Source organism: Bradyrhizobium rifense (genome assembly GCF_008123425.1).
Classification (GTDB): domain Bacteria; phylum Pseudomonadota; class Alphaproteobacteria; order Rhizobiales; family Xanthobacteraceae; genus Bradyrhizobium; species Bradyrhizobium rifense.
In genome coordinates this window covers 111965-202860 of the sequence record NZ_VSSS01000050.1, presented here as the reverse complement: position 1 = coordinate 202860, position 90896 = coordinate 111965, and the positions used below count along the sequence as shown (strand labels likewise).

Sequence of the window (90896 nt, the reverse complement as noted above, 5' to 3'; positions counted from 1 at the left end):
CGTAGGGTGGGCAAAGGCGCATTAGCGCCGTGCCCACCACTCTTGCTGCGGTCGTGGAAAGATGGTGGGCACGCTTCGCTTTGACCACCCTACGAGACTGTGCCTCGACTACTGCACGCTCAGCGCCACGAACCGCAGTTCGCCGTCGCCGTTGGAGACCAGCAGCAGCACGGACTTCTTGCCGTCCTTCTTGAGCTGGTCCACCCGCTTCTGGATGTCGGCGCCGCTCGCGACCGCTTCCTGCGCGACTTCGACGATGACGTCGCCGGCGGAGAGCCGCTTCTCGGCAGCGTCCGAATTGGCGTCGACATTGGTGACGACCACGCCCTTGACGGTGTCCTTGATCTTGTAGCGCGTGCGCAGATCCTTGTTCAGCACGGCGAGATCGAGGCCGAGCGCCTTCTGCGTCACCGGCTTCTCCGGCGGCGGCTCATCGGTCTTCACCGCGGCCTGCACCTTGTCGGGATCCTGCAGGCGGCCGAGCGTGACTTTCTTGGTCTGCTCCTCGCCCTTGCGGATGATGATGACGTCGACCTCCTTGCCGACCGCGGTGTCGGCGACGACGCGGGACAGATCCTTCGGGTCCTTGACGTCCTTGCCGTCGAACTTGACGACGACGTCACCCGGCTCGATCCCGGCCGGCTTGGCCGGGCCCTTGTCGTCGACGCCGGCCACCAGCGCGCCGCGCGCAGGCTTGATGTTGAGGCTCTCGGCGATCTCGTCGGTGACGCTCTGGATGCGCACGCCCAGCCAGCCGCGACGCAATTCGCCGAACTGGCGGAGCTGATCGACGACGCCCGCGACCGTCTTCGACGGCACGGCGAAGCCGATGCCGATCGAACCGCCGGAGGGCGAGATGATCAGGGTGTTGACGCCGACGACGTCGCCATCGAGGTTGAACAGCGGGCCACCGGAATTGCCGCGATTGATGGCGGCATCGGTCTGGATGTAGCTGTCATAGGGGCCTGAGGAGATGTCGCGGTTCTTGGCCGAGACGATGCCCGCGGTCACTGTGCCGCCGAGGCTGAAGGGGTTGCCGATCGCAACCACCCAGTCACCCAGACGCAGCTTGTCGGAGTCACCGAACTTCACCGAAACAAGCGGCTTCGGCGGCTTGAACTTCAGGACGGCGAGATCGGTCTTCTTGTCGACACCGACCAGCTCAGCCTTGATCTTGCTGCCGTCGTTGAGAATAACGTTGATCTCGTCGGCGTCAGCGATGACGTGATTGTTGGTCACGACGACGCCGGAGGTGTCGATGATGAAGCCGGACCCGAGCGAGTTGGTCTTGCGCGGCGGGCCGTTGCCGTTATCGCCGCCCTTGCTGCCGCCGCCGGGGCCTTTGCGGTTCTTGAAGAAGTCGTCGAAGAATTCCTCGAACGGCGAGCCGGGCGGCAGTTGCGGCATGGTGTTGCTGCCGCCGCCGCCCTTGGCCTCGACTGTCTGCGAGGTCGAGATATTGACGACCGCGTCGATCACCTTCTCGGCGACGTCGGCGATGCCCTCCGGTCCGCGTGCCTGCGCCGGCGAGCCGAACACACTGAAAGCGCCGATGGCGAGCGCGGCCAGCCCAAATCGCGCATGTTGGCGCAAGCGGGTCGGAACAATGGTGGCAGCGGTCATTGTGGTCTCCAGAGAAAAAGGATTCGGCCTCAAGACTGCGCTCGAACGGGGGCACGGTGCAAGCGCGGAGCTTAACGGGCCTCAAGACCCGGATAATACGGCGAAAACCCGCCCCTCGCCTTCACTTTGGCGTTGGCCGTACGGCTAGATCGGACGTCGCATCACCCAGATCAGGATCAGGCCGGCCACGGCCGAGCCAATCCCGACCGCCCGCAGGATATTGTCCGGCGTAGCAATGGCGCTTTTCATGGCCTTGCGCATCCAGTTCGGACTGGCCGCGAACATCAAGCCTTCCAGCACGAACAGGATGCCTAAGCCGATGAGGAAGTCGGCGAACGCAATGGACCTCATCGGATTGGAACCTCCCGTGGTGCTGTTCTTGTCTGGACGAAGGGCGGCCAAACCTGCCGCCCTTGTCTAGCTTACGGTTTCGCCGGCGTCTCGGTCGCCGGCTTGCCGGACGGGTTACTAAAATACCGGAAGAAATCCGAGTCCGGCCGCAGCAGGTAGCGGGTGTCGTCCTTCTTCAGCCCGTTCTCGTAGGCCGTCATCGACCGATAGAACGCGAAGAAGTCGGCATCCTTGCCATAGGCTTCGGCGAACAGGCGGTTGCGCTCGGCGTCACCGACACCGCGCGTCTGCTCGGCGGTCGAGTTCGCTTCGGCAATGATCACCGTGACATCGCGGTCGGCCTTCGAACGAGTTTCCTGCGCCCTCTGGCCGCCCTGCGCGCGGAATTCGGCCGCCTCGCGCTGGCGTTCGGACTTCATCCGGTCGTACACCGCCTGGCTGTTCTGTTCCGGCAGGTCGGCGCGGCGAATGCGGACGTCGACAACCTCGATGCCGTAACCGCCGGCCTCGCGGTCGAGCTGCTCGCGGATGCGTCCCATCAGCTTTTCGCGCTCATCACGCACCACGGTGATGAAGCTGACCTCACCGAGCACGCGGCGCAGCGCTGCGTTCAAGAGCGAGGTGAGCTGGAGGTTCGCGGCCTGGATCGAGCCGACGCTCTGATAGAAGCGCAGCGCATCCTTGATGCGGTAGCGCGCAAAAGCATCGACCACGAGCCGCTTCTGGTCGGAGGCAATGACCTCCTGCGACGGGTTCTCGAGGTCGAGAATGCGCTTGTCGACGTTGATCACGGAGTTCCAGGGCGCCTTGAAGTGCAGCCCGGGGTCGGTGACGACGTCCACAGGTGCGCCGAATTGCAGCACGATGGTCTGCTCGGTCTGCTGCACCGTGAACAACGACATGTAGGCGACAATCACGACCAGAAGCGCCGCAAGCAGCGCGACAATGCCTGTAACGGGAGACCTCATCTTGTGCCTCCGCTCGGCAGTTGGCCGGTCGTCGTGGGCCGCCTCGCCGACAATTCATTGAGCGGCAGGTAGGGCACGACGCCCTGGCCAGAGGCGCTGCCGTCATAGATCAGTTTGTCAGAGCCGCCGAGCACGCGCTCCATCGTCTCCAGATAGATCCGTTCACGCGTCACGTCGGGCGCCTTCTTGTATTCCTCGTACACCTTCAGGAAGCGCGAGCTCTGGCCCTTGGCCTCGGCGACCGCCTGCTCCTTGTAGCCTTCGGCGGCTTGCAGAATCCGCGCCGCGTTGCCGCGCGCTTCCGGCACAACCTTGTTGGCATAAGTCTGCGCTTCGTTTTGCAGCTGCTCCAGATTGGCGCGCGCCGCCTGCACGTCGCGGAACGCATCGATCACCTGTGCCGGCGGATCGACCTTCTGCATCTGCACCTGCGTGATCTGGATGCCGGCGCCATAGCCGTCGAGCGTCCTCTGCATCAGATCCTGCACGGTGGTCTCGGTCTGCGTCCGGGCTCCGGTCAGGATCGGCTGGATGTCGGAACGGCCGATCACCTCGCGCATCGCGCTTTCGGCGACCGCCTTCACGGTGCCCTCGGGGTTCTGGATGTTGAACAGGAAGTTGCCGACGCCGTTGGGCTTGATGCGCCACAGCACGGTGAAGTCGACATCGACGATGTTCTCGTCGCCGGTCAGCATCAGGCTCTCTTCCGGCACGTCACGGATCGAGCGGCCGCGGCGGGCCGGATCGTCGATCAGCGTCATGCCGATGGAAATGGTGGAGACGCGCAGCGCCTTCGGCAGCAGCACGGTCTCGATCGGATAGGGCAGATGATAGTTCAGGCCCGGATCCACGGTGCGCACATGCTTGCCGAAGCGCAGCACGACGCCCTGCTCTTCGGACTGCACCCGGAAGAAGCCCGAGAGCAGCCAGAGTGCGATGACGATAAGCAGGATCAGCGTGATGCCGATGCCGGAGAAATAGCCACCGGGCATGATCTGCTGCAGCCGGTCCTGGCCACGCCGCAGAAGGTCCTCCAGATCCGGCGGCCTCGGCCCGACCGGTTGCGGGCCTGAGCCCCACGGTCCTTTCGGACCCGAGCCCCACGGGCCACCGCCCTGATTCTTCCACGGCATTCGACGCTCTCCTCGGCAGACCGGGACTAAAACTAAGCCGGCCCGCATTGTCCGGTCCGGCTTTATAGGGGACCGAAAGGACCCTTACAACGCAAGCCTAACCGACCCACGAGCTATGCTCGGGGGCGGAAAAGTCAATGTAAACATTGGCGAATGCAGTTAATGGGGCGCCCGCCGACGATATGTCACATAGGAGTAGTCGGCGCTGTCGTCGGGACCGGCCGGATGGCGGACGCGCGCCACCTCGTCCCATCGCGCCTTGTCGATGTCGAAATGCGTGTCGCCCTCGGGGCGCGCGTGGACTTCCGTGATCTCGAGGCGGTCGGCACGATCGAGCCATTGCCGGAAGATTTCGGCGCCGCCGATCACGGCGATTTCAGCGGCTGAACGCCGCAGGGCGTCACCAAGCGCAACCGCGCCCGCATCCGCTGCCGATGTCGTGACGACGGCGCCGGCGGCGCGATAGGCCGCATCGCGCGTGATCACGATATTGGTGCGGTTCGAAAGCGGCCGACGCCCGGGCAAGGATTCAAAGGTCTTGCGCCCCATGATCACGGGCTTGCCGATGGTGAGCGCCTTGAAGCGCGCCATGTCGGATTTCAACCGCCATGGCATCGCGTTGCCGGCACCGATGACACCGTTCTCCGCAATCGCAACGACGAAGACGATCTCCATCAGGATGTGCTCCCTGCAAGCCGCGTCAGCGCAGGACCGGAGACGCGGCACAGCGTCCAGTCGTCCAGCATGACGGCGCCGAGCGATTTGTAGAACGCGATCGACGGCGCATTCCAGTCGAGCACCGCCCATTGCAGGCGCGACCAGCCGTTGTCGACGCATTCCTTGGCCAGATAGACCAGCAGCGCCTTGCCGAGGCCTTTGCCCCGATGCGACGGCCGCACATACAAATCTTCGAGATAGATCCCGTGGCGGCCGCTGAAGGTCGAGAAATTCAGGAACCAGACCGCAAAACCGACCGGCTCGCCGTTCCACTCCGCAAGCGCACAAAACAGCCGCGGATCGCTGCCGAACAAGGCGTCCGCAATGTCAGCTTCGGTGGCCTCGACCTCATGAGAGAGCTTCTCGTACGCGGCAAGCTCGCGGACGAAATCGAGGACGAGCCCGGCCTCGCCCGGGCGCGCGCGGCGGATGCTGAGCGACATCGGCGCTAGACCGCGACCGCCGCCTTGATATGCGGATGCGGATCGTAGCCGACGAGTTCGAAATCCTCGTAGCGGAAGGAGAAGATGTCCTTCACGTCGGGATTGATCCGCATCACCGGCAGCGCACGCGGCGCGCGCGTGAGCTGCAGCCGGGCCTGCTCGAGATGGTTGGAATAGAGATGGGTGTCGCCGAACGAATGCACGAAGTCGCCGGGCTTCAGGCCGGTGACCTGCGCCACCATCATGGTGAGCAGCGCATAAGAGGCGATGTTGAAGGGCACACCGAGGAACACGTCGGCCGAGCGCTGATAAAGCTGGCAGGACAGCTTGCCGTTGGCGACGTAGAACTGGAACAGGCAGTGACAGGGCGGCAGCGCCATCTTGTCGACCTCGGCCGGATTCCAGGCCGAGACGATCAGGCGACGCGAGTCCGGATTGCGCTTGATCATGTCGACGACGTCAGTGATCTGGTCGATGCTGCGCCCGTCCGGCGCCGGCCAGGAGCGCCATTGATGGCCGTAGACCGGGCCGAGATCGCCATTGGCGTCCGCCCACTCGTCCCAGATGGTGACGCCGTTGTCGCGCAGATATTTGATGTTGGTGTCGCCCTTCAGGAACCACAGCAGCTCATGCACGATCGCCTTCGGCGGCAACCGCTTAGTGGTCAGCATCGGGAAGCCGGCGGACAGATTGAAGCGCATCTGATGGCCGAACACCGACAGCGTGCCGGTGCCGGTCCGGTCGGTCTTCTCGGCGCCGTCTGAAAGAATCCGCTCGAGCAGGTCCTGGTATTGGTGCATGGGCTATAGGCCTTTGGGAGGACGGCGAACTTAACGGCCGGCTCCGCGCTGCGACAGGGGCGATTCGCCGGCTCGCACAGATTATACCCGGAAAACTGGTCATCCCCGGCGCAAACGACAAGAGGCGGAACTCGCGTCCCGCCCCTCGCCTATCAGCTTGATTGTACTGATTAACTTGCCGGCTTGAGCACCGGGGTCCACTTCGCGATTTCGCTCTTCACGAGGGCGGCAAGCGCCTCCGGCGTCCGCTCCGCAGGGGTGGGGATGACGCTGCCGAGCTCGAGCAGGCGCTTGCGTACGGTCTCGTCGTCGAGCGCCCTGACGGCGGCGGCGTTCAGGCTCGCCACGATCGCGGGCGAGGTTCCCTTGGGCGCGAACATCGCGTTCCAGGCCTGGGCCTGGAACGCGGGCAGCCCGGCTTCCGCCGTCGTCGGCACGTTCGGCAGCGACGGATTGCGCTCCGCCGTTGCGATCGCATAGGCCTTGATGGTGCCGGCGTTGATCTGCGGCACGGCGTTGACGATCTGATCGCAGATGTAATCGACCTGGCCCCCCACCAGCGCGTTCATCGCGGGTCCGGTGCCGTTGAAGGGCACGCCGACCGGCTTGATGTCGAGGATGGAGTGCAGCAGTTCGCAGGACACGTGCGACACAGAGCCGATGCCGGCATGCGCCGCATTCACTTTCTCAGCGTTGGCCTTCACGTAAGTGACGAACTCCTTCAAATCCTTCGGCGGGAAGTCCTTGCGCGCCAGGATCAGGATCGGCGTGCCCGCGAGCAGCGCGATAGGCTCGAAGTCTTTTTCGGGATGGTAGGCGAGCTTCGGATAGAGCGGCACGGAGGCGGCGTGCGTGCCCATATGCCCGGTGATCAGCATATAGCCGTCATTGGCCGCGCGCGCTGCGCGCGTGGTCGCGGTGGTGCCGCCGGCGCCGACTACGTTCTCGATGATGATGCTCTGCCCCAGCGTCTGCGCCATGTGCGACGTGACGATGCGCGCGACGACGTCGGTCGGACCGCCCGCCGCGAACGGTACGATCATGGTGATGCTGCGCGTCGGATAGGTCTGCGCTTCGCCCGATGCGACAAAGCCGCACAGCGACGCGAGCACGACTGCACATGCGCCCGTGAGCGCGCGAATGGAGGTCATCCCGATCTTCTCCGACATAACAAAAATGCCGGCCACAAGGCCGGCATTTTCATTTCACGAAGAAGTCACACAAGTCGATTGGACTTCCGAATGCGGCGCGCCGACGCAGGACATGCCGACGCAGGCGCGACGCAATCAATTCTCGGATTCGGTGAACACCTCGTCGCGCTTGCTCCGCAAGAAGGGCAACACCGTGAGCACCAGAAGGAAGGCCGCGATCGCGAGCAGCACGGCCGACAACGGACGCGTCAGGAACACGGTCCAGTCGCCACGCGAGATCAGCAGCGCGCGGCGCAGGTTCTCTTCCATCAGCGGTCCGAGCACCATGCCGAGCAGCAACGGTGCCGGCTCGAAATCGTGCTTGATCAGCCAATAGCCGACCAGACCGAACACGCCCGCGAGGATGACGTCGACCGGCGCATTGTTCACCGAGTAGATGCCGATCGCGCAGAAGATCACGATCGAGGGGAACATCAGCCGGTACGGCACGCGCAACAGCCGCACCCAGATGCCGACCAGCGGCAGGTTGATGATGATCAGCATCAGATTGCCGATCCACATCGAGGCGATCATGCCCCAGACCAGGTCCGGCTGTTTCTGCATCACCTGCGGGCCCGGCACGATGCCATGAATGGTCATCGCACCGACCATCAGCGCCATCACCGCGTTCGGCGGGATGCCGAGCGTCAGCAACGGGATGAAGGAGGTCTGCGCGGCTGCGTTGTTGGCGCTTTCCGGCGCCGCCACGCCTTCGATCGCACCGCGGCCGAACCGTGACGGGTCCTTGGCGAGCTTCTTCTCGAGCGTATAGGCCGCAAACGACGCGATCACCGCGCCGCCGCCCGGCAAAATGCCGAGGATCGAGCCGAGCGCGGTGCCGCGCAGGATCGCAGGCGCCGAGTCGATCAGGTCTTTCCTGGTCGGCATCAGGCCGGTGATCTTTTGCTGCACGAGATCGCGGTTCATCTCGGCGCCGGCATCGAGATTGCGGATGATCTCGGCAAAGCCGAACACGCCCATCGCCACCGTCGCAAAGCCGAGGCCGTCGGCAAGCTCCGGAATGTTGAAGGCCATGCGCGACGCGCCGGTCTCGATGTCCGAGCCGACCATCGACAGCAACAGGCCGAACACGATCATCGCGATCGCCTTCAGCACCGAGCCCTTGGCCAACACGACCGCAAAGATCAGGCCGAGCACCATCAGCGAGAAGTATTCCGCCGGGCCGAACGCCAGCGCGAGCTTGGTCAAGGGCGCGCCGAGCACGGCGATGAGCACGGTCGCGACGCAGCCGGCAAAGAATGATCCGATCGCGGCGATCGCCAGCGCCGGGCCGGCGCGGCCCTGCTTTGCCATCGCGTGACCGTCGATGGCAGTGACGACCGATGTCGCCTCACCTGGAATATTGACCAGGATCGACGTGGTCGAACCGCCATATTGTGCGCCGTAATAGATGCCGGCGAGCATGATCAGCGCGCCGACCGGCGGCAGTCCGAAGGTGATCGGCAGCAGCATCGCAACAGTTGCGATGGTGCCGATGCCCGGCAGCACGCCGACCAGCGTGCCGACGAGCGCGCCGATCAGGCACATCAGAAGATTGATCGGAGAGAACGCGACGGCAAAACCGTGAGCGAGGTTGGCAAAGAGATCCATTACGCCCTCACTGGACCAGGAAACGCGGGAACATCGGCATCGGCAGCCCGAGCACGTACGGGAACAGCAGCGCGCAGCCGGCCGTCAGGCAGGCGCCGACGATGATCGTTTCAACCCAGCGCGTCTCATGCGTCCCCATCGCTGCGATCAGGAAGCTCACGAACGCCGAAACCACAACTCCAAGCGGACGGATCGCGAGGGCGAAGAAGACGATCGAGGCCATCACGAACAGCGGCCCGCGCCAGGAATAATGTGCCATCGTCGGTCCATCGGACAACAGCCCGGTCAAGGCGATGCCGGCGCCAAGCGCGACGAGCAGCCCGCCGAACATCCGAGGCGCCGTGCCAGCGCCAAAGGAGAAGCCGCGCATCCCCTGCAAATCGCTCGAGGCCCATAGGGCGAACAGAGCGAGCGCCATCAGGACGATGCCACCGACATAGTCCTGTGCCGACCGGATCGTCATGAAGATCGTGAGGACGGCGACCGCAAACAGCGGATAGGAATAGATCAGCGCCAGCAGCACATCCGATGACGCCTTCTTGGTGTCACCGCCGGCAGCGGCGAGCAAACCGGCGGGGGCGCCCGCGACCAGCGCCGTCGCATGTGCGGCCACGACCTGGATTGGGCCGCGCCCAGCGCCCCAACCGAAGATCGTCCCGATCGACCAGATCAATTCGAAAATTTGCGGCGCGAGCGCCAGCAGGCAGAAGCCGATCACCACCGATTTGTTTCGTGTGGCTGTCGTCGCCGAGTGGCCCATTGTGTCGGCCATGCATGTCTCCTCCGCGACCTGTAAGTCACGAACACTGTTGTTCTAATCGGCTGGAAGGGATCCCCGGCCCGGATCATTGCCTAGCGATTTTCATCACACAATGCCAGCAAAACCCAACACGCCCCCTGCGAGCAGAAGCCACAGCGGATTGATGCGCGAGACGGAGGCGATCACTGCAACCGTTGCCGTCAGAAGCAGCGCAGCAATATTGCGATCGGTCGACTGTGCCAGGATCAGAGCACTCGCCGCCATCAATCCGATCGACAGCGGAACCAGTGCAGCCTGGATCAGGCCGGGCCACCGCGATTGGCTCGGCCGGTTCAGCAATCGGCTGACATAATAGGCAAGCAGCGCCGTCGGCAGGCACATCGCCAGCGTTGCGGCCAGCGCACCGGGAATGCCGGCCACGGCATAGCCGATTAACGTGACGATAAGCACGTTGGGACCCGGCGAGAGCTGTGCGATCGCATAGGCGTCGGCGAACTGCTTGTCGGTCATCCAGTGATGCACATCGACCGCGATGCGGTGCATCTCGGGCACCGCGGCTGCGGCTCCGCCGACAGCGAATAAGGACATTAGACCAAAGGTGGAGATCAGCGCCCAGATCGGGTTCTCGCTGCTCATGCTGCTACCTTCCGTCGCATCACATATGTGACGCCAATACTGAGCGGGATCGCGACCAGCAGCACCGCCTGCAACGGCCAGCGAAACACGCCGATGGCTGTGAACACGCCGAGCATCAGGATGAACACGACGACGTCCATCCGCTTGAGCAGCGGCGTCATCATGCGAAACACCACTGCGATCAGCAGGCCGACCGCGGCGCAGGAGATGCCTGCGAGAATACGACGCAGCACCTCCACGTCGCCGAACCGGGCGTAGATGATCGCCAGCACGGTCATGATCAGCGTTGGCGGCAGCAACAGCCCGGTGAAGGCCGCGACACCGCCGGCGATGCCGCGCAGTCGCGATCCGAACACCATCGACAGATTGACGATGTTGGGCCCGGGCAGGAAATGGCAGAGCGCAAAGGTCTCGTTGAACTCGTCAGCGGTCATCCAGCGATGCTGGTCGACGATGGCGTGCCGGGCAAACACCAGGACCCCGCCGAAACCGGCCAGCGACATCCGGGCAAAGGCCAGGAACAGCGCGATCAAGCCGGGCGGAGGAGCGTGAGTTGGTAGAGGATCCGGCTCTTGGGCGGCCGGTGCTGAATCCGGGGACATGCCAACAGCTTAGAACGCGGTCCGCGGCGGGGCCAAGATCAGATAGAAGACCGGTCGGAACCTATCCAAAGGGAACTCGGCCGGCCCGCGCCAAACCCCTGTCTTTCTAAACCTTTGCCCCCTATATTGGGGGTGCCGGTTCGCCGGCTATGGAAATAAACGGTCGTCGCAATAAACCATTCGGACCCGGGGGCGGTACCCGGCGCCTCCACCAAAGCTCATCGTTCGGCGGGCTTGGCCCACTGACAAGTGAGCTTCGGCGGGGGCGAAATAGGATCGACGAGGGCGTAAAGGGCGAACTTTTTCCCGGTATTGTTCCGCCGTTATCGGGCTATGCAATAGTTGCCAACGACAACTTTGCTCCGGTTGCTCAGGCTGCGTAACGCAGTTTGAAAGACCATTCTGAAGTCCTAACGGGTTAAGCTCCGTTAGGCGGGGTTCGGAGGCACCTGGCAACAGAAGCCTCCACTTACCTCTGATTTCCTTCCCGGCGGGGACTCCTGCTGACCCGTCAGGCGCGGTACTATTGCGGCTTGGCGAGTCGGGCCGGCAGGGCCCGCCTCCTGGAATGCAACAGGACCACCATGGCGACCGATCATATCCGATACGATGTGCTGGCCCGCGACGCGCTGCGCGGCGTGCTGCGCAAGGTGCTGACCGACGCCGCGGCCCACGGCCTGCCGGGCGAGCATCATTTCTTCATCACCTTCGTCTCGAAGGCCGAGGGCGTGAAGATCTCGTCGCGGCTGCTGGCGCAGTATCCGGAAGAGATGACGATCATCCTCCAGCACCAGTTCTGGGACCTGACCGTGCTTGAGGACCGCTTCGAGGTCGGCCTGTCCTTTGGCGGCATCCCGGAACGGCTGATCGTGCCGTTCAGCGCCATCAAGAGCTTCCTCGACCCGTCGGTGAAGTTCGGCCTCCAGTTCGACACATCTGATGTCGCCGAGGTGGCGGGCGAGAATTTGCCGGCGACCCCGGCCCCTTCAGCCGTCGCGGCACCCGCGCCGGCCACCGAGACGGCAGAGACCGCGGAAGAGCCGACCCCGCCGAACCAGGGCGGCGCCGAGGTCGTGCGGCTCGATCGTTTCCGCAAGAAATGATCTAGGTTGGCCGCGAGACCGTCGCGCCCGGCCAAACTCCCTATATAGAAGAGCACATGAAGAGGCCGCGCGGCGTTTCGCGCGGCAGAATGGATGTGCTCATGGCCAAAGCTGCGAAGACCGCCCGCCCCGCGACCCGCATCGAGACCGACAGTTTCGGTCCCATCGAGGTCCCCGCCGATCGCTATTGGGGGGCGCAGACCGAACGCTCGCGCCAGAATTTCCGCATCGGCATCGACCGCATGCCGATCTCGCTCGTGCATGCGCTCGGCATCGTCAAGCTTGCAGCCGCACAGTCCAACGTCGAGCTCGGCCTGCTCGACAAGCGCCGCGCCAACGCCATCATCCGCGCCGCGCACGAGGTGATCGAGGGCAAGCTCGACGATCATTTCCCGCTTGTCGTGTGGCAGACCGGCTCGGGCACCCAGAGCAACATGAACCTCAACGAGGTCATCGCCAACCGCGCCAACGAGCTGCTCGGCGGCGAGCTCGGCAGCAAGAAGCCGGTGCATCCCAACGACCACGTCAATATGAGCCAGTCGTCGAACGACTCTTTCCCGACCGCGATGCACATTGCGGCCGCAAGCCGCGTCACCGCCGATCTCGTCCCCGCCCTCGGCGAATTGCACAGCGCGCTGCGCAAGAAGGAGAAAGAGTTCGCCAAGATCGTGAAGATCGGCCGCACCCACACCCAGGATGCGACGCCGCTGACGCTCGGCCAGGAATTTTCCGGCTATGCCGCGCAGGTCGAGAGCGGCATCGCGCGGCTCAAGGTCGCGGTGAAGGATCTCTATCCGCTGGCGCAGGGCGGCACCGCCGTCGGCACCGGCCTCAACTCCAAGCCGCGCTTCGCAAAGCTGTTTGCAAAGCACGTCGCCGGGATCACGAAACTTCCCTTCACCAGCGCCGCCAACAAATTCGAGGCGCTGGCCTCGAACGACGCCTATGTGCTGGCACACGGCGCCATCAATTCCGTCGCGACAGGCCTGTTCAAGATCGCCAACGACATCCGCCTGCTCGGATCGGGCCCGCGCTCGGGCCTCGGCGAATTGATCCTGCCGGAGAACGAGCCGGGCTCATCGATCATGCCGGGCAAGGTCAATCCGACGCAGTGCGAGGCGATGACCATGGTGTGCTGCCAGGTGTTCGGCAATCACACCGCGATCACGGTCGCCGGCAGCCAGGGCCATTTCGAGCTCAACGTCTACAAGCCCGTGCTCGCCTACAACATGCTGCACTCGATCCGCCTGATGGCGGACGCCGCGCGCTCCTTCACCGAGCATTGCGTCAGCGGCATTCGCGCCGACGAGAAGCACATCAAGGAATTGATGGAGCGTTCGCTGATGCTGGTGACCGCGCTCGCGCCGAAGATCGGCTACGACAACGCAGCCAAGGTGGCCAAGACCGCGCATGCCAACGGAACCACGCTGAAGGAAGAGGCGCTGCGGCTCGGCTTCGTCTCGGCCGACGAGTTCGACCGCCTGGTGCAGCCGGAGAAGATGACGAGGCCCGGATGACGAATTCCGAATTCCGATAGTCATCCGTAGTGATACGGAGCCCCAAGGCTCATAATTATAAGGCTTAAAGGACAGGATTTGATTACCGTCAATGTGGCGACGGGGGCGCGTGCTACGCAAAGCCCCTCTGCCCTTGACGGGGCGAAATTCATCGTTTGATGGCCGACAGGCCGATTGACGAGGACGAGCGAATGACGATCAAGTCTTGCGAGGCGCGACGCGGCGCCCTGTTTCTGGAAGTTTCATCCTGTCTGAGGAGGATCGGGTGATGGAGACGCGCCATGGGGAACGTCATCAACCTGAATCGTTTCAGGAAGCGCGCCGAGCGGGAAACCTCGGCGAAGCAGGCGGACGCCAACCGAACGAAGTTCGGCCGCACGAAGGCCGAGCGATCGTCGGAGGAGAAGCAGGCGGACCAGGCGAAGGCGCATCTGGACCAGCACCGGATCGATCGCGAGGAGCAGCCATGAAGTCGCCCGTCGTGAAGCGTTCGATCGTGGTCGCCGGCCACAAGACCAGCGTCAGCCTGGAAGAGGCGTTCTGGAACGGCATGAAGGAGATCTCGGGCCTGCGCAACATGACGCTGTCCGAGCTCGTCGGCGAGATCGACGGCGGCCGCCAGCAGGGCAATCTGTCCTCGGCGATCCGCCTTTTCGTGCTCGACTACTTCAAGAGCCGCGCCATGGCCGCCGTCCAGCCGGAGAAGGTCCCGGCGCAATAGCGCCGAGGCGCTCCGCCCACGGCTTCGTGATCTGCACTTTAAAATCACTCTAAGGTGCAGTTTAGGCGAGCGTGCGCGCTTGACCTCCATGCCCTGCGTTGAAAATACAGGGCATGACCGACACCCATGATACGCGCCGCGAGATGCCGCTGGGCCTGGCCCAGCGCGGCTATACCGGCGTCATTCAGCACCTCTCCGCCAAGGACGCGAGCTCGGCACTCTCGGACATCGAGCTCGAGAGCCGGCTGATCGAGCTCGGCTTCGTCGAGGGCGCCCGGGTCGAGGTCCTGCACGAGGGGCTGGTCGGGCGCGACCCGATCGCCGTTCGTGTCGACAACATCACCATCGCGGTGCGTCGCCGCGAGGCCATGGCCATCATCGTCGCCTGAGATCGCGGCCGGACATCTGATTCCATGGAATTACCCCTTCTGCATCTCGCCCTGGTCGGCACGCCCAACAGCGGCAAGACCTCGCTGTTCAATGCCCTGACCGGCAGCCGGCAGAAGGTGGCGAACTATCCGGGCGTCACGGTCGAGCGCAAGGAAGGTTTTTTCGTCACGCCCTTGGGACGTCAGGTCTCCGTCGTCGACCTGCCCGGCACCTATTCGCTGCGCGGCCGCAGTCCGGACGAGGAGATCACCCGCGACTTCGTGCTCGGCAAGGCCTCCGGCGAGACCGTGCCCGATCTCGTGCTGTGCGTGGCGGACGCGACCAATCTGCGCCTGACCATCCGCCTGCTGCTCGAGCTGAAGCGCACCGGCCGGCCGATGATCCTCGTGCTCAACATGTTCGACATCGCGAACCGCCGCGGCATCTCGGTCGACGTCGAGCGGCTCGCCAAGGAGCTCGGCGTCCCCGTGGTCACCTCGATCGCAGTGCGCAAGGGCGGCACGGCCGACCTGTTGGCGCTGACCGACGAGATCTCGGCCAAGCTCGCCACCGAGCCTGCCGAGAACAACTGGCGCGCGCTCAGCGTCGCCGAATTGCGCGCGACCCAGCGCGAGGCCGACCGCATTATCTCGGACTGCGTCAGCCTGCCGAGCCGGCCCGACACCTGGACCGCGCGGATCGATGCGATCGTGCTGCATCCGGTCGGCGGACTCATCGTGCTCGCGCTCATCCTGTTCGTGATGTTCCAGGCGGTGTTCGCCTGGGCGCAGCCGCTGATGGAGCTGCTGCAATCCGGCTTCGACGCGCTCGGCGACGTCGTCCACGCCACCCTGCCCGAAGGCCTGGTGCAGAGCTTCCTGCAGAACGGCGTGATCTCGGGCGTCGGCAGCGTCATCGTGTTCCTGCCGCAGATCATCATCATCTTCCTGTTCATCCTGCTGCTGGAAGATTTCGGCTACATGGCGCGCGCCGCGTTCCTGATGGACCGCATCATGGGCGGCGCGGGGCTACACGGCCGCGCCTTCATTCCGCTGCTGTCGAGCTTTGCCTGCGCCATCCCCGGCATCATGGCGACGCGCGTGATCGACAACAAGCGCGACCGGCTGACCACGATCCTGATCGCGCCGCTGATGACCTGCTCGGCGCGCATTCCGGTCTACACGCTGATCATCTCGGCCTTCATTCCGGCCAAGGACGTCTGGGGCTTCATCAACCTGCAGGGCCTCGTGATGTTCGGCCTCTATGCGGCCGGCATTACCAGCGCGCTTGTCGTCTCGTTCCTGATCAAATTCTTCATGCTGCGCGACTATGCGCCGGCGCCGTTCATGCTGGAGCTGCCGGACTACAAGATGCCGCGGCTGAAATCGATCGCGATCGGCGTCTACACGCGGGCAAAGATGTTTTTGCATCGCGCCGGCACCACGATCTTCTCGATGATGGTGCTGATCTGGTTTCTGGCCTCGTTCCCGCAACCGCCCGCGGGCGCGACCGAGCCGGCCATCGACTTCAGCCTCGCCGCCATCATCGGCAAGGCGCTGGAGCCCCTGCTCGCCCCCGTCGGCTTCAACTGGCAGATCGCGGTCGCTCTGATCCCCGGCATGGCGGCGCGCGAGGTCGCGGTCGCGGCGCTCGGCACCGTCTATGCGATCGAGGGTGGCAAGGAAGCGGCCGAGCAGATCGGCCAGGTGCTGGCGACGAAATGGTCGCTCGCGACCGCGCTGTCGATGCTCGCCTGGTACATCTTCGCCCCGCAATGCGCCTCGACGCTCGCCGTGATCCGGCGCGAGACCGGAAGCTGGGGCTGGATGGCGGCGACCTTCGCCTACATGCTGGTGCTGGCCTATGCCGCGAGCCTCGTGACGTACAACGTCGCGGTCGCGCTTGGCGCGGGGTAGACTCTCGCACAACCAAAACTGCGAAAACAACCCCATGCACAGTAGGCGGGGATTGCGAAATCAATGGCTTACGCGGTTGAAAAAATCATTCGGCCGTAGCCCGGATGGAGCGGAGCGAAATCCGGGAAAGCGCGTCCAATGCAGGGATTCCCGGATTGCGCCGCGCTCCATCCAGGCTACGAATTCCGCGCGCCGCTTGACCCGTCGGGCAAAACACTGGCACGATGTCATCATCGGAGAGTGGTTGTAGAAGCGCACGCGTCTGCGTCCTTGCTCACGCCTCCGATGCTGTTCCAGCTTCAAACCATGACAGCGCAACTGTCGCTTTTGACATGAACGTTAAAGGCAAATGCCGTTTGCGCTCATCGTGTCGGAGCGTCATAGTTTCGCAACGCTGCCCGGAAGTTTGAACCGGCTTCAAGAACAAGTGGAGGCCGCGCCATGCAAGACGTCGAGACTCGTGCCATCGGCAAGGTGATGTGGCGGCTCATTCCGTTCCTGATCGTGTGCTACTTCGTGGCCTATCTCGACCGCGTCAATGTCGGCTTTGCCAAGCTGCATATGAACCAGGCGCTCGGTTTGAGTGAAGCAGCGTTTGGGCTGGGCGCCGGCTTGTTCTTCGTCGGATATTTCCTGTTTGAAGTGCCCTCGAACATCTTTCTGGAAAAGGTCGGCGCACGCGTCTGGATCGCCCGCATCATGATTACCTGGGGGATCGTCTCGGCGGCTTTCGCATTCATCCCGTCGATATCGGCAGCAACCGGAATTCCGACGACGGGCGTTTTCTACTCGCTTCGTTTGCTGCTCGGCGCCTGCGAAGCGGGTTTCTTTCCCGGCATCATCTTCTACCTGACGCTCTGGTTCCCCGCGGTTTACCGCGCGCGGGTCATCAGCCTGTTCATGCTGGCGATCCCGATTTCGTCCATCGTCGGATCACCCATCTCCGGGATGCTGCTCGGCGTGACCGGTTGGGGATTGGAAGGCTGGCAGTGGCTGTTCATTCTCGAAGCGTTGCCGTCGGTTCTGGTGGGCATTTGCGTCCTGCTCTATCTGACCGATTTCCCGCGCCAGGCCCGCTGGCTGCAACAAGACGAGATTGCCTGGTTGGAGAACGTGCAAGCGACCGAGAAGCGCAACAAGGAGCGCGTGGAACATCTGTCTTTGGGACAAGCGCTGACCGATCCCCGCATTTTGGCGTGCGCACTCGTGTACTTCTGCCTGAACGCTGCAAGTTACGGTGTGGCATTCTTCCTGCCGACCATCATCAAGGGCTTTGGCGTCAGTGACACCCAGACCGGCCTGCTCGCGGCGCTCCCCTTTGTTTTCGGGGCCGCGGGCATGGTGCTGCTTGGTCGTCATTCCGATCGGACCATGGAGCGAAAGGGTCATGTCGCCGCCGCGCTCTTGATGGCAGCGGTCGGGATCGGATTGGCAGGTCTCGTTTCCAATTCCGTGCTCGTCATGGCGTTGCTCTGCTTTGCACAGATCGGCGTCTCGGCCGTTCCCCCGATGTTCTGGCCACTGCCGGCAAGTTTCCTGACGGGCGCATCGGCCGCCGCCGGCATCGCCGCGATCAACTCGCTCGGAAATCTTTCCGGCTTCGCCGGTCCTTACGCGATGGGATACCTGAAGGATCTGACCGGCAATTTCACTGCGGGCCTGCTCTTGCTGGCGGGATGCGCGCTGGTCGGCGCAGTCGTCGTCATGATGCTGCGGATCGATGTACGGCGCGAGCAATTATCCGGTGACGTCGCGATGGCGCATTAGACAGGCGTGATCGGCTCACAGATCGTCAGAGCTGTCCGCATCGAGCGCCGACCGAACCGCCGACGCGAGCTCGGCGGGCCGGAACGGCTTGCGCAGAAACGGCGCGCTCCCCATCGCCGCCTCCAGCGCTGCGGAATCGGCATATCCGCTGACAAACAGGACCGGGAGCGAGGGTTGCACGGCCCGGGCCGCCTTGACGACCTCGGCGCCGTTGGTGCCGGGCATCGAAAAATCGATGATCATCAATTGCGGGTTCACGGTTGTCTGCATGGCAAGCGCCGCATTGCCGTGGTCCGCCTCATGAACCACATATCCTATCTCGGACAGAAAGCTGGTCATCAGGCCGCGGACGTCGTGATCGTCGTCGACCACCAGAATGCGCTCGGCATGTCCGTTTTCGGCGGCGGCCTGCGCTTCGGCGGTCGTCTCGGTGCTGGCGATCGACCGGCGAAGTGACAGCCGCACCGAGGTGCCCTTGCCGACCTCGCTCTTGATGTCGACGTCGCCTCCCATCTGCCGCACCAGGCCATAGACCTGTGAGAGGCCAAGGCCCGTCCCCCTGCCGGCAGGCTTGGTGGTGAAGAAGGGATCGAAGGCGCGGGCGATGACATCGGGCGGCATGCCCGTCCCGGTGTCCGTCACCGACAGCATGACCCGGCGATTGTCCGGATCGTCGCAACCGGTGGTGATCGTCAGCGTTCCGCCGTCCGGCATCGCGTCTCGGGCGTTGATCGCCAGGTTGAGCAGGCTGACTTCCAGCTGGTTGTGATCAGCGACCACGAAAGGTGTGCGCGCATCGAGCTCGGTCTTGATCGTAATGCTGGCGCCGAGCGACTGGTTGAGCAGCTCAAATGCGTCCAGGATCAGGCGATTGAGGTCGACGGATTCAGTCGCGAGCTTCTGGGTTCTTGAAAACGCCAGCAATTGCGCCGTCAGTTTCGAGCCCCGCTCCGCCGCCTTGAAGGCATTTTCCGCAAGCCTTGTGATGCGCGGCTCGGTCGCACGGGCACGGATCAGGTCGAGATTGCCAACGACCGCTGTCAGGAGATTGTTGAAATCGTGCGCGAGGCCGCCGGTCAACTGCCCGACCGCCTCCATCTTCTGGGCCTGCAACAGTTCGGACTCGACCTTTTGGCGCTGCGTGACCTCCTGGCGCAGCTTGCGGTTGGCCTGCTCGAGTTCTTCAGTGCGTTCCCGAACCTGCTTGTCCAGCGTGGCATTCAGCGAGCGCAAAGCGTCTTCGGAACGGCGGACTCGCAGCAGCGCGTTGATCGCGGCGGCAAGCTCGACCGGTTCGGCGGGCTGTACGAGATAGGAATCAGCGCCAGCGTTCAGTCCGCTGACGCGATCCTCGGTCTCCGTGAAGGTGGCCGATGTCTGCAACACCATCACTTCCGGCCACTTGGTCTTGATGAAGGCGCAGACCTCGAAGCCGCTGATGTCGGGCAGTTGAACATCGAGCAGCACGACAGGCGGCTTGTGCTGCTCGATCATCCGGAGCGCTTCCGCACCGGTCTGTGCCTCGATCACGGCAAAACCGGCAGCGTTGAGGTCGCGTGTCTTCACATAGCGCTGCGCTTCGAGGTCGTCGACGTTCAGGACGACGATCTTTTCGCCAGCGTTCATGTCGCCCCCTGAACTGCGTCGCGCAGGAAAGACGAGACGCTCTCCCGGGAGATCGCGTTTTTGGAGACTAACCGCACATACTCGGGCAGGCGGGACCTGAGCGAGGCGTCGATCGTCATCGATGTCGAGACGACGATGGGAATGTCGTTGGTGCGATCGTCGGCAGCCAATTGTTGCAGCACGGTGAAGCCGTCGACCGCGGGCATTTGCAGGTCGATCACGATGACGTCGGGCTTTGTCTCCCGCGCGAGGCGCAAGCCTTCCTCGCCGCCGTCGGCTTCCATGAATTCATAGCGCGTCTCGTTACCGACGATCTGCCGCATGACGTAGCGGAACGTCTCGTCGTCGTCGATCAGCAGCACGCGCTTGCTGCCGTCGCCCGCCGTCAGCATTTCGCGATCGTGCTCGCCGAGCGAGGCTGGAATCTTCAGCGAGAACACCGAGCCCTGCCCCGATCCGCTCTCGACCGTGAGGTCGCCGCCCAGCAGACGCGCCAGCGACCGCGACAGGGGCAGGCCAAGGCCGGTGCCCTTTACCTTCCTCTGCAACTTGGTGTCTACCTGCGAGAATTCCTCGAAAATGCGCTCATGGTGCTCTGGCGCAATCCCGATGCCGGTGTCGCGGACGGAGAAGACGATGCTCGCGCCGTTCTCGCTCGTGCGTGCGGTGACCCGCACCTCGCCTTCTTCGGTGAATTTCAGCGCGTTCGAGATCAAATTGCGCAGGATCTGCGCGACCTTCGCCTCATCGGTGTAAAGCGGCGGTAACTCCTTTGGAGATTCGAACAGCAGCTCGACAGCCGTACTGGTCAACAGCGGCTTCAGCGCGCCGCGCAACGCGCCGAACAGGCTCGTGACCGCGAAGCGCACCGGCTTGATCTCGGCCTTGCCGGCCTCGACCTTGGCGAGATCCAGCATGTCGTTGACGAGATCGAGCAGGCTTTCGGCGGATCGCCTGATGTAGCCGACCTGCCGCTCCTGCTCCGGTGACAAATCGCCGTCGATACGGTCGAGCAGCAGGCGTGACAGCGCCAGCACCGAATTCAGCGGCGTCCTGAACTCGTGGCTCATGTTCGAGAGGAAGCGCGTCTTGAGCTCGCTGGCCTGCCGCAACTGCTCGGCGCGGCCGTCGAGCTCGGCGTAGAGCGCCACCACGCCGCGGTTGGTATCGCCGAGCTCCTGGTTGAGCTGCTGGCTCTCCTCTTCGCGGCGCCGCAGCTCTTCCAAATTCTGCATCAGCTCGCGGTTCTGCTCCCGCAGGGCCGCAAGCGGATCGGACGACGTCTCCTTCTTCAGGCTGGCGACGATGTCGGTGAGCCCGGCGCGCGGCCATGGCGGGACGCGGTGCGGCAATTTGTGTCCGACCTCGACGATTGTCCCGCTGCCGGGCCTGGAATCGATGCTGAATGTGTCCATCAGCCGGCGTGCGCCGATCAGGCCAAGGCCCATCCCGCTCGGCGAACGGTACTGCCCATCGAGGATAAGCTGGAGATTGTCGATGCCCGGTCCGCTGTCGCAGATGCGAACGACGAAGCGTTGAGGAATCGAAGCTCCATCGAGCGCGAATTCGGCGCGGCCGCCGCCGGCATAGCCATAGGCATTGCGCGCCAGCTCGGAGACCGCAGTCGCGATCCGGGTCTGATCCTGCCGTTCGAATCCCAGGAGATCGGCCACGCGATGAGCGCGCTGACGGACGGCGACGACATCGCTCTCGTTCTCGATCGGGACGGTGACGATGGGCCAATGTTTGGAGGATGCCGCCATCAGCTTCACCATTTGGCCACCAGCACGGTCGCGTCGTCGCGCCCCCGCGTGAAATCGCGATAGAGGATCGCGGCGATCAGCGACGGATGAAGCGCGGCCAGATTGGAGTAACGGTCGACCGTCCAGCTCGAGGCAAGGCCGTCGGAATGCAAAATGATCAGGCCCTGCGCAAACGGGTAATCGAAGGCCCGGATCTTTCGCGTGTTGAAGCCCGCCGTTCCGGCCATCGACACCATCCGCTTGGTTTCGCCTGCGGTGATGACGACGCCGGCAACGTTGCCGATCCCGGAGAAATTCACGTTCTTTGTGGCGGGGTCGAAGCGCGCGACGGACACGGCCGCGCCGCGGGTCGCGCGCAGGCCGCCATGGATGTAGTCGAGCAGGTTGGTGACGGTATGGCCGTTGTAGCGATGAAACAGCCGCACGGCCTCGACCGCAGCCTCCGCGGCATCCGGCCCGTGTCCCAGGCCGTCAACCACAAGCAGCGTGCGGACATCACCCGTATTGGACACGCTCCAGGCGTCGCCACAGACGTCTTCGCCCGCCTTGGCCACGGATACGCCGCCCCAGGTCGGGGCGCTTGACGTCGGGACACCTGACGGCTTGATCGACGGAGCATTGCCAGGCACGACCCGCGCCAGCACGGCCGTTCCCACACCGGGCCATGAGCCGATGTCGACGAAGTGAGATTGCCGTACGACGGCGCCCAGACCGCGCCCGGCCGTGCCCGCGCTGGAATACCCGTCCTCCAGGCATGCCGCGACATTGCTCATGCCGGCACCCTTGTCGAGCGCGAGAATTTCAATGCCCTGGCTTTCACTGTCGTCATAGGCGCCAACGAGGATCTCCCCGCCCGATCCGTGCTTGACGAGGTTGGTCGAAAGTTCGGTCGCGACCAGGGCGAGCTTGCCCTTGTCGGTCTCGTTGAAGCCCATGCGCTGCGCGAGATCGGTGACCGCCCGCCTTGCCTCCGCTACGCCGCTTTGATCGTTGACGCCGACGGATTTCATCATCACTTCCAACGTGCAATCGTTACTTTGGTGCCTGTGCCTGGCGCCGATACAATGGAAAATTCGTTGCAGAGCCGTTTGGCGCCGCCCAAGCCGAGGCCCATGCCCCTGCCGGAGGTGAAACCGTCCTTGAGGGCCTGCTCGATATCTGCAATGCCCGGTCCCTTGTCCTCGAAGGTCAACCGGACGCCGCGGCGGCCGCCTTGCTCCACGATCTCCGCGATCACTTCGCCGCCCCCGCCATAGTCGAGCGTATTGCGCGCGAGTTCGCTGGCCGCCGTGACGACCTTGGTCTGGTCGACCAGGCCGAGGCCGACCTCGACCGAGAGCATCCGGGTCAGTTGCCTCACCCGAACCACGTCGTCCGAGATCTTGATCCCGAGACGTTCAGTCTTCGTCGTCGGCATCGTCAGCCTCCGACCCGGCGAGGCGGTCGTGGATCATGGCCATGCCACGCTCGACATTCAGCGCGGTTTTCACGCCGGTCAGGGACAGGCCAAGCTCGACCAGCGTGATCGCGACGGCCGGTCGCATGCCGACGACGACCGTGTCGGCGTCGAGAATGCGCGAGACTGCGGCGATGTTGTCGAGCATCCGGCCGATGAAACTGTCGACGACCTCGAGCGCCGAAATGTCGATCAGGACGCCGCGTGCGTTATTCGAGACGATCCTGCTGGTCAGATCTTCTTCCAGCGCGGTCGCTAGCCGATCGTGCATGTCGACCTGGATGGTGACGAGCAGCGCATTGCCGAACTTGAGGATAGGGATGCGGTCCATCGTCAGGCGCCTTGCCCGCCGCTCTTCTTCTCCGGAAGCGCGAAGCCCTCGATCCTCTTCGTCTTGACGACGGCACGCCCGGTTTGCCGCAATGCGACTGCAAAGGCGTCGGCCAGGGAGGCTTTCGAAATCACGTTCAACTCGACGCCGAGATGCACCATGGTCTGCGCGATCTGCGGCCTGATGCCGCTGATCAGGCAATCGGCGCCCATCAGGCGCGCCGCCGCAACCGTCTTCAGCAGATGCTGGGCCGTGAGCGTGTCGACCGTCGGCACGCCGGTGATATCGATGATGGCGATCTCGGCCTCGGAGTCCACGATGGTCTGCAGGAGGTTTTCCATCACCACCTGGGTGCGCTGGCTGTCGAGCGTGCCGATCAGGGGCAAGGCAAGAATGCCCTCCCACAGCTTGACCACGGGGGTCGACAACTCGGCGATTTCGCGCTGCTGGCGGACGATGACCTCCTCGCGGCTCTTCTGGAAGATCTCCAGCGTGAACAGGCCGAGCTCGTCGAGCAGCGCGGTTGATGTCCAGACTGTCGATGCGATCTGCTCCGCGGATAGCGTGTTGTCGCGATTGAGCGCGTTGAACAATGGCCGCTTGAGCGAAAAGATGAAGGTTGCCGTTTCGCTCGGAGAAAAGCCCTGCTGTGCGCGGCTTCGCGAAAGATCGGCGAGCATGCCCCTTGCCGGCTCGAACGCCGCACCGGTCGTGTCGGTCCCGCCCTGTGTCAGAGCCTCGTGCAACAAGTGGAGGAAGTTCTTGGACTGCGCTTGCAGCTCACCTTCCGAAATGCGGCCGGTATGAAGGATGCCGGCCTTCTTCTGCAATTCGACCCACTCCGGAAGAATGGTTTTCTCGTTATTTGACACGAGCGATGCGACGTCACTTCCCGCCTGCGCTGCCATTTTTGTTCTCCTTTATCACGCACAACCGCGGCCACTCGTCGAGAGCGGGCGGCACTCCGGTGGCAAATGCGCCCGCCTGCATCCTGCTGAATTTGTCGGTAAGTTCGTTGCCCTCGGCAACGCGATCGCCCAGCGTGATGTGCTGAGACCCCCAGTATGCCGTGCTCAATGCGCGGCGGAACAACTGGTTCCAACGTCCCTGGAACTTTAAATTCGAGGGGAATCCGCAGCCCAGCAGCGACTGGCTCAGATCGCCTGGATTACGAGCGCCGGAATGAGGCCGCGTTCGTCGCGCTTCGGAAGCCGCAGCCCCCGACGACGAAGCTTATTGACGCCGGTCCTTTTCCACCTGATTAGCGGCGGAGAGCTTGCCCCGGATGAAGTCCGTGAGGTCGCCAACTTCGTTCGTCATGGCCTCTTCGGAAATGCCCTGGCCCTTGGCCCCCGCGACGAGGCGGCGAACCAAATCGTCCACACTCTGCGAGGCACCGGGAGTGCGGTACTGCTCGGCCGCGTGAACGCTGGTCTCGATCCAAAAATCGATGTATTCGCGCGCTTTGCTCGTCATCGTCCCACCTGCTATGCATCCAAATAGACTGCGGGGCGCGTTGCAGCAATCGGCATTCCTGCCGGCATTTTGGACGCCTGCGATGCCGATCTCATGAGGCATGGCGGCAAAAGCGGTTATCTGTCTCCATGGATCAGTTCAGCACTGCGAGATTGACCGCCGAGAGGCTGCGCGAAGATCACCTCGCCGACCTCGTCGCACTCCATCTTGATCCCGACGTCTCCCGCTATCTCGGCGGCGTGCGCTCGGCCGAGGTGACGAAGACCTATCTCGCGACCAACATGGCGCATTGGGACCAGCACGGCTTTGGGCTCTGGGTTCTGCGAACGAAAGACGGCGCCTTCGCCGGACGGGCGGGCATCCGGCACATCCTCGTAGACGGCATCGACGAGATCGAGATCGCCTACACGTTCAGGCGTGAATTCTGGGGCCAGGGGCTTGCGAGCGAGGTGGCGGTCGCGCTGACGGAGATCGGGCTATCACAACTGGAGTTGCCATCACTCATCGGCCTGGTCTTTGTCGGGCATGGCGCATCGCGCCGCGTGCTGGAGAAGGCGAACTATCTACTCGAGAAAAGCACGACGCATCACGGCGAAGACGTGGTGATCTACCGAATTTCGCGGAGAGTATAGCCCGAATCGTCCACGTCAGGTGCTGGGCCGACCAAGCCTAACCTGGCACGTAAAGGTTTGCGAATGACGCAAAGCAGACAAGGCGCCTTACGTGGCTGACGAGTCTTCCAATTCTCGTCGACCAGCGAGAAAACTCTGTCACCAGGTCCGCACGTTCACGGACAAATCAGTACCGGGGTTTTCGCGAGCGTCAGCACCTTGTTTGTTACACTGCCGATGAGAAGCATGGAGAGTCCGCTGCGCCCATGGGATGACATGACGATGAGATCGCAACCTTTGTTCTCGGCTGTTGCGACGATAGCTTGATGGGGTTGCCCGTTCTCCGTTTGAATCGGTTCGCAGGAAACGCCGGCCTCCTTGGCCGCTTTTGCCGCACGATCCAACGCGCTCGTGGCCTGTTCCTTGCGCAGCTCAGCATATGTTGCGACTGCTTCACGGAACCGCCCTGATACTTCTGAAAACGGCTCCACGACGAAGATGACAGAGACCTTGGCTCCAAGGGATTTCGCCAGCGCCAACCCATGCGCCACTCCGTGCTCCGCCAGCTCCGACCCATCTGTCGGAATGAGAATATGCCGGTACATGCTTCGCCTCCCGCTTGTCTGAACGTATCGCAGCCTTCCGAAGGCAAGCTGGGTCCGCGTTTCGGATACAGTCTTGAGATAAATCAATATCTCGGCCCAACGCGCCATGCCCCAGATGTCGGCATTGGCGCAAAATCGGACGGCGATGGCCCGCTGTGCCGTCGCTCTATGGGCGAGGAGCCGTCGAGACTGGCTCAGGACGACCTCTCGCCTCGCCCGGCCACGCCGCCATCGCCGCCTTGGCAGCACCTCGCAGTTCCGCCTGCGTGGCGCCGTCCTTGGCCTGGACGGCCATGCCCTGGAAGACGCCGAGATAGAACCGGCTGAGCGCATCGACGTCGGTCGCATCGGGCAATTCGCCGCTGGCGACTGCCGCCTCTAACCGCGCGCGCAGATTGTCCAGCAGCTCGAGCCTGACCTTTCTGACCTCGCGCGCGATGGCGGCCGGCCATTCGTCGCTGATGGCGCCCAGCGCAACCATGCAGCCGGCGGGCGCCGTGCGGGATTTCGGCAATGTGTCGGCCGCCTTGATCAGCAGATTCTCGACGCCGGCGCGTGCGGTCGCCCCCTCCGCGAGCTTGTCCCAGACCGCCTGCCCCTCGGTCGCGGCGTAGTGCTGGAACGCCGCCAGATACAGCGCCTCCTTGCTGTCGAAGGCCGCATAGAGGCTCGGCGAGCGGACGCCCATGACCTCGCACAGATCGTTCATCGAGGCGCCGGCAAAGCCCTTGCGCCAGAACAGCAGCATCGCGGCCTCCAGCGCCACCTCTCGATCAAATTCCCGTGGCCGTCCCGCCATGACGCTCCTTTCTGTAATGATCAACACATAATTCACTTGACGGGGCCGATCAAGATCCCAGATATTCTGTGTCGATCGTTACAGAATAGGAGATTGCGATGACACTGGCAGGAAAACGGGCCCTGGTGACGGGCGCAAGCAGGGGTATCGGCGCGGCCATCGCAAAGGCGCTCGCCGCGGAAGGCGCCGATGTCGCCATCACTTACGAAAAGTCCGCAGACACCGCCGCGAAGGTCGTGGACACCATCAAGTCGGCGGGACGGAAGGCCGTCGCGATCCAGGCCGACAGCGCCGATGTCGCCGCCGTCCAGGCCTCAGTCGACAAGACCGTCGCCGCCCTGGGCGGGCTCGATATCCTGGTCAACAATGCCGGCATTCTGCGCCTTGGCGGCCTCAATGATATCTCGCTCGCCGACATCGACGCGCTGCTGAACGTCAACGTGCGTTCGCCGATCGTGGCGAGCAAGGCGGCATTGGCCCACCTTGGCAAGGGCGGTCGCATCATCACCATCGGCAGCTATTTCGCCGACCGCGTGCCGTCGCCGGCGCTCGGCATCTACGCGGCGTCGAAGTCGGCGCTGATCGCGTTCAACAAGGCGTTGGCGCGCGAGCTCGGCCCCAAGGACATTACGGTCAATCTGGTGCAGCCGGGCTCGATCAACACCGACATGAACCCGGCTCACGGCCCGACCGCGGAGACGCTGAAGCAGTTCATGGCGCTCGGCCGCTACGGCGCGCCGGATGATATCGCGAATGCGGTGGCGTTCCTGGCGAGCGAGAAGGCGAAATACATCACCGGCTCGGCCTTGACCGTCGATGGCGGTGCGAACGCGTAGACGACAAGGACGTGACGGCCGGGCCGCGATTCGGCCCGGCCGGATTTTCTGTCCGTGCGCGCCTGCAAAAAATCCCACTCGAATTTGAATGGCGTTCCCGCGACCGACTGTTTATGGTCGACCCATGTCGCGCCTCTTATGTCTGTTTGTTGCTGTCATCCTGTCGCTGCTGCCGGCCACAGCGCCTGCCGAGCCCGTCGCAAAAAAGCCCAAGCAAAGCTGGCATGGCTACGGCTTCCTGCCGGGCTATCGCCAGCCGCTGAGCAACAGCCAGCCGATCTTCATGCAGAAAAACGGCTTTCGTCGCTACGCCCGCGAAAACCAGCGCCCCTGGTACATCGATCCGGTGCCGAGCTATTACCGCTACATTGACGGCGAACGATACTATTTCGGCCGGCCCGGTTTTGGCGGCTCCCGCTACAATGGCGGCAGCTTCGGTCCGTGCTGGACGCGGACGCCGATCGGCGCGATCTGGAATTGCGGCTGAAGCACTATTCGGAACAATACGTTCCGAACACGCGATCCCACATGCTGGTGACCACGCCGAAATTGCACGGCCGCTTGCCGTAGTGATGGCGGGTATGGCGGCGCTTCAGGCGCCAGAGATAGCCGCCGCGCTTCACCGGGTGATGGTGGATGATGTGGTGAAGCGCACCGAAATAGATGTAGCCCAGCATCAGTCCCGCCGTGACGGTGCAGGCGCTGCCAAACCCGACCAGGAGCCACACCGGCAGCAGCGATCCCAAACAGATCGAGCCCAGGCTCAGCCACAGCGGCGAGCCGACCAGCGCGCGCGGATCGGAATGGTGCATGTCGTGCAAGGCGGCGAGAAAGGCCGGACCATGCAGGGCGAAGCGGTGAATGACGTATTCGGCGAGGCTCCAGAGCAACAGCCCGCTTGCGAAACCGATCACCGCTTCGTCCCAGCGCAGCGGCTCTCTCAGGAGCAACGCGACCGCGACCAGCGCGGCGCTTGCGAGGGGATAGAACACGAAATCGGCAAAGTACAAGAAATTTTTCAGTCGCATGGGTTTGCGCATGGGCTGGTCTTGCTGGAACGCTCCATGGCCGCCCGTGCTTCGAAAATCTCCGGCAACTCCTGTGCGTTGGTGAACATCCCGACCACCGGACTGAGCACGCTGTGCGCCTGCGCATCCGTTCCGCTCGCCTGATACAGTCGGGCCAGCGAAAGGGCTGCGCGCAGCTCGTACGTCGCGGTGTGCTGCGCTCGTGCGGTCTCGATGGCCTGGATGAACGCGGCCTCCGCGGCGACGATATCGATGGGATCCTTGCGCAGCAGCAGCTCGCCGCGCCAGCGCAGGATCTCCGGCGTGAACCATTCCTGTCCGGTCCGCTCCACCTCGACGAGCTGTTCGTCGAGGATCGCGAGCGCCTCGTCGAACTGCCCCTCGCCGGCCTTGGCTTCCGCAAGCAGCGTCCAGGTCAAGGGCACGTAGAGCCCGGTCGCCATCTTTCCGACCAGCGGCAGCGCGATGGAGTCTTCCATCTCCTGGAGCCCGGCCGCGCGCTCGCCAAGACGGCAGCGGATCCAGCCGTTCCAGAATTTGCCGGCTCGCGCATAGAGCAGAAGGCCGTGCTCGCGGCTGAGCTCGATCACCGCATCGACATGCGGCCTGGCACCTTCAGGGTTGCCGCGCACCGCCTCGAGCACGATCTTGTGGAAATGCGTGTAGACCATCGTCGCGACATGGCCGCTGTCGGCCGCACGGCGGATCGCCTGCTGCGCCAGTTGCTCGGCGCGGTCGACCTCGCCGAGTGGCCACAGCACCAGCGCGAGGTAGATCGCCGCGGCGATCCCGCAATCGTGGCCGTACAGGAAGGCGAGATTGCGATCGTGCTCGTCGCGGTAGATCGTGATCGCCTGCTCGAGATGCTGCTTGGCATCGACGAAATTGCCCTCGAACCAACGCGTCATGCCGCAGACGCGATGCGCAATCCCCGCCTCCGGCGCGTCGGGCCGGTCGGCGGTATCCTGCAGGAACGCCCCCGCGAGCTCCTGCATCGATCCGAGCTCGCTGCGAACGAGGCTGCCGACCCACAGGCCGTAAGTGGCGGCGAAGCGCTCGGGCGCGCCCTTGAGGCTGGAGGCGAGCTCGCGCGCGCGTGCGAACGCGACCGACGTCTCCGGCGCGCCATAGCCGCGCGTTGCGATCAGCGCGTTGCCATAGGCGATCTGCAATTGCAGCCGCCGGCTTTGTCCGGCCGGGCTTTCGCTGAGGCCTTCCGCAAGGCCGATGGCCTTGGTCAGATGCGCGATCGCCTCGGGATAGGCCGAACTGCGCAGCGCGCGGTCGCCCGCCTTGCCCCACCACTCGACGGCGTCCTCGACGAGACCCGCCTGCGTGAGATGATGCGCGGCAATTTCCGGCGCTGCTGCGGCGGCGTCCGGGAATTTCTCCTGGAGCACGGCCGCGATCCGCTCGTGCAGTCGCCGCCGGCTGCTCCGGAGCAGGCTTTCATAGGCGGTGTCCTGCACCAGCGCGTGCTTGAACGTATAGACGCTCTCGGGCGCGGAGGCGCTGCGGAAAATCAATTCGGCGGCCTCGAGCTGGGCGAGCCGGGCATCGAGCTCCGCATCGTCCTTGTCCGAGATCGCACGCAGCAGCACGTCGGAGAATTCGCGGCCGATGACGGCGCACACTTGCGCGACCTCCTTGGCCGGCCCGAGCCGGTCAAGCCGCGCCATCAGCGAATCCTGGAGCGTCGTCGGGATCGACAGGCGCGGCAGGCTGCCGGCCATCCTGTAGCGGCCGCCCGCCCCCTTTTCGAGAACGCCCATCTCCAGCACCGTGCGCGTCAGCTCCTCGACGAACAGCGGGATGCCGTCGGTCCGCGTCGCGATCTGCGTGACCAGCTCGGACGGGACCGCGCGGCTGCCGATCACCTCGGCGATCATGCGCTGGACGTCGCTCTCCTTGAGCCGTCCGAGCTCCAGCGTCGTCAGATTCGCCGGACCCATCCATGGCAGCGTGAATTCGTCGCGGAATGTCAGCACGAGCAGCAGGCGAAGCTGGTCGGCCAGCCTGACCGCGAGCCCGAGCAGCTCGAGCGAGGTCGCATCGGCCCAATGCAGATCCTCGACGATGCAGACCACCGGCGCCTCGGCGCACAGGCGCTGCAGGCGCTGGATCAGCGCGGCAAGCGTGTTGCGCCGCAGCTGCTGCGGAGTCCAGTCGAGCGGCGGATAGCGTCCGTCGGTGGCGATCGACAGCAGATCCGCAAACAGCGGCACCAGCGTCGGCGTCTTCAGATCGCTGCGCCCGAACAGCGCTTCGAGCTTGCGCAGCCGCTGTGCGTTGCCGTCGCCGGCACCGAGCTTCGCCGCGCGCTGCAGCTGGGTGATGACAGGATAGAGCGCGCTGGCGCGATGATGCGGCGAGCACTGATAGCGCAATCGGATGTGCGGCTCCGCCGCGACCCGCTCATTGAGGAAATGCGCCGCCAGCCGCGACTTGCCGATGCCAGGCTCGCCGGAAATCAGCACGACCTGGCCCTGGCCGCGCCAGGCCCGCTGCTTGCACTCGGCCAGCCGGTCGAGCTCGTGCTCGCGGCCGACGAAACCGGCGAGGCCCGCCGAGCGGTAAGCTTCGAAGCGGCTCGCGGACGGCGATGGACGTTCCACCGCCCAGATTTCGATCGGCTCGGTGAATCCCTTGATCGCGCGCGTGCCGAGCGCGCGCAGCTCGAACAGATTGCCGAGCAGCCGCCGCGTCGAGGAGGCGATGATGACCGTGCCGGGCTCGGCGAAGGCCTGCATCCGCGCCGCGAGGTTCGGCGTCTCACCGATCACCTCGAGCCGGCTCGAGGCGTCCTTTGCGACGAGATCGCCGACGACGACGAGCCCGGTCGCAATCCCGATCCGCACCTCCAGCCGCAATCCCGGCTGCACGTCGATGGCCTGGACCGCGGCGGTGATCTCGACCCCGGCGCGGACCGCGCGCTCGGCATCGTCCTCGTGAGCCGATGGATAGCCGAAATAGGACAGGATGCCGTCGCCCACCAATCGCGAGACGATGCCGTCATAGCTCGCAATGACCGCGGTCGCGGCCTCGCGATAGGCTTGCAGGATCTCGCGCATCTCCTCGGGATCGAACTGCTGCGACAGCGCAGTCGAACCGACGAGGTCGCAGAACATGATCGTGAGTTGTCGGCGCTCGGCGCCCGCGTCGATCTCCGGTGCGAGCAGACGCGCCTTCGGAACGTCGAGCTCGGCAATCGAACGCAGCAGCCTGCGCCGGTGCCCCAGCACGACGCCCATGGTCGCGAGATCGCGATCCGTAATCTCGGAAAGAATGTCGAAATCAATGCCGTGGTCGGAAAAGGACTTTAGGTATTGAGGGAGGCCGACCTTCTCCAACCAGGCAGCAACCTGCCCAGTCATCACGCGGGGTCCAGCTATACCTGTACTAAACCTAAAGTATATCCCCCCAAGGATTGAAGTCAATCGTGGCAGGCAAGCGTCGCCATTGTTGACGCATCGAGAGCACTAGCCCATGCTTTATGATGGAAGCGTTCCCCATTTTCGCGTGAGAGTATTCATCCGTGAAGCAGGATCCGTATCCGACAGCGGCAAACCCGATCCACTCGGCCGTCGTAAAACTGTTTTATTCGCGCGCCGCGCGCCAGCTCTTCACCAACGCCTGGTACTCCCTGCTGAGCAACCTCGACAGGGACGCCGCGATCCGGTTCCTCAACTACGGCTATGCCTCGCTGAACGGCGAGCAGGTCGCGCTGCAAGCCGCCGACGAGCCCGATCGCTACGCGATCCAGCTCTATCATCATGTCGCATCGGGTTCCGCGATCGAGGGGAAGGATGTGCTGGAGGTCGGAAGCGGGCGTGGCGGCGGCGCGTCCTACATCGCGCGATATCTCCACCCCAAAAGCTACACCGGGCTCGACATCTGCAAGCCGGCGATCCGCTTCAGCAAGGCGCGCTATGCCGACCAGGGCAATCTCGCATTCCGCGTCGGGAATGCACTCAGCCTGCCGTTCGCGGACGAGAGTTTCGACATCCTGGTCAACGTCGAGAGCGCGCAGCATTACGGCGACATGGGGCGCTTTCTGGACGAGGTCCACCGCGTGCTCAGGCCGGGCGGCGCCTTCCTGATGGCGTGCTTCGAAGACCGGTCGAAGGACGTGTATCCGCGCGAGGCCCTCGCCCAGTCGCGCTTGCGCCTCGTGAGGGAGGACGACATCACCCCCAATGTGGCGCGCGCGCTGGAGCTCGACGGCGCGCGACGCACGGCGCTGGCGGACGAGATCGTGCCGCGGATGCTGCTCGGCGTCTCGCATGAGTTCGCCGGCATTCCGGGCACGCAGCTGCATGCGTCCTTCGCCGACGGCACTTGCCCCTATTATTGCTTCACCTGCCGCAAGGACTGAGGCGCCCGCTCAGAGCGTCTTGAGATATTCGATCAGCGCCTTGCGGTCGTCCTCGGTCATATCCGTTCCGTAGACGTGCCCGGCATTCGAGTTGCCGCGCACGGTCGTATCGAACAGGAACGCGCCCGGCGCCTGCGCCTTCATGTCGTATCCCACGATGTCCGGATTGAACTCCCAATTGCCGACATAGAAGGTCTTCGGCCGCTGCCCTGGCGGCAGCAGGAGGTCATTCAACGACGGCACCGAGCCGTTATGCAGATAGGGCGCCATCGCCCAGATGCCGTTGAGCGGCCTTGCCCGGTAGGCGAGCGGCGCCCTGTACTGGTTTGGACGGCCGCAATTGATCTCGGCGGCGCTGGCCGCGTTGTCCTTGGACCGGCCGATCCACTGCGCGGCGATGTTTCCGGTGAGAACCTCGGCGGCCTTGTAGTTGGACATCACGTCCGGACCGCCGATCTTCGACAGCGCGATCTTGCGGCGGTTGAACGTCGTCGCCTGCTCGGGATCGGTGCCGATCCTGCGGAGATCGACCAGCGGGACCTGGATCTCGCTGCAAGCCCCGGAAGCTGCTTCAACGGGCGCGGCCTCGTGGCAATTCGCGCACGCGCTGACATAAACAAGCTGGCCGCGCAGCGCCCGCTTCTGGTCAAGTGTACCGAGAATGGCTTCGGGCCAGCGCGGAGAGCGCAGATCCATCAGCTTCCGCTGACCCCAGACGACATTCTCCATCTGGACCCCGTGCATCACGTCGGGCGTGATCATCGTCGCATCATGCTTGATCGGCGCGAGCACACCGAGCGCCTCGACGAGATTGCGCGTCAACGGCTGACGAATCGAGGCGTTGTACAGAACCCAGCTGAAGCGCGGCGTGTCCCACAGCGCCGGGTATCGCACCGGCGCGGTCAGATGCGCATAATTCCTGGTCTCGCCGATGTCCGACGGGGCGGTCATCAGCCTGAACGGTCCGGCCAGCAGCTGGTTCAAGCCGGCGCCGTGCGCGTCCAGCCTGCCCGCCCCGCCCGCCGTATCGCCGGAGTTTCCACCGACGATCTGGTTGAACTTGGCGGCCGCCTGCAGGACGCCGCCAAAACATTGCAATCCGCTCTGCACGTCGGCAGGCGGCGCCTTCACCCGCGCCATGAAGCGCTGTCCGGCCCCGTCCTGATTCTGCAGGACCGCGGTGATGGACCCGACCAGCTGTCCGACGAATGAATCGATGTCGATATGGGACGGACCGCCTTCGATGCGGATCTGCTGGCCGCGATAGCTGACCTGCCCGGTGTGACAGCCGGCACAGCCGAGGCCGAGCCAATTGCCTTTCCAGCAGGCGTGCCTGCCGTCGGGAATATCCACCGGGGTGCTGTAGAGACCGATCGCAAGACCGTCCGGATTGTTGGTCGGGTTGACGGGTTCGGGGAGGAAACCCAGCCGCTGCAAATTGTCGGGCGCCTTGATCAGTGCGGTTTGCCCGGAAGGCTGTCCCGGCTGCTCCAGCGCGACGAACCATTCATAGGGGATCAGCGCCGTTCCCTGCGAGATGAAATGCCAGCGATCGGCGGTCTCGTCGCTCCAGCCCTGTTGCAGATGGACGGGACTGTTCGGCACTGGCTTATCTTGAGGCTTGTCTTGGGCTAACGCGACGATCAAGCCGGCGAAAATGGCGGCGACGGCAATCAATGGTACGCGCACATCAAATTTCATCATCGGCTCCAATCAGGGTGAAGCTCTCAATCATGACGGCGTGAATGCCGTCGCTACATCGCAATCAGCAATCGTGCGCCACCGATGGCGCTGCGCGCAGCACCGGAGGCCTTCCAGATATTTTCGTGCAAATGACAATGCGCGGCGAGCGCGTGCGCTCGCGCCGAACCACCAACAAGGAAGACACGCCGCCCCATAGCGACCGCTCCAAACCCCATTGCCTGCAGCCGCCTGTCGGCGCCCGCAAGTGGAGGCTACATCATGTCAGATATAAGCGCAAAGGTAGAGATGGGCCGATCAGACCTTACGTCCGTTACCGGAAATATCCCAGCACGAGATCGGTATCCGCGCTGGCGGCGACCGTGCCGTTCAGCTCGGCGTCGATGACGCGGCGGCAGGCTTCGATCGCGGCGTGGTCGCCGAGATCGTTGGCGGCTTCCAGCACGAGCCACGCGGCGTCGACCGTGGCCTTCTCCGGAGCCGCTCCGCCGGTCTCGGCGGCGAGGTTGTTGGTGAGGCTCTTGTTCTTGCGAACTGCGGTGCCGAATTGAGGCAACATTGCAAATACTCCCTCGATGTCCCGTTCAGTGAACCTGGAGCTCGGGCTGACGACCCGTCGCGGGATCGGTGCCGGCGCTGTTCTTGCGCGACTGGTAGAACTTCAGAATGCTGCGTGACGTTTCGATCTTGAGCCGGCCGAAATCGCGCTCGTTGTCGTGCAGCTCGCGCGCCGTGATCAGATGATCCTTGGCGCCGAGGAACAACAGCGACATCGTCGTGTCCCAGGAGAAGTCGAGCGCCTTGCACAGCACCAGGATCATCTCCCGGTTGCGGTCCATCAGCGCGCGCTCGATCACGTCGACCGGCAGCGACGACAGCAGCGAGAGGCCGATCTGCACCTCGTCGAAACGATGCTGGCGCGCATAGTTCGAGATCGAGACCTGGTTGAGGTTGCCCTGCCGGTACTGCGTCGTCACCACGCGCTTGGCGACGAAATAGCTGCGCGAGGACGGGCCGAACTTGGACTGCAGATCGCCGGTGACCTCGGTCACCGAGCTCTGGATCTGCGACATCATCTCGGGGCGCTCGGTCTCGAGCCGGCGGCGGACATCTTCCGACGCCTTCGAGATGAGCTGCTGGAAGATGTGGCGCGGCACGTCCTTGCGCAGGCCGAGCTGCTCGGCGAGGATCGAGTCACCCTCGGCGCGGCGAACCATGTGCAGCAGGCCCGAGCTGGAGAAGCGCGCGCCCTCGTTCTTGGCGACCGAGGTGACAACCTCCTGGTTACCACGCTTGACGAGCACGTCGGTCACGGCCTCGCCGATGGCATCACGCTGGGCGATCGCGAGCAGATGCGCCTGGCCCTTGGTCATAGCGCTCGCGACCAGCACCTTTTCGTCGATCCGGGTCGAGTCGCGCAGCACGGGGCCGGCGACCTCGATCGCGTCGTCCAGAGCGAGCTTCTCGATGACGTTGAGCGGCGCGTGATCGCAGCCCGCCATCAGTTCGGAGAGCTGCGCCCGCGCTTCGACCTCGATCTCGTCGGCAAGCCGGCCGATGACCTCGCCGAACATGCTGATCTCGTCGTCGACATAACGACCGGTGATCAAAAGGTCGGTCGCATGCCACAACGCCTTCGCCCGGCTTTCGTCGGTACCGCGCGCGATCGCGTCGTCCAGATCCTGTAGAAGCGATGGTGCCCCGTTCATCTCGATAACCCCAGTTCTTGGTAGTTCTTTAGCGAGCCGTCCCGCCTTCTCTTGGCAGGACTCCGAATTCCTCTGGGAACCCACACTAGGGATCAAACGCGAGAATCCGGTAAAATCGTCACATCAGTTTTGCCGGGCAAAATTCGTTCAAATGCGAGCGAATGTGGTTACCACCGCGCAAGGCGGAAGGTGCGCTCCCTCTCCCGCTTGCGGGAGAGGGTTGGGGAGAGGGTGCCTCCGCAGTGGGAGCCCCCAAGAGGATAGAACCCTCACCCGCGCCTTCGGCGCGACCTCTCCCGCAAGCGGGAGAGGTTGACCGAGCCCGCGGCGCGTTCCGTGCAAACCAAAACGGGCCCTACGGATTCGACGGCGTCAGGACCAGCGGCGGCTTCGGTCGGGCTTTTGCCGGCGGCGGGCCCGGCGCGGGCCGCACCTCGATCGGCGGCGGCAGGGGCGCGGCCTGCTGGCTCGCCAGCGGCGGGCTCGGCACGGCGGGGGCGGCAAGCGGCGCCTTCGGCATCGGTGCGAACTTGGGCTCAACCTTCACCTTCGGCGGCGCGCGGCGCGGATCGCGGCCGGGCATCGGCACGTCGGTCAGCGACGGCGCGGGCTCAGGCTCGGGCGAGACCAGCGTCGGCAGCGCGGCCGTGGCCGGCGGCGGCTCGCCGCGCTCGATGGCATCGAGCCTTCGCGTCTCGCGATCGATCGTGCGCACCGCGAGCCACGACGACAACGGCGTGAGATCGACGGTGCGGCTGAGCCTGTCGGGCGGGCCTGCCGCAAACAGCTGGATCTCCGGCGGCGCGCCGGAGAGCCCGGTCATGATCGGCGTCAGGCTGGCGCGGATGTCGGCCTGGTCGGCGGGAATGTCGTAACCGCCGGAGACGATCGCTCGGGCGTTCTTCGCTTCAAGGGGAGTTGCGCCGACGCGCAGGCGGCCGTCGCGGATCGTGAACGCGATCTGCGCCGAGGCAACCGCAATGGGAGCGGCCGACAATGCGGGCTCGACGAGCTGACGCAACCGGTTGTCGTCGCTGACCTGCCCGCCGTCGCTGGCGCGGATGGCGATCTCGAAGGCGCGCGGATTGAGCCCGCTGATCTCCGCCGCGTCCAGCGTCACTGTTCCATTACCGGCGAGCGCGCCGGTCAGCGCCGAGACGCTGCGGCCCTGGCTCGTCAGCGTCATCTGCACCGAGACGCGCCCCTTGGGCAGAGCGAGATCGCGGTAGCGCAGCGACGCCGCATCGACATTGGTAAGATCAAGGTGCACGTTCAGCGCCAGACCGTTGGCGCCGTTCCGCGCATCGAGGCTTGCGGTCATCTCGCCACCACCGACGCCGCCCTTGAGTGCATCGAGCGCGAGCGACTGACCATCGCCCCTGATCGTGCCGCTGAACGGACGCATCTCGATTCCGCCAGGCCAGTTGCCGCGCAATGCCTGGAACGCGATCCGGCCGCGCCAGCCGCTGACGAGACCTGCGCTCAGCGGCTCGCCGCTGTCACGCCCGGCCGCGCCGACGGCCAGCGCGAGCGCGGGCATCAGATCGAGCGTGTCGAGCCCGAATTCGCCGTCAACGCGCTTCTCCTGATCGAGCGTCACGGCGAGACGGCCGCGCAGATGCGAGCCGAAAGCGGTGCTGTCGAGATCGTCGAAGGTCAGGCGATTGCCCGATAACCCGACGCGCGAGGACAGGCTCACATTCTGGGCTGATTTGTCGGCCGGGCTGGTGCCGAACAGCGGCGCCAGATTGGCGTTGCGGACGCGTAGATTGACGCTGGCCTTCGGCTCCGGCGCCGACAATTCGACGCTGCCTTGCGCATCTGCATCCAGCCCGCCGCCACTGAGCTTGGCGTTCAGTTGCAGGGGCCGGCGCCACGCGCCGCTCACTTTGCCCTCGATCTGCGAGGCGCCCGCACCTGCAGCGACCATGCGATCGAGGCCGAGCAGCGCCGTCAGCGAAGCGGCCTGCGGCGATGACAGTTTCGACTCCAGCGTGAAGTCGCTGTTGCGCAATTTTTCGATGTCGATGCCGTTGACGGCGGCGACCGGCGGCTGCGCGGTGAGCGTTGCGGTGGCCTTGAGCTGCGGCGCATCGAGGTCGAGCACGGCGCGGGCGTCGCTGCGATCGGCGTGCTCGGCGTTCCTGTCGAGGCTGAGGTCGAGCTTCAGGCGCGTCGCACCGGGCAATGGCGCGATCGCATCGAAGCGTGCGCGCAGCGCCGGCGCGATCGGCTCCAGCAGCGCCGTGAGATCGCCCAGCGAATTGGCTGACGATTTCAGCGCAAGCTTGCCGGTGGCCCTGGTGCGATCAAAACTGCCGCTCGCCTCCGTGGTCACGCCGCTGGCCTGGCCGAAGCGCAACTGCTCCAGCGACAGCGAGGTCGGACCGTAGCCGAGCTTGGCCGCGAACGGCCGCAGCTCCTGTCCGGCCGAGATCGCGCGCCCGATGTCGAGCGAGAGTTTTGCCTCCTCCGGCCATTCACCCTGCGGTCCGGCGAGCGCGCGGACAAAACTCGCGGCGGCATCGAGGTCGAGCCGGTCGGCCTTGAGGTCGGCATCGATCCGCGAGCCTTTGCTGGCACCGGTCTGCGCAAAGGCGATGCGGCCCTCGACCGTGCCGCCTTCGATGTCGGCTTTCAGTTTGTCGATGGCGAGATGGTTGGCGGCGACCGTCACGTCGCCGGCTAGGCGCAGCGGCCGCGTGCTGCGGCGGTTGACCTCGCTACGGCCCTGCAGCCAGGCCACAAGCGTATCGGGATCGGAGGACTCGACGCTCAGGCGTCCGCTAAAACTGTCGGCGCCGGGCGTGGCGCCGTTGAACGACAACTGCGTCATGCCGGGTGCGCGCAGCTCGAGCCGCTGGAAGGTCCAGGACCGGCCGTCGGTCTGAAGCTCGGTCGTGATGTTCTGAAGCGGACGGCCACCCAGCATGATCTGGTCGGAGTTGAACTCGATCTGCGCCGGGATCGGCGCCTGCGGGATCGCGGCAAGACCTGCGCGCAACGCCGGCAGGATGCGCAGCGGCTCGGCATCGTCCCGGCCGGCGAGCTTGTCGGCATCGACCTGCCGCGCCGACAGCACCGCGCGCAGCAGCGGCGAGGCACCAAACCTGATATCGCCGACGCCGCCGAGCTTCAGCGCAGCGTCTTCGGGACCAAAGCTGGCGTCGACCTGATCGAATTTGGCGCCAGCCGGATCGGCCTTGAGTTTTGCGGTGAGCTTCCAGGGCATCGGCCCCGCCTCGCCCGGCTTCTTCGTCGGCGGCACAGCCAGCGTCAGCGCGCCGTCGAATTTCGGCTGGCGGTTGTCGAAGGCGAGCACGCCTTCGAGATCGGCCAGGACGGCACGCTCGCCGGGATCGATGTTGAGGTGAAGACGGGTGGCGCTGCCGTCGGGGCTCGGGCCGGAGGAGACGCGGAAAGGATAGCGCGTGCCTGCGGCAGTGAAATTGCCGTCGCCGCGCACGGAGCCGGCAAGCGAGCGCACGTCGCCGGAGAAGACGATGTCGTTGAGCTCAAGCGTCGCGCGGCTGGCGGCGTCGTGAAGCGCGATGCGGCCGGTGAGGTTCAGCCGCTCGATGGCGAGCGAAGCGAGGTTGAAGGTGCCGCTCGCGGTGGACGGCAGATCGACCTTGCCCTTGGCGTCGAGGCCGAGATCCACCGCCATGCCACCAACCGAAAGCTCGGTGGCGCGCCATTCGCCCCGCATCAGCGAGCTCAGGCTAAACTCGACGTCGAGCTTGTCGGCGCGCAGACGGCCGAGATCGTTGTTGCCGCGGAAGGTGACTGAGCGCAGCCGCAGGGTCGGCGCCGGCAGGAGCCGCGCATCGAGCGCGCCCACCACGCGCACCGGCACGCCGATGATCTGGCTCGCCTCCGCCTCAAACTGGGGCCTGAACTGGTTCCAGTCGACGAAATAAGGCCCGATCAGCGCGGCCAGCAGCGCTAAGATAAAGGCAATTGCCAATCCGAGCAGCGTCGTCTGCACGGGTCTCCCCTCGGCCAAGCCGGCACCCGGGTCAAACCCAAGCCTACAACCAAGCTTCAGGCGCGCCGGAACTGCCCCTTATATAAAGGGAAGTGTGGCGAAGTCACAGCGACTGTTGCGCACGGAGGTTAACGTGCCCCGCTATCACCAGCTTGCCGGCAGGTGCCTCAGCCCGCGCAGCACGAAGGTCGGCCGCCATGCCGGGTTTTCGACGTCGTCGATGCGCAGATCGGGCAGCCGGCGCAACAGTGTCGCGATGGCGATCTCGGCCTCGATGCGCGCCAATTGGGCCCCCAGGCAGAAATGGATACCGCCGCCGAACGACAGCGGCCGGACGTTCGGCCGGGTGATGTCGAGCCTGTCGGGGTGATCGGGATAGACCGCCGGATCGTGATTGGCCGAGCCGAGCAGGCAGAGCACGGACTCGCCCTTGGGGATCCGCTTGCCGCCGAGATCGTCGATCTCCTCCAGCGTGACGCGGCCGGTCATCTGCACCGACGAATCGTAGCGCAGGAATTCCTCGATCGCGTTGGTGATCAGGTCCGGCTGCGCCTTCAGGAGCGCGAGCTGGTCGGGATTGCGGTGGAGCGCCAGCAGGCCGTTGCCGATCAGATTGACGGTGGTCTCGTGGCCGGCGCCGAACAGCAGGATGATGTTGGCCGTCAGCTCCTCATTGGTGAGCTTGTTGCCGTCTTCCTCGGCCTGCACCAGCTGGGTGGTGAGATCGTCGGCGGGACTGCGGCGGCGCAACTCGAACAGCTGCTGGAAGTACATCTGCGCCATCATGTTGGCAGCGTTGCCCTTCGCGATCTCCTCGGGCGTCATCGGCACCGGATCGAGCAGCCGGCCGCCCTCGCGCGAGCTCTTGTAGAAGACCTCGCGATGCTCCTCGGGGATGCCGAGCATGTCGCAGATGATGGTCACTGGCAGGCGGAAGGCGAAATCCTCGATCAGGTCCATGTGGCCGCGGTCCTTCACGGCATCGATGGTCTGGTCGACGATTTCTTGAATGCGCGGCCGCATGTCCTCGACGCGGCGGGCGGTGAAGGCCTTCACGACGAGGCCGCGCAGGCGGGTGTGGTCGGGCGGATCGGCCTGCAGCATCCAGTAGCTCATGCTGCGGAACACCGGCTCCTTCATGATCTCGGGGCCGTAGCGGCGCGTCGTGCGCTCGACGAAATCCTTGCCGAAGCGCTTGTCGCGCATGACGAGGCTGACATCGGCGTGACGGCTGGCGACGAACTGGCCGAACGGCGTCTCGTGGATCGGATCGACCGTGCGCAGCCGGTCGTAATGCGGATAGGGATTGCGGATGAAGTCCGGCGCCAGCGGATTGAACAGCGGATCGCCTGCGGGTTGCACTTGCTCGTTCATGGTGACCTCGACATCGGTTGCCGCATGACACGATACGCGAGGCTGCTCCGAAGCCCGGCGTAACCATCCCTGTAATTATCAACTCGATACATTATTGTATCGAGTTGCATTCTGCCCTAAACTGGCCCGATGTCAAGGGTGAGAACCAGGCCGACCAGGGACGACACGTGCGACAAGCTGTTCGAGGCAGCCGCGCGGATGTTCGAGCAAGACGGCATCGGCGGCGCCAGCATCGAGGCGATCGCGGCAGAGGCCGGCTTCACGCGCGGCGCGTTCTATTCGAACTTCGAAAGCAAAGACGAATTGATCTTCGCCATGCTCGAGAATCACGTCGAGCAATCGATCCGGCGCAATATGGAAATCCTCGCGCAGCACACAAATCTCGACGACTTCATTGCAGCGCTGAAGGCAATGGACCGCACCCGGCAGGATCCGCTCGGTCGCTCGCCGCTGCTGCACATGGAGATGATCCTGTTCGTCGCGCGTGCCGAGAAGCGTCGGCCCGAGCTCGCCAAGCGGCTGCGCGCGCGGCGCAAGCTGATCGCCGACATCGTCGAGGCGACATTGAAGGACAACGCGAAGGGCGAGACGCTGAACCCGCCCTGGATGGCCTCCGTCGTGTTGGCGATGGAGGACGGATTTCGCCTGCACCGGCTGATCGATCCGGAGACGACGCCGGCCGACAGTTTTTTGCGCGCGATCACGGATTTGCTGCGCAGGACGGGATTGGCGTCGGACATCAGCTCATAAACAAAAGGGGAGGTCGCCCTGCGAGCGACCTCTCCTGCGCACTTAGACGGCTCGCTTGTCGCGATCAGCCTTTTTGAAGGGCGGCCGCGGCCTTGCGGATCACGTCGATCACGATGTCGGGCTGCGAGAGCATCGGCACGTGGCTGCTCTTCACCTCGGTGACGGTCGCGCCCATGCGCTTGGAGACCCAGCGTTGCAGGTCGGGATGCACGGTGTGGTCCTGCGTGGCCAGGATGTACCAGCTCGGCTTCGACCTCCATGCGACCTTGTCGGCGGTGAGCTTCTGCTGCTGAAACAGATTGGCGACGGGCGCATAATGCGTCGCCCACACCAGCTTCTGGTCTGCCTCGGAAAGGTCGCCGCAGAAGAACTCGGTGCCGTTCGGAAGCAGCCAGGCACGCCCATCCGCGACCTCGACGCGCGAGAAAATATCCGATGGATACTTTTCGAGCTGGTCCTGTACGGTCTCGCCGGCGTCCGGCGCGACCGCGGCGATGTAGACGAGGCCGACCACGCGCTCATCGGTGCCTGCGCCCGTAATGGTAGCCCCGCCATAGGAATGACCGACGAGGAGAACCGGGCTGCCGACACGGTTGAGTGTGCGCTTCACCGTCGCCAGATCCTCTTCGTAGGAGTCCAGGCCATATTGAACGGCGATCACCTCGTGCCCGTCGGCCTGCAATGCAGGTATGACCTTGCTGAAGCACGAGCCGTCGGCCCAGATGCCGTGACAAAAAACGATCGTTGGTTTCGCGGGCATTTGCGCTCCTTTACAGTTGGAGAGCGCAGTATGGGCGGGGAGAATGTCACGTCTTTCGCGATGGCACGATTGAGCGCGATCAAAAAAGCGACATCCACTCCAGGTCCGTTGCAGACGACTTGACCGTCTGGACGATCACCCATAGCGTTACATGTTGTAGCATTAAACCAGCGGCATGCCTGCAAGTCGAGGGGCGCGAGAAACCATGAAGGCCTGGTTCTGGCTTGTTCTGGCGGTCGTGCTCGGCACGTCGCCGGCGTTCGCCATCACCGATAGCGATCTGAAGGCCGCGCTGTCGCAGCGCTTCACCGGCGATCGGACCGGCGCCTGTGTTGCGGCCGGCGTGATCGACAACGGGACCGCCGCGACAGCTTATTTCTGCGCCGATCCCAAATCCGCGCGCCCCTATGACGAACACACGACCTTCGAAATCGGCTCCGTCACCAAGACGATGACCGCGGCCCTGCTCGCCGAGCTGATCGCAACGCATGACATCGCGCTCGACGATCCCATCGCGAGACTTTTGCCACCGGGGACAAGCGTGCCCTCATTCAACGGCCACGAGATCACCATCGGCGAAATCGTGACGCATACGTCCGGCATGCCGGCGAACCTCCCCGACTACCACCCGCCGGACCCCAGCAATCCCTATGCGGGCGCAACCGAGCGCGACCTGCGCGATACCCTGGCCGCGATCAAGCTGACGCGCGAGCCGGGCTCGAAATGGGAATATTCGAATCCCGCGATGATCGTTCTGTCCTATGCGCTCGCCAAGCGCGCGGGCAAGGATTACGAGACGCTGCTTCGCGAACGCCTGCTCGGTCCGCTCGGCATGAACGAGACCTATGTGGCCACGCGCCCGCCGCAGGTGCATCTGGCGCAAGGCCATTATCCCAACGGCGTGGCTGCGAACCCCTGGGATTTTCATCCCGACATGGCCGGCGTCGGAGGGGTGCGCGCGACGCTCGCGGACATGTTGCGCTACATGGAAGGCGAGCTCGGCACCCGCGACAGCGCGATCACGCCGGCGCTGACGCTCACGCAGCAAGAGGTTGCGTATGTCGACGGACACCGCATGGGCATGAACTGGAATCTGCTCGTCACGAGCGGACACACCGTTGCGTCCCACGAAGGCGCGACCGGCGGTTACTCGTCCTTCGTCGGATTCGATCGTAACGCGAAGCGCGCCGTGGCCTTGCTGAGCGATACATCCCTGGTCACGCTCGGCGGCCTCGGACAATTCGGATTTCACCTGCTGGACACCTCACGGTCCGCCGGCGCGCCGCACGTCGCGATGGATGCCGATGCCAAGCTGATCGACGCCCTGGTGGGCAGATATCGCCTGCAGGGCGGCCTCGGTATCGAATTGCGGCACAAGGACAGCGGCCTGACCATCCAGGCCGACGGCCAGAGCGAATTCGAGATGGGTTACGACAGCGCCGGCGACTTCTATCCGCACAAATTTGACGCGGTGTTGCGGCCCAAGCGCAAGGCGGACGGAAGCTATGGCTTCACCTGGTTTCAGGGCGGAGGCGCAGTCGAGGCCAAACGCATTGATCCGCTTCCGGCGACGGCGAGCAAGTGGATGCCGACCGACGCGCAACTCCCGGACTACATCGGCCTTTATCCGCTGACGCAAAAGTTCGGGCTGCGCATTTTCGTCGCGGACGGACGGCTCAATGTGCAGGGGACCAACCAGCGGCCGCTCAAGCTCGCGCCGGTCGAACAGGATATCTTCGTCGCGGAGCAGGTCGGCGCGGAGATCGATTTTACCCGCGATGCCGGCGGCAAGATCTTTGCGTTGACGCTCAGGCAGAACGGACAGGTCCTGATGGGCGAGCGCCAGCAGGATACGACGACCGAACCGGCCAATCGCTGAACCCTTCGGCGTCACCGAGACCGTAATTCCGGGAAGCGGCAGCGAGACCAGCGATCAGGCCGCCACGCTGATCGCGTAGCGTCCAGGAGCGCTCGCTATCCATGGCAAGCAGAGGCCTTAGAGCCGACTACGCCGACCGCTTCACCGCAGGTACTCCCGCCGGCTTGACATCGAGCCGGCCGAGCATCGCCCTCGCCTGCTCGGCCCAGTGCTCGATCAGCCAGCGCTCGAAGGCGACCGGCGCGAGCGCGGGGGCATAGAGGAAGCCCTGCACGACGTCGCAGCCGAGCTCGGCCAGCATCTTGCGCTGGCCTTCGGTCTCGACGCCTTCGGCGACGACGGTCAGGCCTAGGCCCTGGCCGACGCGCACCACGGCGGTGGCGATCGCGAGTGCGCCGGCGTCCTTCTCGATGTCGCGCATAAAACTGCGGTCGATCTTGAGCTCGCGGATCGGCAGATGCGCGAGGCGGCTGAGGCTCGAATAGCCGGTGCCGAAATCGTCCACGGACAGGCCGATGCCGAGCGCGCGGATCGCGTGCATCGTCTCCAGCGCGGCGGCGCCGTCCTGCATGAAGGTGCCTTCGGTGATCTCCAGCATCAGCGCATCCGGCGGCAATTGGTACTCGGCGAGAACGTCCTCGAGCCGCGCGGCCAGCGTGACGTTGCGGAAGTTGATCGGCGACAAATTCACCGAGACGGAGGGTATGTTGAGCCCGGCGCGGCGCCAGCTTGCCATCTGCCGGCAGGCCTCGCGCACCGACCACAGACCGATCTGCTCGATCAGGCCGCATTCTTCGGCGAGCGGAATGAATTTTGCCGGCGAGACGTCACCGAGCGCGGCGTCATGCCAGCGCGCCAGCGCCTCGACGCCGTGGATGGCGCCGTCGCAGCTGCGGATCTGTGGCTGGTAGCTGAGGCTCAGCGCATTGTCGGCGATGGCGCCGCGGAGTGCCGCGATCATCGCCAGCCGCTGCTCGGTCAGTCCGTTCATTTCAGCACTGAACATGCGATGGGTCGAGCGGCCCGCCTGCTTGGCCATGTACATGGCGGCATCGGCCTGCTGCATCAGCGTGTCGATGTCGGTGGCATGGTCGGGATAGAGGCTGATGCCGATGCTGGCCGACATCGGCATCAGCTTCGATCCGAGCCGCAGCGGCGCGGCGAGCGCCTGGGTGACGTCGACCGCGACGCGCTGGGCGCCCTCGGCGTTGCGATTCGGCAGCAGGATGACGAACTCGTCGCCGCCGAGCCGGCCCAGCATGTCCTCAGGCCCGATCTGCTCGCGCAAACGCTGCGCAAGCTGGATCAGAAGCTCATCGCCCGCGGCGTGGCCGAGCGTGTCGTTGACGTCCTTGAAATGGTCGACATCGAGGAAGGCGAGCGCAACGTGGCTGCCGTTTGGACAGGCGGCCATCGCGGTGGTGATCAGGTGCCGCAATTGCGCGCGATTGGGCAGGCCGGTGAGGATGTCGTGATAGGCGAGCCGCGCGATCTCGGCGCGCGCCTCCTTGCGCTCGATGGCGAAGGCGCCGAGGTTGACGCAGGCGTCGACGATACGCCGGTGCCAATTGCTCGGCGCACGCTGCTCACGGAAGTAGAACGCGAAGGTGGCGATCACGCGGCCGTCCTTGGCCTTGATCGGCGTCGACCAGCAGGCGCGCAAACCGACTTCGAGCGGCATGGCCTTGTAGGGCTGCCAGCGCGGATCGGTATCGATATCTTCGGCCAGAACCGGCTCGCCGTAATAGGCCGCAGTTCCGCAGGAGCCGACGTCGGGCCCGATGGCGATGCCGTCCAGCGCGCGGGAATAGTCCTCGGGCAGGCTCGGACCGCCGAGCGGATGGACGAGCCCCGAAGCATCGACATGGAGCAGCGAGCAGACGACATCGGGCGCGATCTCTTCGACGCGGCGGCACAGCCGGTCGGCGATCTCGGTGATCGGCACCTCGTCGGCGAGCGCGCTCATGATGAGCTGCTGGAGCGAGCGGAGCTGCCTGGTTTCGGTGATGTCCTCGAGTAACGCGAAGAAGTGCTTGACGCGGCCCTTCTTGTCGCGGAAGGCGTCGATCCGGGCACACACCCAGATCTCTTCGCCGTTCTTGCCGTAAGCGAGCACCTCGACCTCGCCGCGCCGGCCCCCTTGCATCAGTCGCTTGACGAGCTTCGCGACGGCGTTGCGATCGGTATGGCGACCGGCAAGGAGCTCGGCCGCGCGGCGGCCCTCGGCTTCGTCGCTGGTATAGCCGAACAGCGCCGTGAAGGCGGCATTGACGTAACGGATATTCTGCTCGACATCGGTGACGATCACGACGCGATTGGTCTGGTCGGAGACCGCGTTGAGCAGCCCGATCCTGACACGGCGCTCAGCATCGGCCGTGACGTCGCGCGCGAACACGATATGATGGGTTGCGCCGTCGATCGTCGCCGATGACAGCGCGATCGTCGCCTTGATCCGGCTGCCATCGCGCCGCACCAGGCTGATCTCATCGCGAAAATCCGCGACCGGATCGGCCTGAAGGCATCTCAGCGAGAGGATTTCCGCATCGCGGCCGAGCACGTCAGCGCGCGCAAGCTTCCAGATCCGCTCCGCGCCGGCGTTGAAATGCGTGATACGATGCGCGCTATCGACAATGACGATGCCGTCGTCGGCGCATTCGAGCGCCGCCCGCAGCACGTCCGGCATTTCGGTCACTGGGCAGTCGGAGGCAGACATCGTTGGGCTCGGCAGCATCAGGACAATGCGGCAATCGGCCCCAGGCTAATGCTCCGATGGTGTCCAAGACGTTTTTGCAACCGGCTCGCGCTCCGCCAAGCCGCGACATGCTTAACATTCCGCGAAAGATGCGGAGGTAATCCGGTGCAGAAGGAACCTATTTTGTAGCCCGAAGCTTGTGCAGCCGGCCAGCCACGGCCCGCACCTTGCCCGGCGAGGCTTGCCAGATCGACAGTGCCGACAGGAGGCTTACGACGATGGCGATACCGAAGGCGAGCGTGTAGTCGCCGACGCGATCGTAGAGCAGGCCGGTCACCCACGGACCGGCCGCGCCACCCGCCAATGCGGCAAGCATGATCATGCCGAAAATGCCGCCCTGGTGGCGGCCCCCGAAAATCTCGAACACCACCGCGCCCATGATCGAGGTGAGGCCGTAACCGAGCGCGCCTTGCGTGAACACCATCAGCCAGACCAGCCAGAACGAGGGTTGGAACTTCAGCGCCATCAGCGCCGCGAAGCAGATCGCAAAGCCGGCGCAGCTGATGGCCCACACCCATTCCCGCCCGATCCGGTCGGAGATATGGCCGAGGAAAATCTGACCGGGAATGCCGAGCAGGCTGACGGCGCCGAGCGCCCAGACCGCAACGCTTGGGCTGAAGCCGATGTCGAGCAGGAATTTGGTTTGGTGCACCTGCACCGCGTACCAGATGTACAAGCCGCAGAAATAGCCGAGCGCGATCCACCAGAAGCGCGCCGTCGCAACCGCGCGCTTCAGCGTCCAGTCGGTGGCGGCCCAGACGGGATCGACGATGTTGGAGGTCGGCTTTGCGCCGCCCGCGGCCGGCGCAGCGTCGCCGTCGGGCTGGAGGCCGATATCTTCGGGGCGCTTGTGCAGCAGCAGATTGATCGGCGCCAACACGATCAGGATCATCAGGCCCATCGCGGTGCAGGCGGTGCGCCAGCCGGTCTGCTCGATCAAGTGCTGCACCCATGGCAACAGCGTCACCGAACCGATGCCGACCCCGGCAAAGGCAATGCCGATGGCAAAGCCGCGCTTGCGGATGAACCAGTTCGGCAGGAACAACGATTGGCCGGAATAGCCGAGACACACCGAGCCGGCGCCGACCATGACGCCGATCGTCAGATAGAGATGCCAGGGCTGGCTGGTGAGCGGCGCGAGCAGCAGGCCGCCGGCCATCAGCAACACGCCAAGCTCCATCACCGCGCGCGGCCCGGCGCGATCCATCAGCCGTCCGATCAGTGGGCTGGCAACAGCGGACGCAACGAACCCGAAGGAGAAGGCGCCTGCGGTGACGCCGCGCTCCCAGCCGAATTCAGAGAGAATGGGCGGATAGAACAATGAAAAGGCGGTACGCGCGTTGACCCCGATGGCCATGGTGACAAAGGTCACCGCGACCACGACCCAGCCGTAGAAGAACGGAAGCCGCATTTTTGTTTTGTTTCATCCCTGGACGATCCTTCGGACCATCTGGGCTCGCCTGGGTCAAGCGATTTTCGCGAATGCCTCCTGGGCGGCAGGCTCAGGCGGCGTCGCGCTGCGAACGCTCGGTGGACTCGTCGAGCTCGATCTGGTCGATCGGCAGCGGGCGGCCGAACAGATAGCCTTGCACAAAGTTGACGTCGAGCGCCTTCAGCCGCTCGAACTCCTCGGCCGTCTCGACGCCCTCGGCGGTCACCGACATGTCGAGCCCGCGCGCCAGCGTCACGATCGAGGAGATGATCGCAGAGCTGCGCGGCTGGTGTGTAAGGTTGCGGATGAACGATTTGTCGATCTTGATCTTGTCGAACGGAAACGCGGTGAGATAGCTCAGCGAGGAATAGCCGGTGCCGAAATCGTCGAGCGCAAGCTCGATGCCGATGTGCTTGAGCCGCTCCATGAAGGCATGGTTCTCGGCACCGCGCTCCAGCAGCACGGATTCGGTGATCTCGATCTCGAGCCGTTGCGGCGACAGGCCGGAGTCCCGCAATGCCGCGCAGATGACATCGAACAGATCGGCTTCCTTGAACTGGATCGGCGACAGGTTCACCGCGACCATCAGATCGGACGGCCAGTTTGCCGCATCCGCGCAGGCGCGACGCAGCACGAATTCGCCGAGCGGCACGATCAGCCCGGTCTCCTCGGCAAGCGCGATGAACTGATCCGGCGGGATCAGGCCGCGGGCCGGATGGCGCCAGCGCACCAGCGCCTCGAACCCGCGCCGCGTGCCGGTGGTGGCATCCATGAACGGCTGGTAGTGCACCTCGAGCTGGCAGCGCGCGATGGCGTCACGCAGATCGCCCTCCAGCGTGTTGCGTGCTTCGAGCTCGGCCGACATCGCCTCGTCGTAGATGGTGAAGCAGTTGCGGCCCGCCGATTTCGAGCGGTAGAGCGCCAGGTCGGCCTTCTTCAGCAGCTGCTCCTGGTCGCGGCCGTGATCCGGCGCGATCGCGATGCCGATGCTGGTCCCGATCTCGACGCGATGGCCGGGCAACAGGAACGGCTCGGCCACGAGCTTGGCGATCCGCGCCGCCAGTTCGGTCGAGCAGGCGCGCTGGTCCTCGCAGCCTTCCTGGATGATGGCGAATTCGTCGCCGCCGAGCCGCGCCAGCACGTCGGTGGCGCGCACCGCGGATTTCAGCCGCTGCGCCACCAACCGCAGCAGCGCATCGCCGGCGCCATGACCGAGGGAATCGTTGACGTTCTTGAAGCGATCGAGATCGAGCATCAGGATCGAGAAGGTCGGACCGTGGTCCTTCAGCTGGCTGTTGAGCTCGTTGAGCCGGGCAAGGAAAAAGGCGCGGTTCGGCAGTCCGGTCAGGACGTCGGTCTGCGCAAGCTCGAGCACGCGGCGATTGGCCAGCGACAGCCGCCGCGAGTTGCGGCTGGCGAGCATCAAATAGGTCGCCAGCGACAGCGTCAGCAGCATGCCGACGATCAGCACGGCGCCCGCGCGATCGTAACTCGTCTCCAGCGCGCCGCCGGCCGTCGGCATGGCGCGCACCTGCCAATCGGTGTCGCCGATCCTGAGATGGCCGGCCCAGTGTCGCCCCCGCGCGACGTCGCGCATCGACTGCGGCGATGATGACGCAGAGGAATAGTCCGGCAACGTCTCCTCGAGACTGACGATGCGTCCCGTGAAGGGCGGATAGATGTTGATACTGACCGCAGGGTTTGCCCCGGTCGTCACGCGAATGGCCTGCATCAGCAGCGGCAGGTCGAACACGCCGACGACATAGCCCGCGAGGTTGCGGCGACGGTCCGCGACCGTCTCGCGCGAGGTGCCCTTGGCATAGACAGGCACGGAGACAATCACATCGGGCTGGCGGCCGGTCTCACGCTCGGCGTAAAGGCGCGCGCGGATCGCAACGATGCGGTCGTTGTCGCGCGCGCGTTCGAGCGCAACGCGACGTTCGGGAACACTGCTGTGATCCATGCCGTAGACCGATGATGTCTTCGGCTGGGTCGAGTAGAAGACGGGAAAATATTCGTCGCTCTGGGGCGCAATCGCGAAACCGTCGTCCTGGAGCGACCTGATATGATAGCTGGAAATACCGTCCGTGATCGCGGCGGCCTCGTACTCGGCGCGCTCCTTGCGGTTGACGCGCGGCAGCCAGGCGATGCGCAGCATTCCGGGATGGCGTTCGAACAGCCGAGCGCTGAAAGTCTCGAACTCGCTGCGGGTAATTTCCTCGTTGGTCGACTCGAACAGGGTCCGCAACGCGACGAGCCGGCTGATATATTCGCTCATGCCGTGCTGCATGACGATGGATTCGGTCTCGGCCGCGTTCTCGAACTCGATCTTGTTGACGCGGTCTTCCCAGCGCGCCACCGCAGCGGCGCCAGCGATCGAGAACAGCAGGCCGACGGCAGCCGCGACCAGCGCAGGGCGATAGAGGCCGAGCAGCGGCGCAACACGCCACCGTCCAGTCATACGCCTTCGATCCTGATCATTCTGATCGCGATCGCCCATCTTGATTCCGCACGTCCCCTCGGCGCGGCGGCCGAACTTAGGGTTGAGCCACCGTGACGACTATCGGACAAGGATCGGGGTTAAGAACTGCACAATATTGGAACCAAGCCGCCCCGCATTGCGAGGTGTAGTTAACGATTGACCTGCGCATTCCCGGCAATGTGGTAGCCAATTGCCGGATTGCCCCGGAGTCCTACGGACCGCTCTCCCCGCGCCGGTTAGCGCCCTGTTCAGCCTGCGGACCTATCATTGCCACACCATTTCCTGCATCCGGCGAGCTCTCTCATGAAACGATCGCGCGCAGCGACATGCATCGCGCTTGCCGCCGCGTTGCTGGCGGCCGCGACGCTGACGGCAACAGGCGACGAGGTCGGCGTCAGCGAGGACGCGATCCTGTTCGGCCAGGCCGCGGCGCTCGAAGGTCCCTCCTCCGTGCTCGGTCAACGGATGCGGCAAGGCATCGTCGCCGCGTTCACCGAGATCAATGCCAAGGGCGGCATCCACGGCCGCAAGCTCCAGCTCGTCAGCCGCGACGACGGCTACGACCCCGATCGCTCGGTGGCGCAGACGCTGCGGCTGATCGAGGATGACAAGGTGTTCGCGCTGATCGGCGCGGTCGGCACCCCGACCGCAATGGCAACAATCCCGATCACGAGCGCCCGCGACGTTCCCTTCATCGGACCAGTCAGCGGCGCCGAATTCCTGCGCGACCTCGAACTGGCCAATGTCGTGAACATCCGCGCGAGCTACGGCGCGGAGTCGGAGACGCTCATCAAGCATCTCACCGAGGATCGCCACTTCACCCGGATCGCCATTTTCTACCAGGACGATTCCTTTGGCCGTGACGGCCTCACCGGCGTGAAGATCGCGCTTGCCAAGCGCGGCCTCGAACTCGCTGCTGAAGGCACCTTCGAGCGCAACACCCGCGCGGTCGGCGCGGCCTGGCGCACCATCAAGCGCGCCGAGCCCGAGGCGATCGTTATGGTCGGCACTTACGGTCCGAGCGCCGAGTTCATCAAGCTTGCGCACCGCAGCGGCCTCTCACCGACGTTCGTCAACATCTCCTTCGTCGGCGCCACCGCGCTCGCCAAGGAGCTCGGCTCCGACGGCGAAGGCGTCGTGGTCGCGCAGGTCGTGCCGTTTCCCTGGGATCGCTCGATCAAGCTCGTCGCCGACTACCAGGCGGCGCAGAAGGCGATTGATCCGACGCTGACGCCGGATTTCGTCTCGCTCGAAGGCTATCTCTCCGGTCGCCTGGCGGCGGCCGCCCTCGAAAATCTCGGACCGAACCCGACACGCGCGGGGCTGCTGCGCACCATCAACGACGTCGGCCGCTTCGACATCAGCGGCAGCGTCGTCACCGTTGGCTTTCGCGCCATCGAGACGCCACCGAAGGTGTTCCTGACGGTGATCCAGAAGGACGGAACGTTCAGGGCGATCGACCGGCTGTAGGGCAACTCACGGCCGCCGCGTCCAGCGGTCGGCGTTCACGGCGCCCTTCGGGGCCTCGCCCTTGATGATGGCGTCGACCTGCCGCACCGTCTCGAGCGACTGGTATTCGATCGCCTGCGGCGTCAGCCCACCAACATGCGGGGTGGCGACCACGTTGGCAAGTTTTGCCAGCTCCGGCGTCGGCATCTGGTCGGGCGCGCGGCCGACATCCATCGCAGCACCGGCGATGCGGTTCTCCAGCAGCGCCTTCGCGAGCGCCGCCTCGTCGACGAGATTGCCGCGCGAGAGATTGATGAAGACGGCATGCTTCTGCATGCGCGCCAGCGCCGCCTCGTCGATCAGCTTCTCCGTCTGCTCGTTGGCAATTGCGAGGCAGACGACGTAGTCTGATGCAGCCAGCAGCTCGTCGAGACCGACCTGCTTGATCGCGCTGTCGCTGACATCAGCGAAGGGATCGGCGACCAGCACCTTCATGCGCATCACCTTGGCGATCTCGGCGAGGTAACGACCGATGCTGCCATAGCCGATGATGCCGATTGTGCTGCCGGCGAGCTGACGGCCCGTCCGCGCCTCCGGCTTGCGGCCGGCATGGAAGTCGGCTGTGGCCCGCGACACGCCGCGCGACAGGTCGACCATGAAGCCGATCGCGAGCTCGGCGACCGCCTGCACGAAGCCGGGACCGGCGCGCGTCACCAGCACGCCTGCCGTTGATGCGGCATCGACGTCGACGTTGCGGATGTCGACGGCACAGCGAACGAAGGCTCGGAGATTCGGCAGCTGCGCAAATATCTCGCCGCGCCCTTCCGTCATGCGATCGGCGACGATGATGTCGGCGTCCTTTGCCGCATTCACGAGGCCTGCGGAATCGAGCGCCTGATCGCCCTCGTGCAGGATCACGTCCGCAATCGCCCGCAGGCCGTTCAGGCTGCGATCACCGTAATAATTGCGGCGCATCTCCGGCGTGTGGGCCAGCAGGACTTTCACGGCAACACTCCCTTAGTAACCGAATGCGCGCGGCAAGGCGGTGCTCAGCCATGGCACGAAGGCGATGACGAGCAGGCAGAGGAACAACAGGCCGAGATAGCCCAGGATCGGCTTCACCGTCTGCTCGATCGGCACGTTGCCGATCAGGCAGGCGCCGTAGAGCCCAAGCCCGAGCGGCGGCGCGAACAGGCCGACGCCCATCGCGATCACCAGCACCACGCCGAAATGCAGCGGATCGATGCCGAGCTGCACCGCCACGGGAAGAAGCAGCGGCCCGAAGATGATCAGCGCGGCCGCGCCTTCCAGCACCGAGCCCATCACGATCAGCACGGCGATCGCCAGCAGGATGAACAGCCAGGTGCCGCTCGTTTTGGACAGTCCCAGCATGAAGTCGCCGACCGCATGCGGTACCTGCTGCAAGGTCAGCGTGAACGCCAGCGATTGCGCGGCGGCGACGATGAACAGCACCAGTCCTGCGCGCGTCGCCGCCTGAACGAAACTATGCGTCGCCGATTTCAAGCTGAGCTCGCGGAACACGACGCTGCCGACGATGAGCGCGTAGGCGACGGCAAAGGCGGAAATTTCGGTTGCCGTGGCAAAGCCGCTCTTGAAGCCGAAGAAGATCATGAAGATCAGGCCGAACGAAGCGATCGCGCCGCTCCACAGGCCCGAGACCGGCATCTGCGGTTCGACCTCCTCGGCGTCCGCCGGCGTCTTGCCGAAGATGATCGAGAAGGCGATCAGCACCGCCGCCATCAGCGCCGCCGGCAGCAGCCCTGCCATGAACAGGCCGCCGATCGACAGGTTCGCGACGAAGCCGAGGATGATCAGGTTGATGCAGGGCGGAATCGTTTCCGCCATCACCGCAGATGCCGCGAGCAGCGCCACCGCACTGCCTGGATTCTGCTTCGAGCGGCGCGCCGCCGGGATCAGCACGGAGCCGACGGCTGCGACATCGGCCATCTTCGAACCCGAGATGCCCGAGAACAGCACCATCGAGGCCACCATCACGACGTTCAGGCCGCCGCGCATGCGGCCGACCCCGCGCTGCAGCAGCTCGATCAGGCGCACCGACATGCCGTTGGCTTCCATGAGGTAGCCGACGAGGATGAAGAACGGAATCGCGAGCAGCACGAAATTGTCGATGCCGCGCGCCATCTGCTGGGCGAAGATGACGCCGGGCAGCGCGCCCTCGACCCAGATGAAGATCAGCGCGGCCAGCGCCAGCGCAAAACCGATCGGCAAGCCGCCGAACAGCGTGGCGAAGAAGCCGATCAGCATCAGCACGCCCGCCGACGGCACCGAGGACGGCGACAGGTAATCCCAGGCGAGATAGAGCACCGTCACGACGGCGACCGCAACAAGACCTCTGACGATCTCAGGCAGCGGTCGCGCGCAGAGATGGTCGATCGCGAACACGGTCATGAACAGCGCGCCGACGCCCATCGGATAGAAGGTCAGCTCCAAAGGCAGGCCGGAGCCGGTGGTCTGCCCCGCCGTCAGCGAGCCCAGCTTGATGGCGTTAAAGGCGACGTAGCCGGAGATCAGCACGACGAGCACGGCGCTGGCGGCGTCGACCAGGCTGCGCAGCCGCAGCGTCAGCAGATCGCGGAAGAAGGACACGCCGACATTCTCGCCGCGGGCAAGCGCACTTGCGGCACCGAAGAAGGCCGATCCGACCATCAATCCGCGCGCGACGTCATCCGACCATTCGACCGGCGCGTTGAAGCAGAAACGCAGCAGTACGGATCCGCAGACGACCGCAAGATCGGCGGCCAGAAGGATGGCCGCGATCGCGTCGCTCAGGCGAAGCAGAAGGGCGATGCTCCCGTGGCGACCGCCCGAGAGCGGCACGGTTCCTGTCATCGCCAACCCGGATTTAGCCATCTCAGGCTTGCGTCGAACGAATGATGTCGATGACGGCCTTGGACTCCGGCCGCGCCTTGATGAAGTTCTCGGTCTGCGGCGCCACGCGCTTCTTGAACGCCTCGCGGTCGCATTCGGCCACCGTCACGCCCTTCTCGGTCAGAGCCGTCAGCGCTTCCTTCTCGACTGCAAGCCCATGGGTCCGCGTGTCGACCGCGGCCTTCTTCGCGGCGTCGAGAAAGCCCTCGCGCAGCTTCGGATCCATGCGGTTGAAGGTCATGTCGCTGAAGTAGACCGCGAGCGGCGAGAAATTGTGCTGCGTCAGCGCGTAGAACTTCGCGGTTTCGAAGAACTTGCTGGCGAGGATGGTCGGCGGATCGTGCTCGAGGCCATCCAGCACGCCGGCCTGCAACGCCGTGTAGATTTCGCCGAACGCTAGCGGAGTGGCGGCAGCCCCCATCAGCCGCAGACATTCGGTGATGACGGGATTCGGCAGCGTCCTGATCTTGAGACCGGCGAGATCCTCCGGCGTCTTCACCGGCTTCTTCGCAAACACGCTGCGCGAGCCGAAATTATAGGCCCAGGCGATGATGCGGATGTTGCTGCCCTTGAGCAGCGCGTCCTCGATCGGCTTGGCGGCGCCGGCGTCGAACGCCTTGGTCTGCTGCGGGAAGCTCGAGAACAGGAAGCCGAGGTCGTAGGTGCCGACCAGTGGCACCAGATTGGCCGAGATCGACGAGCCCGACACCATGAGGTCGATGACGCCGAGCTTCACCGAATTAATGACGTCGATTTCCTGGCCGAGCTGGTTGTCCGGGAAGAAGGCGACCTCGACCTGCTCGCCGAGCCCGTTGCCCTTCAAATTCTTGACGAGATTGTCGTAGTAGACGCGGCCGTTGGCGAATTTGGGATCGTTCGGCAGCGAGGAGGAGCATTTCAGCTTCAGCGTTGCGGCTTCGGCGCGGCCGATGATGGCGGGAGAGAGCACGAGGCCGGCGGTCACGGCCGTCGACGACTTGATGAACGTGCGACGGCTGACAGGCACGATAGTCATGGTGTCTCTCCCCAATATTTTTTGTTCGCGGCCACGGTCGTAGCCACAGCCTGTTGCACGGACTGTATGGCCAAAGCGACGACGCAGGCAAGCGTTGCGGCCAGCGCAGCCGAGACGGGACGGGAGCAAGGCGCGCCGGCAGAGACCGCAGCGGAATGCCTATATTTGCCGATGTTCTCGATCATGCCGCATCGCGACCGAACGGCGGGCTATGCAGATTGCGCAGATCGATCCAATTCGGGTATGGATCAATGCCGAACGCAGATTGATGGGCTTATGGCTGGTCACTCGCGCGTTGGCACGCAGCAAAAAGCTGCGGGACCGTGATCCCGCAGCTCTCACGTTTCAATGATGCGACGATGTCAGCGCGACGACGCGACGCTCAACTGTCCGCTCGCTGCCTCGACATCGCGTGAAGGCCGCAGCGCGAAGGCGCCATCGCCGAGCAGCGCCTGCGCGACCAGCGCGATCACCCAGAACGCGGGATATTCCCAGCCACCCTTCGGGTTGGTGAAGAAGAACCCGGCGGCACCGTGCACGGTGAAGATCGCGCCGAGCAGGATCGGGATGCCGGCCAGCGCCGCATAGCGGGTCCAGACGCCGAGGATTAGGGCGATGCCGCTGAGGACTTCGACGGTCATCACGAGATAGGCGAGCTCGGGCGGGAAGCCGAGGCTGCCGAAGAACTTTGCCGTGCCGGCGGGGGTGAAGACGAACAGTTTCAGGCTGGCATGGGCCAGGAACAGCGCGCCCAGGGTCACGCGCAGCACCAGCGCGGCGTAGGGAGCGGTACGGGAATCGATCATGGCGGTCTCCATTGTTGGGGATAGCTATGATCTATTCTCAAACGGACGATAATTGGCTATTCTGGAAAAATACTTCACACCAATAGAGTGAGATAGATGCTCGACCGGCTGACCAGCCTGGAAGTCTTCGCCAAGGTGGCGGCGAACGGCAGCCTGTCCGGTGCGGCCCGGGCGATGGGCCTGTCACAGACCATGGTCACCAAGCACGTGGCCTCGCTGGAGGCGCGGCTCGGCATCAAGCTGTTCCACCGCACCACGCGGCGACTGTCGATCACCGAGGCCGGCCGGCTCTATCTGGAATCCTCCGAGCGGATCCTTGCCGACATGGAGACGGCCGATGCCGCAGTCGCGCGGGAGCGCGCCGAGCCGCGCGGATTGTTGCGGGTCAACGTGCCCGTCGTGTTCGGCACACGGCAGATTGCGCCCCTCATTGCAGATTTCTCGGAACGCTACCCCGAGGTGACCATCGAGCTCGGCCTCAACGATCGCCTCGTCGACCTCGCCGAGGAAGGCTGGGATCTCGCGGTCCGCATCGGACGCTTACGCGACTCCAGCATGGTGGCGCGAAAGCTCGCGCGGAACCGGTTGGTGGTCTGCGCCGCCCCGTCCTATCTGGCGAAGCACGGCACGCCGCGCACCGTCGCCGACCTCGCCGCGCATAATTGCCTCGGCTACACGCTTACGCAGCAGGGCAGCGCCGCGGAATGGCCGTTCGGCGTCGACGGCGAGATCCGCATCCAGATCAGTGGCACCTTGCGTGCCAACAATGGCGATGCGCTGCGCGCTGCGACGCTGGCCGGCCTCGGCCTCGCCCGGCAGCCGACCTTCATCATCGCTGACGATCTGCGCGCCGGCACGCTGGTCGCGCTTCCGCTCGATCAGCCGGAGATGCAGTCATCCGCGGTGCATGCGGTCTACCTGCCCGATCGCCGGCCGCCGGCGAAGGTGCGCGCCTTCATCGATTTCCTCGCCGCACGCTTTGCGCCTGACCCGCCCTGGGACCGTGGATTGTTCTGAAAGCACGGCACAGCGCGGCGGCTCCGGCGGACCCCCTGCCCCATTTGCCGCACGCGAGAGCGTGAGATAGCGCACAGACAGAGTCGTGGCGGACGACTAGAAAAGGTGACATCCTCGCACCCATTGCCGATGGAGGTGACACCATGCGCCGTCCAGTCCTTTGTAATTTAGTTCTTGCTTCCAGTCTCCTTGCACTCACGCAGTTCATGACGCCGACACAGGCCGCGGCCGAAGCGCGGCTTGCGCTGGTGATCGGCCAGTCCGCCTATCGCACCGTGCCGGAACTGCCCAACGCCGCCAACGACGCCAAGGGCATGGCCGAGCTGCTCGGCAATGCCGGCTTCAACGTCACCGCAGCGCCCAATCTGTCGCAGAACGAGATGCGCCAGACGATCTCGGATTTCGCCGGAAAGGTCAGCGCCAGCGGCGCCGACACCGTCGCGCTGGTGTTCTATGCCGGCCACGGCCTGCAGATCGACGGCGAGAACTATCTCGTGCCTGTCGATCTCGATCCCAAGCGCGAGGCCGACATTCCGTTGCAGGGCGTGCGTCTGAACGATCTGCTCAACACGCTCGGCGCGTTGCCGACGCGGGCGCGCATCTTCATGCTCGATGCCTGCCGCAACAATCCGTTCCCGGCGCTGAGCGGTGCCGGCCACGGGCTTGCGATCGTCGACACCAAGGCAGGCGCGCCGGGCTCGTTCATTTCATATTCGACCTCGCCCGGTGCCGAAGCCGAGGACGGATCCGGAGCCGACAGTCCCTACACCACGGCAGCGCTGACGGTTGCCAAGCAACCGAACGTCCCGATCGAGGAAGTGTTCAAGCGCATTCGTATCTCCGTGGCGCAATCGACCGACGGACGACAGATCCCCTGGGAAAGCTCGTCGCTGACGACCGACTTCAAATTCTTCGGCGGTGATAGCAGCAGCGGTCAGCCCCCTGCTCCGGCCGCGAACGCGATGGCCCTCGCCAGTGCTACGCGCAGCGTCGAGGATTGGCGCAAGGATTTGCAGGGCAAGGACGCCAAGGTCGCCTATCAGCTCGTGATCGCCGACGACACCGTGCCCGCCTATCAGGCCTATATCGAGCTCTACGCGCAGGACGCTCAAACGCCGCGCCTGCGCACGGTGCTGGAGCGGCGGCGCCAGATGCTGGCGTGGGACCGCGCGGTGGCGATCAACACCCGCGCTTCGTACGAGGCCTATCTCGCGAACTGGGACAATAGCGATCTCGCGGCGACCGCGCGCAGGCTGCTGCTCCGCGTGCAGAACCGCAATTATGTCTTGCCGGTTGCGGCCGCCGCGGTGCCGGTCGCCGTCGCCATGGCGCCGACCTGCCCGTGCTCGACACCGTCAACGCCGGCGACGCCGATCAACCCGACGGTTGCACCTATCATCAAGAAGCGCGTCGACGACACGCCGCCAAAGCGCAAGGTCGTCGACACGCCGCCCAAACCGCGCCGGCCGCCGCCTGACGAAGTCGTCGAGCGCGCACCGCCTCCCGGCCCGCCGCCCGAAGCCGTCGGGATTGGCATCGGGATCGGTCTCGGCATGGGCATGGGCATGGGCGGCCATGGCGGAGGTGGCATGGGACGCGGCGGCGGCGACTACAACCGCGGCACCAGGTACTGACACTGCCGCATTGCGATAGGCAGTGATGTCCGCAAGCTTCGCTTGCGGACATTTCTGTTGATAGCCCCGGGCCTTCGCAGTCTGCCGCCCTCCAATCCGGAAATGCTGTAGTCTGATCGGCCGACGCAGATTTTCCGGGGACTTCGCATCGATGCCGCAAGACGTTCACGCCAGGAAAGCATGGCCGCTGTTTGGCTCGCTCGCCTCCTATTCCCTGCCCGGCGATCTCATGGCGGGGCTGACGCTGGCGGCGATCGCGATCCCCGAGCAGATGGCGACTGCGCGGCTCGGCGGCTTCGCGCCGCAGATCGGCTTCTTCGCCTTCATGGCGGGCTCGCTCGGCTTTGCCCTGCTCGGCGGCAACCGCTTCCTGTCCTGCGGCGCCGATTCCACGATCACGCCGATCTTCGCCGGCGGCCTTGCCGCGTTGGCTGCTGCCGGCTCACCCGAATATCAGGGGCTCGCGATCGCGCTGGCGCTGATGGTCGGCGTGATGATGCTCGCCGGCGGAGCGTTTCGGCTCGGCGGCATCGCCAACCTCCTGTCGATGCCGGTGATGGTCGGCTTCCTCGCCGGCATCTCCGTCCACATCATCGTGTCGCAATTGCCGGGCGTCCTGGGACTGGAATCGCCGAGCGGGCCGACGCTCGATCGTATCGGCGTGCTCGCAACCGAGCTCGGCCGCACCAATCCCGTGACGCTCTGCATCGGCTTCGGCGTGCTGGCCGTGGTCGTCATCTCCGAAAAAATCAGCGCAAAGATTCCCGGCGCGCTGATCGGGCTCGTCGCCGCGACGCTCGCCACGATCGCCCTGGGTCTCGAGAGCAAGGGCGTCAACGTCGTCGGCAGCGTGCCAGGCACGCTGCCGCGGCCGACCCTGCCCGAGCTTGCACCGGAGCAATGGGTGCGGCTGGTGCCGCTCGCCTTCGTGATCACCGTGGTGGTGATGGTGCAGACCGCGGCCACCACGCGGTCCTTCCCGTCCGATCCCGACAAGCCCGCCGATGTCGATCGCGACTTCCTCGGTGCCGGCGCCGGCAGCGTGCTATCAGGCCTGTTCGGCGCGTTTCCCGTCAATGCCAGCCCGCCGCGAACAGGCATCGTCGCCGAGACCGGCGGACAGTCGCAGCTTGCGGGCCTTGCGGCTGCGGTGATCGTGCTGTTGTTGCTCGCGTTCGGAACGGGGCTGCTGCAGCACGTCCCAGATGCAGCCCTTGGCGGCATCCTGCTGTTCGTTGCGCTGCGCATCATCCGCACCAAGCAGATCCTCACGATCTATCGCCAGTCGTTCAGCGAGTTTCTGCTGATCGTCGCCACCGCCGCGCTGATCATCGTGCTGCCGATCCAGCAGGGCGCGTTCCTCGGCATCGTGCTGTCGCTGCTGCACGGCATCTGGAGCACGACGCGCGCAAGGCTCATCGAGTTCGAGCGCGTGCCGGGCACCACGATCTGGTGGCCAGCGCACCCCCACATCACCGGCGAGCGCATCGCGGGTGTCGCCGTGATCGGGCTGCAGGCGCCGCTGTCCTTCCTCAATGCGCCCGGCTTCCGCAGCGACGTGACGAAAGTCCTGAGCGCGGCGACGCCGCAATTGCTGGTGCTGGAGGCGAGCGGCATGGTCGAGATCGACTTCACCGCCGCGCAGATCCTGCTCGACGTCTTCAAGGCGTGCAGCGAACAAGGCGTCACGGTCGCGCTGGCGCGGCTGGAATCGGTGCGCGCGCAGGACGCATTCGAGCGCTTCAAATTGTTCGATGTGCTGCCGAAGGAGCACGTCTTCCACAGCGTGGATGAGGCCGTGAGAAAGCTGGCGAAGTAGCCGCGCTCACTGCAACAGCACAGGATAGTCACGCTGCACCGTCTCGCGGATCCAGCTTGCCTGGATCGCGCGCGACAAAATCTGCGCGGTTTTGACGTCATTGGCCTTCATGCAGAGATCGACGATGCGGCGGACCGCGTCGTCGCGCATCAGATCGTCGGAGATCTTCATCGCGATTTCCATCGCGGCGCGCGCCGCACCTTCATAGCGTTCGCTCTCGCGCATGTCGTTGCGCGCCGAACCTCCGACCGTCGCTGCGCTCGCGGTCGCAGCCTCACAGATGGTGCGGATGCAGGCAGCGGCTTCGATGTCGCCGAGCGGCCCCTGGATCACCTCGTCCCAGACGTCCCCCGGCGTCTTCCTTGCGAACCACTTCATCACCCCGCCACCCGTGGTCTTCCCGCCACCGTATTGCCGTGCTTCAGCTCCACCCAGCATAGAGAACCGTAGCGAGATCGGCGAGGCGGTTTTTTCCGCCACAATTCCGTGGCTCGCGACACGCTCAGGATGTCCGACGTGGTCCGATCGCCTCGAACTGCGCCTTCTGCTCGTCATTCAGCGTGGCGTAGAAATCCTCCAGCGCCGCGCGAACCGACTTGACGCCGTCGAGCATTACGTCGAGCCGCTTGCGGACCGCGGCCATTCGCGCCGGCGGCGTCATGACGTCGTTGGGCTGGCAGGCCGCCTTGAGCGATGCGCTGACCTTGGTGCTGGTATCCTGGAGCACCTGTAGCGCGGCGCGCTGGGTGTCGTTGGGATGAAGCCTCGCTTCGATCTCGGCGCCGGGCCAATCGAGCGCGGCAGACGCTCCGCAATTCTGGACCAGCGATCCATTGCTGTTGTTGGACGCCGTCGCACGACGCTGATCTTCGGCCAGCGCATTGAAGCGCGCCTTCTGCTCGTCGGTGAGCGAGCCATAGAACTTGTCCAGGGCAGGCTGAACGAGATCGACGGCCTTTTCCATCGCTTCGACACGCTGCTGCATCGCCATCAGCCGACCGGGCGCGGTCGCCGCGACCTGCGCCGGACAGGACGCACGGATCATGTCCGCCGCCTGGATCGAGGCATTGCCGAGTTCGTCGAGGCTTGCGCCTTGCGCGTCCGTCGGCTGCACTGCGGCTGCGATCTGGTCGATCGGCAGTCCGACGATTTCGCGTCGATCGCTGCCGCAAAGCTGATCGAGCGCAACGCCCCGCGGTTGCCGCCGTCCCTGCGGTCGTTGCGGCAGATAGGCCGAGAGACCGTCATAGCCATAGGGCCCGAAGATGCCGGCATAGATGTCCGGGTAGCCGTAGCCCCAGAAGCCGAGACCGTCGCCCCAGATCGTGTAGTCGTAGAGGTCGTTATAGGCGAACGGCCAGAACAACGGTCCGACCCAGCCATAGCCGCCCCCCGCATGTTGCCACCATCCGCTGCTTGCGCCATGCCAGCCGGCAAGTGCGGCCGCGGCTGCGATCTGGGCTCGCGCCGCCGGATTGCTGATCAGCCGGCCGTTGCGGAACGCGCTGGAGTGCGCGTTGAGGGCATTGCGGAAATTCGCAGGACGGACGCCAGCATTGCGGATCTGACCGAAGTTCGGACCACCATGTCGAGCTCCGGTTGCAAACCGCATTCCGCCATGGTGCCCGCCGCCATGTCCGTGCCCGAAGCCATGACCGCCAAAATGGCCGCCACCATGATGGCCACCACCATGCCCACCGCCATGGCCACCGCCATGACCGCCTCCGTGCCCACCGCCATGTCCGCCGCCGCCCTTCCCCAGAGCCGTGCCTGCCAGCATGCAGGCCAGCGCCATCACGGCAATTCCAATGACCGGTCGCAACATCGCATCCTCCCGCAGAGCCGCGCCATTGAGGCATCGGAAGCCTACGGGAATTGGAACCGGACTAGCTGCGGAAAGTTCCGCGACCGCGACGCAGCTGCGCGCGCTACGCCTCCGGCACGATCTTGCCGGGGTTGAAGATGTTTTGCGGATCGAGTGCCTTTTTCAGCGCACGCATCGCATCGATTGCTTCAGGGCCGAGTTCCGCCTTGAGATATTTCTGCTTGCCCTGGCCGATGCCGTGCTCGCCGGTGCAGGTTCCGTCCATCGCCTGCGCGCGCTCGACGAGGCGATGCATGAACTCCTCACCACGCGCCATCTCCGCAGCATCGTTGGTGTCACACACCAGCGAGCAGTGGAAATTGCCGTCGCCGACATGGCCGACGATCGGCGACAACAGGTTGAGTCGCTTGAGGTCTTCCTCGGTCTCGCTGACGCAATCTGCAAGCCGCGAGATCGGCACGCAGACGTCGGTTGCGACCACGCCGATGCTGTCGCCGGGCCGCAGCGCCTTGACGGACCAATAGGCGTCGTGCCGCGCCTGCCACAGTTTTGTGCGGTCCTCCGGCTTGGTGGTCCAGGAGAAATCGCCGCCGCCGCAATCCTTAGCGATCTCGCCGAACGCCTTCGACTGCGCATCGACTTCGATCTCGCTGCCGTGGAATTCCATCAGCAGCAGCGGCGTCTCCGGCAACGTCAGCTTCGAATAGGAATTGCAGGCCTTCACCTGCGCGGCGTTGAGCAACTCGATGCGCGCCACGGGAATGCCGGTCTGGATCGCCAGGATCACGGCCTGACACGCCCCATGCACGGTCTCGAACGACACCGCCGCCGCCGCGATCGTCTCGGGAATGCCGCGGAGCCGAATGGTCAGCTCCGAGATGATGCCGAGCGTACCTTCGGCGCCGACGAACAGATGCGTCAGGTCGTAGCCGGCGGATGATTTTTTCGCGCGCGTACCTGTGGTGATGATCTCACCGTCGCCGCGCACGACTTTCAGCGCCAGCACGCTGTCGCGCATGGTGCCGTAGCGCACCGCGTTGGTGCCGGAGGCGCGCGTCGAGGCCATGCCGCCGAGCGAGGCATCTGCGCCGGGATCGATCGGGAAGAACAAGCCCTGGTCGCGCAGATGTTCGTTGAGCGCCTTGCGGGTGACGCCGGGCTGGATCACGCAGTCGAGGTCCTCGGCATGCACCGCGAGCACCTTGTTCATGTCCCGCAAATCGATCGAGATGCCGCCGGCGGGCGCGTTGACCTGGCCCTCGAGCGAGGTGCCGGTGCCGAAGGGAATGACGGGCACGCCATTTTTGGCGCAGATCCGTACCACGTCCTGGATGTCGGCGGTCTCCTGCGCCATCACCACGCCATCCGGCGGCTGGTTGACGATCCATGTCGTGGTATGGCCGTGCTGCTCGCGGACGGCCTGCGAGGTGATGAGGCGGTTGCCGAAGCGTGCCGCAAGCTGCTCCAGCGCGCTGGCGAGGGCTTTCGGCGCCGGCCGCGGCGGATTATTGGTGATGGTCGTACCCACGGATAGTCCTCCCGACACAGGAAACCGTGGCAAAGGACATCTCACCGGTCAAGTCAAGCGACCGGACGCATAGCCAGGGACTGAGTCATGCCGGAGAGTGCCGCCACCGCCCCTACGCCTGAGCCGTTCCGCTCCTCGATCATGCAGATCGAGCCGCAATGGATCGACTACAACGGCCATCTCAACATGGCCTATTACAACGTGATGTTCGACCGGGCGATCGACGAGTTCTGGCTCGAACTCGGCATCGGTCCCACTTACAAGAAGGAACGCCACGGCTCGACCTTCACGGCCGAATGCCATGTGCGGTATTTGCGTGAGATCCACCTTTGCGATCCCGTGCAGATTTTGGTGTGGCTGCTGGAGGCCGACGACAAGCGGTTGCACACATTCGAAGAGCTGCGGCACGCGACCGAAGGCTGGCTGTCGGCCTCTTCGGAGAACATGTCGCTGCACATGGACATGAACGCGCGGCGCGTTGCACCGTTTCCGTCCGATATCCAGCAGCGCATCGCAGGGGTCGCCAAGACCCACAGCGCCTTGGGCCGGCCCGAGGGCATCGGTCGAAGCGTGGCGATGCCCTCGAAGCGGTAAGTGGCTAGATCCTGCGGCCGCGGGCCAGGCCGACCACGGCCGAGACTAGGAACAGGACGATCGCGACGAAGAAGATGATCTTGGCGATTTCGATCGACGCGCCGGCGAGGCCGCCGAAGCCCAAGATGGCAGCGATCAGTGCGATAACCAGAAATGTCACAACCCAGCTCAGCATGGCCTTAACCTCTGTTTTGATGTCTGTCTGCGATCGGCGCGGCTGGCGCGCCTCACTTGCAGAAACAATCTCCAGCTCGGAACATTGGTTCCGGCCCGCCGGAGCTAGAAATTCGCCCTTCACGCAGGAACAAAATCAGCCCGCCGCGCACGTGGAAAACCCGTCCCGGCCGCCCCATATAGGCAGCAATCCCTGTTATGAAGGCTCCCTTCCACCACCCCGCGGTGCCATCGTGGGGCCAATGATTCGCATGACCGAGCCGAGCAAGATCAACTCCTCCCAGAACGTCCCCGACCACCAGCCCGCGGCCGGCGGCATCGCCGCGCGCGCGCGCGCCTCCGTGGGTCCGAAATATCTGACCGGGCTCAATCCCGAGCAGCGCGACGCCGTGGAGACGCTGGACGGCCCGGTTCTGGTGCTGGCCGGCGCCGGCACCGGGAAGACCCGCGTGCTGACCACCCGCATCGCCCATATCCTGAGCCAGGGCCGCGCCCGCCCCGCCGAGATCCTGTCGGTGACCTTCACCAACAAGGCCGCACGCGAGATGAAGCACCGGCTCGGCCAGATGCTGGGCCAGGCCGTCGAGGGCATGCCGTGGCTCGGCACCTTCCACTCCATCGGCGGCCGCATTTTGCGGACCCATGCAGAGCTGGCGCAGCTCAAGTCGAATTTCACCGTGCTCGATACCGACGACCAGGTGCGGCTGCTGAAGCAGCTTCTGCAAGCCGACAACATCGACGACAAGCGCTGGCCGGCGCGCATGCTGGCCGGGCTGATCGACGGTTGGAAGAATCGCGGCCTGACGCCGTCGCAGGTGCCGCCGGGCGAAGCCGCCGTCTTCGCCAACGGCAAGGGCGGCAAGCTCTATGCGAGCTACCAGGAGCGGCTGAAGATCCTGAACGCCGCCGATTTCGGCGACCTGCTGCTCGAAGACATCCGCATCTTCCGCGAGCACCCGGATATTCTCCGGCAGTACCAGCAGCGCTTCAAGTTCATCTTGGTCGACGAATACCAGGACACCAACGTTGCGCAGTATCTCTGGCTGCGGCTGCTGTCGCAGGCGCCGTCGAAACCTGCCGCACAAGCCGCCATTCCAGAGCGCGTCGAAGACTCGAACCCCGATTCTCCAAGTGAATCCGACAATACACATCGTCCCGAAATGACGGAGCGCGCGGCGATTGCAGCTGCTTCGGCGGGCCCCACCAAAAACATCTGCTGCGTCGGCGACGACGATCAGTCGATCTATGGCTGGCGCGGCGCCGAGGTCGACAACATCCTGCGCTTCGACCACGATTTTCCCGGCGCAAAAGTCATCCGCCTCGAGCGCAACTACCGTTCGACCGGTCACATCCTCGCCGCCGCCTCGCACCTGATCGCGCATAACGAAGGCCGGCTCGGCAAGACGCTGCGCACCGAGGACCAGGACGGCGAGAAGGTCACGGTGACGGGCTCGTGGGATTCGGAAGAGGAAGCCCGCGGCATCGGCGAGGAGATCGAGCAGATCCAGCGCCAGGGCGAGAAGCTCAACGAGGTCGCCATTCTCGTGCGCGCCTCGTACCAGATGCGCGAGTTCGAAGACCGTTTCGTCACGCTCGGCCTGCCCTATCGCGTCATCGGCGGTCCGCGTTTCTACGAGCGCGCCGAAATCCGCGATGCGCTGGCTTATCTGCGCGTCATCAACTCGCCGGCCGACGACCTCGCCTTCGAGCGCATCGTCAACGTGCCCAAGCGCGGGCTTGGCGATGCCACCGTGCAGATGCTGCACGACCACGCCCGCAAGCGCCGCATCCCGCTGTTCGAGGCGGCGCGTGCCGTGGTCGAGACCGACGAGCTGAAGCCGAAGGCGCGCGGGTCCTTGCGCGACGTCGTCACCCAGTTCGACCGCTGGCGCGCCCAGCGCGAGGTCACTGCGCACACGGACCTCGCCCAGATCGTGCTCGACGAGAGCGGCTATACCGAGATGTGGCAGAAGGACCGTTCGGCGGATGCCGCGGGCCGGCTGGAGAATTTGAAAGAGCTGGTGCGCTCGATGGAGGAGTTCGAGAACCTGCAAGGGTTTTTGGAGCACATCTCCCTGGTGATGGACCGCGACAGCGGCGCCGACGAAGACGCGGTGTCGCTGATGACCCTGCACTCTGCCAAGGGTCTCGAATTCGACAACGTGTTCCTGCCCGGCTGGGAGGAAGGCCTGTTCCCGAGCCAACGCACGCTGGACGAGCAGGGCCGCGCCGGGCTCGAGGAAGAGCGCCGGCTCGGCCATGTCGGCCTCACGCGCGCGAGGCGGCGCGCGAAAATCTATTTCGCGACCAACCGCCGGATCCATGGCACCTGGTCGACCACAATCCCGTCGCGCTTCCTCGACGAATTGCCGGCGGCCAATGTCGAGATCACGGAATCCAAGGGCGGCTCGGCCTGGGGCGGCACCGGCGGCTACGGCGCCTCGCGCTTCGACGACATGGAGGCGTTCGGCTCGACCTATTCGACGCCCGGCTGGCAGCGCGCCCAGGCCAACCGCAACCGGGGCCAAGCGAATGGACAAGGCCGCAATGGCGGCGGTGGGCGTGGCGGCTTCGAGGAAGAGGCCTCGAATTTCTCGTCCACTTCGTCATCCGGACCCGATTTCGGCAGCTTCTCATCGCGCCGCCGCGGGCCGATGACGATCGAAGGCGAGTTGGTCGCCAAATCGACCGGCACGACATCCGAGTTTTCGCTCTCCGACCGCGTCTTCCACCAGAAATTCGGCTACGGCCGCGTCACCAAGATCGACGGTAACAAGCTCACCATCGCCTTCGACAAGGCCGGCGAGAAGAAGGTCGTGGACAGCTTTGTGCAGCGGGCGTGAGGCCGACATGCCTCACTACGTTGCCATCATCGAAGACGCAGGCGAGGACGACGTTAGCATGTGGTTTCCGGACCTGCCCGGCTGCATCTCCGGCGGCGACGACGTCGAGGAGGCCATGGAGAGTGCGTCCGAGGCGATCGCGTTCTATGCGCAGGAGCTGACCGAGGACGGACGCGAGCTTCCCCCGCCGCGGACCCTGGACGAGCTCAAGGCCGATCCCGAATTTGCCGACGACATCAGGAACCACACGACCGTCCTGATCGAGTTTCCTCCCCCCGCCGACGCCGCGGAGTGAGGACTGTTCGCCGCACTGGCCGGACTCTCGGCAGATCTCGCCCGAACAGCCCTTGACCACCGCGAACTTCCCCGTATCAGATGCAACCATGGTCCGGGGCTTCGTCACATTCGTCGTGCTTGCATTGGGGATGCCGTCGCTCGCGATGGCGGAGACCATGAGCTTTGGCGATTCGATCGGGCTGCTGGCGAAAAGTTGCGGTGCGGAAATCGTCGCCAATTGCCGCGGCGTCAATCCAGATTCCACCCGCCTGAAGGAGTGCCTGTCCCGCAACCGGGACGTGCTCTCCCAGCAGTGCCAGAGCGACTACCTCACCGTGTTCGACGCCATCCAGAAGCGCGTCGCCGCCCGCGTCACGGTCGCGAACGCCTGTCAGCGCGAGATCGTCAAGGTCTGCGGCGGCTCGACCAAGGAGACCAGCAAGTCGATCCCCTGCCTGGTCTCGACGCCCAAAGGCATCAGCAACAACTGCCTGAAGGCCGTCGACGACGCGGGGTATCGATGATGCGCGCAACCGGGCATGTCGCCGCCGAAATCGGTTTCGCATTGGGCCTCGCTCTGCTCGCGGGCGCGGCCGGCGCGCAGACGGCGCCGACCCGCGACGACATCGTCGGCAAGCTCAATCATTTCGAGGAGGCCCCCGAGGTCGACCTGCCCGCGCTGAAGCAGCAGGTGATGGAACGGGCCAAGGCCAGGATCAAGAACGATCCGGGTCCGGTGAACCGGCCGCTGATCGTGCCTGATCTGGCCAAGCTGCCCGCCTTCAACGCCCAGATCCAGTTCGACGCCGACACGCCGATCATCCAGCCGGACTCCTACCAGACCGTCGGCCGGATCGCCGACGCAATGGTTCACGCCTCGCTGCTGCCCTACACGTTCCTGATCGTCGGCCATGTCGAGTCCAATCAGAAAACGCGGGAAGCCAACGCGATCCTGAGCCAGCGCCGGGCGGACGCGATCCGTGACGTGCTGGTGAACACGTTCAAGATTTCGACCAAGCGGCTGCAGCCGATCGGCCTCGGCGAGGAGCAGTTCCTCGACCGCGCCAAGCCGACCTCGGCCGTCAACGGCCAGTTGCAAATCCTGACCTTTGCCAAAGTGCCCGATGAAGCGCCTGCGCATCCCGCAGCAGCCCCTGCGCCTGCGGCGAAAAAGCCCGCCAAGAAGCATTGAGCGCATGCGCCGCGCACCGCGCGGAACCCGTTGAACTTCTGACTGTTTTGTGACCTGTCTCACAGCGCGACAGCATGGTCCTGCGCGACAATAGCGCCGGTTTGTGCACTGCCCTGTCCGGTGCTATAGGCTGTTTTCGCCCTTCCCCGACCCCGTGCCGCACGAGACCGAGATGGCTGGCTATTTTCAACGCCAACTGGCCGATTATGTCGAATACCATCGCGATCCCTGGAATTGCGCGATGCATGTGGTCGGCATTCTCCTGCTCTTCACCGGCGCGACGCTGCCGCTGACGCTGGTCCATTTCTCCGTGTTCGGGGTCGAGGTCAGCCTGGCGGTGATTTTGGCCCTGCCCGTGCTGGCATACTGGCTGATGCTGGACGCCGGGGTCGGGCTCGGCATCCTCGTGTCGATGATCGTGCTGCTTTCGGTCGCAACCGCGATCGGCAATCAGGTCTCATTTGCCATGATGTGGTCGATTTTTGCGGTGCTGATCGTGCTCGGCGTCGCATCGCAGATCGTCGGCCACAGGGTGTTTGAGGAGCGGCAGCCATCGATGGTCGACCACCCCACGCATTTTCTGCTTGGACCGATGTTCGTCATGGCAAAATTTTATATTGCACTGGGTTTTCGTCGCGACCTCGCCGCGATTCTCGCGCCTCTTCCGACCAACTCCCTTTCAACCCGATAGCTTTCTCGAAGCGGAACAGCAAAATCTACTTCATGACTCTCGTACTGGTTACCGGTGGCAGTGGTTTCATCGGACAGCATCTTGTCGAAGCGCTCCGCGCCCGTGGGCAGCGGGTACGTGTTCTTGATGTGCGGCCGCCGGCCGCCGCGAACGCGGACGTTGAATATGTGCACGGCTCGGTGCTGGACGATGCCGCGGTCGATGCTGCGCTGTCCGGGGTCGATCAGGTCTATCACCTCGCCGGCCTGCCCGGCATGTGGGTCGCCAACAAGCGGGACTTCCACGACGTCAATTTCCGCGGCACCGAGGTGGTGCTTGCGGCTGCGATGAAGCGCGGTGTGTCGCGCTTCCTGCACTGCTCGACGGAATCGATCCTGTTTCCTTATGCAAACCTCAACGGCGTTGCCGCCGAGGAGGCGCTGCAGCCGGCCGACGCGATGCCCGGCGCCTACACGCGGTCGAAGTCGCTCGCCGAGCACCACGCCGCGAAGGCCGCAGCCAGTGGCTTCCCGCTCGTGATCGGCACGCCGACCATGCCGATCGGCCCCGCCGACCACAATCTGACGCCGCCCACCGCGATGCTGTGGTACTTCCTGCAGAAGAAGGTGCAGCCGCATCTCGACTTCCTGGTCAATCTCGTCGACGTCCGTGACGTCGCGATGGGCCTGGTGCTGACGATGGAACGCGGCCGCATCGGCCAGCGCTACATCCTCGGCGGCGATTGCGTGCGGCTCGGCCAGATCCTGCGGATGATGTCGGCGATGAGCGGACGGCGGCAATATCCGGTCGTCGTTCCCGGCAAGATCGCCGAGCTCTCCGCCATCATGCTGGAATCGATCTCTGATCGCATCACACACCGTCCGCCTAACGGCACCGCCGAGGGCGTGCGCATCGCGCTTGCCGCGAGCGACCTTTCAATCGGCAAGGCCCGTGACGAGCTCGGCTATGCGCCGCGCCCGATCGAGCCGGTGCTGCGCGAAACCATCACCCATCTGCTCGCCCGCGGCGGCCAGGCCGCGTCCAATGCCATCGAGCATCACGCGCTGTCGTCGCGCGCAAGCTGATCTGCTCCCCAAAGCAAAGAACCTTTCCGCATGTCCTTTGATTTCAGCAAGCTTCTCTCTGTCGCCTGGGGCGGCTGGACCACGACCTGGCCGACCGAACTCCTGGCCCTGATCTGGCTCGCCTTTCTCGCCAGCTGGGTGGGCGCCTCGTTCTGGCAGGGGCGGACCAAGAAGCAGGTCATGACGCTGGAGTCGCAGCGCTATCGTCTGCCGATCCTGGTCGGCGGCATCTTGTACACGCCATGGATTGCGGAAGTCATGGGCTGGAAGCCGCTCTGGGTGCTCGGCAACATCGGCATCTCCATTGCCGCGGTTCTCTCGGTCGCCGGCATCGCCTTCGCCTGGTGGGGGCGACTGCATCTTGGAAAGTTTTGGTCCAACACCATCACCCACAAGGAAGACCACCGCGTCATCGACACCGGCCCGTACGGCATCGTGCGTCACCCGATCTACACCGGGTTGATCTTCGGCATGCTCGTCACCGGCATTGCGATCGGCACAGTGACAACGATCCTCGGCGCGATCCTGATCTCGCTCGGCATGTGGCAGAAGGGCCGGATGGAAGAGGTGTTTTTGTCGAAGGAGCTCGGCGAAGATGCCTACGGCGCCTATTGCCGCCGGGTCCCGATGATCATCCCGTTCCTGTCGCCGCGGTAAGGGCGGAACCGCCCTTCCCCAAGCCAGTTACTCCTCGACGCATGCAACGACCGCAGAGCATCGAGCCATGTCGGACGCTTACGATTATTTTCGCGCGCACGCGATTGCGGCTGTCCGCAAGGCGCGGGCGCTGCCGCCCGGGCGGCCGAAACTGAAGCAGCGCACGGTCGCGCGCGTCTATCATCTCCTCTCCAAGGAGGCCGCGCTCGCGCCGAACGTCCATCACCTCGACGATTTTCGCAGCGCGCGACGGCTGGAGCGCTAGGTCGGCCGCTGATCCTCTCCCCCATGCAAATTCGATCGGCAGCCATTCCACGGGAATAGACCTCCGCGGGGTTCCGGCCCGGTTGACCTTTTGACCGCCACCCAGTTGGATGCGCGCGCAAAACGGCACGACGACGTTTGATCGTGGATCTGGAGAGGTCGACGATCCGGCAGGAACTAGGTCTTGGGCCCGCGCGGGGCTTTGGACGATCCGTCGTTGGACAGTGCCGCAGGATTCGACAGGGGATTTTCATGACATTTTCCAGCATCTTTGCGCAGTTCGTCGCGTTCGTGGGCGGCATCGCGCTGCAATGGCGAAAGCTGTCGGGCACCACACCCGCGCCGGCCTGGGGTCAGGCGCCGTCGATTCCCGAAGCGAAGCCGCAAGGCGCGCTGCCGACGCTGAAGATGCCGACGGCCCGCGGCTGGAGCGAGGGACAGAAGCCGACGGCCGCCCCCGGGCTGAAGGTCAACGCATTCGCGACCGGCCTCGACCATCCGCGCTGGATCGAGGTGCTGCCCAATGGTGACGTGCTGATCGCGGAATCAACGCAGATCGCGGGCGCCCCCAGGTCGGTGTTTCACTATGCCATGCAGGCGACGATGCGGCGCGCCGCGGCGCTCGGCGAGTCCGCCAACCGCATCACGCTGCTTCGCGACAAGGACGGCGACGGTGTCGCGGAAGTCCGCGGCGCCTTCATGGAGAACCTCAGCCAGCCGTTCGGCATGGCGTTGGTCGGCGAGACCTTCTATGTCGGCAACACCGACGGCGTGATGGCCTTTCCTTACGTCGCCAACGCCGATCGCATCACTGCGCCGGGCAAGCGGCTCACCACCTTCAAGCCGAGCGGCCACTGGACGCGCAGCCTGCTCGCCAGCCCCGACGGCAAGAAGCTCTATGCCGGCGTCGGCTCGCTCAGCAACATCGCCGAGATGGGCATGGAGGTCGAGGAAGGCCGCGCCGCGGTTTATGAGCTCGACCTCGCCGCCGGCACGCATCGCATTTTTGGTGCAGGCCTGCGCAATCCCGTGGGCCTGGCCTGGGAGCCAACTACGAGTGTGCTCTGGACTGTCGTCAACGAGCGCGACGGTCTCGGCGACGAGACGCCGCCGGACTATCTGACCTCGGTGCGCGACGGCGGCTTCTACGGCTGGCCCTATTGCTACTGGGGCAAGACGGTGGACGACCGCGTGCCGCAGGATGCCGCGATGGTCGCCAAGGCGCTTCAACCCGACTACGCGCTCGGTGGCCACACCGCTTCGCTCGGCCTGTGCTGGATGCCTGCCGGCACCCTGCCTGGTTTCCCTGATGGCATGGTGATCGGCCAGCACGGCTCGTGGAATCGCAGCACGCTGTCCGGTTATAAACTGGTGTTCATCCCGTTCGAGAACGGAAAGCCCTCCGGCCCCGGTCGCGACATCCTGTCGGGCTTCCTGTCCCCGGACGAGAAGGAATCCTACGGCCGCCCGGTTGGTGTCGTGATCGGCCCGGACAAGAAGTCGCTGCTGATGGCCGACGACGTCGGCAACGTGATCTGGCGCGTCACCGGCGCGTAAAAATCACGTTCCAACGCAAAGCGTGGCGCGCTGCTTGCGCAGCAGCGCGATCACGGACAGCGCGGTGATCATCCCGGTCTTGGGGTTTTCGGACGGGATGTTCTCGATACCCATCGAGAACCGCGCCGAATCCGCCTCGACCTCGATGCGATGAACATTGCGCGTCACGGTGGGGTCGGCCCAAACCTGCATCTGGGTGCGATCGGGCCCGATGCCCGCCAGCGACAGCGCAACGGCGACATTGACGTTCGCCGGAAAGCCTTTCGCCGCATCGCGCGCGCTGCCCTCGAACAACTTGAGCGGCTCGCGCAGATTGTCGATGTCGATGTTGTTCTGAACGATGAACGGCGCGCCCTTCAGCCCGTCGATCGGCTTGCGCGTGACCATCTTCACCGAATGAATGGTGCCGACCGCAGCCGCGTTGACCGCATCGAGCCCGATCAGCGCGCCGGTCGGCACAAGGATGCGACCACCATTGGCGCGCGCGAGATCGATCAGATCGTAATTGTCGAGCAGACCGCCGACGCTGACGACGACCGCGGATCTGCCGCGCTTCACCGCGGGTTCGACGATCGCGCGCAGCTGGCTGCTCGGGGCGCATTCGACCACGATATCGGCGGCGTCGCCGAGCTGGTCGATCGGCAAAACTTTCGGCGGGCGGCGCAGGCTGGTCAGGAAGCTCTGGTGTTTCGCGGGATCGCGTACGGCCACGGCGGACAACGCCAGACCCTCGATGCCCTGATCAAGCGCGGTCGCAATCTTGCTGCCGATGGAGCCCAACCCCGCAATGGCCACCCGCAATTCGTTCGAAGCTTTCTGTTCAGTCATCGCAATCTACCTTCTCGCCAAGCCCAAGTCATAGCCGCTCACGCTTCCCGCGCATAGCTGCGCAGGCGCGCCTCCAGCACCGCCAGCATCGCATCGCGGGCCGGATCGCGCGAGCCGCGCAACCAGGCCGCTGCCAGCGGCAGCCGGCCGACAGGGCCGTTCTGCTTCGGACGGAGCGGCACGAAGCGCACCCCCGTCACCGCCATCCGCGTGGTCCAGCGCGGCACGATCGCAACGCCAAGCTTCGTTGCCACCAGATGGATGATGGTCTGCTTCTCGTCGGCGACCTGCACGATGCGCGGCGTCAAGCCGGCCTGCTCGAACAGCTTTATCGTGAGGTCGTGGCTATGCGGCCGCGAGCGGCGGTCCGGCACCAGCATCGGCTCGTCGGCGATGTCAGCCAGCGTGATCGACTTGCGCCCGGCGAGCGCGTGGCGCTGCGGAAAGGCTACGATTGCGGTCTCCTGAAGCAGGGGACGGAATTCCAACCGCTTGTCCGCCCGGTCGGGCGGACGGACAAAGGCCAGATCGAGCGCGCCGGTCAGGATCTTCGGCAACAGCCGGACGGTCTTGTCCTCGAGGAGCTGCACCGCGACCTCGGGATGTCCGGCGCGGAAGTCGCGCAGCAGAGGCGGCAGCAACCCCGCCGCGGCGCTGTCGATGGCACCGACCCGCAACCGCCGCGCAGCGCCCGCGCGCGAGCGGTTGCGCAGATTGCTCTCCACGGCCTCGACCCGGGCGAGGATAGCGCGGGCGTCGCGCAGCAGCGTCGTGCCGTCCTCGGTGAGCGAGACGGCGCGGGTCGTGCGCGCGAACAGCCGCGTTCCCAGATCCTCTTCCAAGAGCCTGATCTGGCGCCCGAGCGCGGATGGCAGCATCTGGAGATGCTGCGCGGCGCGACCAAAATGCAACTGCTCGGCCGCCGCCACGAAGCATCGGAGCTGATGCAATTCCATCCCGGATCCTCTCGTCTCGCCCAAGAGGATTATATCATTTTTTTGTATAAACCAGCGCCAATTGAGTCCATCTGCCGCCCACGCCTAGGCTAGCTGCCACATAACCAAAGCCGGAACTTGCAAAACCGGAACTTGAGGGAGGCGAGAGTGGCGAGCGAGATTCAGACGCGTGTGCTGCGCAAGATCACCTGGCGCATCGTTCCCTTCATCATGCTGCTGTACTTCGTGGCCTTCATCGACCGCGTCAATATCGGCTTCGCTTCGCTGACGATGAACAAGGACATCGGCCTGTCGCCGACCGTCTACGGTTTTGGCGCCGGCATCTTCTTCTGGGGCTACTTTCTGTTCGAGGTGCCCTCCAACATCATTCTGCACAAGGTCGGCGCGCGGATCTGGATCGCGCGGGTGATGATCACCTGGGGCATGGTCTCGGCGGCGATGGCGTTCGTGCAAGGTGCGACCAGCTTCTACATCCTGCGCTTCCTGCTTGGTGTCGCCGAGGCCGGCTTCTTTCCCGGCATCATCCTCTATCTCTCCTACTGGTTCCCGGCACGCCAGCGCGCCGCGGTGACCGCATTGTTCATGGCGGCAGCACCACTCTCGACCGTGCTGGGCTCGCCGGTCTCCGGCGCGCTGCTGGAGATGGACGGACTATTCGGCTTCAAGGGCTGGCAATGGCTGTTCGTGCTGGAAGCGCTGCCGGCCCTGCTGCTCGGCTTCGTCGTGCTGGCCTTCCTGACCGATCGCCCGGAGAAGGCGAAATGGCTCGCCGATGACGAACGCCGCTGGCTGGTCGAGACCATGAATGAAGAGACCACCAGCAAGGCCGCGACCGCGAGCCACAGCATCTGGCGTGGGCTCGCCGATCCGCGCGTGCTGGCGCTGTCGCTGATCTATTTCGGCACCTCGGCCGGCCTCTATACACTCGGCGTCTGGGCGCCGCAGATCATCAAGCAGTTCGGCCTGTCTACGCTCCAGGTCGGCTTCCTCAATGCGCTGCCGGCCACGGCCGCCGTCGTCGCCATGGTGCTGTGGGCACGGCATTCGGATCGCACCGGCGAGCGCACCTGGCACGTCGTGCTCGCCTGCCTGATCGCAGCGGTCGGGCTTGCCTATGCCGGCCTGGCATCCGGCGTCGTCGCAGTCCTCGTAGCGCTGACGCTCGTCAATATCGGTATCTCTTCCGCAAAGCCGCCGCTCTGGAGCATGCCGACGCTATTCCTCTCCGGCCCTGCGGCCGCGGCCGGCATCGCCACCATCAATTCGATCGGCAATCTCGGCGGTTTCGTCGGTCCCGCCATGATCGGGTGGATCAAGGACCAGACCGGCAGCTTTGTCGGCGGTCTGTATTTCGTCAGCGGCCTGCTCGTTCTCTCCGCGGTCCTCACCCTGCTATTGTCGCGCGCGCAGACCGCACGCGTCGAACCCGTCACGCAAACTCATTGATATCTGAAACGGAGCACTCCCATGCGCACCCATTCGATTGCAGCGATCCCCGCCGACGGCATCGGCCCCGAGGTCATCTCGGCGGGCGTTCGCGTGCTGGAGGCACTTGCAAAACGCAGCGGCGACATCGCCTTCACCATCAAGACGTTCGACTGGGGTTCGGACTATTACAAGAAGCACGGCGTGATGATGCCGGCCGACGGCCTCGCTGAGCTGAAGAAGTTCGACGCCATCTATTTCGGCGCGGTCGGCGCGCCCGACGTGCCCGACCACATCACGCTGTGGGGCCTGCGCCTGCCGATCTGCCAGGGCTTTGACCAATACGCCAATGTGCGGCCGACCAAGATTTTGCCCGGCGTCGCCTCGCCGCTGCGCAATGTCGGCGTCGGCGATCTCGACTGGGTGATCGTGCGCGAGAATTCGGAAGGCGAATATGCCGGCATGGGCGGCCGCGCCCACAGGGGCTTGCCGGAAGAGGTCGGCACGGAAGTCGCGGTCTTCACCCGCGTCGGCGTCACCCGCATCATGCGCTATGCATTCCAACTGGCGCAGTCGCGTCCGCGCAAGTTCCTGACGGTCGTGACCAAGTCGAACGCGCAGCGCCACGGCATGGTGATGTGGGACGAGATCGCGGCTGAGGTCGCGACCGAATTCCCCGACGTGACCTGGGACAAGATGCTGGTCGACGCCATGACGGTGCGCATGACGCTGCATCCGAAGAGCCTCGACACCATCGTGGCGACCAACCTCCACGCCGACATCCTCTCCGATCTCGCCGGCGCGCTGGCCGGAAGCCTCGGCGTGGCGCCGACCGGCAACATCGATCCGCAGCGCCGCTTCCCCTCGATGTTCGAGCCGATCCACGGCTCGGCCTTCGACATCACCGGCAAAGGCATTGCCAACCCCGTCGCGACGTTCTGGACCGGCGTGCAGATGCTCGAGCATCTCGGCGAGAAGGATGCCGCCGCGCGGCTGATGGCGGCGGTGGAGAAAGTGTGTGCAGCCCGCGTGCTGACGCCTGATGTCGGCGGCAAGGCGACGACGAAGGAAGTAACGGACGCCGTGATCGACGCGATCCACAGCTCGAACGTGTAGTAGATTTGGCAACGGCAATGATGGTCTGCTCCCTCGCCCCGTTCTTACGGGGAGAGGGTTGGGGTGAGGGGCTGCCTCCTCAAATTCGGTAACAGTCGGACTCGCGGAGAGTCCCCCTCACCCGCCGCGCTTTCGCGCGTCGGCCTCTCCCCGCTGGCGGGGAGAGGCGAAGAGAGCCCCTACTTCCGCCCAGCCGGCGGAGACGGCGGCACCGCCATCGCGGCCGCGGCGTCCGGCGGCGTCAAATGCCGCGGGACGATGATGGACTGGCCCGGCGTGAGCGTCGCGTTCTCGGGCAGCGAGTTGCTCTGCGCGAGCGTCCAAAGCGGCACGCGATGGGCGGCTGCAATGCTCTCCATGGTGTCGCCGCGGCGCACCGGCAAACGCACGCCGCTATCCCACAATTCGACCAGCGTATCCCCGGGCACCAGATAGCGCAGCGGCACGGCGTCGCCCTGGCTCTGCGCCTGGATACGCGGCAACTGCGTCACCATGTCGACGATCTGGCGGTGAATGTCATCCGACTTCTCGATGTTGATGTGCGAGACGCGGCTGTTTTCCTTCAGATCGTAGCTCGCATAATGGCCACGGAAGCCCGGCACCGCGACCACATTGCCGCCGCCGAGCACGCTGTCGGAGAGAAAGATGTTGATGAAGCGCTCGACATTGAGCGGCACGTCATCGGTCGCATGCGCGGGATCGATCGTGATGACGAGGCTGATCGGGATGTTCTCCTTGGCCGCCATCTCGGAGATGATGACCGAGCACAGCCCACCCATGGAATGGCCGATCAGCACGATTGGCGCCGGCGATTCCTTGTAGCTTGAGATGGCGCGATCGCCGATCCACCGGCAGATGGTGAATTCGTTGACGTCGGCGGAGAAGCCGGCCTTGGTCAGCTTCTCGCTAAGCCGGTCCATGCCGGTCGAGAAGAATGGGCCCATGGCGCCGCGGAACAGGTAGATTTTCGGCGGCGGCAGCGGCTCGGCCGGCGGAGGTGGCGGCGCGACCGTCGGGATCGCAGCCGGCTTCGGCTTGGCGGGCGAAGCTGCAACCATACCGGGATTCAAGGCGAGCAGCGCAAGCGCCGCCAACACCACAAGTCGCCTTGGATCAATCATCAAGTCCTGCAGTCCCGCCACAGGAGGCAGAGGCCTCCACCGCGGCGCTTAGTGACCCCTGATTGGGTGGTTTTTGGGGCACGGAACCGCGGCTGTGGCGCCGATCAGCGGAGGCGCTCATTCTGACCAATTCGACATTCCGGCCTCACTTGAGCGGAACCAATGATTCGGCTTCGCACGCCTCGGACAATACCGAACTCTGGATTCCCTTGTACTCGTCATTGTCGAAGAAAACCGAATAAGCAGGCCGTCCGCCCGCCGATGGGCCTGTCTGCCTCAGGCAGACGAAATACGATCCCGGCCCGTGGTCGCTGTGACGGACGGTTGACATCTCGAGGCCTCCGGTCAGCTTGGCCTCGGTGGCCGCTTTCTTGACGCCCTCCTGCACCGCCTTGGCGCTCGGCGCACGCGAAGGATGATAGGCAGGCGGCAGATTCGCGCTCGACGCACATCCCGCCAGCAATAGCGCCAAGACAGCGGCCAACGCACGCGGGGATACGCGGCGCCGCGTTCGATACCTGCGTGTCATCCCTGGGTCAGGAAGAGATAGAGGCAGCCTGCGACCGTCGGCAGGAACGCAACCAGAGCCGTTATCCAGAAGCCGGGTTCGAGGATTGCGTTCGGGTCGTCCTTCTCGAGGGCCGCGCGCCGATCCGCGCTGGTTCGGCTCCACGCCTCATCGGCCGTGAACAGGGGAACGCTCCTCGCGTGCACATCGCCGCGCGTTGCACTTTGACGCAAAGCGCGTTGGGACGGGCGAGGTGTTCCAGATGTCGGCATGTCGTTGACTCGGGTCGGTTACAAACAGGTTGAGCTTGGAGGTCGCTGGATGCGCAGCCTCGTCATTGCGTGAGCGTCTGCTCCGGAGACGCTTCGTGCGCCGGTGGCGCGGCCGGACCGTTGGCCGGACTCTCCTTGGCACCGGAATCCGTCCAGCCTGGCGGCAGGCCGAGCTTCTCCCCCGCGAAGCCGGTCACGCCTGGAAACCGTCCGAACGCCTCGCACGCAACGTATTTGGGGGCGCCGCCGAACCGCACGGGAATGCTTTCGATCGGGGGCAGCGCAGGGATGCCACCAAACGGAGAGTCTCCGGTCGTAACCAGCTTGGCGAAGTCGGCGCCGAAATCGGCGGCAAGATCGTATGCATCGCCCTCGTTGGCGACCCGCGCAGAGTTCGTGATGGAGTTGGCGCTGCGCGCCCAGACCATCGCCGCCTTCTGAAATCCGGCGAAGTCGCGCGCTTCCGCCTCGACCGACAGGCTGCCGAGCCCGACCGGAAGCCTCGGCACCGGCACAGGCACGCCGGGAAGCGCAACAGTCTTCGCTATCGACAGGGCTTGCGATGCGCCGGAGGCGGTCGGACTGGTCGGTGCGGCATGCGTCACCGTCGCCTGCACCGTGAGGTCGGCATCGTCATCGGCCGCCACGATGCGGAAACGCTCGCTCAGGCGCAGACACAGCTCGCGGCTGATCGCGTTGGCGACCAGACGCCGTTCCTTTTCGGTCAAGGGGACATCGGCGCGCGCTGGAAAGACGGTCGATGCGATCCGGATCGTCTTCGCCGCCAGCACGTCCTTCTTGTTCACGCGGATCTTGGATCGCGTCACCAGCCCGTTCGCGTCCGACATCCGGTCGTAGCTCCTGAGCGAGCCTGCCTGCTCGAGCGGCGCGGTCGCGCAGCCACCCAGCGCCAGCGCCAGCGCCACACTCATCAGGACCGTCCGTGGCAAGCGCATCATTCCACTCCCGCACCGGCAGCTTATTAGAGAGATCGCTCTAATAATCACTCTCACGCCCCGCAACATCCGTCAACATAAATAGATGGAACTCTCTAATTTTGATTTTCTCGTGGCAAATCGTCGTGCTAAACGGGGCGAATGTGAATGGAGATGTCTGGTTTGAGGAAAGTCGACCCCGTCAAGCATGAGCAGAAGCGCAAGGAGATCCTCGGCGCGGCGATCCGCTGCTTCATCAGGGACGGCTTCCGCGGCGCCAGCACGACGGACATCTGCGCCGAGGCCGGCATCAGCCCCGGCCACCTCTATCACTACTTTCCGAGCAAGGAGGCGATCATCGAGGCGATGATCGATCTGGGTCTGGCCCGCTCGGCGGAGCGGTTTGAAAGGATTCTCGCTGCCGACGACGTGATCGAGGCGCTGCTCGCCGATATCGAGCAAACCAGTCTGCGGTTTCGCCCAGCCCAGATCCTCAATCTGGATGCTCTCGCGGAGGCTGCCCGCAATCCGGAATTCGCCAGGATCATCGAACGGCACACCGATGCGTTCCGTCGCCTGTGGGGCGACTTCCTGCGCCAGGCACAGGCCCAGGGTCGCGTGGATGCGGGACTGGACCCGGATGCGACGGCGAATATCCTCATCGCGCTCATCGACGGATCCCGCGCGTTGCCGATCCGCAATCCCAAGCTGGATATCAAGCAGAGCGTCGAGCATCTCCGGACGATGCTCGCCCGCTTCCTGAGGCCACCCGAGGCGCAGAGCACCACGAGCAGGCCGCGTAGTCCAAGGACCAGCGGTCCGCTCAAGCTGGTCAGGAAGCGATAAGAGGGCGCGCCTGCGACCTCTCGCCTTCGCATCAGGCCCGGGCGGCCATCTCTGCAAGCCGCATGGCGGCACCTGCGTAGCGACCACACGGCGATGTGAACGGCCCCACTCCGGAGGCTAACAGAAAGGCGTTGACTTAAGAGCATATGCGCCTATCTTCGCACATATAGGAGCACATGCTCCTATATAGACAAAGGAGCGGTGTCATGAGCGGAGCAACCATTCTGGTCAGCGGCGCGACTGGACGAACCGGAGGAGCCGCCGTCGACGAGCTGCTCAAGATGGACAAGAAGGTGCGCGCCTATGTGCGCTCAGACGGCGAGCGGGCGGCTGCACTGAGGCAGCGCGGCGTCGACATCGCCATCGGCGATTTCACCGATATCGATGCCATTCGCGCGGCCATGGAGGGCATCCAATCGGCCTATTTCCTTCATCCGATTGCGCCGGGCATCATCGGCGCAGCAGCCTATTTTGCCCAAGCCGCGAAGGAAGCCGGCGTCAGCGCGATCGTTAACATGTCGCAAATTTCGGCCCGCCGGGAATCGGCAAGCCATGCGGCGCAGGATCACTGGGTTTCGGAGCGGGTATTCGACTGGTCGGGTGTCGCGACCACGCATCTGCGTCCCACCTTCTTTGCCGATTGGCTGGTCTACCCGCATTTCGGCAAGGAGATCTCGGCCAGGAAGAAGATCGAATTTCCGTTTGAGAACGGACGTCACGCGCCGATCGCCAGCGACGATCAGGGCCGTGTCATCGCCCACCTCCTGGCCAAGCCGCAAGGTCACGAAGGCAAGATCTATCCGCTGCACGGCCCGGTGGAGATGAATCACGCCGAGATCGCAGCTGAGATGAGCGAAGTACTCGGCAGCAAGATCGAATACGCGCCGACTTCGATCGCGGTGTTCAAGGAGAAGATGGAGAAACTCTACAAGTTTCCTCCATTCCTGGTGCAGCACCTGGTCGAAGTCGCCCAGAATTATCGCGACGGCATTTTCGCAGGCACAAACGACGCCGTCGAAAAGATCACGGGAACACCGCCGCTCTCGGTCCGACAATTCATCGCGCAGAACCGCGCCGTGTTTGCCTGAGCACGATCGAAGCGAACCTGAGGTTTGAAAATGTCCCATCGACAAGCCGAACGTCACCCGTTTCTGGACGACCTGACTGCTGATGCCGAATTGGTCAGCTCCGTGCTGCGCGGTCCTGTCACTGGACGCGACGACATCCGCCGCGTCGTCGATGCCGTCGGAACCTTCTACGCGTCGCAAACGCCGAAATTTCTTCAGAGCGTCGGCTCGCGACTGTTTCTCGAATACGAGGCCGTTCTGACGGGCGGCGAGAAGCTGAGCGCGGCCGTCATCGTCGACCACAATCCCGACGGATCGGTGCCGCGGGTCAGCGTGCGGATGAGCCCGCTCGGCGCAGTGCTGTCTCTTGCCGCGGGCCTGCGCGAACGGCTTTCGAAACGACTGCCGGAACATCTTTTTCTCTGAATTGAAGATGGGCCAGCGGCACGAACAAGCCTCCTGGCACCAGAATCTGGAAAGGTAGACCACCATGGACATCAAGAACGCAACCGTCTTCATCACCGGTGCCAATCGCGGCCTGGGCCTGGCATTTGCGCGCGAGGCACGTCGCCGCGGCGCCGCGAAAGTCTACGCAGGTATGCGCAAGACGGACGGCTTCAATGAGCCCGGCATCATCCCGGTCAAGATCGACGTCACCGATCCGGCATCGATCACCGCAGCCGCCGCGTTGGCGGCCGACACGACGGTGCTGATCAACAATGCCGGCATTGCCGCCCTGATCGACGGCCCGCTGTCGGCCGACGTCGCGGCACAATCGGCCCGTATGTTCGATACCAACTATTACGGTGTCGTGCGCGTTACACAGGCCTTCGAGCCGATCTTGTCGACCAAGCCGGACGCCGCCATCATCAACGTGCTCTCCGACATCGTCTGGCTGCCTCGGCCGATTTTGACACCCTATGCCGCCTCGAAGGCCGCAGCATGGAGCTACACCAACCAGCTTCGCTTTCATTTGCGCGAGCGCGGCGTCCAGGTTCTCGGCCTGCATGTCGGGTTCGTGGACACCGACCTGACCAACGGCATTGACGTGCCGAAAGCGAGCCCTGCAGACGTGGTGAACGAGACCTATGACGCGCTCGCCTCCGGCAAGAGCGAGGTGATGGCCGACAAGGGAACGGCCGTGCTGAAGAATACGCTTGCGGCCGAGGAGCCCGGCTATATCACCCCGCCGTCCGGGTTCTGAGAATATCGCTGCGCCCGCGCCGCGCTTATATTCGCGGCGTGGGCCTTCGACGGACATGAAGGACAAGGAGAAGTTGCCGGTGAACAAGCCTCTGGGAATCGATCAATGCAACTGCTCCGCCATGAGGAAGGCCAACCGTCAGATCTCGCGCTTCTATGATGCCCATCTCGAGCCGGTAGGCCTGCGCATCACGCAATTCCTCACCTTGGCGGCGCTGAACGAGCTCGGCAGCGCGGCCGTCAATGCGCTCGCCGAGCAGCTCGACATCGAGCGTACCGCAATGGGCAAGATGGTCGGCTTTCTGGAGCGAGACGGCCTGGTCCGAATCCGGCCCTCGCCTACCGATGGAAGAAGCCGCCTCATCGAACTCACCGATGCCGGGCGGCGTCTTCACGACAAGGCCGCGCCGCTTTGGCAGCGCGCCCAGCGGGAATTCGAGCAACTGAACGGCGCGAAAAATGTCGCCGCGCTGCGGGGCGCCTTGCGAGACATGGTCGTCGGCGACATGAAGCCGGACTCATCCGAGGACTGAGCGCAGCGATCCGATGGCGGAGAGCGAGGCCAGAGACCCGGGCCCGGGTCTCGCCTTATTGAACGATCACTGTCTGCTCTTCAGCCGGCTGCGATGCGCGGCCTGCTTGGCGCGGTTGCCGCAGACCGCCATGATGCACCATCGCCGCGCGCGCCTGCGCGTGTGGTCGGCGAACAGCATCGTGCAGTGATGGCCCTCGCATGCCTTCACGTCGGAAAAGTCTTCCTCGCAGACGAACTTCGCCATCGCCTCGCCGATCGGCAGCAGCAGGGATCCGGATGATGGCCAGCGCCGCATCCTTTGCAGCGCGAGGCCCTCACCGCTCTCGCCGTGACGTGACACGATCTGCCGGAATGCTTCATCGCGTTCCAACAGGCTGTTCAACGGACCGAGCTCGTGCAGCGCGTTCGCCGTGAGCGGCCGGCCCGCATGTTTGCGAACGAAGCCTCTGAACCATTCGCGCAAGGCGCGCGCCTGATCGGCGACCTTGTCCAGCTCGCCCGGCAAGGCGCGCGCTCTCATGGCATCGAGCTCGTCAGGAGGAACGAGCTTGGCCTGGCCCAGCCAGTCGATCAGCCCATCGCCATCATCGATCCAGTCGACGGGCGTATCGACCGGCGTCGCGATCGAATTGAGGAAATCGAGCCCAAGCGAGTCGGCAATGAACATGGCAGGCGGTCTGTTTTGCACGTGCGGCTCCCCAGCCAGGCAGGAATACGCCTACATAACCTGTAAAATGGCTATTGACAAGTTATCAAACTTGGAAGTAACCCTGTTAAGCCTATTTAACAGGTTACTAAGGAGGCAGCGATGGCCAAGAGCGATGTCACGGTGGTCCTGGCCCACGGCGCGTGGGCCGACGGGTCGAGTTGGGCGCGCGTCATCACGGCGCTTGATGCCGACGGGATCAAGGCGCAGGCGGCACCGCTACCGCTGACCTCGCTTGCGGATGATGTCGCAGCCCTTAACCGCAGCCTGGATCGTACCGATGGCCCGATCGTGCTTGCAGGGCACGCCTATGCCGGCGCGGTCATTGCGCTGGCCAGGCCTGCGCGCGTGAAGGCGCTGGTCTATGTGGCGGCGCTTGCGCCTGACGAAGGCGAGAAGGTTGCGGACGTGTTCTACCGCCTGCCCCCGCATCCGCAGGCGCCGAAGCTTGCTCCCGATGACAATGGCCTGATCTGGCTGCCCGAGGATGCCTTCGCGGCAGCGTTCGCGCAGAACGCAACCGGGGAAGATCACGCCGTGCTTGCGGCCGTGCAGCGGCCGATCTCTCTGAACTGCATCACGGTCCCGGCCGGGCGCCCGCTCTGGAAGGATGTCCCGAGCTGGTTCCTGATTGCCGAGCAAGACCGCATGATCGTGCCGGAGACGCAGCGCTTCATGGCGGAGCGCATGAAAGCGACCATCCGCGCCCTTTCCGTCGATCACACGCCGAGTGTCACCGCGCCCAGGGTTGTCGCCGACATCATTCGCGACGCGGTGCATGCCGCCAGTGGCAAGTAGCGCGCCACCGCGTGAGCATCGGATCTCGTCTCGTTAAAGCAACCACAGCAATCACCAGTGACGGAGAATGTCATGACCTCAACCAGATATCGCACGACCGACGTCGACGGCTTCAAGGTGTTCTATCGCGAGGCCGGACCCGCCAGCGCACCGAAACTCCTGCTGCTGCACGGCTTCCCGAGCGCCGGCCACATGTTCCGCGATCTGATCCCGCTGCTCGCGGACAAGTTTCACATCGTAGCGCCTGATCTTCCCGGCTTCGGCCAGTCCGACATGCCTTCGCGGAAAGACTTCATCTACAATTTCGACAACATTGCGCATGTGATCGAGCGCTTCACCGAAGTGATCGGCTTCGATCGCTTCGCCGTCTACGTTTTCGACTATGGCGCGCCGACCGGCTTTCGGTTGGCACTCAGCCATCCCGAACGGATCACGGCGATCATCTCGCAGAACGGCAACGCCTATGAGGAAGGCCTGAGTGACGGCTGGACTCCGATCAAGGCTTATTGGCAGGATCCCTCACCCGCCAATCGTGAGGCGTTGCGCGCCTTCCTCATGCCAGATGCGACGCGCTGGCAGTACACGCATGGCGTCCCCGATCCGACTCTGGTGTCACCGGACGGCCAGAACCTCGACAATTTCTATCTGGCGCGGCCGGGCTCAGACGACGTGCAGCTCGACCTGTTCGGCGACTACAAGAGCAACGTCGCGCTCTATCCGGCATTCCAGAACTATTTCCGCACGTACAAGCCCCCGTTCCTTGCGGTCTGGGGCAAGAACGATCCGTTCTTCATCCCGCCCGGCGCCGAGGCGTTCAAGCGCGACAATCCCAATGCCGAGGTGCAGTTCTTCGACACCGGTCATTTCGCGCTGGAGACGCATGCGAGCGAGATTGCGGCCAGCATTCGCGATTTCCTGGGCCGGTTGCGGTAGAGCGAGGAGATCATCATGACGAAGGCCGTCGTTATCGTGACTGGCGCAAGCTCCGGGATCGGCCGGGCCACTGCGATCCGGCTTGCACCCGACTTCGGCGCGGTCGTCATCGCGGCGCGGAGCGCAGAGAAGCTCGACGAGGTCGGCCGCGAGATCAAGGCGGCCGGCGCCGAGCCGCTGGCGCGCGACCTTGACCTCATGGAAGCGGCCGCAGCGGAGACGCTTGTCAGCGAAACGCTGGCGCGCTTCGGCCGTATTGACGCTCTCGTCAATGTCGCCGGCGCGGTGGCCGGGCTCGACCTGTTCGAGATGACCGACGCGCAGTGGGATGCAGGCATGTCGCTCAAGTTTCATGGCGCGCGCCGGCTGACGATCCGCGCCTGGGATGCGCTGAAGCGGGCCAAGGGCAGCGTCGTCTTCATGTCCGGCAATGCCGCGGAGATTCCCAAGCCGGGAGCCGCCGCCGTCGGAGCCATCAATGCGGCGATCGAAGCCCTGGCCAAGGCATTCGCCGAGCGCGGCATCGCGGACGGGGTCCAGGTCAACAGCATCTCGCCCGGCGCGATCATGACGGGTCGCCGATTGTGGATGATCGAGAAGGCCGCTTCATCCCGCAACATCTCGCTCGACGACGCGAAACGACTGGTGCTCAATCAGGCCGGCATCGCCCGCTTCGGCCAGGCCGGCGAGATCGCCGAGCTCATTGCATTTGCCGTCTCGCCGCAGGCACGATGGATGACCGGCACGGTACTGCGCATGGACGGCGGCGAGGCGAAATCCGTGTGCCGTGAAACCGGATTCGTGCCCTCCGCCGCCCGGCCTCGCTGACGCGGGGTCCGATGCGTTACGCCGCCAACCTCTGCTGCTCGCGGAATGCGCTGATCGCCATGTGCACGAGATGGAGCTTGCCTTTCACCGCCGGCGATATGTCGAACGGATAGGCATCGCTCATCCCGAGCGAGCGGTTCAGCTCATTAATGCCGCGGGACAACGGCATCCACAACGCCAGCAGCGCCTCGAAGTCGCTCTCGAGATAGGGATCGGTCAGGGTCTGCCGGGCGCGCTCGTCCAGGGACAACGGCAGACCGGCAAGCGAGTCGAGCGTCGACACGATGTGGAGAAAATGCGCGAAGGTCTCTGCCCAATCCTCCCAGGGATGGGATGTTGCGTATTCGCTGATAAAGCCGCTCCGGTCGTATGAACGATCGCTTCGGTTATAGTAGCTGTTGATCGCGCCCTGATAATCCTGCGAATCGTCGCCGAAGATCAACTTGAACGGCGCCTGGAAACTCGTGCTGTTGACCAGCAGGTCCCAGTAGAAGTGGCCGATCTCATGCCGGAAATGTCCGAGCAGCGTGCGGTACGGCTCCCGGAATGCAACACGACGGGCCTCGCGCTCGACATCGTCGGCTTCTGCGAGATTGAGTGTGATCACACCCGAAAGATGCCCCGTCAGGATCGGACTGATCTGATCAGAGAGGATATCGAACCCCACCTGTTCACCGCTGCGGGATTTGAGTGGAAGTCCTAGCCGACTGAGATCGTAGAGCAGGCGGCGCTTGGCTTCCTCCACGCGCCGCCAGAGCATGATGTTCCTGGCGCTGCCGAGGTGCGGGATGGTGCGCGTGAGGCGGCAGGATCCGCAATACCAATCCGCACCCTCGACACACCAGTTGCAACCGATGATCTCGCGATTACGGCAGGCCTGATTGGACGCGAGCCTTCTCATGTCGATGCGCGGAGCATCGAACACCAACAGGATCCCACAATTCGCGCACGCGACGTGCTCGAACGAGACAGGCTGTCGGCACGACGGACACTGAAATTCTTTCACGTGCTATGGTCCCAACAAGGCGAAGCGTCACGCTGCAACAACACCAGATTAGACGCCGGGTTCCGGTGGGGACCGTGGAGGAACCTTTGCCAGAACCTCCCGTTGGCACCACATCAATGGTTGAGGAGGACCAAATGAAGAAGCTGGTTTTGACATGTGCTCTCGCGGTTGCCGCCGCGACCGCGGCTCATGCAGCGACGACAACGATGAAATCGGGGCCGACGGAAAGCTGGACGGTGACCAACTACTACAAGCAGGCCGTCTACGATCCCAAGGAAAGCAAGATCGGCGACGTCGACGACGTGCTCGTCGACAAGTCCGGCAAGATCACCGGGCTAGTGCTCGGCGTCGGCGGATTCCTGGGCGCCGGTGAAAAGGACGTCATCGTGCCCTTCACCGCCGTCAAGACCGCCAAGAAGAACGACAAATGGTGGCTTACCATCGACGAGACGAAGGATACCCTCAAGGAAGCGCCGGGCTTCAAATACGACAAGGCGAGCACTACCTGGGTGCCCGAGAAGAAGTAAATCTGACCCGA

85 protein-coding genes and 1 other RNA gene are annotated in these 90896 nt (G+C 64.5%); 39 read left to right on the top strand and 47 right to left on the bottom strand.

Going from position 1 to position 90896, the window contains the following annotated elements; translation table 11 throughout:
- Positions 1-108: 108 nt before the first annotated feature.
- From FXB40_RS30755 to FXB40_RS30700, 12 genes are all read right to left on the bottom strand, one after another.
- Positions 109-1623 carry a Do family serine endopeptidase gene (locus tag FXB40_RS30755; protein ID WP_148775858.1) on the bottom strand — a complete coding sequence of 505 codons (1515 nt, stop codon included), beginning with the start codon at positions 1621-1623 and terminating at the stop codon, positions 109-111.
- Positions 1624-1767: 144 nt separating this feature from the next.
- Entirely contained in the window at positions 1768-1974 is a 207-nt protein-coding gene (locus tag FXB40_RS30750; protein ID WP_057747247.1) for a DUF2065 domain-containing protein, read from the bottom strand.
- A gap of 71 nt (positions 1975-2045) precedes the next feature.
- Positions 2046-2942: a protease modulator HflC gene (hflC, locus tag FXB40_RS30745; RefSeq protein ID WP_148775857.1), complete on the bottom strand. Its 897-nt coding sequence runs from the start codon at positions 2940-2942 to the stop codon at positions 2046-2048.
- Complete coding sequence (hflK, locus tag FXB40_RS30740; protein WP_148775856.1) at positions 2939-4075, bottom strand: FtsH protease activity modulator HflK; 1137 nt, start codon at positions 4073-4075, stop codon at positions 2939-2941. The genes hflC and hflK overlap by 4 nt, the downstream gene beginning before the upstream one ends.
- A gap of 159 nt (positions 4076-4234) precedes the next feature.
- Positions 4235-4750, bottom strand: coding sequence for a dihydrofolate reductase (locus FXB40_RS30735; RefSeq protein ID WP_148775855.1), 516 nt, complete (start codon positions 4748-4750; stop codon positions 4235-4237).
- Positions 4750-5235: a GNAT family N-acetyltransferase gene (locus FXB40_RS30730; protein ID WP_148775854.1), complete on the bottom strand. Its 486-nt coding sequence runs from the start codon at positions 5233-5235 to the stop codon at positions 4750-4752. Before FXB40_RS30730 ends, FXB40_RS30735 begins: the two co-directional genes overlap by 1 nt.
- A gap of 5 nt (positions 5236-5240) precedes the next feature.
- On the bottom strand, positions 5241-6035 hold the full coding sequence (locus tag FXB40_RS30725) for a thymidylate synthase (RefSeq protein ID WP_148775853.1): 795 nt from the start codon (positions 6033-6035) through the stop codon (positions 5241-5243).
- A 170-nt stretch (positions 6036-6205) separates the two neighbouring features.
- Complete coding sequence (locus tag FXB40_RS30720; protein WP_148775852.1) at positions 6206-7186, bottom strand: tripartite tricarboxylate transporter substrate binding protein BugD; 981 nt, start codon at positions 7184-7186, stop codon at positions 6206-6208.
- 135 nt (positions 7187-7321) lie between these two features.
- Positions 7322-8836, bottom strand: coding sequence for a tripartite tricarboxylate transporter permease (locus FXB40_RS30715; protein ID WP_148775851.1), 1515 nt, complete (start codon positions 8834-8836; stop codon positions 7322-7324).
- Between the two features lie 7 nt (positions 8837-8843).
- Positions 8844-9608, bottom strand: a complete 765-nt coding sequence (locus FXB40_RS30710; protein ID WP_148775850.1) for a tripartite tricarboxylate transporter TctB family protein — start codon at positions 9606-9608, stop codon at positions 8844-8846.
- A 93-nt stretch (positions 9609-9701) separates the two neighbouring features.
- The gene (locus tag FXB40_RS30705) at positions 9702-10232 is read right to left on the bottom strand and encodes a chromate transporter (protein ID WP_148775849.1); all 531 of its coding nucleotides are present in this window, start codon (positions 10230-10232) and stop codon (positions 9702-9704) included.
- The gene (locus FXB40_RS30700) at positions 10229-10834 is read right to left on the bottom strand and encodes a chromate transporter (RefSeq protein ID WP_148775848.1); all 606 of its coding nucleotides are present in this window, start codon (positions 10832-10834) and stop codon (positions 10229-10231) included. Before FXB40_RS30700 ends, FXB40_RS30705 begins: the two co-directional genes overlap by 4 nt.
- Before the next feature lie 95 nt (positions 10835-10929).
- Between FXB40_RS30700 and ssrA the strand changes: the two genes are divergently transcribed.
- From ssrA to FXB40_RS30660, 8 genes are all read left to right on the top strand, one after another.
- Positions 10930-11304: a transfer-messenger RNA gene (gene ssrA / locus FXB40_RS30695) on the top strand.
- A 114-nt stretch (positions 11305-11418) separates the two neighbouring features.
- Complete coding sequence (locus FXB40_RS30690; RefSeq protein WP_148775847.1) at positions 11419-11937, top strand: SspB family protein; 519 nt, start codon at positions 11419-11421, stop codon at positions 11935-11937.
- A gap of 89 nt (positions 11938-12026) precedes the next feature.
- Positions 12027-13454 carry a class II fumarate hydratase gene (fumC, locus tag FXB40_RS30685; protein WP_148775869.1) on the top strand — a complete coding sequence of 476 codons (1428 nt, stop codon included), beginning with the start codon at positions 12027-12029 and terminating at the stop codon, positions 13452-13454.
- 281 nt (positions 13455-13735) lie between these two features.
- Complete coding sequence (locus tag FXB40_RS30680) at positions 13736-13924, top strand: DUF4169 family protein (protein WP_148775846.1); 189 nt, start codon at positions 13736-13738, stop codon at positions 13922-13924.
- Positions 13921-14175, top strand: coding sequence for a ribbon-helix-helix domain-containing protein (locus tag FXB40_RS30675; RefSeq protein WP_148775845.1), 255 nt, complete (start codon positions 13921-13923; stop codon positions 14173-14175). The genes FXB40_RS30680 and FXB40_RS30675 overlap by 4 nt, the downstream gene beginning before the upstream one ends.
- 113 nt (positions 14176-14288) lie before the next feature.
- Positions 14289-14564 (top strand): FeoA family protein, encoded by a 276-nt coding sequence (locus FXB40_RS30670; RefSeq protein ID WP_148775844.1) that lies wholly within the window; start codon positions 14289-14291, stop codon positions 14562-14564.
- 24 nt (positions 14565-14588) lie between these two features.
- The gene (feoB, locus tag FXB40_RS30665) at positions 14589-16460 is read left to right on the top strand and encodes a ferrous iron transporter B (protein ID WP_148775843.1); all 1872 of its coding nucleotides are present in this window, start codon (positions 14589-14591) and stop codon (positions 16458-16460) included.
- 441 nt (positions 16461-16901) lie between these two features.
- The gene (locus tag FXB40_RS30660) at positions 16902-18227 is read left to right on the top strand and encodes an MFS transporter (protein WP_148775842.1); all 1326 of its coding nucleotides are present in this window, start codon (positions 16902-16904) and stop codon (positions 18225-18227) included.
- Positions 18228-18242: 15 nt separating this feature from the next.
- On the opposite strand, the gene FXB40_RS30655 is transcribed toward FXB40_RS30660, so the two are convergent.
- From FXB40_RS30655 to FXB40_RS30625, 7 genes are all read right to left on the bottom strand, one after another.
- A complete protein-coding gene (locus FXB40_RS30655) occupies positions 18243-19853 on the bottom strand; it encodes a response regulator (protein ID WP_148775841.1) in 1611 nt (536 codons plus the stop codon).
- The gene (locus tag FXB40_RS30650) at positions 19850-21628 is read right to left on the bottom strand and encodes an ATP-binding protein (RefSeq protein WP_148775840.1); all 1779 of its coding nucleotides are present in this window, start codon (positions 21626-21628) and stop codon (positions 19850-19852) included. Before FXB40_RS30650 ends, FXB40_RS30655 begins: the two co-directional genes overlap by 4 nt.
- A complete protein-coding gene (locus FXB40_RS30645; RefSeq protein WP_148775839.1) occupies positions 21622-22626 on the bottom strand; it encodes an ATP-binding SpoIIE family protein phosphatase in 1005 nt (334 codons plus the stop codon). The genes FXB40_RS30650 and FXB40_RS30645 overlap by 7 nt, the downstream gene beginning before the upstream one ends.
- 2 nt (positions 22627-22628) lie before the next feature.
- Positions 22629-23033 (bottom strand): anti-sigma regulatory factor, encoded by a 405-nt coding sequence (locus tag FXB40_RS30640; RefSeq protein WP_148775838.1) that lies wholly within the window; start codon positions 23031-23033, stop codon positions 22629-22631.
- A complete protein-coding gene (locus FXB40_RS30635) occupies positions 23014-23403 on the bottom strand; it encodes an STAS domain-containing protein (RefSeq protein WP_148775837.1) in 390 nt (129 codons plus the stop codon). The genes FXB40_RS30640 and FXB40_RS30635 overlap by 20 nt, the downstream gene beginning before the upstream one ends.
- 2 nt (positions 23404-23405) lie before the next feature.
- Positions 23406-24311, bottom strand: coding sequence for an STAS domain-containing protein (locus tag FXB40_RS30630; protein WP_148775836.1), 906 nt, complete (start codon positions 24309-24311; stop codon positions 23406-23408).
- 325 nt (positions 24312-24636) lie between these two features.
- Positions 24637-24879 carry a hypothetical protein gene (locus FXB40_RS30625; protein ID WP_148775835.1) on the bottom strand — a complete coding sequence of 81 codons (243 nt, stop codon included), beginning with the start codon at positions 24877-24879 and terminating at the stop codon, positions 24637-24639.
- A gap of 128 nt (positions 24880-25007) precedes the next feature.
- On the opposite strand from FXB40_RS30625, the gene FXB40_RS30620 reads away from it, so the two are divergent.
- Entirely contained in the window at positions 25008-25511 is a 504-nt protein-coding gene (locus FXB40_RS30620; protein ID WP_148775834.1) for a GNAT family N-acetyltransferase, read from the top strand.
- A 155-nt stretch (positions 25512-25666) separates the two neighbouring features.
- On the opposite strand, the gene FXB40_RS30615 is transcribed toward FXB40_RS30620, so the two are convergent.
- Together FXB40_RS30615 and FXB40_RS30610 are read right to left on the bottom strand one after the other, a co-directional pair.
- Positions 25667-26095 (bottom strand): universal stress protein, encoded by a 429-nt coding sequence (locus tag FXB40_RS30615; protein ID WP_148775833.1) that lies wholly within the window; start codon positions 26093-26095, stop codon positions 25667-25669.
- Between the two features lie 166 nt (positions 26096-26261).
- A complete protein-coding gene (locus FXB40_RS30610; protein ID WP_148775832.1) occupies positions 26262-26894 on the bottom strand; it encodes a TetR/AcrR family transcriptional regulator in 633 nt (210 codons plus the stop codon).
- Between the two features lie 98 nt (positions 26895-26992).
- Between FXB40_RS30610 and FXB40_RS30605 the strand changes: the two genes are divergently transcribed.
- Both FXB40_RS30605 and FXB40_RS30600 read left to right on the top strand, forming a co-directional pair.
- Positions 26993-27730 (top strand): 3-oxoacyl-ACP reductase family protein, encoded by a 738-nt coding sequence (locus tag FXB40_RS30605; RefSeq protein WP_148775831.1) that lies wholly within the window; start codon positions 26993-26995, stop codon positions 27728-27730.
- Positions 27731-27854: 124 nt separating this feature from the next.
- A complete protein-coding gene (locus FXB40_RS30600) occupies positions 27855-28217 on the top strand; it encodes a hypothetical protein (protein ID WP_187437252.1) in 363 nt (120 codons plus the stop codon).
- 4 nt (positions 28218-28221) lie between these two features.
- Here FXB40_RS30600 and FXB40_RS48230 read toward each other — a convergent pair whose 3' ends face one another.
- Positions 28222-28770, bottom strand: coding sequence for a sterol desaturase family protein (locus FXB40_RS48230; RefSeq protein WP_210352193.1), 549 nt, complete (start codon positions 28768-28770; stop codon positions 28222-28224).
- Positions 28749-32132, bottom strand: coding sequence for an AAA family ATPase (locus FXB40_RS30590; protein ID WP_148775828.1), 3384 nt, complete (start codon positions 32130-32132; stop codon positions 28749-28751). Before FXB40_RS30590 ends, FXB40_RS48230 begins: the two co-directional genes overlap by 22 nt.
- Positions 32133-32293: 161 nt before the next feature.
- Between FXB40_RS30590 and FXB40_RS30585 the strand changes: the two genes are divergently transcribed.
- The gene (locus FXB40_RS30585) at positions 32294-33133 is read left to right on the top strand and encodes a class I SAM-dependent methyltransferase (protein WP_148775827.1); all 840 of its coding nucleotides are present in this window, start codon (positions 32294-32296) and stop codon (positions 33131-33133) included.
- 9 nt (positions 33134-33142) lie between these two features.
- On the opposite strand, the gene FXB40_RS30580 is transcribed toward FXB40_RS30585, so the two are convergent.
- From FXB40_RS30580 to FXB40_RS30560, 5 genes are all read right to left on the bottom strand, one after another.
- Positions 33143-34738 (bottom strand): di-heme-cytochrome C peroxidase, encoded by a 1596-nt coding sequence (locus tag FXB40_RS30580; RefSeq protein ID WP_148775826.1) that lies wholly within the window; start codon positions 34736-34738, stop codon positions 33143-33145.
- A 409-nt stretch (positions 34739-35147) separates the two neighbouring features.
- Positions 35148-35393 (bottom strand): hypothetical protein, encoded by a 246-nt coding sequence (locus FXB40_RS30575; RefSeq protein WP_148775825.1) that lies wholly within the window; start codon positions 35391-35393, stop codon positions 35148-35150.
- Positions 35394-35418: 25 nt separating this feature from the next.
- Positions 35419-36543: a DUF2336 domain-containing protein gene (locus FXB40_RS30570; protein ID WP_148775824.1), complete on the bottom strand. Its 1125-nt coding sequence runs from the start codon at positions 36541-36543 to the stop codon at positions 35419-35421.
- A gap of 355 nt (positions 36544-36898) precedes the next feature.
- On the bottom strand, positions 36899-40531 hold the full coding sequence (locus tag FXB40_RS30565; RefSeq protein WP_148775823.1) for an AsmA family protein: 3633 nt from the start codon (positions 40529-40531) through the stop codon (positions 36899-36901).
- 144 nt (positions 40532-40675) lie between these two features.
- Positions 40676-41905 carry a cytochrome P450 gene (locus FXB40_RS30560; RefSeq protein WP_148775822.1) on the bottom strand — a complete coding sequence of 410 codons (1230 nt, stop codon included), beginning with the start codon at positions 41903-41905 and terminating at the stop codon, positions 40676-40678.
- Between the two features lie 129 nt (positions 41906-42034).
- On the opposite strand from FXB40_RS30560, the gene FXB40_RS30555 reads away from it, so the two are divergent.
- Positions 42035-42655, top strand: a complete 621-nt coding sequence (locus tag FXB40_RS30555; protein WP_148775821.1) for a TetR/AcrR family transcriptional regulator — start codon at positions 42035-42037, stop codon at positions 42653-42655.
- Positions 42656-42719: 64 nt separating this feature from the next.
- Here FXB40_RS30555 and FXB40_RS30550 read toward each other — a convergent pair whose 3' ends face one another.
- Complete coding sequence (locus FXB40_RS30550) at positions 42720-43415, bottom strand: alpha/beta fold hydrolase (RefSeq protein ID WP_148775820.1); 696 nt, start codon at positions 43413-43415, stop codon at positions 42720-42722.
- 205 nt (positions 43416-43620) lie between these two features.
- Between FXB40_RS30550 and FXB40_RS30545 the strand changes: the two genes are divergently transcribed.
- Complete coding sequence (locus FXB40_RS30545) at positions 43621-45294, top strand: serine hydrolase (protein WP_187437250.1); 1674 nt, start codon at positions 43621-43623, stop codon at positions 45292-45294.
- 127 nt (positions 45295-45421) lie between these two features.
- Here FXB40_RS30545 and FXB40_RS30540 read toward each other — a convergent pair whose 3' ends face one another.
- The 3 genes from FXB40_RS30540 to FXB40_RS30530 form a co-directional block, all read right to left on the bottom strand.
- Positions 45422-48007 carry an EAL domain-containing protein gene (locus tag FXB40_RS30540; RefSeq protein ID WP_148775818.1) on the bottom strand — a complete coding sequence of 862 codons (2586 nt, stop codon included), beginning with the start codon at positions 48005-48007 and terminating at the stop codon, positions 45422-45424.
- A gap of 157 nt (positions 48008-48164) precedes the next feature.
- Positions 48165-49457, bottom strand: a complete 1293-nt coding sequence (locus FXB40_RS30535; RefSeq protein ID WP_148775817.1) for an MFS transporter — start codon at positions 49455-49457, stop codon at positions 48165-48167.
- A gap of 91 nt (positions 49458-49548) precedes the next feature.
- Positions 49549-51939, bottom strand: coding sequence for a putative bifunctional diguanylate cyclase/phosphodiesterase (locus FXB40_RS30530; RefSeq protein ID WP_148775816.1), 2391 nt, complete (start codon positions 51937-51939; stop codon positions 49549-49551).
- A 324-nt stretch (positions 51940-52263) separates the two neighbouring features.
- Between FXB40_RS30530 and FXB40_RS30525 the strand changes: the two genes are divergently transcribed.
- Complete coding sequence (locus FXB40_RS30525) at positions 52264-53430, top strand: ABC transporter substrate-binding protein (RefSeq protein ID WP_148775815.1); 1167 nt, start codon at positions 52264-52266, stop codon at positions 53428-53430.
- A gap of 6 nt (positions 53431-53436) precedes the next feature.
- Here FXB40_RS30525 and FXB40_RS30520 read toward each other — a convergent pair whose 3' ends face one another.
- The 4 genes from FXB40_RS30520 to FXB40_RS30505 form a co-directional block, all read right to left on the bottom strand.
- Positions 53437-54414 (bottom strand): hydroxyacid dehydrogenase, encoded by a 978-nt coding sequence (locus FXB40_RS30520; protein WP_148775814.1) that lies wholly within the window; start codon positions 54412-54414, stop codon positions 53437-53439.
- Between the two features lie 12 nt (positions 54415-54426).
- A complete protein-coding gene (locus tag FXB40_RS30515; RefSeq protein ID WP_187437248.1) occupies positions 54427-56280 on the bottom strand; it encodes a TRAP transporter large permease in 1854 nt (617 codons plus the stop codon).
- A 22-nt stretch (positions 56281-56302) separates the two neighbouring features.
- A complete protein-coding gene (locus tag FXB40_RS30510) occupies positions 56303-57334 on the bottom strand; it encodes a TRAP transporter substrate-binding protein (RefSeq protein ID WP_148775813.1) in 1032 nt (343 codons plus the stop codon).
- 362 nt (positions 57335-57696) lie between these two features.
- The gene (locus FXB40_RS30505) at positions 57697-58140 is read right to left on the bottom strand and encodes a DoxX family protein (RefSeq protein WP_148775812.1); all 444 of its coding nucleotides are present in this window, start codon (positions 58138-58140) and stop codon (positions 57697-57699) included.
- Between the two features lie 96 nt (positions 58141-58236).
- Here FXB40_RS30505 and FXB40_RS30500 point away from each other — a divergent pair, with 96 nt between their 5' ends.
- The 3 genes from FXB40_RS30500 (at position 58237) to FXB40_RS30490 (ending at position 62610) form a co-directional block, all read left to right on the top strand.
- A complete protein-coding gene (locus FXB40_RS30500) occupies positions 58237-59157 on the top strand; it encodes a LysR family transcriptional regulator (RefSeq protein ID WP_148775811.1) in 921 nt (306 codons plus the stop codon).
- Positions 59158-59300: 143 nt separating this feature from the next.
- Positions 59301-60791: a caspase family protein gene (locus tag FXB40_RS30495; RefSeq protein WP_148775810.1), complete on the top strand. Its 1491-nt coding sequence runs from the start codon at positions 59301-59303 to the stop codon at positions 60789-60791.
- A 151-nt stretch (positions 60792-60942) separates the two neighbouring features.
- The gene (locus tag FXB40_RS30490) at positions 60943-62610 is read left to right on the top strand and encodes a SulP family inorganic anion transporter (RefSeq protein ID WP_148775809.1); all 1668 of its coding nucleotides are present in this window, start codon (positions 60943-60945) and stop codon (positions 62608-62610) included.
- Positions 62611-62616: 6 nt separating this feature from the next.
- Here FXB40_RS30490 and FXB40_RS30485 read toward each other — a convergent pair whose 3' ends face one another.
- The 3 genes from FXB40_RS30485 to FXB40_RS30475 form a co-directional block, all read right to left on the bottom strand.
- Positions 62617-62988, bottom strand: a complete 372-nt coding sequence (locus tag FXB40_RS30485; RefSeq protein WP_187437247.1) for a hypothetical protein — start codon at positions 62986-62988, stop codon at positions 62617-62619.
- Between the two features lie 124 nt (positions 62989-63112).
- Complete coding sequence (locus FXB40_RS30480) at positions 63113-64435, bottom strand: Spy/CpxP family protein refolding chaperone (protein ID WP_148775808.1); 1323 nt, start codon at positions 64433-64435, stop codon at positions 63113-63115.
- A 103-nt stretch (positions 64436-64538) separates the two neighbouring features.
- On the bottom strand, positions 64539-65963 hold the full coding sequence (locus FXB40_RS30475; RefSeq protein WP_148775807.1) for an FAD-binding oxidoreductase: 1425 nt from the start codon (positions 65961-65963) through the stop codon (positions 64539-64541).
- Positions 65964-66050: 87 nt separating this feature from the next.
- Between FXB40_RS30475 and FXB40_RS30470 the strand changes: the two genes are divergently transcribed.
- Entirely contained in the window at positions 66051-66557 is a 507-nt protein-coding gene (locus FXB40_RS30470) for a thioesterase family protein (RefSeq protein WP_148775806.1), read from the top strand.
- Positions 66558-66561: 4 nt separating this feature from the next.
- On the opposite strand, the gene FXB40_RS30465 is transcribed toward FXB40_RS30470, so the two are convergent.
- Positions 66562-66732, bottom strand: coding sequence for a DUF1328 domain-containing protein (locus FXB40_RS30465; protein WP_148775805.1), 171 nt, complete (start codon positions 66730-66732; stop codon positions 66562-66564).
- 241 nt (positions 66733-66973) lie between these two features.
- On the opposite strand from FXB40_RS30465, the gene FXB40_RS30460 reads away from it, so the two are divergent.
- The 9 genes from FXB40_RS30460 to FXB40_RS30425 all read left to right on the top strand — a co-directional run bounded on the left by FXB40_RS30460 (position 66974) and on the right by FXB40_RS30425 (position 75275).
- Positions 66974-69574: an ATP-dependent helicase gene (locus FXB40_RS30460; RefSeq protein WP_148775804.1), complete on the top strand. Its 2601-nt coding sequence runs from the start codon at positions 66974-66976 to the stop codon at positions 69572-69574.
- Positions 69575-69581: 7 nt separating this feature from the next.
- A complete protein-coding gene (locus FXB40_RS30455) occupies positions 69582-69869 on the top strand; it encodes a type II toxin-antitoxin system HicB family antitoxin (protein ID WP_148775803.1) in 288 nt (95 codons plus the stop codon).
- A gap of 88 nt (positions 69870-69957) precedes the next feature.
- On the top strand, positions 69958-70374 hold the full coding sequence (locus FXB40_RS48225) for a hypothetical protein (RefSeq protein WP_187437256.1): 417 nt from the start codon (positions 69958-69960) through the stop codon (positions 70372-70374).
- On the top strand, positions 70374-71042 hold the full coding sequence (locus FXB40_RS48220; protein ID WP_187437255.1) for an OmpA family protein: 669 nt from the start codon (positions 70374-70376) through the stop codon (positions 71040-71042). Before FXB40_RS48225 ends, FXB40_RS48220 begins: the two co-directional genes overlap by 1 nt.
- Before the next feature lie 172 nt (positions 71043-71214).
- Positions 71215-71733, top strand: a complete 519-nt coding sequence (locus tag FXB40_RS30445) for an Mpo1 family 2-hydroxy fatty acid dioxygenase (RefSeq protein WP_187437246.1) — start codon at positions 71215-71217, stop codon at positions 71731-71733.
- A 32-nt stretch (positions 71734-71765) separates the two neighbouring features.
- Complete coding sequence (locus tag FXB40_RS30440) at positions 71766-72797, top strand: NAD-dependent epimerase/dehydratase family protein (protein ID WP_148775800.1); 1032 nt, start codon at positions 71766-71768, stop codon at positions 72795-72797.
- 30 nt (positions 72798-72827) lie between these two features.
- Positions 72828-73454, top strand: a complete 627-nt coding sequence (locus FXB40_RS30435; RefSeq protein ID WP_148775799.1) for a methyltransferase family protein — start codon at positions 72828-72830, stop codon at positions 73452-73454.
- Positions 73455-73521: 67 nt separating this feature from the next.
- Positions 73522-73719 (top strand): hypothetical protein, encoded by a 198-nt coding sequence (locus tag FXB40_RS30430; RefSeq protein WP_148775798.1) that lies wholly within the window; start codon positions 73522-73524, stop codon positions 73717-73719.
- A 251-nt stretch (positions 73720-73970) separates the two neighbouring features.
- Positions 73971-75275, top strand: coding sequence for a PQQ-dependent sugar dehydrogenase (locus FXB40_RS30425; protein WP_148775797.1), 1305 nt, complete (start codon positions 73971-73973; stop codon positions 75273-75275).
- A gap of 3 nt (positions 75276-75278) precedes the next feature.
- Here the strand turns inward: FXB40_RS30425 and FXB40_RS30420 are convergent, their stop codons facing one another.
- The gene (locus tag FXB40_RS30420) at positions 75279-76103 is read right to left on the bottom strand and encodes an aspartate dehydrogenase (RefSeq protein ID WP_148775796.1); all 825 of its coding nucleotides are present in this window, start codon (positions 76101-76103) and stop codon (positions 75279-75281) included.
- A gap of 38 nt (positions 76104-76141) precedes the next feature.
- Entirely contained in the window at positions 76142-77059 is a 918-nt protein-coding gene (locus tag FXB40_RS30415; RefSeq protein WP_148775795.1) for a LysR family transcriptional regulator, read from the bottom strand.
- Positions 77060-77206: 147 nt separating this feature from the next.
- Here FXB40_RS30415 and FXB40_RS30410 point away from each other — a divergent pair, with 147 nt between their 5' ends.
- Both FXB40_RS30410 and FXB40_RS30405 read left to right on the top strand, forming a co-directional pair.
- Complete coding sequence (locus FXB40_RS30410) at positions 77207-78505, top strand: MFS transporter (protein WP_148775794.1); 1299 nt, start codon at positions 77207-77209, stop codon at positions 78503-78505.
- A gap of 21 nt (positions 78506-78526) precedes the next feature.
- On the top strand, positions 78527-79600 hold the full coding sequence (locus tag FXB40_RS30405; RefSeq protein WP_148775793.1) for a tartrate dehydrogenase: 1074 nt from the start codon (positions 78527-78529) through the stop codon (positions 79598-79600).
- Between the two features lie 179 nt (positions 79601-79779).
- Here FXB40_RS30405 and FXB40_RS30400 read toward each other — a convergent pair whose 3' ends face one another.
- From FXB40_RS30400 to FXB40_RS30385, 3 genes are all read right to left on the bottom strand, one after another.
- Entirely contained in the window at positions 79780-80721 is a 942-nt protein-coding gene (locus FXB40_RS30400; protein ID WP_148775792.1) for a LysM peptidoglycan-binding domain-containing protein, read from the bottom strand.
- A 145-nt stretch (positions 80722-80866) separates the two neighbouring features.
- Entirely contained in the window at positions 80867-81193 is a 327-nt protein-coding gene (locus FXB40_RS30395) for a hypothetical protein (protein WP_246208046.1), read from the bottom strand.
- Between the two features lie 370 nt (positions 81194-81563).
- Entirely contained in the window at positions 81564-82457 is an 894-nt protein-coding gene (locus FXB40_RS30385) for a DUF3313 domain-containing protein (protein WP_246208044.1), read from the bottom strand.
- 147 nt (positions 82458-82604) lie between these two features.
- Here FXB40_RS30385 and FXB40_RS30380 point away from each other — a divergent pair, with 147 nt between their 5' ends.
- From FXB40_RS30380 to FXB40_RS30360, 5 genes are all read left to right on the top strand, one after another.
- Positions 82605-83282 carry a TetR/AcrR family transcriptional regulator gene (locus FXB40_RS30380; protein WP_148775790.1) on the top strand — a complete coding sequence of 226 codons (678 nt, stop codon included), beginning with the start codon at positions 82605-82607 and terminating at the stop codon, positions 83280-83282.
- Positions 83283-83488: 206 nt separating this feature from the next.
- On the top strand, positions 83489-84370 hold the full coding sequence (locus tag FXB40_RS30375; RefSeq protein ID WP_148775789.1) for an NmrA family NAD(P)-binding protein: 882 nt from the start codon (positions 83489-83491) through the stop codon (positions 84368-84370).
- Between the two features lie 30 nt (positions 84371-84400).
- Positions 84401-84775 (top strand): hypothetical protein, encoded by a 375-nt coding sequence (locus tag FXB40_RS30370; RefSeq protein ID WP_148775788.1) that lies wholly within the window; start codon positions 84401-84403, stop codon positions 84773-84775.
- Between the two features lie 64 nt (positions 84776-84839).
- A complete protein-coding gene (locus FXB40_RS30365) occupies positions 84840-85553 on the top strand; it encodes an SDR family oxidoreductase (RefSeq protein ID WP_148775787.1) in 714 nt (237 codons plus the stop codon).
- A 79-nt stretch (positions 85554-85632) separates the two neighbouring features.
- Positions 85633-86085, top strand: a complete 453-nt coding sequence (locus FXB40_RS30360) for a MarR family winged helix-turn-helix transcriptional regulator (RefSeq protein WP_430648167.1) — start codon at positions 85633-85635, stop codon at positions 86083-86085.
- Between the two features lie 66 nt (positions 86086-86151).
- Here the strand turns inward: FXB40_RS30360 and FXB40_RS30355 are convergent, their stop codons facing one another.
- Entirely contained in the window at positions 86152-86754 is a 603-nt protein-coding gene (locus FXB40_RS30355) for a CGNR zinc finger domain-containing protein (RefSeq protein ID WP_148775864.1), read from the bottom strand.
- A 141-nt stretch (positions 86755-86895) separates the two neighbouring features.
- Between FXB40_RS30355 and FXB40_RS30350 the strand changes: the two genes are divergently transcribed.
- The 3 genes from FXB40_RS30350 (at position 86896) to FXB40_RS30340 (ending at position 89352) form a co-directional block, all read left to right on the top strand.
- The gene (locus tag FXB40_RS30350) at positions 86896-87591 is read left to right on the top strand and encodes an alpha/beta fold hydrolase (RefSeq protein WP_148775785.1); all 696 of its coding nucleotides are present in this window, start codon (positions 86896-86898) and stop codon (positions 87589-87591) included.
- A gap of 72 nt (positions 87592-87663) precedes the next feature.
- Entirely contained in the window at positions 87664-88524 is an 861-nt protein-coding gene (locus FXB40_RS30345) for an alpha/beta fold hydrolase (protein ID WP_148775784.1), read from the top strand.
- Positions 88525-88539: 15 nt separating this feature from the next.
- A complete protein-coding gene (locus FXB40_RS30340; protein WP_148775783.1) occupies positions 88540-89352 on the top strand; it encodes an SDR family oxidoreductase in 813 nt (270 codons plus the stop codon).
- Between the two features lie 16 nt (positions 89353-89368).
- Here the strand turns inward: FXB40_RS30340 and FXB40_RS30335 are convergent, their stop codons facing one another.
- Positions 89369-90358 (bottom strand): zinc-binding metallopeptidase family protein, encoded by a 990-nt coding sequence (locus FXB40_RS30335; protein WP_148775782.1) that lies wholly within the window; start codon positions 90356-90358, stop codon positions 89369-89371.
- Between the two features lie 134 nt (positions 90359-90492).
- Between FXB40_RS30335 and FXB40_RS30330 the strand changes: the two genes are divergently transcribed.
- Entirely contained in the window at positions 90493-90885 is a 393-nt protein-coding gene (locus FXB40_RS30330) for a PRC-barrel domain-containing protein (protein WP_148775781.1), read from the top strand.
- The last annotated feature ends 11 nt before the right edge of the window (positions 90886-90896 follow it).

Coding starts and splice junctions, on each gene's coding strand:
- FXB40_RS30755 (WP_148775858.1), bottom strand. CDS start 1,623: ATGACCGCTGCCACCATTGTTCCGACCCGCTTGCGCCAACATGCGCGA.
- FXB40_RS30750 (WP_057747247.1), bottom strand. CDS start 1,974: ATGAGGTCCATTGCGTTCGCCGACTTCCTCATCGGCTTAGGCATCCTG.
- hflC (WP_148775857.1), bottom strand. CDS start 2,942: ATGAGGTCTCCCGTTACAGGCATTGTCGCGCTGCTTGCGGCGCTTCTG.
- hflK (WP_148775856.1), bottom strand. CDS start 4,075: ATGCCGTGGAAGAATCAGGGCGGTGGCCCGTGGGGCTCGGGTCCGAAA.
- FXB40_RS30735 (WP_148775855.1), bottom strand. CDS start 4,750: ATGGAGATCGTCTTCGTCGTTGCGATTGCGGAGAACGGTGTCATCGGT.
- FXB40_RS30730 (WP_148775854.1), bottom strand. CDS start 5,235: ATGTCGCTCAGCATCCGCCGCGCGCGCCCGGGCGAGGCCGGGCTCGTC.
- FXB40_RS30725 (WP_148775853.1), bottom strand. CDS start 6,035: ATGCACCAATACCAGGACCTGCTCGAGCGGATTCTTTCAGACGGCGCC.
- FXB40_RS30720 (WP_148775852.1), bottom strand. CDS start 7,186: ATGACCTCCATTCGCGCGCTCACGGGCGCATGTGCAGTCGTGCTCGCG.
- FXB40_RS30715 (WP_148775851.1), bottom strand. CDS start 8,836: ATGGATCTCTTTGCCAACCTCGCTCACGGTTTTGCCGTCGCGTTCTCT.
- FXB40_RS30710 (WP_148775850.1), bottom strand. CDS start 9,608: ATGGCCGACACAATGGGCCACTCGGCGACGACAGCCACACGAAACAAA.
- FXB40_RS30705 (WP_148775849.1), bottom strand. CDS start 10,232: ATGAGCAGCGAGAACCCGATCTGGGCGCTGATCTCCACCTTTGGTCTA.
- FXB40_RS30700 (WP_148775848.1), bottom strand. CDS start 10,834: ATGTCCCCGGATTCAGCACCGGCCGCCCAAGAGCCGGATCCTCTACCA.
- FXB40_RS30690 (WP_148775847.1), top strand. CDS start 11,419: ATGGCGACCGATCATATCCGATACGATGTGCTGGCCCGCGACGCGCTG.
- fumC (WP_148775869.1), top strand. CDS start 12,027: ATGGATGTGCTCATGGCCAAAGCTGCGAAGACCGCCCGCCCCGCGACC.
- FXB40_RS30680 (WP_148775846.1), top strand. CDS start 13,736: ATGGGGAACGTCATCAACCTGAATCGTTTCAGGAAGCGCGCCGAGCGG.
- FXB40_RS30675 (WP_148775845.1), top strand. CDS start 13,921: ATGAAGTCGCCCGTCGTGAAGCGTTCGATCGTGGTCGCCGGCCACAAG.
- FXB40_RS30670 (WP_148775844.1), top strand. CDS start 14,289: ATGACCGACACCCATGATACGCGCCGCGAGATGCCGCTGGGCCTGGCC.
- feoB (WP_148775843.1), top strand. CDS start 14,589: ATGGAATTACCCCTTCTGCATCTCGCCCTGGTCGGCACGCCCAACAGC.
- FXB40_RS30660 (WP_148775842.1), top strand. CDS start 16,902: ATGCAAGACGTCGAGACTCGTGCCATCGGCAAGGTGATGTGGCGGCTC.
- FXB40_RS30655 (WP_148775841.1), bottom strand. CDS start 19,853: ATGAACGCTGGCGAAAAGATCGTCGTCCTGAACGTCGACGACCTCGAA.
- FXB40_RS30650 (WP_148775840.1), bottom strand. CDS start 21,628: ATGGTGAAGCTGATGGCGGCATCCTCCAAACATTGGCCCATCGTCACC.
- FXB40_RS30645 (WP_148775839.1), bottom strand. CDS start 22,626: ATGAAATCCGTCGGCGTCAACGATCAAAGCGGCGTAGCGGAGGCAAGG.
- FXB40_RS30640 (WP_148775838.1), bottom strand. CDS start 23,033: ATGCCGACGACGAAGACTGAACGTCTCGGGATCAAGATCTCGGACGAC.
- FXB40_RS30635 (WP_148775837.1), bottom strand. CDS start 23,403: ATGGACCGCATCCCTATCCTCAAGTTCGGCAATGCGCTGCTCGTCACC.
- FXB40_RS30630 (WP_148775836.1), bottom strand. CDS start 24,311: ATGGCAGCGCAGGCGGGAAGTGACGTCGCATCGCTCGTGTCAAATAAC.
- FXB40_RS30625 (WP_148775835.1), bottom strand. CDS start 24,879: ATGACGAGCAAAGCGCGCGAATACATCGATTTTTGGATCGAGACCAGC.
- FXB40_RS30620 (WP_148775834.1), top strand. CDS start 25,008: ATGGATCAGTTCAGCACTGCGAGATTGACCGCCGAGAGGCTGCGCGAA.
- FXB40_RS30615 (WP_148775833.1), bottom strand. CDS start 26,095: ATGTACCGGCATATTCTCATTCCGACAGATGGGTCGGAGCTGGCGGAG.
- FXB40_RS30610 (WP_148775832.1), bottom strand. CDS start 26,894: ATGGCGGGACGGCCACGGGAATTTGATCGAGAGGTGGCGCTGGAGGCC.
- FXB40_RS30605 (WP_148775831.1), top strand. CDS start 26,993: ATGACACTGGCAGGAAAACGGGCCCTGGTGACGGGCGCAAGCAGGGGT.
- FXB40_RS30600 (WP_187437252.1), top strand. CDS start 27,855: ATGTCGCGCCTCTTATGTCTGTTTGTTGCTGTCATCCTGTCGCTGCTG.
- FXB40_RS48230 (WP_210352193.1), bottom strand. CDS start 28,770: ATGCGCAAACCCATGCGACTGAAAAATTTCTTGTACTTTGCCGATTTC.
- FXB40_RS30590 (WP_148775828.1), bottom strand. CDS start 32,132: ATGACTGGGCAGGTTGCTGCCTGGTTGGAGAAGGTCGGCCTCCCTCAA.
- FXB40_RS30575 (WP_148775825.1), bottom strand. CDS start 35,393: ATGTTGCCTCAATTCGGCACCGCAGTTCGCAAGAACAAGAGCCTCACC.
- FXB40_RS30570 (WP_148775824.1), bottom strand. CDS start 36,543: ATGAACGGGGCACCATCGCTTCTACAGGATCTGGACGACGCGATCGCG.
- FXB40_RS30560 (WP_148775822.1), bottom strand. CDS start 41,905: ATGAACGAGCAAGTGCAACCCGCAGGCGATCCGCTGTTCAATCCGCTG.
- FXB40_RS30555 (WP_148775821.1), top strand. CDS start 42,035: ATGTCAAGGGTGAGAACCAGGCCGACCAGGGACGACACGTGCGACAAG.
- FXB40_RS30550 (WP_148775820.1), bottom strand. CDS start 43,415: ATGCCCGCGAAACCAACGATCGTTTTTTGTCACGGCATCTGGGCCGAC.
- FXB40_RS30545 (WP_187437250.1), top strand. CDS start 43,621: ATGAAGGCCTGGTTCTGGCTTGTTCTGGCGGTCGTGCTCGGCACGTCG.
- FXB40_RS30540 (WP_148775818.1), bottom strand. CDS start 48,007: ATGTCTGCCTCCGACTGCCCAGTGACCGAAATGCCGGACGTGCTGCGG.
- FXB40_RS30535 (WP_148775817.1), bottom strand. CDS start 49,457: ATGCGGCTTCCGTTCTTCTACGGCTGGGTCGTGGTCGCGGTGACCTTT.
- FXB40_RS30530 (WP_148775816.1), bottom strand. CDS start 51,939: ATGACTGGACGGTGGCGTGTTGCGCCGCTGCTCGGCCTCTATCGCCCT.
- FXB40_RS30525 (WP_148775815.1), top strand. CDS start 52,264: ATGAAACGATCGCGCGCAGCGACATGCATCGCGCTTGCCGCCGCGTTG.
- FXB40_RS30515 (WP_187437248.1), bottom strand. CDS start 56,280: ATGACAGGAACCGTGCCGCTCTCGGGCGGTCGCCACGGGAGCATCGCC.
- FXB40_RS30510 (WP_148775813.1), bottom strand. CDS start 57,334: ATGACTATCGTGCCTGTCAGCCGTCGCACGTTCATCAAGTCGTCGACG.
- FXB40_RS30505 (WP_148775812.1), bottom strand. CDS start 58,140: ATGATCGATTCCCGTACCGCTCCCTACGCCGCGCTGGTGCTGCGCGTG.
- FXB40_RS30500 (WP_148775811.1), top strand. CDS start 58,237: ATGCTCGACCGGCTGACCAGCCTGGAAGTCTTCGCCAAGGTGGCGGCG.
- FXB40_RS30495 (WP_148775810.1), top strand. CDS start 59,301: ATGCGCCGTCCAGTCCTTTGTAATTTAGTTCTTGCTTCCAGTCTCCTT.
- FXB40_RS30490 (WP_148775809.1), top strand. CDS start 60,943: ATGCCGCAAGACGTTCACGCCAGGAAAGCATGGCCGCTGTTTGGCTCG.
- FXB40_RS30485 (WP_187437247.1), bottom strand. CDS start 62,988: ATGAAGTGGTTCGCAAGGAAGACGCCGGGGGACGTCTGGGACGAGGTG.
- FXB40_RS30480 (WP_148775808.1), bottom strand. CDS start 64,435: ATGTTGCGACCGGTCATTGGAATTGCCGTGATGGCGCTGGCCTGCATG.
- FXB40_RS30470 (WP_148775806.1), top strand. CDS start 66,051: ATGCCGGAGAGTGCCGCCACCGCCCCTACGCCTGAGCCGTTCCGCTCC.
- FXB40_RS30465 (WP_148775805.1), bottom strand. CDS start 66,732: ATGCTGAGCTGGGTTGTGACATTTCTGGTTATCGCACTGATCGCTGCC.
- FXB40_RS30460 (WP_148775804.1), top strand. CDS start 66,974: ATGATTCGCATGACCGAGCCGAGCAAGATCAACTCCTCCCAGAACGTC.
- FXB40_RS30455 (WP_148775803.1), top strand. CDS start 69,582: ATGCCTCACTACGTTGCCATCATCGAAGACGCAGGCGAGGACGACGTT.
- FXB40_RS48225 (WP_187437256.1), top strand. CDS start 69,958: ATGGTCCGGGGCTTCGTCACATTCGTCGTGCTTGCATTGGGGATGCCG.
- FXB40_RS48220 (WP_187437255.1), top strand. CDS start 70,374: ATGCGCGCAACCGGGCATGTCGCCGCCGAAATCGGTTTCGCATTGGGC.
- FXB40_RS30445 (WP_187437246.1), top strand. CDS start 71,215: ATGGCTGGCTATTTTCAACGCCAACTGGCCGATTATGTCGAATACCAT.
- FXB40_RS30440 (WP_148775800.1), top strand. CDS start 71,766: ATGACTCTCGTACTGGTTACCGGTGGCAGTGGTTTCATCGGACAGCAT.
- FXB40_RS30435 (WP_148775799.1), top strand. CDS start 72,828: ATGTCCTTTGATTTCAGCAAGCTTCTCTCTGTCGCCTGGGGCGGCTGG.
- FXB40_RS30430 (WP_148775798.1), top strand. CDS start 73,522: ATGTCGGACGCTTACGATTATTTTCGCGCGCACGCGATTGCGGCTGTC.
- FXB40_RS30425 (WP_148775797.1), top strand. CDS start 73,971: ATGACATTTTCCAGCATCTTTGCGCAGTTCGTCGCGTTCGTGGGCGGC.
- FXB40_RS30420 (WP_148775796.1), bottom strand. CDS start 76,103: ATGACTGAACAGAAAGCTTCGAACGAATTGCGGGTGGCCATTGCGGGG.
- FXB40_RS30415 (WP_148775795.1), bottom strand. CDS start 77,059: ATGGAATTGCATCAGCTCCGATGCTTCGTGGCGGCGGCCGAGCAGTTG.
- FXB40_RS30405 (WP_148775793.1), top strand. CDS start 78,527: ATGCGCACCCATTCGATTGCAGCGATCCCCGCCGACGGCATCGGCCCC.
- FXB40_RS30400 (WP_148775792.1), bottom strand. CDS start 80,721: ATGATTGATCCAAGGCGACTTGTGGTGTTGGCGGCGCTTGCGCTGCTC.
- FXB40_RS30385 (WP_246208044.1), bottom strand. CDS start 82,457: ATGCGCTTGCCACGGACGGTCCTGATGAGTGTGGCGCTGGCGCTGGCG.
- FXB40_RS30380 (WP_148775790.1), top strand. CDS start 82,605: ATGGAGATGTCTGGTTTGAGGAAAGTCGACCCCGTCAAGCATGAGCAG.
- FXB40_RS30375 (WP_148775789.1), top strand. CDS start 83,489: ATGAGCGGAGCAACCATTCTGGTCAGCGGCGCGACTGGACGAACCGGA.
- FXB40_RS30370 (WP_148775788.1), top strand. CDS start 84,401: ATGTCCCATCGACAAGCCGAACGTCACCCGTTTCTGGACGACCTGACT.
- FXB40_RS30365 (WP_148775787.1), top strand. CDS start 84,840: ATGGACATCAAGAACGCAACCGTCTTCATCACCGGTGCCAATCGCGGC.
- FXB40_RS30355 (WP_148775864.1), bottom strand. CDS start 86,754: ATGTTCATTGCCGACTCGCTTGGGCTCGATTTCCTCAATTCGATCGCG.
- FXB40_RS30350 (WP_148775785.1), top strand. CDS start 86,896: ATGGCCAAGAGCGATGTCACGGTGGTCCTGGCCCACGGCGCGTGGGCC.
- FXB40_RS30345 (WP_148775784.1), top strand. CDS start 87,664: ATGACCTCAACCAGATATCGCACGACCGACGTCGACGGCTTCAAGGTG.
- FXB40_RS30340 (WP_148775783.1), top strand. CDS start 88,540: ATGACGAAGGCCGTCGTTATCGTGACTGGCGCAAGCTCCGGGATCGGC.
- FXB40_RS30330 (WP_148775781.1), top strand. CDS start 90,493: ATGAAGAAGCTGGTTTTGACATGTGCTCTCGCGGTTGCCGCCGCGACC.